Source organism: Sediminibacter sp. Hel_I_10 (assembly GCF_000688335.1).
Lineage (GTDB): Bacteria > Bacteroidota > Bacteroidia > Flavobacteriales > Flavobacteriaceae > Psychroserpens.
This window is the reverse complement of the sequence record NZ_JHZX01000001.1, coordinates 461,374-576,716: the sequence shown is the minus strand read 5'-3', so window position 1 is coordinate 576,716 and position 115,343 is coordinate 461,374. Positions and strand designations below refer to the sequence as shown.

Annotated in this window: 97 protein-coding genes, 4 tRNA genes, 3 rRNA genes and 1 other RNA gene (2 of these 105 only partly in view); 56 read left to right on the top strand and 49 right to left on the bottom strand. The window is 37.3% G+C overall.

Annotation, left to right across the window (positions count from 1 at the left end):
• Positions 1-894 carry the 3' portion of a glycosyltransferase family 2 protein gene (locus P176_RS0102545; RefSeq protein WP_026753225.1) on the top strand. 108 nt of this gene lie to the left of the window's left edge, so 894 of the gene's 1,002 nt are visible here — the last part of the coding sequence; its start codon lies off the left edge, out of view; it ends in the stop codon at positions 892-894.
• A gap of 125 nt (positions 895-1,019) precedes the next feature.
• Here P176_RS0102545 and P176_RS0102540 read toward each other — a convergent pair whose 3' ends face one another.
• Both P176_RS0102540 and P176_RS0102535 read right to left on the bottom strand, forming a co-directional pair.
• Positions 1,020-1,739 carry a hypothetical protein gene (locus P176_RS0102540; RefSeq protein ID WP_026753224.1) on the bottom strand — a complete coding sequence of 240 codons (720 nt, stop codon included), beginning with the start codon at positions 1,737-1,739 and terminating at the stop codon, positions 1,020-1,022.
• 173 nt (positions 1,740-1,912) lie between these two features.
• Complete coding sequence (locus tag P176_RS0102535; RefSeq protein ID WP_026753223.1) at positions 1,913-2,782, bottom strand: hypothetical protein; 870 nt, start codon at positions 2,780-2,782, stop codon at positions 1,913-1,915.
• A 246-nt stretch (positions 2,783-3,028) separates the two neighbouring features.
• On the opposite strand from P176_RS0102535, the gene P176_RS0102530 reads away from it, so the two are divergent.
• From P176_RS0102530 to P176_RS0102480, 11 genes are all read left to right on the top strand, one after another.
• The gene (locus tag P176_RS0102530) at positions 3,029-4,417 is read left to right on the top strand and encodes an asparagine synthase-related protein (RefSeq protein WP_026753222.1); all 1,389 of its coding nucleotides are present in this window, start codon (positions 3,029-3,031) and stop codon (positions 4,415-4,417) included.
• A 2-nt stretch (positions 4,418-4,419) separates the two neighbouring features.
• Positions 4,420-5,406 (top strand): glycosyltransferase family 2 protein, encoded by a 987-nt coding sequence (locus P176_RS19910; protein ID WP_026753221.1) that lies wholly within the window; start codon positions 4,420-4,422, stop codon positions 5,404-5,406.
• Positions 5,407-5,420: 14 nt separating this feature from the next.
• Positions 5,421-6,002, top strand: a complete 582-nt coding sequence (locus tag P176_RS0102520) for a serine acetyltransferase (protein WP_026753220.1) — start codon at positions 5,421-5,423, stop codon at positions 6,000-6,002.
• The gene (locus tag P176_RS0102515; protein ID WP_026753219.1) at positions 5,995-7,095 is read left to right on the top strand and encodes a glycosyltransferase; all 1,101 of its coding nucleotides are present in this window, start codon (positions 5,995-5,997) and stop codon (positions 7,093-7,095) included. The genes P176_RS0102520 and P176_RS0102515 overlap by 8 nt, the downstream gene beginning before the upstream one ends.
• Entirely contained in the window at positions 7,088-7,942 is an 855-nt protein-coding gene (locus P176_RS0102510) for a sulfotransferase (RefSeq protein WP_026753218.1), read from the top strand. The genes P176_RS0102515 and P176_RS0102510 overlap by 8 nt, the downstream gene beginning before the upstream one ends.
• Positions 7,943-8,095: 153 nt before the next feature.
• The gene (locus P176_RS0102505; protein WP_369793737.1) at positions 8,096-9,421 is read left to right on the top strand and encodes an MBOAT family protein; all 1,326 of its coding nucleotides are present in this window, start codon (positions 8,096-8,098) and stop codon (positions 9,419-9,421) included.
• Position 9,422: 1 nt separating this feature from the next.
• Complete coding sequence (locus tag P176_RS0102500; protein ID WP_026753216.1) at positions 9,423-10,325, top strand: hypothetical protein; 903 nt, start codon at positions 9,423-9,425, stop codon at positions 10,323-10,325.
• A complete protein-coding gene (locus tag P176_RS0102495; protein ID WP_026753215.1) occupies positions 10,325-11,533 on the top strand; it encodes a glycosyltransferase family 4 protein in 1,209 nt (402 codons plus the stop codon). Before P176_RS0102500 ends, P176_RS0102495 begins: the two co-directional genes overlap by 1 nt.
• A gap of 52 nt (positions 11,534-11,585) precedes the next feature.
• Complete coding sequence (locus P176_RS0102490; RefSeq protein ID WP_026753214.1) at positions 11,586-12,776, top strand: glycosyltransferase family 4 protein; 1,191 nt, start codon at positions 11,586-11,588, stop codon at positions 12,774-12,776.
• Positions 12,777-12,903: 127 nt separating this feature from the next.
• Positions 12,904-13,641, top strand: coding sequence for a bifunctional 2-polyprenyl-6-hydroxyphenol methylase/3-demethylubiquinol 3-O-methyltransferase UbiG (locus P176_RS19905; protein WP_197022132.1), 738 nt, complete (start codon positions 12,904-12,906; stop codon positions 13,639-13,641).
• Between the two features lie 106 nt (positions 13,642-13,747).
• A complete protein-coding gene (locus P176_RS0102480; protein ID WP_156032939.1) occupies positions 13,748-14,335 on the top strand; it encodes a sulfotransferase in 588 nt (195 codons plus the stop codon).
• Between the two features lie 60 nt (positions 14,336-14,395).
• Here P176_RS0102480 and P176_RS19900 read toward each other — a convergent pair whose 3' ends face one another.
• Positions 14,396-15,241, bottom strand: a complete 846-nt coding sequence (locus tag P176_RS19900; protein WP_051605375.1) for a bifunctional 2-polyprenyl-6-hydroxyphenol methylase/3-demethylubiquinol 3-O-methyltransferase UbiG — start codon at positions 15,239-15,241, stop codon at positions 14,396-14,398.
• A 138-nt stretch (positions 15,242-15,379) separates the two neighbouring features.
• Between P176_RS19900 and P176_RS0102470 the strand changes: the two genes are divergently transcribed.
• The 9 genes from P176_RS0102470 (at position 15,380) to P176_RS0102430 (ending at position 26,493) form a co-directional block, all read left to right on the top strand.
• Complete coding sequence (locus P176_RS0102470) at positions 15,380-16,444, top strand: glycosyltransferase family 4 protein (protein ID WP_026753211.1); 1,065 nt, start codon at positions 15,380-15,382, stop codon at positions 16,442-16,444.
• The gene (locus tag P176_RS0102465) at positions 16,441-17,526 is read left to right on the top strand and encodes a glycosyltransferase family 4 protein (RefSeq protein WP_037348648.1); all 1,086 of its coding nucleotides are present in this window, start codon (positions 16,441-16,443) and stop codon (positions 17,524-17,526) included. Before P176_RS0102470 ends, P176_RS0102465 begins: the two co-directional genes overlap by 4 nt.
• 60 nt (positions 17,527-17,586) lie before the next feature.
• On the top strand, positions 17,587-18,912 hold the full coding sequence (locus P176_RS0102460; protein WP_026753209.1) for a glycosyltransferase family 2 protein: 1,326 nt from the start codon (positions 17,587-17,589) through the stop codon (positions 18,910-18,912).
• Positions 18,913-19,201: 289 nt separating this feature from the next.
• Positions 19,202-20,314: a glycosyltransferase family 4 protein gene (locus tag P176_RS0102455; protein ID WP_037348647.1), complete on the top strand. Its 1,113-nt coding sequence runs from the start codon at positions 19,202-19,204 to the stop codon at positions 20,312-20,314.
• Between the two features lie 231 nt (positions 20,315-20,545).
• Positions 20,546-21,676, top strand: coding sequence for a glycosyltransferase (locus P176_RS18850; RefSeq protein ID WP_051605374.1), 1,131 nt, complete (start codon positions 20,546-20,548; stop codon positions 21,674-21,676).
• 140 nt (positions 21,677-21,816) lie between these two features.
• Entirely contained in the window at positions 21,817-22,623 is an 807-nt protein-coding gene (locus P176_RS18845) for a transglutaminase-like domain-containing protein (RefSeq protein ID WP_051605373.1), read from the top strand.
• Between the two features lie 91 nt (positions 22,624-22,714).
• Complete coding sequence (locus tag P176_RS0102440) at positions 22,715-24,070, top strand: O-antigen ligase (RefSeq protein ID WP_026753207.1); 1,356 nt, start codon at positions 22,715-22,717, stop codon at positions 24,068-24,070.
• The gene (locus P176_RS0102435; protein ID WP_026753206.1) at positions 24,030-25,046 is read left to right on the top strand and encodes a glycosyltransferase family 4 protein; all 1,017 of its coding nucleotides are present in this window, start codon (positions 24,030-24,032) and stop codon (positions 25,044-25,046) included. The genes P176_RS0102440 and P176_RS0102435 overlap by 41 nt, the downstream gene beginning before the upstream one ends.
• A gap of 52 nt (positions 25,047-25,098) precedes the next feature.
• The gene (locus P176_RS0102430) at positions 25,099-26,493 is read left to right on the top strand and encodes a sugar transferase (protein ID WP_026753205.1); all 1,395 of its coding nucleotides are present in this window, start codon (positions 25,099-25,101) and stop codon (positions 26,491-26,493) included.
• A 219-nt stretch (positions 26,494-26,712) separates the two neighbouring features.
• Here P176_RS0102430 and lnt read toward each other — a convergent pair whose 3' ends face one another.
• Both lnt and P176_RS0102420 read right to left on the bottom strand, forming a co-directional pair.
• Positions 26,713-28,311 carry an apolipoprotein N-acyltransferase gene (lnt, locus tag P176_RS0102425; protein WP_037348645.1) on the bottom strand — a complete coding sequence of 533 codons (1,599 nt, stop codon included), beginning with the start codon at positions 28,309-28,311 and terminating at the stop codon, positions 26,713-26,715.
• Entirely contained in the window at positions 28,311-29,381 is a 1,071-nt protein-coding gene (locus tag P176_RS0102420) for a PorV/PorQ family protein (RefSeq protein WP_026753203.1), read from the bottom strand. Before P176_RS0102420 ends, lnt begins: the two co-directional genes overlap by 1 nt.
• Before the next feature lie 129 nt (positions 29,382-29,510).
• Between P176_RS0102420 and P176_RS0102415 the strand changes: the two genes are divergently transcribed.
• On the top strand, positions 29,511-30,278 hold the full coding sequence (locus P176_RS0102415; RefSeq protein WP_026753202.1) for a phosphatidylcholine/phosphatidylserine synthase: 768 nt from the start codon (positions 29,511-29,513) through the stop codon (positions 30,276-30,278).
• Between the two features lie 14 nt (positions 30,279-30,292).
• The gene (locus P176_RS0102410) at positions 30,293-31,168 is read left to right on the top strand and encodes a DUF808 domain-containing protein (protein WP_026753201.1); all 876 of its coding nucleotides are present in this window, start codon (positions 30,293-30,295) and stop codon (positions 31,166-31,168) included.
• An 83-nt stretch (positions 31,169-31,251) separates the two neighbouring features.
• Here P176_RS0102410 and lptB read toward each other — a convergent pair whose 3' ends face one another.
• From lptB to P176_RS0102390, 4 genes are all read right to left on the bottom strand, one after another.
• The gene (gene lptB, locus P176_RS0102405) at positions 31,252-32,001 is read right to left on the bottom strand and encodes an LPS export ABC transporter ATP-binding protein (RefSeq protein WP_026753200.1); all 750 of its coding nucleotides are present in this window, start codon (positions 31,999-32,001) and stop codon (positions 31,252-31,254) included.
• A gap of 118 nt (positions 32,002-32,119) precedes the next feature.
• Positions 32,120-32,467: a carboxymuconolactone decarboxylase family protein gene (locus P176_RS0102400; protein ID WP_026753199.1), complete on the bottom strand. Its 348-nt coding sequence runs from the start codon at positions 32,465-32,467 to the stop codon at positions 32,120-32,122.
• Between the two features lie 17 nt (positions 32,468-32,484).
• The gene (gene tatC, locus P176_RS0102395) at positions 32,485-33,306 is read right to left on the bottom strand and encodes a twin-arginine translocase subunit TatC (protein WP_026753198.1); all 822 of its coding nucleotides are present in this window, start codon (positions 33,304-33,306) and stop codon (positions 32,485-32,487) included.
• Positions 33,306-34,271 carry an SIS domain-containing protein gene (locus P176_RS0102390; RefSeq protein WP_026753197.1) on the bottom strand — a complete coding sequence of 322 codons (966 nt, stop codon included), beginning with the start codon at positions 34,269-34,271 and terminating at the stop codon, positions 33,306-33,308. The genes tatC and P176_RS0102390 overlap by 1 nt, the downstream gene beginning before the upstream one ends.
• Before the next feature lie 84 nt (positions 34,272-34,355).
• On the opposite strand from P176_RS0102390, the gene recQ reads away from it, so the two are divergent.
• Positions 34,356-36,557, top strand: coding sequence for a DNA helicase RecQ (gene recQ / locus P176_RS0102385; RefSeq protein ID WP_026753196.1), 2,202 nt, complete (start codon positions 34,356-34,358; stop codon positions 36,555-36,557).
• 80 nt (positions 36,558-36,637) lie between these two features.
• Here the strand turns inward: recQ and P176_RS0102380 are convergent, their stop codons facing one another.
• Complete coding sequence (locus P176_RS0102380) at positions 36,638-36,874, bottom strand: hypothetical protein (RefSeq protein ID WP_026753195.1); 237 nt, start codon at positions 36,872-36,874, stop codon at positions 36,638-36,640.
• The gene (locus tag P176_RS0102375; RefSeq protein ID WP_026753194.1) at positions 36,867-37,322 is read right to left on the bottom strand and encodes an SRPBCC family protein; all 456 of its coding nucleotides are present in this window, start codon (positions 37,320-37,322) and stop codon (positions 36,867-36,869) included. The genes P176_RS0102380 and P176_RS0102375 overlap by 8 nt, the downstream gene beginning before the upstream one ends.
• 312 nt (positions 37,323-37,634) lie before the next feature.
• Between P176_RS0102375 and P176_RS0102370 the strand changes: the two genes are divergently transcribed.
• The 7 genes from P176_RS0102370 (at position 37,635) to P176_RS0102340 (ending at position 47,146) form a co-directional block, all read left to right on the top strand.
• Positions 37,635-39,575, top strand: coding sequence for a peptidylprolyl isomerase (locus P176_RS0102370; protein WP_051605372.1), 1,941 nt, complete (start codon positions 37,635-37,637; stop codon positions 39,573-39,575).
• 1 nt (position 39,576) lies between these two features.
• A complete protein-coding gene (locus tag P176_RS0102365; RefSeq protein WP_026753192.1) occupies positions 39,577-40,431 on the top strand; it encodes a hypothetical protein in 855 nt (284 codons plus the stop codon).
• Positions 40,415-41,848, top strand: a complete 1,434-nt coding sequence (locus P176_RS0102360) for a peptidylprolyl isomerase (RefSeq protein WP_369793736.1) — start codon at positions 40,415-40,417, stop codon at positions 41,846-41,848. The genes P176_RS0102365 and P176_RS0102360 overlap by 17 nt, the downstream gene beginning before the upstream one ends.
• A gap of 2 nt (positions 41,849-41,850) precedes the next feature.
• Positions 41,851-42,804, top strand: coding sequence for a MoxR family ATPase (locus tag P176_RS0102355; RefSeq protein WP_026753190.1), 954 nt, complete (start codon positions 41,851-41,853; stop codon positions 42,802-42,804).
• A 24-nt stretch (positions 42,805-42,828) separates the two neighbouring features.
• Positions 42,829-43,995: an acyltransferase gene (locus tag P176_RS0102350; protein ID WP_026753189.1), complete on the top strand. Its 1,167-nt coding sequence runs from the start codon at positions 42,829-42,831 to the stop codon at positions 43,993-43,995.
• Positions 43,996-44,194: 199 nt separating this feature from the next.
• Positions 44,195-46,459: an aconitate hydratase gene (locus P176_RS0102345; protein WP_026753188.1), complete on the top strand. Its 2,265-nt coding sequence runs from the start codon at positions 44,195-44,197 to the stop codon at positions 46,457-46,459.
• Positions 46,460-46,579: 120 nt separating this feature from the next.
• Positions 46,580-47,146: a TlpA disulfide reductase family protein gene (locus P176_RS0102340; protein ID WP_037348642.1), complete on the top strand. Its 567-nt coding sequence runs from the start codon at positions 46,580-46,582 to the stop codon at positions 47,144-47,146.
• Here P176_RS0102340 and P176_RS0102335 read toward each other — a convergent pair.
• The 6 genes from P176_RS0102335 to P176_RS0102310 all read right to left on the bottom strand — a co-directional run bounded on the left by P176_RS0102335 (position 47,143) and on the right by P176_RS0102310 (position 52,299).
• Entirely contained in the window at positions 47,143-48,291 is a 1,149-nt protein-coding gene (locus P176_RS0102335) for a lycopene cyclase family protein (RefSeq protein ID WP_026753186.1), read from the bottom strand. The two genes, P176_RS0102340 and P176_RS0102335, sit on opposite strands and share 4 nt — an antisense overlap.
• 12 nt (positions 48,292-48,303) lie before the next feature.
• Positions 48,304-48,753 carry a sterol desaturase family protein gene (locus P176_RS0102330; protein WP_026753185.1) on the bottom strand — a complete coding sequence of 150 codons (450 nt, stop codon included), beginning with the start codon at positions 48,751-48,753 and terminating at the stop codon, positions 48,304-48,306.
• Positions 48,754-48,758: 5 nt separating this feature from the next.
• Positions 48,759-49,598, bottom strand: coding sequence for a phytoene/squalene synthase family protein (locus P176_RS0102325; protein ID WP_026753184.1), 840 nt, complete (start codon positions 49,596-49,598; stop codon positions 48,759-48,761).
• A gap of 1 nt (position 49,599) precedes the next feature.
• A complete protein-coding gene (locus tag P176_RS0102320; RefSeq protein WP_026753183.1) occupies positions 49,600-51,063 on the bottom strand; it encodes an NAD(P)/FAD-dependent oxidoreductase in 1,464 nt (487 codons plus the stop codon).
• A 52-nt stretch (positions 51,064-51,115) separates the two neighbouring features.
• A complete protein-coding gene (locus tag P176_RS0102315; protein WP_026753182.1) occupies positions 51,116-52,015 on the bottom strand; it encodes a MerR family transcriptional regulator in 900 nt (299 codons plus the stop codon).
• Between the two features lie 198 nt (positions 52,016-52,213).
• Positions 52,214-52,299, bottom strand: a tRNA-Leu gene (locus P176_RS0102310).
• 108 nt (positions 52,300-52,407) lie between these two features.
• Here P176_RS0102310 and P176_RS0102305 point away from each other — a divergent pair.
• Entirely contained in the window at positions 52,408-53,493 is a 1,086-nt protein-coding gene (locus tag P176_RS0102305; RefSeq protein ID WP_026753181.1) for a Gfo/Idh/MocA family protein, read from the top strand.
• A gap of 131 nt (positions 53,494-53,624) precedes the next feature.
• Here P176_RS0102305 and P176_RS0102300 read toward each other — a convergent pair.
• A tRNA-Lys gene (locus tag P176_RS0102300) sits at positions 53,625-53,697 on the bottom strand.
• Positions 53,698-53,825: 128 nt separating this feature from the next.
• Between P176_RS0102300 and P176_RS0102295 the strand changes: the two genes are divergently transcribed.
• Complete coding sequence (locus tag P176_RS0102295; RefSeq protein ID WP_026753180.1) at positions 53,826-54,344, top strand: shikimate kinase; 519 nt, start codon at positions 53,826-53,828, stop codon at positions 54,342-54,344.
• Here P176_RS0102295 and P176_RS0102290 read toward each other — a convergent pair.
• Both P176_RS0102290 and P176_RS0102285 read right to left on the bottom strand, forming a co-directional pair.
• Positions 54,336-54,830 (bottom strand): phosphoribosyltransferase family protein, encoded by a 495-nt coding sequence (locus tag P176_RS0102290; RefSeq protein WP_026753179.1) that lies wholly within the window; start codon positions 54,828-54,830, stop codon positions 54,336-54,338. The genes P176_RS0102295 and P176_RS0102290 overlap by 9 nt on opposite strands.
• Positions 54,831-54,891: 61 nt before the next feature.
• Positions 54,892-55,263 (bottom strand): RNA-binding S4 domain-containing protein, encoded by a 372-nt coding sequence (locus tag P176_RS0102285; protein ID WP_026753178.1) that lies wholly within the window; start codon positions 55,261-55,263, stop codon positions 54,892-54,894.
• A 144-nt stretch (positions 55,264-55,407) separates the two neighbouring features.
• Between P176_RS0102285 and P176_RS0102280 the strand changes: the two genes are divergently transcribed.
• Positions 55,408-56,346, top strand: coding sequence for an FKBP-type peptidyl-prolyl cis-trans isomerase (locus tag P176_RS0102280; RefSeq protein WP_156032938.1), 939 nt, complete (start codon positions 55,408-55,410; stop codon positions 56,344-56,346).
• A 77-nt stretch (positions 56,347-56,423) separates the two neighbouring features.
• Here P176_RS0102280 and P176_RS0102275 read toward each other — a convergent pair whose 3' ends face one another.
• The 3 genes from P176_RS0102275 to P176_RS0102265 all read right to left on the bottom strand — a co-directional run bounded on the left by P176_RS0102275 (position 56,424) and on the right by P176_RS0102265 (position 59,071).
• Positions 56,424-57,050, bottom strand: a complete 627-nt coding sequence (locus P176_RS0102275; protein ID WP_081820660.1) for an outer membrane beta-barrel protein — start codon at positions 57,048-57,050, stop codon at positions 56,424-56,426.
• A 125-nt stretch (positions 57,051-57,175) separates the two neighbouring features.
• A complete protein-coding gene (locus P176_RS0102270) occupies positions 57,176-58,132 on the bottom strand; it encodes a transketolase family protein (RefSeq protein WP_026753175.1) in 957 nt (318 codons plus the stop codon).
• 93 nt (positions 58,133-58,225) lie between these two features.
• Positions 58,226-59,071 carry a transketolase gene (locus P176_RS0102265; protein ID WP_026753174.1) on the bottom strand — a complete coding sequence of 282 codons (846 nt, stop codon included), beginning with the start codon at positions 59,069-59,071 and terminating at the stop codon, positions 58,226-58,228.
• Between the two features lie 234 nt (positions 59,072-59,305).
• Here P176_RS0102265 and tgt point away from each other — a divergent pair, with 234 nt between their 5' ends.
• The 8 genes from tgt to P176_RS0102215 all read left to right on the top strand — a co-directional run bounded on the left by tgt (position 59,306) and on the right by P176_RS0102215 (position 69,242).
• Positions 59,306-60,436, top strand: coding sequence for a tRNA guanosine(34) transglycosylase Tgt (gene tgt, locus P176_RS0102255; RefSeq protein ID WP_026753173.1), 1,131 nt, complete (start codon positions 59,306-59,308; stop codon positions 60,434-60,436).
• A gap of 104 nt (positions 60,437-60,540) precedes the next feature.
• The gene (locus P176_RS0102250; protein WP_026753172.1) at positions 60,541-61,617 is read left to right on the top strand and encodes an LptF/LptG family permease; all 1,077 of its coding nucleotides are present in this window, start codon (positions 60,541-60,543) and stop codon (positions 61,615-61,617) included.
• Positions 61,604-62,518 (top strand): DMT family transporter, encoded by a 915-nt coding sequence (locus P176_RS0102245; RefSeq protein WP_026753171.1) that lies wholly within the window; start codon positions 61,604-61,606, stop codon positions 62,516-62,518. The genes P176_RS0102250 and P176_RS0102245 overlap by 14 nt, the downstream gene beginning before the upstream one ends.
• A 59-nt stretch (positions 62,519-62,577) precedes the next feature.
• Positions 62,578-63,531 carry an acetyl-CoA carboxylase carboxyltransferase subunit alpha gene (locus P176_RS0102240; protein ID WP_026753170.1) on the top strand — a complete coding sequence of 318 codons (954 nt, stop codon included), beginning with the start codon at positions 62,578-62,580 and terminating at the stop codon, positions 63,529-63,531.
• A gap of 166 nt (positions 63,532-63,697) precedes the next feature.
• Entirely contained in the window at positions 63,698-65,236 is a 1,539-nt protein-coding gene (gene dnaB / locus P176_RS0102235) for a replicative DNA helicase (RefSeq protein ID WP_026753169.1), read from the top strand.
• Positions 65,237-65,353: 117 nt separating this feature from the next.
• Positions 65,354-66,400 carry an AI-2E family transporter gene (locus P176_RS0102230; RefSeq protein ID WP_026753168.1) on the top strand — a complete coding sequence of 349 codons (1,047 nt, stop codon included), beginning with the start codon at positions 65,354-65,356 and terminating at the stop codon, positions 66,398-66,400.
• A 572-nt stretch (positions 66,401-66,972) separates the two neighbouring features.
• A complete protein-coding gene (locus P176_RS0102220) occupies positions 66,973-68,157 on the top strand; it encodes a hypothetical protein (RefSeq protein ID WP_037349108.1) in 1,185 nt (394 codons plus the stop codon).
• Between the two features lie 11 nt (positions 68,158-68,168).
• Entirely contained in the window at positions 68,169-69,242 is a 1,074-nt protein-coding gene (locus P176_RS0102215) for an adenylate/guanylate cyclase domain-containing protein (RefSeq protein ID WP_026753166.1), read from the top strand.
• A 76-nt stretch (positions 69,243-69,318) separates the two neighbouring features.
• Here the strand turns inward: P176_RS0102215 and rplT are convergent, their stop codons facing one another.
• From rplT to thrS, 4 genes are all read right to left on the bottom strand, one after another.
• Complete coding sequence (gene rplT / locus P176_RS0102210) at positions 69,319-69,663, bottom strand: 50S ribosomal protein L20 (RefSeq protein ID WP_026753165.1); 345 nt, start codon at positions 69,661-69,663, stop codon at positions 69,319-69,321.
• A gap of 131 nt (positions 69,664-69,794) precedes the next feature.
• Positions 69,795-69,992: a 50S ribosomal protein L35 gene (rpmI, locus tag P176_RS0102205; RefSeq protein WP_026753164.1), complete on the bottom strand. Its 198-nt coding sequence runs from the start codon at positions 69,990-69,992 to the stop codon at positions 69,795-69,797.
• A 100-nt stretch (positions 69,993-70,092) separates the two neighbouring features.
• Positions 70,093-70,608, bottom strand: a complete 516-nt coding sequence (gene infC / locus P176_RS0102200; protein WP_231481165.1) for a translation initiation factor IF-3 — start codon at positions 70,606-70,608, stop codon at positions 70,093-70,095.
• A 72-nt stretch (positions 70,609-70,680) separates the two neighbouring features.
• Positions 70,681-72,624, bottom strand: coding sequence for a threonine--tRNA ligase (gene thrS / locus P176_RS0102195; protein WP_026753162.1), 1,944 nt, complete (start codon positions 72,622-72,624; stop codon positions 70,681-70,683).
• Positions 72,625-73,314: 690 nt separating this feature from the next.
• Here thrS and P176_RS0102190 point away from each other — a divergent pair.
• The 5 genes from P176_RS0102190 (at position 73,315) to rrf (ending at position 78,516) form a co-directional block, all read left to right on the top strand.
• A 16S ribosomal RNA gene (locus P176_RS0102190) occupies positions 73,315-74,834 on the top strand.
• A gap of 88 nt (positions 74,835-74,922) precedes the next feature.
• A tRNA-Ile gene (locus P176_RS0102185) sits at positions 74,923-74,996 on the top strand.
• Positions 74,997-75,163: 167 nt separating this feature from the next.
• Positions 75,164-75,240, top strand: a tRNA-Ala gene (locus tag P176_RS0102180).
• A 221-nt stretch (positions 75,241-75,461) separates the two neighbouring features.
• Positions 75,462-78,290, top strand: a 23S ribosomal RNA gene (locus P176_RS0102175).
• A 116-nt stretch (positions 78,291-78,406) separates the two neighbouring features.
• Positions 78,407-78,516, top strand: a 5S ribosomal RNA gene (rrf, locus tag P176_RS0102170).
• The 16S, 23S and 5S rRNA genes sit together here with 2 tRNA genes alongside, the layout of an rRNA operon.
• Positions 78,517-79,240: 724 nt before the next feature.
• Here the strand turns inward: rrf and P176_RS0102165 are convergent.
• The 4 genes from P176_RS0102165 to P176_RS0102150 all read right to left on the bottom strand — a co-directional run bounded on the left by P176_RS0102165 (position 79,241) and on the right by P176_RS0102150 (position 83,137).
• The gene (locus P176_RS0102165) at positions 79,241-80,800 is read right to left on the bottom strand and encodes a hypothetical protein (protein WP_026753161.1); all 1,560 of its coding nucleotides are present in this window, start codon (positions 80,798-80,800) and stop codon (positions 79,241-79,243) included.
• Between the two features lie 74 nt (positions 80,801-80,874).
• Positions 80,875-81,615, bottom strand: a complete 741-nt coding sequence (locus P176_RS0102160) for a hypothetical protein (protein ID WP_026753160.1) — start codon at positions 81,613-81,615, stop codon at positions 80,875-80,877.
• Between the two features lie 97 nt (positions 81,616-81,712).
• The gene (locus P176_RS0102155; protein ID WP_026753159.1) at positions 81,713-82,102 is read right to left on the bottom strand and encodes a thioesterase family protein; all 390 of its coding nucleotides are present in this window, start codon (positions 82,100-82,102) and stop codon (positions 81,713-81,715) included.
• A gap of 3 nt (positions 82,103-82,105) precedes the next feature.
• Positions 82,106-83,137, bottom strand: coding sequence for a glutaminyl-peptide cyclotransferase (locus tag P176_RS0102150; protein WP_026753158.1), 1,032 nt, complete (start codon positions 83,135-83,137; stop codon positions 82,106-82,108).
• An 88-nt stretch (positions 83,138-83,225) separates the two neighbouring features.
• On the opposite strand from P176_RS0102150, the gene ffs reads away from it, so the two are divergent.
• The 3 genes from ffs to fsa all read left to right on the top strand — a co-directional run bounded on the left by ffs (position 83,226) and on the right by fsa (position 85,016).
• Positions 83,226-83,324, top strand: an RNA gene (ffs, locus tag P176_RS20190) — signal recognition particle sRNA small type.
• 111 nt (positions 83,325-83,435) lie between these two features.
• A complete protein-coding gene (locus tag P176_RS0102145) occupies positions 83,436-84,239 on the top strand; it encodes an SDR family oxidoreductase (protein ID WP_026753157.1) in 804 nt (267 codons plus the stop codon).
• Between the two features lie 120 nt (positions 84,240-84,359).
• Complete coding sequence (gene fsa, locus P176_RS0102140) at positions 84,360-85,016, top strand: fructose-6-phosphate aldolase (protein ID WP_026753156.1); 657 nt, start codon at positions 84,360-84,362, stop codon at positions 85,014-85,016.
• A 41-nt stretch (positions 85,017-85,057) separates the two neighbouring features.
• Here the strand turns inward: fsa and P176_RS18840 are convergent, their stop codons facing one another.
• Positions 85,058-86,503, bottom strand: coding sequence for a hypothetical protein (locus tag P176_RS18840; protein WP_197022131.1), 1,446 nt, complete (start codon positions 86,501-86,503; stop codon positions 85,058-85,060).
• Positions 86,504-86,740: 237 nt separating this feature from the next.
• Here P176_RS18840 and P176_RS0102130 point away from each other — a divergent pair, with 237 nt between their 5' ends.
• The gene (locus P176_RS0102130) at positions 86,741-88,366 is read left to right on the top strand and encodes an ABC-F family ATP-binding cassette domain-containing protein (protein WP_026753155.1); all 1,626 of its coding nucleotides are present in this window, start codon (positions 86,741-86,743) and stop codon (positions 88,364-88,366) included.
• Between the two features lie 88 nt (positions 88,367-88,454).
• On the opposite strand, the gene P176_RS0102125 is transcribed toward P176_RS0102130, so the two are convergent.
• Positions 88,455-88,706: a putative signal transducing protein gene (locus P176_RS0102125; protein ID WP_026753154.1), complete on the bottom strand. Its 252-nt coding sequence runs from the start codon at positions 88,704-88,706 to the stop codon at positions 88,455-88,457.
• Positions 88,707-89,078: 372 nt separating this feature from the next.
• Between P176_RS0102125 and P176_RS0102120 the strand changes: the two genes are divergently transcribed.
• The 3 genes from P176_RS0102120 (at position 89,079) to P176_RS0102110 (ending at position 92,620) form a co-directional block, all read left to right on the top strand.
• Positions 89,079-89,597 (top strand): fasciclin domain-containing protein, encoded by a 519-nt coding sequence (locus tag P176_RS0102120; RefSeq protein WP_026753153.1) that lies wholly within the window; start codon positions 89,079-89,081, stop codon positions 89,595-89,597.
• A 261-nt stretch (positions 89,598-89,858) separates the two neighbouring features.
• A complete protein-coding gene (gene katG / locus P176_RS0102115) occupies positions 89,859-92,072 on the top strand; it encodes a catalase/peroxidase HPI (RefSeq protein WP_026753152.1) in 2,214 nt (737 codons plus the stop codon).
• A 74-nt stretch (positions 92,073-92,146) separates the two neighbouring features.
• The gene (locus tag P176_RS0102110; RefSeq protein WP_026753151.1) at positions 92,147-92,620 is read left to right on the top strand and encodes an ankyrin repeat domain-containing protein; all 474 of its coding nucleotides are present in this window, start codon (positions 92,147-92,149) and stop codon (positions 92,618-92,620) included.
• Between the two features lie 96 nt (positions 92,621-92,716).
• Here the strand turns inward: P176_RS0102110 and P176_RS0102105 are convergent, their stop codons facing one another.
• The 9 genes from P176_RS0102105 to P176_RS0102060 all read right to left on the bottom strand — a co-directional run bounded on the left by P176_RS0102105 (position 92,717) and on the right by P176_RS0102060 (position 102,287).
• Positions 92,717-92,974, bottom strand: coding sequence for a hypothetical protein (locus P176_RS0102105; protein ID WP_026753150.1), 258 nt, complete (start codon positions 92,972-92,974; stop codon positions 92,717-92,719).
• 33 nt (positions 92,975-93,007) lie between these two features.
• Positions 93,008-93,316, bottom strand: coding sequence for a co-chaperone YbbN (locus P176_RS0102100; protein ID WP_026753149.1), 309 nt, complete (start codon positions 93,314-93,316; stop codon positions 93,008-93,010).
• 80 nt (positions 93,317-93,396) lie between these two features.
• Positions 93,397-94,041: a peroxiredoxin gene (locus P176_RS0102095; protein WP_026753148.1), complete on the bottom strand. Its 645-nt coding sequence runs from the start codon at positions 94,039-94,041 to the stop codon at positions 93,397-93,399.
• Between the two features lie 215 nt (positions 94,042-94,256).
• Positions 94,257-95,741, bottom strand: a complete 1,485-nt coding sequence (nhaC, locus tag P176_RS0102090) for a Na+/H+ antiporter NhaC (RefSeq protein ID WP_026753147.1) — start codon at positions 95,739-95,741, stop codon at positions 94,257-94,259.
• A gap of 459 nt (positions 95,742-96,200) precedes the next feature.
• Positions 96,201-97,475, bottom strand: a complete 1,275-nt coding sequence (locus tag P176_RS0102080) for an adenylosuccinate synthase (protein WP_026753146.1) — start codon at positions 97,473-97,475, stop codon at positions 96,201-96,203.
• 8 nt (positions 97,476-97,483) lie between these two features.
• Positions 97,484-97,939 (bottom strand): Fur family transcriptional regulator, encoded by a 456-nt coding sequence (locus P176_RS0102075; RefSeq protein ID WP_037348636.1) that lies wholly within the window; start codon positions 97,937-97,939, stop codon positions 97,484-97,486.
• Between the two features lie 27 nt (positions 97,940-97,966).
• Positions 97,967-100,171, bottom strand: coding sequence for a bifunctional (p)ppGpp synthetase/guanosine-3',5'-bis(diphosphate) 3'-pyrophosphohydrolase (locus tag P176_RS0102070; protein ID WP_026753144.1), 2,205 nt, complete (start codon positions 100,169-100,171; stop codon positions 97,967-97,969).
• Positions 100,172-100,231: 60 nt separating this feature from the next.
• Positions 100,232-101,464: a M48 family metallopeptidase gene (locus P176_RS0102065; protein ID WP_026753143.1), complete on the bottom strand. Its 1,233-nt coding sequence runs from the start codon at positions 101,462-101,464 to the stop codon at positions 100,232-100,234.
• Positions 101,465-101,486: 22 nt separating this feature from the next.
• Positions 101,487-102,287, bottom strand: a complete 801-nt coding sequence (locus tag P176_RS0102060; protein ID WP_026753142.1) for an RNA methyltransferase — start codon at positions 102,285-102,287, stop codon at positions 101,487-101,489.
• Positions 102,288-102,510: 223 nt separating this feature from the next.
• Here P176_RS0102060 and P176_RS0102055 point away from each other — a divergent pair, with 223 nt between their 5' ends.
• Entirely contained in the window at positions 102,511-105,447 is a 2,937-nt protein-coding gene (locus P176_RS0102055; RefSeq protein WP_026753141.1) for a T9SS type A sorting domain-containing protein, read from the top strand.
• 58 nt (positions 105,448-105,505) lie between these two features.
• Here the strand turns inward: P176_RS0102055 and P176_RS0102050 are convergent, their stop codons facing one another.
• From P176_RS0102050 to P176_RS0102035, 4 genes are all read right to left on the bottom strand, one after another.
• Complete coding sequence (locus tag P176_RS0102050) at positions 105,506-105,865, bottom strand: VOC family protein (protein ID WP_026753140.1); 360 nt, start codon at positions 105,863-105,865, stop codon at positions 105,506-105,508.
• 159 nt (positions 105,866-106,024) lie between these two features.
• On the bottom strand, positions 106,025-107,341 hold the full coding sequence (locus P176_RS0102045; protein ID WP_026753139.1) for an amidohydrolase family protein: 1,317 nt from the start codon (positions 107,339-107,341) through the stop codon (positions 106,025-106,027).
• 40 nt (positions 107,342-107,381) lie between these two features.
• The gene (locus tag P176_RS0102040) at positions 107,382-110,387 is read right to left on the bottom strand and encodes an amidohydrolase family protein (protein WP_026753138.1); all 3,006 of its coding nucleotides are present in this window, start codon (positions 110,385-110,387) and stop codon (positions 107,382-107,384) included.
• Positions 110,388-110,462: 75 nt separating this feature from the next.
• On the bottom strand, positions 110,463-111,533 hold the full coding sequence (locus P176_RS0102035; RefSeq protein WP_026753137.1) for a DUF3810 domain-containing protein: 1,071 nt from the start codon (positions 111,531-111,533) through the stop codon (positions 110,463-110,465).
• A gap of 273 nt (positions 111,534-111,806) precedes the next feature.
• Between P176_RS0102035 and P176_RS0102030 the strand changes: the two genes are divergently transcribed.
• On the top strand, positions 111,807-113,270 hold the full coding sequence (locus P176_RS0102030; RefSeq protein ID WP_026753136.1) for an aminoacyl-histidine dipeptidase: 1,464 nt from the start codon (positions 111,807-111,809) through the stop codon (positions 113,268-113,270).
• A 78-nt stretch (positions 113,271-113,348) separates the two neighbouring features.
• On the opposite strand, the gene P176_RS0102025 is transcribed toward P176_RS0102030, so the two are convergent.
• The 3 genes in view from P176_RS0102025 to P176_RS0102015 are tightly spaced (at most 10 nt apart) and all read right to left on the bottom strand, a layout consistent with a single transcriptional unit that may run on beyond the window.
• Positions 113,349-114,572 (bottom strand): peptidylprolyl isomerase, encoded by a 1,224-nt coding sequence (locus P176_RS0102025; protein ID WP_026753135.1) that lies wholly within the window; start codon positions 114,570-114,572, stop codon positions 113,349-113,351.
• A gap of 10 nt (positions 114,573-114,582) precedes the next feature.
• Entirely contained in the window at positions 114,583-115,122 is a 540-nt protein-coding gene (gene gldI, locus P176_RS0102020; protein ID WP_026753134.1) for a gliding motility-associated peptidyl-prolyl isomerase GldI, read from the bottom strand.
• A protein-coding gene (locus tag P176_RS0102015) for a bifunctional oligoribonuclease/PAP phosphatase NrnA (RefSeq protein WP_026753133.1) crosses the window boundary here: on the bottom strand, positions 115,119-115,343 show its 3' portion. 795 nt of this gene lie beyond the right edge of the window; only the last 225 of its 1,020 coding nucleotides appear in the window; its start codon lies beyond the right edge, outside the window — the gene reads right to left on this strand; the stop codon is at positions 115,119-115,121. The genes gldI and P176_RS0102015 overlap by 4 nt, the downstream gene beginning before the upstream one ends.

The following is a 115,343-nucleotide window of genomic DNA, read 5'->3' as shown; positions in this document are numbered from 1 at the left end:
GGATCTACAGATAATAGTAGAGCGTCCATAGAAGATTTGGAAAATGTTTGCTGTCTTGAATCCGTTTCTTCTGAAAAATATAAGCAATTTGATTTTTTGAAAAAATTTACTGCACAAGCAGCTTCGATGCATACGGCAAGACAGTGTCTAAATATTTATGACGCTACCCAACGCTGTAAAGCATTAAAGATAGATTGGTTATTGGCGATGGATGCAGATGAATTGTTTTTATCTGATACAGAGCATCCTACAGATGTCACTACCTTTTTTGAGCAAAACAGCAGCTTTGATATTATAAAGCTAAAGCCTTTAGAGGTTATTTCTAGAAAAAAGAGCTACGAGAATGTCTTTACTCAGGAAACCTTATTTAAGTCTCAACCACGCTTTAAATATTGGAATGATCGTATATATTTTAAATTTTATGATCCTTATAATGATGAGACCTTTTCTCACCAAGCGTGGCTTGGTCATACCATGGGCAAATGTGCCATCAATGTAAATTCTAACTTAAGACCTCGAAACGTTCATCGCTTTGTTTCTATAGATGAACGTAAACTGAACACCATTTCCAAGGGGCGTTTACTGCATTATTCATTATATGATTTTGATGACTTCAAAAAAAAGTTTCACAATATAAAGCACCGACCAGACGTATTTTTAAACGGGAAGAAGTTACCTAGAATGGCCTTAATTTGGAGAAATTTAGTGAATGACCCAAATTTTGATGACTTATATTTAGAAAATTACTTTGTTGAAAATTTATTAGTGGATGAAAAAAAACTAAAATGTTTTTACAAAACCAGATTTTTTAACCTTTTAAAGCGAAGTGAAACTGCTGTTGTTGAAATTGATTATGTTAAAGCTGTTTTCGCTTCTATGTTAAGTTCGAAATAAAAGCTTTAAGTGTATATAGAATAATCATTTAAACGTTTGCGAGACTATAAATAATAGTCAATGAATTTGTAACAACTTTTTCTTTTATAGTTTGATAAGCATAATTGAATAGCGAAAATAAGGTGTTATTTTAGACTTCGTTTTATTTTATTAAGTATTCGTTTTAATATATTTAGTTTTTTCTTCGAATTGTCAATGGCATGACAGCCCACCCAATTTTGGTGATTGCCATCGCTAAATGGATCTATATGAGATTTGCTTTGAGGTATGAGATCTATCCATTTATTTTTTTGTTTGGAAGCAATACAAAAAAGATAAACAGATGCATTTTTATGAGAATTAAAGGAACAGTACATGAGATCCATGCCATTCTCCTTAAATAAATTATCCATGGTTTGGGGTGTAAATCTCCAATAATCACCGTAGTCTGCATGCATTTCTTGTAAAAATGGAACTACGACAATAGCGATATCCTTAGTCATTAAACACAAATTTTTTACAGCAATTTGTACTTGGTAAATATGTTCTAGCACAGTATGGTTAAATACAACGTCAAATCTGTTTATCAAATTTTGTGGAAGTTCAGAGGAGAGATCAAGAAAGATTTCATTTTCCATATCTTGAAAACCTCTAGCTTCACTTTTGTAATTGGTAATTATATAATTACTAGCATTATAAAAATAGTTCTTATAGGTATTACCTTCTTTATCAATATCTTTCCAACCACTTACATTGGCAATATCTCCAGAGAATAAGTGTGCAAATTTAGATAGCTCTCGATTGCTCCAAACTCTAGGGAGTCTGAAAACACGATCGATATTGTCATAATATTCATCTCTGCCCATGCGTTCTTTTCAAATAGTTATACTTTAAAAATAATTAATTTTGCCACAAACCGCTAACGGTAATTTAAAGCGGTTTGCTTCATTGCAATAAAAAATCTTTTAATCCTTTATTCGGCTCATATTTTAGTTTCTAAACTAGAGCTTATCTAATTACTCGGAATTGTCTTCGTAGTTTATTGAAAAAATTTGCTTTTAATTTTAGCGATTAGCGGTTTTTTCTTAGGAATCAAGTCTAAATCTTTACTGTAGTTTATCCCGTAGCTGTTTAAGATCTCTTCTGTGAATTCGTTCTTAACAGAAGCTAGAGCAGGTTTTTCTTTGATGTTGAATTTTTTTTGCAATAACTCTATTGTTTTTTGATCAAATTCTTCGGGAGATGGGTATTGTCTTTTGTCAGAAAAATAGCCGTCTAAAAATCCACTGGAAGCTATTTTATAATCATGATCTGTAGCGCTCTTTTCTAGCCAAGATGCCAAAAGACTTCTCCATCCTTTATGTTTGATTCCGTGAAAATAGGCCTTTCTATAGATGTCTTTATAATTTTGTTCAAAATCATGAAGGGCAAAAATCTTTTTTTCTACTATCACATCATAACCACGTTTAATCATTTGATTATAAATAGCAGACTCGGGTCTTAAATTATTTCCTTCATTGTCTATTAAGTCGAGGGCCGTTTTTAGATGTTCTGTTTTGTAAAGGTGAGGTCCACCTTGGCGAATCCCACATCTAAACTTATCTAGTATAAACCCTTGGTAAACATATAATTTTTCAGATTTTAATTGGGCTTGGTTGACCATTATGGAAATAGAATGAGGCAGTAATAGCAAATCGGCATCGATGGCTAAAGTCCATTTTCTATTTTCGGCTAACCCTATTTCAAATGTTTTTTGTACAGCTTTAATAAAAGGGACTTCTTCAATGAGAAAAACATTAGTTTTATCAATTTCCTTTAGTACGCTATTCAAACATACCTCTATTGATCGTTCTTTGGATGATCTTATAATTACTGTAACATCATTATTTAATAAAGTATCAATTGGCATGAATAAAATAATTTCATTAGATGGCCTCTAAAGTGCTTTTAATTTTCTTAAAAGCAAAGCAATATTGAATTTTTATGACGAAAGATTTATGTAGTTCATATTCTCAAGAATATGTTTTCAAAATTATATTACAATCCTTTTCACATGAGCGTGTAAACTTAATTTTTTACAACACATATGGTAATTGTCATTTTTAAAGTATAAGTTTTAATCAAAAGGCATTATTGTATTATATTCGTTCACCATATGAAATCCATTAAAACACCTATTCTTCCAACTAAACAAACCTTTATAGATGAGGTCGGTAATCACAATGACCTTCATCTAGAAGCTATCTGTGTTTATGTGACTACAGGTTTTTTTATGGGGGAGGACACCTTTTGGAAGGGAAAACGTTGTGCTTTGCCTGGCCATCGCTATGATTTTGAGGATAATGGATCTTTAAAAGAAAAGAGACCTTGGTTTCAGTGGAGTTATAATCCTCGTGATATTTCATTTGATCAAGCTCTAGAAGAGTATATTGAGTTATTTGCACAAATCACGAAAGATCAAATTGGTGATAATAATGTTATTTTACCCTTATCCGGAGGGTTAGACAGCAGAAGTCAAGCCATGATTCTTAAAAATTTTGATAATTCGGTTCAAGCCTATAGTTATAGTTTTAAAGGGGGATATCCTGAACATAAAATAAGTCAGCAAATCGCAGATGTTTGCGGATTTAAGTTTACCGGATTTGAAATTTCTAAAGGATACTTATGGAACTGTATTGATGAATTAGCCAAAATAAATCAATGTTATTCAGAATTTACCCACCCTCGACAAATGGGGGTGTTGCCACAATTAAAAGAGATGGAAGGTGTTTTTTCTTTAGGCCATTGGGGTGATGTGTTTTTTGATCGCGGTGTTCCGGAGGGTACTACAGAAGCTGATGTTATCCCGATGCTTTTTAAAAAAATGGTAAAACCAGACGGTTTGGCATTAGCAGAACGGTTATGGGCGTATTGGAATCTAGAGGGTAATTTTAAAGACTATTTTGTGTCGCGATTAGAGGTTTCATTGGCAAAAATAGAAATTGATAACCTAAGCGCAAAAGTAAGAGCTTTTAAAACTTCTCAGTGGGCACATCGCTGGACAACGACCAATTTGAGTGTGTTTAAATCAGCACACCCCATTACGTTACCCTATTACGATGACCGCATGTGCCAATTTATTTGCACTGTTCCAGAGGCTTATTTGGCCGATCGCCGTTTGCAAATAGCCCATTTAAAACAAGGTAAAGCTTTGTCAAATATTACGTGGCACGCACAAAAGCCATTTAATATCAATACGTACACCAATAATAAACTGCCTTATAATTTACCTTACAGGATTGGCTCTAAATTACATCGCACGTTTAATGGCATAATTGGGAACCCTTATATACAACGTAATTTTGAGTTGCAATTTTTAGGAGCAAATAATGATGCGCAGCTTAAGCATTATATATTTGATCAAGAGTTTTTAAATTTTATACCAAAATCTATTGTAGAAGATTGTTATAGAAATTTTAATGGTAAAAACTATGTCCATAACGCACACGCTCTAAGCATGCTGCTCACGATGTCTTTGTGGTGTAAACATTTTTATAATAAGTAATTATGAAATTATCGGTCGTAATTCCTGTCTATAATGCTGCTGAGTTTATTGAGAAATCCTATCGTTCAATTGCAGAACAAAACCTTAAAGATTTCGAAATTATCTATGTGAATAATAATTCAATTGACAATTCGATAAAGAAAATAAATAAAATTCTCACTAATGATAAGCGAGTAAAACTAATAGAACAACCGAAACAAGGAGCTGCCGCAGCTCGTAATTTGGGGATTGAAGAAGCTCATGGTGATTATATCTACGTGTTTGATGTTGATGATGAAATCTATCCAAATGCACTCAATGCCATGATATGTGTTTTGGATAGTCACCCCAAAGCTCATGCTGTTTTCGGCAAAATGGTCAAGTCTAAACATAGTATTGCAAAGACCATAAAACCGGAAGACGAGACAAATGAAGTTATCATTAAAGAAAAGCCTTACTGGGGTTTGGCATGGTTTGCAGATTTAAGCATTGTGGTTGGGCCACCTGCATTTCTATATAGAAGATCGGTATTTAAATCTATAGGTACGTACAACGAAGCAATAAGGAACAATGAAGATACCGCATTTGATATTAAATTAGGAATGACATGTACAGTTGCCTTTTTAGATAGGTATGTGTATTTATACTTTAAGCACGAATCATCTACAATACAAACTTCCAAAAGACAAATGCCAAGAGCTTTTATGGTCTGGCCAAGATTGGTAAAGGAGCATCTGCCATTCTATTTAACAAATGAGGTCCCCATTTGTTTTAAACATTTGCTCTTTACTCAAATTTATCAATCTATGGGGCGCCAAATTGAATATACTAAGGGTTTAAGTGAGCGTAAAAAGTTAAAATCGGTTTTACTAGACGATATTAATTCTATTAACGTTCCCGTTTTGATTAAATTTTATTTAAATATTTTGGTATTTTTTTCTTTCGCACCTGTTCGAAAAATCTATAGTTACTATATTGTTCCAGCAGTTATTAAAAATAGATCAAATTGAACCTAGTTGTTTTTATGAATTTAAAACTGAAACATCTTTTAAAAAAATTGGTATTGCCTTCTCTATACAAGACTTATGTGGCAGAAAATGAGATTATTGCTGCTGATATACATCAAACATTATCGGTAAGAGGTAGTAAGGTAGCTTCAAAATCTCTCAAAGAACAATTTTATCATCTCATGCACTACTATCCTGAGTTTGCTTTTATATTTTTTTGGCGAATTAAAACATCAAATTATCGTTGGAAAAAATTATTCAGTAAATCATTTCATTGCAAAATATTTGGAAGCACCAAAATTGATGGCGGTTTAATGTGCTATCATCCTTTCGCAACGGTAATTAATGCAACATCTATTGGTAAGAATTTTCAATTTCGTAATGGTTTGACAATTGGAAATAAAGGAAACGATAATAGTCAGCTTCCAACAATAGGGGATGATGTTACCGTAGGCGCTAATGTGGTCATCATTGGCGACATTACTATTGGCAACAATGTGATTATAGGAGCAGGATCTGTTGTTGTTAAAGATGTACCATCTAACGTTATTGTTGCTGGTAATCCAGCAAAAATCATTAGATATCTAGATCATGGCTAAGCGTATTAAAATTTTATTTACAACCTCTAATTTTAAAACAGCTGGCAGTGGTAAGGTGATTTATGATTTAGTTAAGGGTTTAGATAAAAGCAAGTTTGAGATAGAAATTGCTTGCGGACGCGATGGGGGTGAATTCTTCAAAACTATTACAGAATTGGGGTTGCCAATACATGTTTTCAGTACCAAAACGCAGTATCGCCCATATGCAACTTTGTGTTTTAGATTAAAACGTTTATCAAGTTTTATTAGAGCCCATAAGTATGATATTGTTCATTCCTGGCAATGGAGTAATGACTGGACGGAAGCTTTATCTTCTAGGATGGGGGGAGCCAAATGGATTTACACTAAAAAAGCGATGGGTTTTAAAAGTAAACATTGGCAAATAAAAAGTTATCTGGCTAATTTTATCATTACCATTAACGATGAGATGCGTGATTATTTTCCTTACAAAAAAAATCAAGCACTTATTCCACTAGGTATAGATACCGATTACTATAATCCTACATTTTTTGAAATACCTAATGATACCAATACATTTAAAATTATAACCGTAGCTAACTTAGTTCCCGTAAAAGGGATTGAAGTATTGATTAAAGCGGTACACCTTCTGCAAAATCATTCTATAAAATTGACCGTTTTAGGCACTAATGACAATGCTTATGGAGACTACTTGAAATCGCTTTGTAAAGATTTAAAAATTAATCATCAGGTTACTTTTATACAGAATCAACCAGATGTAAGACCTTATATTAAGGCGTCTGATCTCTATGTGATTCCAACACTTGATGAGGGCAGAAAAGAAGGAATGCCTATGGCGCTTGTTGAGGCCATGAGCATGGCAATTCCTGTTTTAGGTTCTCGTATTTCGGGAATACAGTTTGTTCTGAGAGATTTCCAAAATTTGTTGTTTAATGCTGGAGATATTTATGCGCTTAAAGACAGTATTGCACATATGATGGACAAATCTATAGAAGATCGACACCAACTTGGGATGAGCTTAAGGCAATATTGTAAAGATGAGTTTAGCCTTGATCTTTTTATCAATGCTCATGAAAGGCTTTATAATAAATTGATAACTCGTGCCAATGTCTAGGTTTAATAAACATATCATTATTGTTGGAACAGCAAGAAGTGGTACCAGTTGGTTATCTGAGACCATGGCCCAACAGCCTCGTTATCGCATGTTATTTGAGCCCGAGCAAAACACCCGTACTAAACGTGGCTACTTGCTTTGTGATCAATGGCTTAAATCTGAAAAAAGCTCTCCAGAAGCGCATCGGTATTTGAAGCAAGTTTTTGCCAATCGTGTAGACTGTGATTGGATTGCCCAAAACAGTAATCGTAAATTCAAGCGGCACCTCTGGCCTTTAATACCTAAAAAGTTTATAATCAAGTTTGTACGCTGTAATTTAGCGGCAAAATACATGAATGAAACCTTCGGGATTCCAGTGTTACATTTGATAAGAAATCCTTATGAACTCTTAGCTTCACAGCATCGGGTGAATTTTCCGTGGTTAGAGGATTTGTCTTTGTTTGCTCAACAGGATGGCTTAAGAGATTTTATCAAGATAAATTTTAATTTTGATTTAAGACAGATGGATCAGCTTTCTGTTTTACAATTGAGAGCGCTGCGCTGGTGCATTGAAAATGTGTTACCATTAGAAATTTTTGAACATTCATCAGATACGTACAGAGTGGTTTACTATGAAGAATTGGTAAAGGATCTGAAATTGTTTTATGATATCTGCCAACAATTTAAAATTGAATTTAGGGACAACATTGAAGCTTTTTACAAATTACCATCTTCAAAAGCTCATAGCCAAGGTGTGGTTGCAAAGCAACAAAATATCTCAGAGACATTCACCTCTCAAGAATTGAAGGACATCAATAAGATTTTGGATATATTTGACACTAAACTATATCCAAGACACTATCGCTAGCATTTAAATCTTAAGTGATTTCAACAGCTCTTAAAAGACCACCTTAATACCATGCTCTTCAACTCCCTAGATTTTGCTTTGTTTTTGCCAGTGGTATTCTTATTGTACTGGTTTGTTACAGATCGATCTCTTCGATGGCAAAACCTTTTAATTGTGTGTGCCAGCTACGTGTTTTATGCTTGGTGGGATTATCGGTTTTTAGGCCTTATTGTTTTAAGTACTCTGGTGGATTATCTCGTAGCGAAACAACTCGCTAAAGAGGTCACAATTAAACGTAGGAAGTTATGGTTGGGTATTAGCCTGCTTTTTAATTTGGGCTTACTCGGTTTTTTTAAATATTACAATTTTTTTATAGAGAGTTGGATCGGCGCTTGGGATACTCTTGGTGTCCATATGCAATCCAATACGCTTAAGATTATCTTGCCGGTAGGTATTTCCTTTTATACCTTTCAAACCTTGAGTTATACCATAGATGTATATCGAAGAGACTTAAAGCCGACTCATAACTTCATCCAATTTATGGCTTATGTGTCCTTTTTTCCGCAATTAGTGGCCGGACCCATTGAGCGCGCCACAAGTTTGCTTCCTCAATTTCAAAGCAAAAGGTGTTTTGATAGTAAATTCGCCATGAGCGGGTTTTATTTGATCATTTGGGGTTTGTTTAAAAAAGTGGTGGTTGCAGACAACTGTGCGTTTTTTGTGAATCAGATTTTTGATATGCCTTCCGGTTATTCTAGTTTGGAGTTGGTGTTAGGTGCTGTTTTATTTGGATTTCAAATTTATTGTGATTTTTCTGGATATTCAGATATTGCGATAGGGGTGGCCCGATTATTTGGTTTTTCCTTGATGACGAATTTTTCATTTCCTTATTTTTCTAGAACCATAGCGGAGTTTTGGAGACGTTGGCACATTTCTTTATCGACTTGGTTTCGAGATTATCTTTATATTCCATTGGGTGGTTCTAGAGGGCCTTTATCTATGAAATTGCGTAATGTGATGCTAGTGTTCTTGGTGAGCGGACTTTGGCACGGTGCCAATTGGACCTTTGTCATTTGGGGATGTATTCATGGGTTGCTGTTTTTACCGTTATTACTAAGTCAGCGTAATCGTACTTTTGTGTCGACAACAAGATTAAAATGGCATCAGATCCCCAGTGTCTTATTCACTTTTGCTATTGTGGTATTGGCTTGGGTTTTTTTTAGAGCAGACTCGATCACTATTGCCTATGGATATATGACTAATATGCTTAAATTCTCAGATTTATCCTTGCATTTGTTTTATAAGTCTTCGAAAATGATACTTTTTAGTGGAATTATTTTATTTTCACTTTTAATACTTTTTGGGTTTGAGTTTTTAGCTGTACAAAGGGAGCAACGAGAAGTGAAATTGACGTCGGGTACCGCGATTTTTATTGCAATGCTTATCATCTTTATGGGGGTATTCAAAAATCCATCAGATTTTATTTATTTTCAGTTTTGATATGCAGCGCTTTTTAAAACGTATTGGAGTCATTTTTATAGGCATTTTTATAATCGCCAATTTGCTATCGTATTTGAGTTTATGGGCATTGCGACAAGGCAGTTTTTATAAGCCCAGTTATTTGATAAATGAGATTAAAACGCAAAATTTTGATTATATTGTTTTAGGAGCGAGTACGGGTTTAACGACATTGAATACCAAGGTTATTGATTCTGTATCTGGAAAAATAGGAATCAACCTCTCGATGGACGATACTACATTGTCAAGTCATTATCTCATGTTAGAGCATTTTTTGGCTCAGGGCAAATCAACTTCAGTTTGCATCATTGCTCCAAGTGTTAATACATATGCGTCAAATTATAACAGCTTAAGCGATAATGACTATCGATTTCTACCCTATGTTAGTGAAAGTTATGTGTCTAGGTATTTCGGTGAGTATTCGGAAAATGAAGCGCGTTTACTTTATTTGAGTCAATGGCAGCCCATGCTCGGTGTCTCTTATTTTAATGCAGAACTATTTTATCCCGCTATGGCCAGTTTCATCCAACCTAATAAGCACAATCGCTTTGACCAATATGGAAATTATACGTATCCCGCTCGCCATCTCATCGATGCGCAAATTGATAATCGTGAGATTATAAATCTAGAGTTTAAAAACCTGTATTTGGAGAAAATGAAGCAATTGTGCGATGCAAATGATATAACGCTCATTTGTTATTTGTCCCCTTTAAAATATCAGTCTGTAGAGGGTTTAAATACAAGCTATCATGTGATTAATCATACCAGTATTCTGAATAACGAGATGTATTTTTATGATACCATTCATGTAAATCATTTAGGGCGTCAAGTAGTAAGTGAACAAATAGCGATAGATTTGGAAGATTATTTTAAAACGCAGCACTAATGTCGAAAGTATTAAAAATTGCTGTGTATTCTGGGGAAATTCCAAGTACTACCTTTATTGAGCGCCTCATTGTAGGACTTTCTAAAAAGGATTGTAAAGTTTATCTATTCGGAGTTTTGTCTCAACGGATGTCTTATAATGCGTCGGTAAAGCTGCTCGGCTATCGTCAAAATAGACTTTTTAAACTCCTCTATTTGTTAAAATATAATAGTTTGCTTTTTTTTACTAAAGCCGCTCAGAAAAAACAATTTGATCGTTTTTTGAAATCTGAAGGACGCAATGATTTATATAGTAAAGTCAAATATTATCCAGTGCTCTATTATCAACCAGACGTTTTTCATTTGCAGTGGGCTAAGGGAATTGGTGAATGGGCTTGGGTTGAAGATTTTGGAATACGTTTGATAGTGAGTCTTAGAGGCGCACATATTAATTATTCACCCATTGCAGATGCTGAGTTAGCAGATGAGTATAAAACATATTTCCCTAAAATCTCTGGATTTCACGCGGTGTCGAAAGCAATCGCTAAGGTTGCTGTAACCTATGGAGCTCCTGCAGATTTGATTAAGGTGGTCTATAGTGGGTTGCCTTTGGCAGACATTCAAACTGAAATTGAAACGGAACGGGAAGCTTCAGGATTGGATAATCTCGATATAAAGACCTTACACATTATTTCAGTGGGCCGTCCCCATTGGATCAAAGGTTATGTTCATGCGCTCGACGCTTGTAAGCAACTGAAGCGTTTAGGAATACCTTTTACTTATACAATTGTTGGAGGAAATAGTGATATAGAATTGCTGTATCAAATCAATGATTTAGAACTCAACGGGGAAGTGACTTTGACAGAGCATCAATCATACCAAGCCGTACAGATGCTTATTGAAAATGCTGATGTATTACTTTTACCAAGTCATAAGGAAGGTGTTGCTAATGTGGTATTAGAAGCTATGGCTATGGGAACTTTAGTTCTGTCTACAGATTGTGGTGGGATGAACGAGGTGGTTGTTGATGGCGAAAATGGTTTTTTAACGCCTATTCGAGACTTCAAACATATGGCAGAACGCTTACAGCATATTTCTAAGTTATCAACAGAAGAAAAAACAAAACTAAAACGTAATGCTATTCAAACCATAACAGCCCAACATACAGAGCCCTTAATGATTTCTAAGATGATGGCTCTTTATGCTGATGTGGTTGCTAATAATCTGTAAGGTTTAAGTTTAAAAATTCACCTTAAGGCACTATTAAAATTCTAAAATTGACATGAAACATAAAGCTCAAAAAAAAAGAATTGGTTTGGTGCTGTCTTCTGCTCCTGGGTATTCTGAGACTTTTTTTCGAAATAAAATCAATGGACTACAAGCTCAAGGACATGATGTGATTTTATTTGTGGATTATGCTCCAGATCCAAATCAAAATTATCCTTGTCTAGTTGTTACAAATGCGCAATTGGATGGTGCTTTTGTAAAACGGTTTATAGGATTATTAGGTATTTTCCTGCGTACACTTTTTTTACATTTTAGGAAGAGCGCTCAACTTTATCAATTGGATCGAGCCGATGGACTTCCTTTAAAGTCTCGTGCTAGAAATCTTATTTTGAATGAGTTTTTACTCAATTATTCCTTAGACTGGCTCCATTTTGGGTTTGGTATGTTGGCTTATCAAAGAGAAAATGTTGCCACAGCTATTGGAGCGCAAATGGCGGTAAGCTTTAGGGGATTCGATTTATATTTGTCGCCTCTTAAGCATCCAGGGTGCTATGATTTACTGTTTAAAAAACAAGTCTGTTATCATGTGCTCTCTCATGAAATGAAAAACACCTTAATAGCGCAAAAAGTGTCTTCAGAACATATCACCGTGATTACTCCAGCTATTGATACTGAATTTTTCAAAAATGTGATTCAAGAAGAACAGAAGAGTGTGCTTCGAATCGTAACAATTGCCAGACTACATTGGAAAAAGGGCTTAGAATATACTTTGGAGGCTTTGGCGCAGCTAGCTCAATCTGGCGTGGTGTTTCAATACTCGATTATTGGAGCGGGAGAGGAACAGGAGCGTTTGGTGTTTGCTGCATATCAATTAGGTGTTTTAGAGTCGGTTAAGTTTTTAGGCCAATTAACCCCAAAAGCCATTAGAGAACAGTTGGCGCAGTCGGATTTGTATTTGCAATACAGTATTCAAGAAGGGTTTTGCAATGCCGTTCTTGAAGCTCAAGCCATGCGTCTTTTATGCGTGGTGAGTGATGCCGAAGGCCTTTCCGAAAATGTCTTGCACAATAAAACGGGTTGGGTTGTACCTAAACGCCAACCGAGCTTACTTGCAGATCAGATTATGAACATCCTCAAGTTGTCGAAGGCAGAGCAGCAGAAAATTAAAACAACTGCGAGTAGACGGGTTCAAGAAGAATTTAATCTTTCAAAACAACAAATAGAATTTGAGCAGTTCTATGCGTAGTAAGCGTATTTTATTTTATTAAATCTTTTCTTTTAAGGTTTAGCTTTTGTGATTTTACTGCGGAATTTTATACAATATGACCTATTATTGTACAATAATTGAAGTTGAGCACTATAACCTCTTATCAATGACAAACTATGAGCTGTTACGTTGGTTAACGTTTCCTGTAATGACGGTACACTTACAGACCGTAAGGCGTGATGTTAGGCATCTGGTAAAATCCTTAAAAAAGACCCGTAGATCCGTTTCAATTTTGGATGTTGGTGGTCGAAAATCTCCTTATACTATCGGATTATCAGCATCGATTACCCTTTTGGATGTGCCCCAAGAGCAAGGCACTAAACAGGATCTTAATCTTGGTTTTACCGAGTCTATTTTAAAGACTATTCAAAAAAAACGTTCTAATATCTCAGACTTAATTATTCAAGACATGACCACATCAACACTCACTGATGCCAGCTATGATGCTGTTACCTGTATTGAGGTCATAGAGCACGTTCCCAATGATGAAGACTTTGTAGCCAATATTTCTAAAGTGATCAAACCCGGTGGATGGGCTTACTTTACCACACCAAATGGTGATTTTATAAAAAACGAAGGTCCTGACCGTAACATGGATCACGTGCGGCACTATACTAAATCTGAATTACAATCTTTACTTGACCGCTATTTTAAAAAAGTAGAGGTACGGTATGCAGTTAAAACAGGAACTTATAGAGTGATGGGATTAAAAGGTATCAAAGCCTCAAATCCTCTTGGGATAATAAAAACAGCTTCTGCCAATATCATAAATGGTTTTCAGTCTAAAGGGCTTGAAAATACATCTATGGAAACGGCCCATTTGATTGCTGTAGCCTATAAGTGAATGAGGAATTTGCCAGATTGTTATAAAATAATTTTTAAAAGTATTGGAACAAAATTTCAATAATCAAAAGATTGTTTCCAATGCAAGGAAACATAAAGTCTTTATTTTGGGCTTCCAAAAAACGGGCACTACCTCCTTGGAACATGCGCTTCAGTTTTTGGATTATAGAGTATGTGGCGGGGTTAAACATTTAATGGATTTTGAACATTCCGAAGACTTGCAAGAGTATTTAGTCAGCCTGCTCAAAAACTGGGACGCCTTTCAAGATATGCCATGGCCTTTATTTTATAAAGAACTGTACGAGCTTTATCCTGATGCTAAATTTATACTTACCATTAGACCTACCGAACAATGGATTAAAAGTGTAGTGAACTATTTTGCAAGTATTAGAGTTCCCTTACACCAAAAAATTTATAAAGTACCTTGTGCCGAAGGTCACGAGGTAGTCTATAAAAAAGTCTATAACCAACATAATAATGACGTTATTGCTTTTTTTAAGAACAAACCTAACTTTATAATTATGAAACAAGGTCTAAACTTTGATTATGATACTCTATGCGGTTTTTTGAATATTGACAAAGTGCCGCAGATGGCTTTCCCCCATGCCAGAAATAATAAAAAACGTCAATTGCCAAACTATAAATTATATCGTGATCTCCGCTCGCTCTATTGGAATTTCAAAAAGAAATATTGATTTGAGCGATGGATCTATTTCGCAATATATTCACTTCAAAGTTTAGACTGACTTTTTTATTCATTTAAAACAAATGAATGCTAAGTCATTTTTTCTAATGCCGTATTCTGACTGAGACAATGAATGTAAATCTATAGTTTCTACCTCGCTGAAATACAACTGCATTTTTTCAATCACTTCTAGACCATAATGTCTAAAGTGACCGTTGCTATCTGTTTGCTCAAATTCAACGGTTTTAGCGATGTGGTAGTCTCCTGGTATCGTAATGACAGCCTTACCATTTTTCTTTAATATTCTTGAGATTTCCTTAAAGGCTTCGTCATCATTAGGGACGTGCTCAATAACATGATTACAGAGAACATAGTTAAAACTAGCATTAGCGAATGTAAGTTTTTGTACATCTTCATTTGGGTAGTCAACATCTACAGAATAATAATCTGTTGTTTTGACATCAATCTGCTCGAGACTATTTTGGATCACATTCATCAATATTTTTTCTGGGGCAAAAAATAAAAGTGACAACTGTTTGTTTTCAAAAATCTTGCTCAATAAGATAGAAAGTCCGCGATGTCTTGATCGTGAGTCACACTGTGGACAATTGGAATTGTAATTTACTCTTTTAGCATTGCAAGTTGTAATAAAACCAGGTCCTTTCCAATGACAGCAAGGGCAGATTACTTTTTTCTGATTCTTTTTGAGAATAAAAGTAGAGATATTTGAAGCCGTTGATTTTAAATTGTTAATCAACAAGTTCAAATTACCATTCAAAACATAAGTTTTGAGATTTGTCAATAATTTGGAAATTAAACTTTTCAATGTAGGAGATCCTTTGCCTTTCCAGCCAGGATTACTTTTGGAAACTTGACCAACATTTTTAGTATTTGTATTCGTAAATGATGCTTTCATGACCTTATAGGCTTTCTCTTAATGAGTGATAATAGTTCAGAATAAAATTTGAAATAAAAGTAATGTTATAAAAACTAAACTTTATTAAACAACGCAAATTAGATTTTATAATTAGTTTTGGTAACTTATTAAGGTGAAATGAAAATTATTTTTTTTAATACATATAATCAAAGTTTTCTCTCAGGTTTTTTTTTAGAATTGGGCACGGTCTTGTCCAATCGCGGTCATAAGATTTTGATTTGTAGTTTAAAATCTCGCAATCAAAACATTGAGCTTCCTTCTGGGATTTCTATTCGTATTATTAAAAAAAGTCATAAAATAAAAAATTATTATAACATATTCAGAGTTATAAAATTAGAAAACCCTGATGTAGTGGTTTCAAATTTTAGCTTTGTGAATCCCGCTGTACTATCTTCTAAATTACTGAAAATCAAACATAATTTCATTTGGTTTCATACGCTAAAAAGTCAAATGAATTTTAGCAAGCGCAATATCTTCATTAAGTCTGTTTTTATGAGACTCTCCAATGCTATAATAACAAATTCAAAGGAACTACAAAAGGAGGTTATTGTTGAATATAATCAGAAAAGAAATAAGGTGTATGCGCTTCCCTTTACGACCTCTATACATCGCATAGAGGCAGTATCTCTAGCGTTTCAAAAAAAATCAGACTTAATCTATATAGGTTGTCCTGGTAGGATCAATCACGACAAAAATCAGAATCTGTTGATTGATGTGCTTGCTGTTTTAAAAGATGAAAGATTTGTTATGGTTTTCGCAGGTAAGGGCGACTTGAGTATTCTTGAAAAGAATCCAAACTATGAGCTATACAAAAGGCAAATTATTTATTTAGGGAATCTTACAGCATATGAAATGGTGGATTTTTATAAAAAAATGGATGTGGTGGTGTTACCGAGCTTGAATGAGTCTTTTGGTCTTGTTCTTATAGAAGCATTAGCTTCTGGGAGTAAAACCTTAGTATCTCATCGATTCGGTGCATTGGATTATATCAATACAGACACTTCCCATTTTACATTTGATCCGAAAGACCCAAAGGATTTATCTCATAAGATATTAAGAATATTATCTTCAGATTTTGATAAAAAAACGTTTGAAGACTTATATTTCAGTTTTTTCTCTATGGATAAAATTGCAAGACAGTTTGAGAACATCATCAATATAGAACCAAATACAAACTCTTGAGAATTTTAATTTTCTTTACGTTTAATAAGGGGCTCCTCTCTGAGTTTTACAAAGATCTATCTTACAGATTGTCTTCTGAGGGGCATGAGGTCTTTAATTTTCACTTAAAACATAAACCGGGTCAGTTTGAAAAATTTAACGTGACTTTTTATTCTGAAAAGCGAGGGAGTTTATTAAAAAATTATATATCGACATTTCAGATCATCAAACGCGTGAAACCTGATATTGTAGTCTCTAATTTCGGTTATATCAATCCTGCGGTGCTTTTTGGAAGATTATTTGGTGTTAAACGAAATATTGCTTGGTTTCATACGGCCTATGGATTTACGAAACCAAATAGATTAAAAGTTATAAATAAAACTATTTATTTGAATCTAGCCGATGTGGTAATTGCTAATTCTCAGCAGTTACAGAAAGAGTTAACTGCTATCTATAGGGTTGATCCAGTTAAAACCAGAAGTGTACCATTTTGGACGAATATTCTAGATACTCCTACAGCCAATGTTAGCATTTTTAAAAATCTTGACTCTAGTGTTTTTAAGATAGGTTGTCCTGGTCGATTGGAGTTTGAAAAAAATCATCAAAGTGTTATAAAGACCTTGGCTGATCTCAAAACTTCAAGTGCTCAAAAGATCAAACTGTTTATTGCTGGTGAGGGCTCTTATCAACCAGAGTTGAAGCACTTAGTGAAGTCTTTGAATTTAGAACAAGAAGTAGTGTTTTTGGGCGGCTTATCAGCAGAAGATATGGTTGGATTTTATAAAAGTATGAACGTTATTGTATTACCGAGTTATCACGAAGCGTTCGGTCTGGTTTTTATTGAGGCAGCTGCTTTAGGCGCTTCAATTCTCGTGTCTTCAAAATTTGGAGCATTAAATTTTATTGACCGCTCTAAGTATGATTTAAGCGAGTTTACATTTGACCCCAACTCTAAAACTGAATTGGAAGATAAAATTCGCCATTATATCGAAGGTTCGACTATAGGGCTAATTGATTTTAAAATGCTCTATGACGCTACTTTTGATAAGGATGTTATTTACAAAAAGATACATAGTATTATCATTGGCTCAGAAGAGGTTTGATTTAAAAATAAGGTCTTTTCTTGATTGAATTTTTATCTTCGCTAAACGTTAAATGAACATATGCCTTTTAGCTTTTTAACTTATTTACAGCCCACCCATTATTTTAGACGTTTGAATAAGTCTGGCGTTTCGGTTTTTCCTAAAGTGGCATTATTGCCATCATCTGTAATGTCTAGTCTTGAGTTTGATAGCAGATATAGTTCGTTAATGGCTCAAGATTACGATTTATCATGGCAGGCGGTTCAAAAAGGATATACCGGTACCACTGAAACTTACAGCGCATTTGATAGCTTGCCTTTAAAGGATAATTATATTTTTGCCCGTAAACATTTTCATGCGGTTTGGGTTTTTTTTGTATGCCTCATTAGGCTATTGTCTTTTCATAACCCTTATAAAGAATGCAGGGCCTGGTATGGCACACGAGGGATAAAACGAGCTGATTATAATACCCTTATTTTGGACGCTAAATGGGATGATTTTGAATCTCAGTTGATCAAAGAAGCCCCACTAGTGAGTGTTATCATTCCTACCTTAAACCGTTATGAGTATTTAAAAGATGTGCTCAAGGATTTAGAGGGGCAAGACTATCCGCATTTTGAAGTGGTGGTGGTGGATCAATCCGAACCTTTTCAAAATGATTTTTATAGGGACTTTGATCTAAAGATGATCATCATCCGTCAAGAGGAGAAAGCGCTGTGGTTGGCTAGAAATACCGCCATTGAAAAAGCTCAAGGAACGCTCATTGCGCTTTCTGAAGATGATGTACGTATTGCCTCTGATTGGATCCGTTTGCATCTCAAATGCTTAGACTTTTTCGATGCTCAAGTGTCCGCAGGAGTGTTTCATCCAGCAGGTCAAGAGATTCCTAAAGATCGAGCGTTTTTTGCTATTGCCTCACAATTCGCTACTGGTAACGCCATGCTGTACAAATCTGTTTTTAAAAGCGTAGGTTTATTCGATCGGCAATTTGAAAAACAGCGCATGGGCGATGGCGAATTTGGAATGCGGGTGTATTTAGAGGGTATTAGAAGTATTTCAAATCCGCTGGCCTCTTGTATTGATGTGAAGGCTGGTACCGGAGGACTTCGTGAAATGGGAAGTTGGGATGCTTTTAGACCTGCTACTTTTTTTGCACCCCGACCCATCCCTAGTGTGATTTATTACTTTCGGCGGTATTTTGGCACTGCTGCTACTAAAATGGCTCTGTTGCGCATGGTGCCCTTATCTATTTTTCCGTATCAGTTTAAAAAGAATAAGCCGTTATTGGTCATTGGTGTTTTTCTCACCGTATTGCTAATTCCGCTGGTATTGTATCAAGTTGCAAAGGCTTGGCGTTTGGCTACTATAAAATTGAAAGAAGGACCCAAGATTCCTGAGTTGGACTGAAAATTGGTATTGAGTACAAAGTACAAAGTACACGGTACAAAGAATAAAGAACAACGTGTTGAGCCCTAAGTGTTGGGGGGAGTAATTGTCGTTTTTTAGATTGACGAAAGAACCAAGTAATTTCGGCAGGCAGGCTGCTGGATATGCATAGGCCTTTGAAGCAGTCTAACTCGAAGGTTAGGAGTTTTGAATAAGGAGGTCGCCGCACTCCTGCGTCGCTCGCGAAGACTGTTGGGTTGCAGGTTAGGGAGGTTTGATTATGCGGGGTTAGATGGTTTTTATAGCTGTTATGATTTTGAAGAAAAAAAAGATATTAATCGTTAGTTCAGAATTTCCTCCCCAGCCGGGTGGGATAGGGAATCATGCCTATCATTTGGCATTACAATTATCGCAACAGGGTTTTGTTGTTCGGGTAATGGCAGATCAACGTTCGGATGATGGTGAAGAGGAAGCTACATTTGATGAAGGTTTGCCTTTTAAAGTAATCAGAACAAAAAAAAGGCATCCGCGCTTTTTGATGTATTTGACACGACTGAGCACACTGTTTGCGGAAATAGGGCGTTCAAGCCAGGTCATAGCCACTGGTAAATTTTCTCTATGGAGTGTAGGGTTTTATAGTGGGTTTTTTAAACGACGCTCCATCGCAGTCGTCCATGGTACTGAGGTCAATTTTAAAACGTTTTGGTTGAAACAGTCCGTAGCATGGTCCTTGAGACGATTTCATAAGATTATTGCAGTCTCCCATTACACCAAAAGTTTGATAGCGTATTTGGAGTTAGACCTTACGGTGATCCCAAATGGGATTGATTTTGAGCAATGGCAGTTGTCCATAGACGGGTCTCCTCAGTTTTTAAAAGGGAGTCCTAAATTGATCACAATAGGCAATGTGACCTCTAGAAAAGGACAACAAAACGTCATTAGCCACTTACCAATGCTATTAAAACACTACCCCGATTTACACTACCACGCTGTGGGCTTAAAAACAGAGACAGATGCCTTTATGGATTTGGCAGAGCGGCTTCAAGTTGAATCACATCTGACCTTTCATGGTAGAGTTTCTGACGAAAAGTTAAAGGCCATGCTATTAAATTCTGATATTTTCGTCATGTTGAGTAGCGCAACCGCTACCGGTGATGTTGAAGGTTTTGGGATTGCTATTTTAGAGGCTAATGCTATGGGGTTACCAGCCATAGGCGCCAAAGGTTGTGGCATTGAAGATGCTATTTCTAACCAGCACTCTGGGATCTTGATCGATGGAGGGAATGGTACCGAGTTTCTAGAGGCTATTAGGCAATTATTATCACATAAGGAAGCCTATCGTGATCGGGCTGTAAAATGGGCTTTAGATCACCGATGGGAGGTTATTATAAACCAATATGTAGAGGTGTTATCTACTGAATAGTGGAAGGCTTTTAAATAGTTACAACTAGAAGTTTCAGCAATTTGATTAAGGGGATCACTTCGGTCCTGCCTAGACTTCGTTTCGGCAGGCTAGCGGTTCCTCCCCTGCTTGCCGGCAGGCAGGTTCGTGAAGACGTAAACTAAGACCTGAAAGAGTAACTTAATCCTATACACGGCAACAAGTGGTTTATTACTAACACTTGATTATCTTTGAGCGCTAAAACAAACAACCGTGACCCTCACCATTATTTCACATACTGAGCATTATAAAGATGCAGATGGCAATATCGTTGGCTTAGGTTCTACGGTTACTGAGATTAACCAGTTGTTAGAGATTTTTGATGAGATTGTGCATATTGCGATGTTGCATGATGAGTTAGCCCCAGCAAACACTTTGGCCTATGTTTCTGATCGGATTATATTTGTTCCTACCCCTGCTGTAGGAGGTCCAAGACTGAAGGATAAATTGAACGTGATTTTTGGAGCACCAAGAGTTTTAGGTCTTATTTCTAAGTACTTGGATCATTCTGATTATTTTCAATTTCGAGCGCCTACGGGGATTGGTGTTTATGTGCTTCCTTATTTATTTTTATTTAAGCAGAAAAAACAAGGATGGTTTAAATATGCCGGTAATTGGAAGCAGGAGCGGCCGCCATTGGGATATCGTTTTCAACGCTGGTTATTACAACACCAGTCTCGAAAGGTGACCATTAATGGGGTTTGGGATGATCAACCAGAACATTGTCTCAGTTTTGAGAATCCGTGTTTAACTAAAAATGAGGTTGAGGAGGGGCAGCAGCTTATAGCAGTTAAAACATTTGAATTCCCTATTGAACTCTGTTTTGTTGGCCGTATAGAGCCAGAGAAAGGGGTGGATTTATTTATGGAAAGTTTATCACGATTATCTAAAAACCAATCTAAAAAGATTGGTAAGGTGCACTTTGTTGGGACCAGTGAGCACTTAGAGGAGTATGTGGTTAAAGCAGGAGATCAGCCCGTAAATATGAATTTTCATGGTCGACTCTCAAGAACTGAGGTACATGAGATTTATAAGCGATGTCATGCTATTGTACTACCTTCAGCGTCGGAAGGTTTCCCGAAAGTGATTACAGAGGCCATGAATTACGGTTGTTTGCCAATGGTATCGAACGTGTCCTCTATAGGACAAATGATTCAGGATGGCGTGAATGGATATTTAATAGAATATTTGACAGTGGAAGGGGTGCAAGACACTTTGATCAGGTTATTATCTCAAAGCCAAGCTCAGTATGAAGCACTTGCTTCAGTATCCAAAGCCGCTATGGAACAATTCACCTATTCTCATTACAATGAGCATCTATTAAACACTGTTTTAATGAAATAAGGTGTAAAGCCTTGCGACATCAAGGTAATTTTTTAATATGTTTGTGACATTAAAATTTTTATTTATACTTTGTCATTGTTATATATTAACGACTAGACACCTTCAGAATTTCAATATACGCATAGCGACCATAGTTAATAATGATTTTTAATAAACTCCTTTGGGCCATCAAGCGCCATCCGTTTTTATATCTTACTCGGTTTCGTTTGCTCTCCAAGAACTCTAATCTAGATGAGATCGCTCGTTTCAATTACAATCAACTGAATCCAAAGTCCCGAATTCCTAATTATTTTCATAAAGTGAATACCGAGATTTTTCCTAGCGGTAGGCCTGATAGTGATTTGGAAACCGTAAAACAACTGAGTGCTTGGTTGAATACGAATATAAAAGGTGGACCCGGTCTAAGTGAACCCTCAGAAAAAGCTTTAGAAACGATGCTTTCTGGTAAAGGAGGGGTTTGTAGTGATATGGCGCAAATCTTTAATAATTTTTGCGTCATCAATAATCTTTCAGTACGCGAGTGGGGTACCACGAGCGCGCCCTTTAATAGAGAATTTGGCGGTCACTCCTTTAACGAGGTTTTTATTAAAGAATTACAGAAATGGGTGTTGTTGGATGTGTCTTATACCATTTTGTTTTACAGTACTGAAAAGGAGCCTTTGTCAGTAGTGGAAGTCTACCAATTGCAACGTTCAGGACAAGTTATCACTTATAGGAATTTTGGAGAAGGCGCTAAGGTTTCGGAGGAGATCATCAATAAAAATTATTTGAACCAAGGCGTTACGCCGTTTTTAATTTGTCATTACAGAAACCACACCTACGATCAATTTTTGAGATATACTCGCCCCTATATCCCCGTATTCATGACTCATTTTTTTATCTATTTGATCAATAAAAGTTACCATTATCGATTTCCGATGGATGATTACAAACGTATTTTTTCTTAGATGGATGCCATTTGATGTGAGCATGATTGAGTTTTTACTTTTTTATAAATCCTTCTTATTTGTTTAAATTCGCTAAAGATTCCTTTCAAAATTGAAAACCAATACTACTTACGTCTCGCTTATCGGTTTGCATGTGGCAATCGGGCTACTGGTGTATCTCAACGAAACTTTGGCGAAGGTGTATTTTTTTAGCGCACTTATTTATTTCCTATACCGTATCATTATTGCTTCTGAAGCTACAAAAACCTTTGAGGTTTTAAGAGCATGCGGTTATTTTGTAGGGGCCGAGGTCCTATTTAGAATGACAAAAGGGTCTATTTCTTATGAGGCTGGGAAATATTTGGTAATTCTCTTGGTGCTTTTTGGTATGTTATATAAGGGGCTGTCAGGCAAAGGTTATCCCTATTTTATCTATTTGATGTTTTTGGTGCCTTCTATTTTCGTAGCGTCTACAACTCTGAGTTTTGATGCCAATTTTAGAACCAATATTGCATTTGTACTAAGTGGCCCAGTGTGTTTGGGATTGGCGGCTTTATTTTGTTATGATAAGAAGGTAAGTTTTGATCAGTTGTCCCAAATTTTATTGTTTATGGTTTTGCCAATCATTTCTCATGCGATATATATCTTTTTTTATGTTCCCGACTTGAGAGACGTCTTGTCCAGCACGGCATCTAATCGGGCCGCATCGGGTGGTTGGGGCGCTAATCAAGTCTCTGCAATTTTGGGGCTAGGCATGTTTGTTATGGCCATCCGCGTGTTTACAAAATCGCCCACAGTAGGTCTTAAAGTATTAAATATCATAATTTTAATGCTATTGTCTTTTAGAGCAATTGTAACTTTCAGTAGGGGTGGTGTTCTTACAGCAATTATTGCTATTATTGTCTTTTTAACGTATTATTTTGGTAGAGTATCTTCAAGGAAAAAAAATGAGGTAATCTCAATTTTAGCATTAGTTTTAATAGGTCTTAGTATTACTTGGGTGATTAGTAATAATCAAACTAACGGATTGATTAATCTTCGTTATGAAAACAGAGATCATTTAGGTCGCGAAAAAGAAAGTTTATCAACTGGTAGAGGCGAATTGTTTCAAGAGGAATTAGAAGGGTTTATTGCAAGTCCTTTTTTTGGAATAGGCTCTAGCCGTGCTAAGGACCAACGCATCGAAATTGATGGACAAGGTGTGACCTCCCATAGTGAGGTAAGTAGAACTTTGGCAGAACATGGTATCTTTGGTGTTGTGATTTTGATAATTCTTATTTTTAAACCGTTGGCCATACGTTCACGTAATAAACAAAACTATTTTTTTTATGCGTTTATGGTGTTTTGGTTTTTGACTATTAATCACATGTCTATGCGAATTGCGATGCCTGCCTTTATTTATGCTTTAGCCCTTTTAAATGTTACCCATGAAAAGAATACTTTACGTCGGCAACGACTTGGTGCGTGAGAACGTCAATACTTCGGTGATGCGCACTTTAGGTCCTGCTCTAGAGGCTGAAGGGTATACCGTGTTTTATACCTCACCTAGAACCAATAAGTTCTTCCGGCTCTTGGACATGTTGTTTTCTATCTTGTGGTTTAGGCGCAGGGTGGACGTGGTTTTTATTGATACTTATAGCACCTTGAATTTTTATTACGCGCTTTTGGTGTCTCAATTGGCAAGACTGCTCCATTTGCCTTACATCCCTATGCTACATGGGGGGAACTTAGTAAGCAGGTTACGTACCAACAGCAGCTTTTCAAAATGCATCTTTAACCATGCCTTGGTCAATGTGTCGCCCTCTGCCTTTTTGAAAACTGAATTTGAACGTCATGGTTATAGCAATGTGATCTGCATCCCCAACGTTATAGACATTGGTCACTATGAGCATATAGCTAAAAGCTATGATACGCCAAGACTGCTTTGGGTACGTTCTTTTACGGCCATTTATAATCCCAAACAGGCGATTTTGGTATTGTCGCAATTGCAACAACGTGGCTATAAAGGAACTCTTTGTATGGTTGGCCCAGATACTGATGGTAGTATGGAGCCTTTGAAACGTTTGGCCCAAGAGCTGCATCTTGAGGTTCGCTTTACAGGGAAGTTGTCTAAAGCGCAGTGGATCTCTATGTCTCAGGAATACAATCTATTTGTGAACACTACCACGGTAGATAATACGCCTGTAAGTGTGATAGAGGCAATGGCTCTCGGCTTTCCAATTGTGTCTACAGATGTAGGAGGAATGCCCTATTTGATAAACCATGGGCAGCAAGGCATTTTGGTGCAAATGGGTAATGTGAACGCCATGACCGATGGTATTACCCAATTGCTAAAATCTCCTGAAACTTTAGAAAAAATGTCCGCCAACGCTAGAGCACTGGCCGAGAATTTTGATTGGTCACAGGTTAAAGAGCTTTGGTTTGATGTACTAGAACGCGTTTAATTGCGCTAGTTCTAAGTAACTTTCTATATTTACATTGAATTTGTATTGATCTATGGGAAGAAAAAAAGACATTCATTTTGAAGTATCAGAACGTAAGATCTTATTAAGGCTTATCGATATTGCGGTGGTTTTTCTTGGATTGTACATTCTAGAACTCGCCTTTGGTTTTGATTACCTCACACTATCTCAGGGCAACGGGACTGCTCTTTTTGTGCTCGGCCTTTATATCACGGTTTTTGGGACTATTTTTGAGATTTATAATTTGCAGAAATCAAGTAAGTTAGATGTGACCTTTAGGAATATTGTTTTGACGGCCTCTACGGTGACTTTATTTTATTTGTTAACACCCGTACTCACGCCTTTTTTACCACTCAATAGGTTACAGATCTTCTACTTTTATTTGTGTATCATTACCATGATATTTTTGTGGAGACTTTTTTATATAACCTTTATTTCGTCTTCAAGATTTTATAAGAAAGTCCTTCTCGTGGGAGAAATCTCTAATATTGAGAATATTGTAAAACCGTTACGGCAGTCTGATCCCAACTATAAAATTGTTGGTTTTATCAATTGTGAAGAAAAAGCGGAAGATCCTGTGCTCTTTAAAGGATTAAAAGAATTTGAGCCGCATGAACTCATGACCATTATTAAGGAGGAGAAAATTTCAGAAATTTTAGTGGCAAGCTATAACTCTGAGACCATCATCTCCTCCATTTATCACGATTTGATTACCCTGCTTGATCAAGGCTTTACCATACGGGAATACACCCAAGTCTATGAGGAACTTACGTATCGTGTCCCTATTCAATTTGTAGGGAAAGACTTTTATAAGTATTTTCCATTTAGTAGAAGTAATCAAAACACGCTGTATCTGTTTTTTCTCAGAGTGTTTGATGTTGTGTTTTCTATAATCGGACTCATTTTTGGAGCCTGCATCTTGCCATTGGTGCTTGTTGGTAATCTTTTGGCCAATCGTGGCCCGCTTTTTTATTTTCAAGAACGGGTTGGTAAGAACGGGGCGACCTTCCGCATCTTCAAATTGCGAAGTATGGTGGTTAATGCTGAGGTGGGAGGCGCCAAATGGGCTCAGAAAAATGATGCACGAATTACCGCTTTTGGGATGTTTTTGAGACGCTCAAGAATTGATGAGATTCCGCAGTTTATTAATGTGCTTAAAGGCGATATGAGCATTATAGGTCCAAGACCTGAACGGCCATTTTTTGTAAAGGAACTTTCAAACATCATTCCGTTCTACGAAACCCGACACATTGTAAAACCGGGATTAACGGGCTGGGCCCAAGTGAATACGCGATATGGTGCTTCGGTAGACGACAGTCTCACAAAACTACAATATGACCTTTATTATATTAAGCATAGAAGTCTGTTTTTAGATTTGAACATCGTCGTCAAGACCTTGAGTACTATTATTTATTATCGGGGGCAGTGAGGACGGAGTGGTTAGTATTAAGTATTGAGTATTAAGAATTAAGACGGAATAAGGAGGACAGAAGACAGAGGACGGAAGACCGGAGGTGATTAGTATCAAGAATCAAGAGACAAGGTTAGAGACGGAAGACAGAGGTGATTAGTATTAAGAATCAATAATCCAGAATCAAGAATTAACACAGAGGAAAGAGGCGATAATCGCACCGATACTCCACAACTTTTAAAGCGAACCGTTGACCTTCTTTCTTCGGAAGAAACCGATAAGCAGCACAAAAATCATAATAAAAATACTAATTCGTGCGATATAGTCGCCCGCTAATACATAAAAGGTGAGTTTGTCATTGGTGGTTACTTGGCCTACAAGAGCACCTTGCTTGCCATAGTCTAACTGGCTAGTGATCTCTCCCTTGGCGTTAATGATGGCCGAGATGCCTGTGTTCGCACTTCTCGCAATGTCTCGACGGGTTTCAATGGCTCTAAGGCGGGCTAAGCTTAAATGCTGTTGGTGTCCTTGGCTTTCGTTCCACCAGGCATCATTAGTGATAATGGTTAAAAAGTTCGCATCATTTCTCACATAGCCCGTTACAAATTCACCATATACCGACTCATAGCAAATGATTGGGGCGGCTTTAAAATTTCCTTTAGATCCTGTAAACACCCCTCTGTAGTCTTGGGTGGTTTTCATGGCCACCGTGCCACCTAAATCGATAAGGGCATCACCAATGATGGGTTTTAGGACATCTTGATAGGGGAAATTCTCAATACCGACCACCAATTTAGATTTGTTGTATTGCGGCACATTATCTAAAGCGTTTACAAATATGGCCGCATTATAATCATCATACCATGTGACCGCATCGTACTGATTGGTCTCTGGTCTTACTCGGTTTTCATCCCGAAACACATCTATAAACGAAATTCCCGTTAAGAGATTGAGATTGGAATGCTCACTTATGAGTTGATCTAATCTGTTTTTTAATAGGGAATATTTAAAATCGGGCAGTCTTTCGTTTTGAGCGAAATAGGTTTCTGGGGTAATCAGTAGATCTGTAGAATCGTTGAGCTTATCTTTGGTTAAGCGTTCCATGAGCTCTAGAAACTTCAAATTCGATAGATTGTATTTTTCGGAATAGGGATCAATATTGGGTTGTAAAGCAATGACATTTACCGTGTTGCCTTGAGGAGCATAGGTCTTGTAAATGACTACGGAAATGGCAATAGGAACAATGATTAATGCGGCAGATTTCAGCAGTAAAAACTGTAAGGTTCGTTTTGAGCGCTCATTGGTATAGGCTAACAAACCTTTAAACACAATGACGTTAAGTATCCAAACCCAAAGCGTTCCTCCAAAGGTGCCTGTATATTCGTACCATTGGATCCAGGTGATGTATTCTGAAAACCCGTTACCAAGATTTAGCCAGGGCCATGAGAACTCCCAAACAAGATGTAGTTTTTCAAAACTGATCCATAGTGCCACTAAAAATAACAGCGAGCGATTTTGAGACTGTCTCTTGGCATATTTATGGTACAAGAGAAAAACCGTGGACATCAATGCCGAATTCACTAAAATGGCAAAGCTTGCTCCAAAGAGATCGGCAAAACGCAACCAACTTGTAGTGACCAAGTTCCAAATGAAAAAACTCAAATAAGCGAGGCCAAATATACTTAGTCCTTTGCGCTTTAAGTCAGTCTTACGACTATGATGCTCAGCAAGTAATAAAGGCACAAATGCGACAAAAAGTAATGCGGGAAACCCGTAAGTTGGCCAGCCTAAGGCCAGCAGCAGTCCTGAGATGAATGCGAGTAAAAGTCTTTTCACTATCTAAAGATACTAAAATCGATTTTGAGCGAAAATACATTGGAATATAAAGCGGCACTTTGATCGCCAATATCGGTAAAGGCATAATCAATTTGAATGCCTCTATATTTAAAACCAAGTCCTAAACTTGGTTGAAATGTAAGATCCTCGGAATTATCGAGTTGTAATTCATTTTGAAAATTTCCAGCTCCAGCCCTTAAAAAGACCAGATCAGTATATCCAAACTCAAATCCTAATGCAGGGTTAATGCTAGCAAAAGACGTGGAGATGATATCATTATTTTGGGCGAATCTCACATTGAGATCAAACGACGTTAATAGGGTGTAGTCATAATGAAAAACGAATTTCTTAGACATGCCCACTTGTAATTTTGGAAGGGTCAACTCGGTGCTTTCAGGGACGGTTTGGTTTTGGCCATCAATGGCATTTTGAATATCTGCCAATCGGTCGTCATCAAAGGTCCATGCATTAAACGTAGTGGTAATGTCACGTGCCATGATCCCGAATTTCCAATCATTTTTAGTTTGAAATTGAATGCCCGCATCAAGTCCAAAGCCCCATGATGATGCAAAATCACCAATGATACGTCTTACGACTTTGGCATTAACGCCATAGGTTAAGCCGTCTAGAGGTAATTTTCTGGCATAGGACACCGTTAGGGCATAATCTGCCGTAGAGAACAAGCTAATTCTATCATAATTGATATTGCCTTGGTCATCGATTAATTGGGTGGTGTCTAAAATGTCATCGACCCCAAAACGAATTAATGATACTGCCACCGCACTTCTATCATCTAAGGGATTGGCAAACGCAATGTAATTATAGTTGGCAATATTGGCAAAATAGCTGGAGTGGAGTAAGGCCAATTGGCTATCTTCTAAATTGACCAATCCTGCAGGGTTCCAATATCCTGAATTCACATCAGCCGTGTGCGATACTACCGAATTGCCCATCCCCAGGGCTGCAGCATCTACACCAATATTCAAAAATTCATTAGAATATTTACGGGTGGTTTGGGCAGCACTAAGAACCGATACCAATGTTAGGACAAGGAATGCGTAATTCTTCAATAGCAATTAATTTTTTGCAAAGATGCACAATAATTTCAATCTAATAAACTTGAAATCTGGTGAGTTATTGCCTTTGTGTCGTCTTTGTCGAAAATAGTTTATTATTTTTACACAAACTTTCTATGGCCTGTGAAAAAGTACATTCCTAATTTAGTAACCTTACTTAACTTATTCTGCGGAAGCATTGCCGTGCTTTTTGCAGTGAATAGCAACTTTACTGCAGCAGCGGTATTTGTTTTTTTAGGTATTTTCTTCGATTTTTTTGACGGTTTATTGGCAAGAAAGCTCAATGTACAAAGTGATTTGGGAGTTCAGCTGGATTCTTTGGCAGATATGGTGACCAGTGGTTTGGTGCCAGGTGTTGTGATGTACAAGCTCTTGGTGATGAGTATGGATGCGCCTTCTATATCTACAGAACAAGACTGGTCTTCTTCTGTAGATTGGTATAGTTTTAAAATTCCCGTTGTGCCTTTAATAGGTTTGTTTATAACGCTAGCCTCTGCCTATCGTTTGGCAAAGTTTAATATTGATGAAGATCAGCAAACCTACTTTAAGGGCTTACCAACTCCTGCAAATGCTTTACTTATTTTGTCTTTACCCTTGATTATCCAATTTCAGAATACTCAATTCATTACCACATTGATTTTAAATCCTTGGTTTTTGATTGGTTTGACTTTTGTGAGTTGTTATTTACTCAATGCAAAAGTGAAACTCTTTGCACTAAAGTTTAAGGATTATAGTTTTAAAAACAATACTATTAGATATGTGCTGATCATCGCGACAATAGTACTGCTTGTACTCTTGCAGTTCGCAGCCATTCCTTTAATTATTTTACTTTACATTGGTCTTTCGGTATTTGAGAATATCAGGTCCAAATCTCTTTCAAAATCACTTTAATTTAATAGCAACTCATGGCATCAGGATTTTTTGCTTTGCTGGATGATATATCCGTACTCATGGATGATGTGCTCACCATGAGCAAGATTACCACCAAAAAGACTGCAGGACTTTTAGGAGATGATTTGGCTGTGAATGCCGAGAAGGCTTCCGGATTTGTTTCTTCTAGAGAAATACCAGTGCTTTGGGCCATTACCAAAGGGTCTTTGCTTAATAAACTCATTATCTTGCCCATTGCGTTTTTGCTAAGTGCCTTTGTGCCCTGGGCCATTACCGTGATTTTAATCTTAGGGGGTTGTTATCTGGCTTATGAAGGTGCTGAAAAAATATACGAATATTTTGTGCCGCATGCCAAACCAGAAGGCATTAAGCCCGAAGAAAAAGAACTAACCAAGGAGGAGGTATTGGCTTTGGAAAAATCAAAGATCAAATCGGCAATACTAACAGATTTTATCCTTTCCGTAGAAATCGTCATCATTGCTTTGGGTACTGTTGTGGAGGAGGATTTAGTGTTCCAGATCATGGTTGTTTCTATAGTAGCCATAATTGCTACTATTGGGGTTTATGGTATTGTAGCGCTTATCGTAAGAATGGATGATTTAGGCTTCCGTCTTATTAAAAAGAATAAAGATGATAAAGGTGCTTCTTATCATATAGGTACTTTCTTGGTGAATGCTTTACCTAAAGTAATCAAGGCGCTTTCTATTATAGGCACCATTGCGCTACTCTTGGTTTCGGGAGGTATTTTTGTTCATAACTTGGAATTCATGCACCATTTCTTGGAGGGAATCCCTTCAATGTTAAGAGACTTTATTGTAGGGTCAATTGCGGGTGCCATTGTCCTTTTGATTGTAACTCCTTTAAAGAAGTTATTTAGTAAATCCCATTAAGTATTTTTTTGGAATAGCGTAAAGGAAAACGGATGTTTTAAGAACTGCAAGTCGTAAGCTAGAAAAACTAGCCTATCTCTTTCTTAATCGTTAAAATTGAGTTTCTTTTTACGCAGCTCGAAGTTTTGACCTAAATAGACCTTACGTACCATTTCATCATTCGCCAATTCCTCGGGTTCGCCGGCCTTTAGGATGCTCCCTTCAAACATAAGATAGGTTCTGTCTGTAATGGCTAAGGTTTCTTGTACGTTGTGGTCGGTAATCAAAATACCAATATTCTTTCTGGTCAGTTGCGCAATAATGCGTTGAATATCTTCAACCGCGACAGGGTCTACCCCAGCAAAAGGCTCATCTAACAAAATAAAATCGGGATCTGTTGCCAGCGCTCTGGCAATTTCAGTTCGTCGTCTTTCACCACCAGAGAGCAAATCGCCACGACTTTTACGAATATGGCCTAAACTAAACTCCTCAATCAGCGACTCCATTTTTGCGCGTTGCTCTTTTTTAGACAATTTGGTCATTTGTAGCACGCTCAAGATATTATCCTCAATACTCAGTTTTCTAAATACAGAGGCCTCTTGCGCCAAATAGCCAATCCCGTTTTGTGCGCGTTTGTACATGGGATAATTGGTAATATTTGTGCCTTCTAAAAAAATATTGCCGCCGTTGGGTTTGATAAGTCCCACAATCATATAAAATGAAGTGGTTTTACCAGCACCATTAGGTCCTAATAATCCTACGATTTCCCCTTGTTTTACTTCTAATGAGACGTCCTTAACGACTTTACGTCCGTTATAGGATTTCATAAGATGTTCGGCTCTAAGTTTTTTCATGATGTTGCTTCGGAAAGTTTAAAAATAGGAAAATCGCTCAGACTTCAATTTTAAGGCTTCCAACTTTATTAAAAGTTTAACGGCAGTTCAGAATAAATTTCTGAGCCGCATCGTTGTATTAAGACTGCTGTTCTAAGGCATCCCAATACTCGTAAGCTCTACGAAGATGGGGGATGACTATGGTGCCGCCTACAAGTGTAGCAATGCCTAAAGCTTCTACCACTTCCTCTTTTGAAAGGTTTTCACCGTGGCATGCTTCTAAATGGTATTTTACACAATCGTCGCAACGTAGCACTGTAGAAGCCACTAAGCCCAAGAGTTCCTTGGTTCTTTTATCTAAGGCACCTTCAGTAAAAGCATTGGTGTCTAGATTAAAGATGCGTTTGATGATTTTATTATTATCTGCTAGGATGGCGTCGTTCATTTTAGAACGATAGGCATTAAAGTCGTTGACTAAATCTGACATGCTTATATGAATTAAGGTTATGGGGCTTGTTGTTTTTGCTTTCGCACAACAATTTTAGAGATATAAATACTTACTTGGTAAAGAATCAAAATAGGAATCGCTACAATGATTTGGCTGGCAATATCGGGAGGGGTGATAACCGCCGATACGATCAGTACAATCACCAATGCGAATTTTCGATATTTTTTTAAGATCTGTGGCGTCACTAAGCCGATCTTGGTTAAAAAGAAAATGATAATGGGCAATTCAAAAATAAGTCCAGAGGCTATAGCAGATGATCTTACTAAAGAAATATAAGAACTAATGTCAATTTCGTTAGAGATTTGCTCACTTACCGTGTAGGTCCCCAAGAAATTAATGGACAAAGGCGTCACGATATAATAACCAAAAAGAACACCTAAAAAGAATAAAAAGGAAGTGACAACGATGAATCCTTTAGAATATTTACGTTCACTACTATGAAGCCCGGGGCTGATAAAACTCCAGAATTGATAAATAACATAAGGGAAGGAGATGACAAAACCTGCATAAATAGAGGTCCAGATATGTGCCGAAAATTGGCCGCCCATGGTTCTGTTTTGAATCCTAAAAGGAAGCTCCTCGGCACAAAAGGTGGTGTCTACACCAACAAACTGGGCAATTTGACAAAGGTATTTATAGGTAGGGAAGTCCATACTTTTTGGACCAAAGATGATGACATTAAAAATAAAATCGCTAAAAAGGAAGGCGACAAAGCCCCCAATAACAATAGCTAAAACGATCCTAATTAAATGCCATCTTAAGTCTTCAAGATGGTCTAAAAAAGACATTTCGTGTTCTGAATTTTGTGTCTTCGCCATTAAATGATACCTTCTTTAACAAGGTCTTGTAAATGTACAACACCTGCATAATTTCCGTCTTTTTCTACCAAAAGTTGTGAGATACTATGGGTCTCCATCATTTCCATGGCATCTACTGCCATAGCATCCTCGTCTATTCGTTTTGGATTGCTGCCCATGATGTCTCTTGCCGTAAGATGTAAAAAAGCATCATTTTTGGTGAGCATTCGTCTTAAATCACCATCTGTGATGATGCCAACAATTTTATCGTTTTCGGTAACCGCAGTTACCCCTAACATTTTTTCAGAAATCTCAACGATCACGTTTTTAGCGCTGGTCTCTGGAGTAACTTGAGGTTTTTGATTCATAGAAGAAAGATCGCTTACCCTCAAATACAAACGTTTACCTAGTGAACCCCCAGGATGGTATTTGGCAAAATCTTTACTTGAAAATCCGCGAATTTCCAGTAAGCATACCGCTAAAGCATCTCCCATTACCAACTGCGCCGTGGTGCTTGTAGTTGGTGCCAGGTTATTAGGGCAAGCTTCCTGCTCTACAAAGGTGTTCAGTACATAATCCGATTGCTGCGCTAAGAAGGACTCTATGTTGCCGGTGATGGCAATCATCTTATTATTGGCGTTTCTAATAAGCGGAAGCAATACCTTAATTTCTGGAGTGTTCCCGCTTTTTGAAATACAGATCACGACGTCATCTTGTAAAATCAATCCCAGGTCACCATGAATCGCATCTGCTGCGTGCATAAAAACCGCAGGTGTTCCCGTAGAATTTAAAGTGGCCACAATTTTATTAGCGATGATTGCACTTTTACCAACACCAGTAATAATGACACGACCTTTCGAGTTATATATTAAATTAACGGCATCGGCAAAATCTGAATTCAGCAAATTGCTTAAATTCGCAATAGCATCACGTTCTAATGCTATGGTTTTTTTTGCCGTAGAGAGGATAGAATCGGTGATATTCAAAATTAAAGTTTTATCGGTTTGATGGATTTAAAGAAATTCCTATCTTTAAAAATGCAAATGTAGATAAAATACCAATAGGGACTAATGAGTATAAAAGAAATTGACATACATTCTGCGCTTAAACAATACTTTGGTTTTTCAAAATTTAAAGGCCTTCAAGAAAGTGTTATTAAGAGTGTTGTATCAGGTGAGGATGTTTTTGTGATCATGCCTACTGGCGGTGGAAAATCGCTTTGTTACCAATTGCCGGCATTAATAAAAGAAGGTACCGCTATAGTGGTATCGCCTTTAATTGCCTTGATGAAAAACCAGGTAGATGCCATACGAGGGATCTCTAAGGAAGATGGCGTAGCACACGTGCTCAACTCGTCACTTAATAAATCTGAAATTAAACAGGTCAAGGAAGATATTACCAACGGCGTCACTAAACTATTATATGTAGCACCCGAATCTTTAACCAAAGAGGAGAACGTCGAGTTTTTGAGATCTGTAAAAATCTCATTTATGGCGGTTGATGAAGCACACTGTATTAGTGAATGGGGACATGATTTTAGGCCAGAGTACCGTAATCTTCGTCATATTATTAAACGTATTGGAGATAATATTCCGATTATCGGATTAACAGCAACCGCAACACCCAAGGTCCAGGAAGACATATTAAAGTCATTGGATATTACAGATGCGACCTGCTTTAAGGCCTCCTTTAATAGACCAAACCTTTATTACGAGATACGCCCAAAAACTAAAAATGTAGATGCAGATATCATTCGTTTTGTAAAGCAGAATGAAGGAAAATCTGGTATTGTCTACTGCTTAAGTAGAAAGCGCGTTGAAGAATTGGCTCAGGTTTTACAGGTTAACGGCGTTAAGGCGGTGCCCTACCATGCGGGGTTAGATCCTAAAACCAGAGTGAAACATCAAGACATGTTTTTGATGGAAGATTGTGATGTGGTGGTTGCCACTATCGCCTTTGGTATGGGGATTGATAAGCCCGACGTTCGTTTTGTGATTCATCACGACATGCCAAAAAGTATAGAAAGTTACTATCAGGAAACTGGTCGTGCAGGACGAGATGGGGGAGAAGGCCATTGTTTGGCATACTATGCCTATAAGGATATTGAAAAGCTAGAAAAATTCATGTCTGGTAAGCCCGTTGCAGAACAAGAAATTGGTCATGCACTCTTACAAGAGGTCGTGGCTTTTGCAGAAAGCTCCATCTCAAGACGAAAATTCATACTTCATTATTTTGGAGAAGAGTTCGATAATGCTACCGGAGAAGGTGGTGATATGGATGACAATGTTAGAAATCCTAAAAAACAAGTTGAAGCTAAAGAAGATGTGGTAACACTTCTAGAAACTGTAGCTGCTACTAATGCAAAATACAAGTCTAAGGATTTGGTGCAGGTGATTGTTGGTAAGACCAATGCACTCATCAGTTCCCATAAAACCGATACACTTCCTTTCTTCGGAATAGGGAGTCATAAAGACCGACGGTATTGGATGGCCTTGATAAGGCAGGTATTGGTCGCAGGATACCTCAAAAAAGACATTGAAACCTATGGTGTACTGAGGTTGCCAGAGGAAGGAAGAGCTTACATGAAGCATCCAATCTCATTTATGATGACGGAAGATCATGTATTTGATGAAGGCAATGACGACAACATTATTACAGCCTCAAAAGGCAGTACCATGGTGGCCGATGAGAGATTGATGGGCATGTTGAAGGATTTGAGAAAGCGCAACGCTAAAAAACTTGGTGTGCCTCCGTTTGTTATTTTTCAAGATCCCTCTTTAGAGGATATGGCTCTTAAATACCCTATTACTATAGAAGAGCTGGGCAATGTTCACGGTGTTGGTGACGGTAAGGCTAAAAAGTACGGAAAGGACTTTGTAGCGCTTATTTCTCAATATGTTGATGATAATGAAATTTTAAGGCCAGATGATTTTATCGTTAAAAGTACGGGATCAAACTCTGCAATTAAATTATACATTATTCAAAATGTCGACCGTAAGTTGCCATTAGATGATATTGCCTCTTCCAAGGGGATGAGCATGTCTGATTTTATAAAGGAAATGGAAGCCATTGTGTTTTCGGGAACTAAACTTAATATCGATTATTGGGTAGATGATATTTTAGACGAGGATCAGCAAGAGGAAATTCACGACTATTTTATGGATTCTGAAACCGATAAGATTTCAGATGCCATAGAAGAGTTTGACGGTGATTACGATGATGAAGAGCTCCGCTTGTATCGCATCAAATTTATAAGCGAGGTTGCTAATTAAATAGAACGCACCAATTGTGAAGCCCTCCATTTAATAAATGATGGTAGGCTTAAAGTATTGGTGGTTTTTAATCGTGTCGATTATTCCGAATAGACTTGACCTCTATGCGGCTTCAAGTCATCTCGAACAGCCTTCATTTCGTCTTCTTTGACTACCATAAAAGCCAAGCAGTGCATGCTGTTTGGTTGATCTACACCTGTTATTTTGGTGCTTACCTTTTTTGATTTGATATAATCCTTTAAATGGATTTCGTGGTGCTGTGCGATTTTTAAGGCATCCGGCCCTCTAAAATCCCATATTAATTTAAGTTTACGCATTGATTACAGAGGTTCCGTTTTCAGCAAAGTTTTTAAAGTCTTGCATGTATTTTAAAGATTGTTTTTTGAAAGTACTAGGCATAAAGATGGTCATTAATCGCATGAAAAAAGTTAAAGGTAGAAATTCACTTTTACTGGTCCATTTGGTAAATCCTTCAGAGGTACGCTTAAAATAATTTTCTTGACTATTGTGCATGCTTTTGGTTTTATAGGTGGCATGCATTTCATGGGGTAAGTTGCGTTTTGTTATGGTCTCTATCAGTTCCATTTTTCGATTTCCGAAGTCATACGTCAATTTCATTTTGGCGCCGAGCTGCCCTGGTATTCCAGAGACATGCTCGGCAGCAACCAATCCCCTCTGCCAGTGTTTTAAATTTTCTACATTATCCATTTTTACGATTACCTCTTCAATAGGGAGGTTCACGACGATATCAGTGGTGTAATTCATGATTTTATCTTTGATAACATGCGAGCGCATTTATGACTAACATCGTTTGAAAGTTAGCTATTTTTTCTGAAAATTAATCTAAGTGCGGGCAGTAGGTCTTATAAAATAGATGAGCGGTACAAACAAGAGATGAGTGCCTCGTGTTTTGTGAGAAAACTAAGCTAAGTTGCATTTCAAATGACATCTCATCATTTTTAAAAGCGATATACTTAAACCTCTTAAAATGCGTTTCATGAAAGCTTATTGTTTAATCTCTCAAATATGTTATTTTTGCTGACTTGGATAAGTGTAATCTAATTAGAATTATATAAAATGAAGTCAATTTTTACAGCTATTTGTTTTTGCTTTGGTTTATTATTATTCGCTCAAGATGCGAATACAGATGTATTGTTTACCATCGATAATGAGCCCGTAAAGGCTTCAGAATTTATTAGGGTTTACAGTAAGAACCTAGATTTGGTTAAAGACGAGACACAAAAAGATATTGATGCTTACTTGAAACTTTTTGTTGACTATAAGCTGAAGGTAAAAGAAGCACGACAAAAAGGCTTGGATCAAGAAAATGCTTATATAAGAGAATTTGGGAATTACCAAAAACAGCTCACCAAAAATTACATGACTGATAATGAGGTGACCGATCAGTTGGTGAAAGAGGCCTATGATCGTAGTATTCAAGATGTAAAAGCGTCACATGTTTTGATTCGTATAGACGAAAATGAAACAGATACTACCGAAGTTTATAAGCAATTGATGGATTTACGTGAGCGCGTCATCAATGAGGGTTACGAGCCTGTGCAAAAAGCAGTGCATAATGGTAAAACGATTTTTGCAGAAGATCTTGGCTATTTTTCAGCTTTTAAAATGGTATATCCATTTGAGACTGCTGCTTATCAAACAGAGGTTGGAGAGGTGTCTATGCCATTTAGAACCCGATTTGGTTTTCATATTGTAAAGGTATGGGATAAACGTAAGTCTCTTGGGCAAGTGACTGTAGCGCATATTATGGTGGCAGACCAACAAAAGGATTCCACTTTAGATCCAGCCGCACGTATCAAACAGATTTATACGAAATTGCAACAGGGTGAGAAATTTGAATCTTTAGCAAAACAATTTTCTGATGATAAAAGTTCCGCTTCAAAAGGAGGCGTACTCAACCCGTTTTCTGGAGGACAATTAAGTTCAAAAGAATTTGAAGAGAAGGCCTTTTCTTTAGAGAATAAAGGTGATGTTACAGCGCCATTTAAAACAGATTATGGATGGCATATTGTAAAGCTTATTGATAAAAAAGGTGTTCAACCTTTTTCTGAAGTAGAAGGAGAATTGCAGAATAAGGTCAAGCAAGATATGAGATCTAAGCTTATCAGTTCAGCAATGACAGCTAAACTAAAAGATCAATATGGGGTTAAAGATAATACCGAGGCTCTAAAATACTTTGAAACCATAATCACTGATGCTTATTTTAAACGCGCATGGACCATCCCTAGTGATCTTGATTTGGAGAAACCCTTTTTAAAGATTAAGGATACCACTTATGTTTATGATGACTTTGCCAACCACTTGTTCTCTGTGCAGCGCAATTATGTCAATAAGAAATTAAGTGCGGCGCAATTGGTGAATAATGAGTACGACGTTTTTTTAACCAATGCTTTGACCAACTATAAGGAAACACATTTGGAGTCTGAAAATGAAGAATTTGCTCATATCTTAAACGAATACAGAGAAGGGCTGCTATTATTTGATCTTATGGAAAATGAAGTTTGGAATAAAGCTACTAAAGATTCTGTGGGTCTTGCGGCTTACTATGACGCACACCAATCAGAATACCTATGGAACAAAAGAGCAGAGGGGACACTCTTTTCTTCGGCTTCTAAAAAAGAAATTTCAAAAGTTAGAAAGCAATTGAAAAAAGGGAAGACCGCTCAAGAGGTTGTAGAAGGTTTGTCTTCGGAAAGTGAAACGAGTGTGATACCAACAACAAGTACTTTTGAAAAAGGGAACCGAATGCTTCCAGATGATTTTAAACTAAGTGAAGGTGTTTCTGATATTTTTGACCATAATGACTTATACCACGTCTTATTAGTTGATGCGATCTTGCCTGCTGGCAAAAAGACCTTGGAAGAGGCGAGAGGTCAAGTGGTGAGTGCGTATCAAAGCGAGCTAGAAAACGAATGGATAGAAACGTTAAGAGCTAAATATAAGGTAAAGGTGAACCAAGACGTTCTAGAAGAAACCAAATCCAAATTAAATAAATAAGTTGCAAAAACTTAAAATCATATTTTTATTAGGAGTAATCAGTGTTACGTCATGTCAGTTTTTTAAAGAAACCGATGATCGTATTCCTGTGGCAAGAGTAGACGAGACCTATTTATATCAAGAGGATATTGAGAATCTCGTTGCTGAGGGCACTTCAGAAAAAGACAGCACCGTTATTGTTAATGGGTTTATTACGAAATGGGCCACACAACTTCTACTTTTAGATGGTGCAGAGCGAAATCTTCCGGAGACCAAGCAATTAGACTTTGATAAGTTGGTTGAGCAGTATAAAAAAGATCTCTATACAAAAGCCTATTTAGAAGCATTGGTCAACCGAAGTGTTGATACAGTGATCCATCAAGAGGAAGCGATTAAGGTGTATGAAGATAATCAAAGCACGTTTAGGCTCAATGAAGAGTTATTGCGGTTGAGGTATCTTGCACTCCCACAAAACGCTATCAACGAAGATGAGATTGAAAAGAAATTTGTTAGATTTAATAATGAAGACAAAAGGTATCTAGACTCCATCTCCATACAATTCAAAAGTTACTCCTTAAACGACTCTATGTGGGTACGAGCTTCGCAAGTCGCTCAAAAGCTACCCGTTATTGGTTCTGAAAACAAAGATGAATTGTTAAAAAAATCTAATTTCATACAGCTCAAAGATTCATTAGACCTATATTTGGTGCGAATTGAGGACGTGCTTTCCAAAGATGATTTAGCGCCTTTAGAGTACGTTAGGCCTACCATCAAGCAAATTATAGTCAATAAAAGAAAATTAGAACTGGTTAAAAAGTTCGAAAAAGATATTACTAAGGATGCAATTAAAAACAAACAATTTGAAACTTACGATTAGGTTAGTCTTATTGAGTGCGCTTTTTGGCGTATTTTCTTATGGCGTAAATGCACAAGAAATTATTGATGACAGTGTTGATGCCTCTCAAAAGCAGATGGATTCTACGCAAACTTCTGCCCGAAAAAAGGTGGATGGTGTTGCAGCTGTGGTTGGTGATTTTGTGGTTTTAGATTCAGATATTGATAAAGAATACATTCAATTACAAGCCAGAGGGGTGAGTATTTCACAAATTTCGCGTTGCCAACTTTTTGGAAAACTGCTGGAAGATAAATTGTACGCTCACCATGCCATACAGGATAGTATCACTGTCAATGAGTTGGAGATTCGTTCAAATATTGAACAGCAAATCAATGCCTTCTTAGAACAAAAGGGAGGGTCTATGGCAGAGCTATTAGAGTTTTACAATAAAGATTCCGAAGAAAGCTTACGTGAGGAAATGTTTGAAATCAACAAAACTTCAAAGCTAGCTTCAGACATGCAAAGTAAAATCGTTGAAGATGTAGAGGTGACACCAGAAGAAGTTAGAGAATATTTTAATGAAATCCCTAAAGACTCTTTGCCAACCTTTGGTACAGAATTAAAAGTGGCTCAAATTGTAGTAATTCCTGAAGTTACCGAAGCGTCAAAAAATGCAGTCATTAATAAACTCAAAGAATTTAAGGCCGATGTGGTTGAGAATGGTGCTAGTTTTACAACTAAAGCGGTGTTCTACTCAGATGATGTGGCTTCAAGAAGTAAAGGTGGTATGTATACCTTGAATCGTAAACGACCGCAAATGGTTAAGGAGTTTAGAGATGTGGCTTTTGCACTGCAAGAAGGAGAGATTTCAGATCCCTTTGAAACCGATTTTGGGTATCATATTGTAATGCTAGAAAAAATTAGAGGTCAAGAGTATGATGTGCGCCATATCTTATTGCGACCAGAAATTACAGAAGCTTCCATCATAGAAGCCAAAGAGAAAATCAACAAGGTAAGAGAGCGTATTATTGCTGGAGATCTCACGTTTGCTGATGCAGCCATGGAGTTTAGTGATGAGAAGGAAACCAAGTTTGATGGTGGACAGTTAACAAACCCTTACACTCAGGATTTTAATTTTGAATTGACTAAAATGGATCCAGAATTATATGGTCAAATACAAGAACTAAAAGATAATGAAATCAGTTTGGTGTTGCAGGATCAAGATCGAGTAAATCGTATTAAATTTAAGATCATGACGGTGACTGATAGGATTAATGAGCATAAGGCAGATTTTGCTCAAGATTACCTAAAAGTTAAAAGACTAGCAGAGCAAGAAAAACAATACGAGACGATTCGAAAATGGCAAGATGAAAAAATAATTGAGACTTATGTTAAGATAAGTGAAGATTATAAATCTTGTGATTTTGATGGGAATTGGTTGAAAATTGATAAGGAATAAGTATGTCTGACGTTGCTGCAATAGAACAATTTGTAAAAAAATATAATGCTTTAAAAACTGAAATCGCCAAGGTGATAGTTGGTCAGGATGAAGTGGTGAACCAAATCTTGATTTCTATTTTCTCTGGAGGTCACTCACTTTTAATTGGTGTTCCTGGTTTAGCTAAAACGTTAATGGTTAATACCATTGCCCAAGCACTTGGTCTTGATTTTAAAAGAATACAGTTTACGCCAGATCTTATGCCCAGTGATATCTTGGGAAGTGAAATTTTAGATGAGAACAGACAGTTCAAGTTTATCAAAGGTCCCATCTTTGCTAACATTATTTTGGCAGATGAGATCAACCGTACACCTCCTAAAACTCAGGCTGCGCTTCTAGAGGCCATGCAAGAGCGGGCAGTTACGGTTTCTGGACACCATTATAAACTGAGTTTACCTTATTTTGTTTTAGCTACTCAAAATCCAATTGAGCAAGAAGGGACTTACCCTTTACCAGAAGCACAATTGGATCGTTTTATGTTTGCCATAAATTTAGAATATCCTTCTTTTGAAGAGGAAGTACAAGTGGTAAAATCGACGACAACCGATGTTAAACAGACTGTCAATGCCTTATTTACAGCACAAGAAATTATCGATTTTCAAAATGTCATTAGACGTATTCCAGTGGCAGATAATGTTATTGAATATGCAGTGACCATGGTAAGTAAGACTAGACCTAATGGTACTTCTGCCTCAGACTTGGTTACTGAGTTTGTAGATTGGGGCGCTGGCCCTAGAGCTTCGCAGAATTTAATTTTGGCCGCTAAAACCCACGCCGCGATTAATGGTAAGTTTTCACCAGATATTGAAAATGTTCAAGCCGTTGCTCAAGGAATTCTAAGACATAGAATCATCAAAAACTACAAAGCCGAAGCCGAAGGCGTTAGCGACGAGAAAATCATCAAAAGTTTATTTTAACTTGTGCTTCATTAATGCGAATTAATGGTAAAGCAAGAACGTCATAGAATATTTGGGCTCGATGTCATTCGGGCCTCAGCTATTTTATTAGTAGTGGCTTCCCATTGGGCCGCATTGGTGCTGCCTAAGACCAATGGTGTGATCATGCCTCTGTTTCACTTTGCTGGTGCTGTTGGTGTTGATTTGTTTTTTGTGCTTAGTGGCTTTTTAATTGGGGGTTTGTTACTTAAGAACATTCAAAATCAAAAGACCCGTTTTTTTGATATCTGTTACTTTTGGGTGAGACGTTGGTTTAGGACCTTACCAAATTACGTCCTCATCCTCATATTAAATATCATTATATTTTATCTGCTTTTTGATATTGCAGATTTTCGGGTACTTTACTATTTCCTTTTTTTGCAAAATTTTGCAGACCCACATCCACGTTTTTTTACAGAAGCTTGGAGTCTTTCTATTGAGGAATATGCCTACCTTCTTGGGCCTATCTTACTTCTTGTCCTTGTGCATCTGTTTCGATTGAAACGACATAAAGCTTTATTTCTGTGGATGACCTTTCTGGTCATTGGGCTTATCACTTTTAATCGCTATTGCTTTTATTTAGAGCATGATGTTATGGGTTATAATGATTGGACCCGACAGATGAGAAATGTAGTGATCTATAGAATTGATAGTATTTACTTTGGATTTTTAGCTGTTTATGTTTCTAAATATTACGAGGCGTTGTGGCGTAGGTTCAAATGGACCGCTTTTGCTTTTGGTTCGTTCTTGTTTTTTGGAATGCATTTGACCACTTGGTATTTTCATATTCAACCTCAAAACTCACTTCTGTTTTACGCACTATTTTATTTACCACTACTCTACATAAGCTTGGTGTTTTTATTGCCGGTTTTTTCATTGTGGAAACGTGGCGGTTTTTTGTCCAGCACCATTACAAGATTGAGTAAAATATCCTATAGTTTGTATTTGGTCAACATGTCTTTGGTATTTATTCCTCTTCGATATGTTTTTGATGTGGACTCTGCCAACTTAGTAATGAAAATTGTGATTTCAATTCTGTTTTGGGGGCTTTCCATCGCCGTTGCAAACGCACTTTATAATTATTACGAAACACCTTTGATGGCATTTCGCAATCATAAACGCATTTTAAAATTGTTGAAGCAAGAAAGTTTTGAAAACTCGTCAGAGACATGATGTGATTATTGATAATATCTTAAATAGATTAAAACGATTCTATATTATGTTGAAATATCAGCGAAACCGCCAAGTATCGCTCGTAGATTTTAGAATCTGCCATTAAATTCGTATTTTAGCTTTTATTTTTTAAGCAATTCATTCGCTTAAAGAAACTAACTTTAACCAAAATTTCAACCCTTAAACGATACAGATATTTATGGCTTTTGATATAGACATGATAAAGGACGTTTATTCGAAAATGACAGAGCGCGTTGATGCTGCTCGAAACATTGTAGGTAAACCGTTAACACTTTCAGAGAAAATACTATACGCCCATTTATGGGATGGTAAAACGACAAAGGCTTTTACGCGAGGCAAGGATTATGTAGACTTTGCACCAGATAGAATTGCTTGTCAAGATGCAACAGCGCAAATGGCATTGTTGCAATTTATGCAAGCTGGTAAACCAAAAGTTGCAGTACCTACTACGGTACATTGTGATCACTTGATTCAAGCAAAACAAGGTGCAAAACCAGATTTGAAGCGTGCCAATGAGACTAGTAATGAAGTGTTTGACTTTCTTGCTTCTGTATCAAAAAAATATGGTATTGGGTTTTGGAAACCTGGAGCAGGGATCATTCACCAAGTCGTTCTTGAAAACTACGCGTTTCCTGGTGGAATGATGATTGGAACAGATTCTCATACCGTAAATGCGGGAGGTCTAGGAATGGTCGCCATTGGAGTAGGTGGTGCTGATGCTGTAGATGTTATGGCCGGTATGGCTTGGGAGCTAAAATTTCCGAAGCTTATTGGTGTAAAATTAACAGGAAATATTAGTGGCTGGACATCTGCTAAAGACGTGATCCTTAAAGTGGCTGAAATCTTAACCGTAAAAGGAGGAACAGGCGCTATTGTTGAATATTTTGGACCAGGTGCCAAAAATTTATCATGTACAGGTAAAGGAACCATTTGTAATATGGGGGCCGAGATTGGTGCCACCACATCTACTTTTGGATATGATGATTCTATGGAGCGTTATTTAAGAGCAACAGACCGCTCTGATGTTGCAGATGAAGCTAATAAAATCAGAGAATACCTTACTGGAGATGATGAAGTTTATGCAAATCCAGAAGCGCATTTCGATCAAGTTATTGAAATTGACTTAAATACGTTGCGTCCGCATTTAAACGGACCTTTTACTCCAGATTTAGCAACACCAGTTGGAGAACTTGGTAAAAAAGCTAAAGAAAATGGATGGCCAATAAAAGTAGATTGGGGATTAATAGGATCTTGTACCAACTCTTCTTATGAAGATTTAACAAGAGCATCTTCAATAGCTAAACAGGCCGTAGATAAAAAAATTAAACCAAAATCAGATTTTGGTATCAATCCTGGTTCTGAACAAATTCGATTTACAGCAGAACGCGATGGCATCTTGAAAATTTTTGAAGATTTAAATGCCACTATATTTACCAATGCTTGTGGGCCATGTATTGGTCAATGGGATAGAAGTGATAGAAAAGGTGATGAAAAGAATACCATTGTGCATTCTTTCAACAGAAACTTCTCTAAGCGTGCCGATGGTAACCCTAATACACATGCTTTTGTAGGTTCACCAGAAATGGTTGCTGCGATTGCTATCTCAGGACGATTGGATTTTGACCCAATGAATGATACCTTAATGAATGAAGATGGTGAGGAAGTGAAATTAGATATCCCAAGTGGTATTGAATTACCTCCAGATGGCTTTGATGTTGATGAAGCAGGCTATGTACCACCAGTTGAAGATGGAAGTAATGTAGATATCTCTGTGAGTGAAACTTCTGAACGTTTACAGTTATTAACGCCTTTTGAGCCCATTGGGAATGAAATTAAAGGAGCAAAATTACTAATTAAGGCTTTTGGAAAATGTACCACCGACCATATTTCTATGGCAGGACCTTGGTTGCGTTTTAGAGGGCACTTAGATAATATTTCTAATAACATGCTTATTGGAGCTGTTAATGCCTTTGGTAAGAAAACCAACTTTGTCAAAAATCAATTGACAGGAGAATTTGGCGGTGTTCCTGATGTTGCTAGAGCATATAAGGCAGAAGGTATAAAATCTATTGTAGTAGGTGATCATAACTACGGCGAAGGATCTTCTCGTGAGCATGCTGCCATGGAGCCTAGACATTTAGGTGTTGCTGCAGTTATTGTAAAATCATTTGCACGTATTCATGAAACAAACCTTAAAAAACAAGGGATGTTGGGCTTGACATTTGTCAACGAAAGTGACTACGATTTGATTCAGGAAGATGATACGTTTAACTTCTTGGATTTAGATCAGTTTGCACCAGATAAACCACTTCTAATTGAAGTTGTTCATGCTGATGGCAGTAAGGATGAATTTAAAGTAAACCATACTTATAACCAAGCACAGATCAATTGGTATAATGAAGGTTCTGCATTAAACCTTATTAAGAAAGAGAATGCTGCATAATGCGGTATTATAAATAGATTAAAAAGCGCTTGATATTTATATATCAGGCGCTTTTTTTTTAGAGTTGAAGGATCGCTTTTAAATATTTATGAGAAGTGTTCTTGAATTATTTTTTATCCTATGGCTAGATCAAGAAAACAAATTATTGTAAACAGCATTTTTGTGATCATCATTTTGATTATGATTATTCCTCAAACAAGGATGCCCATTCAAATCTTACTTCAGAAAGGCTTATCCAGTGTTGTACAACCTTCTATCTTATCAGTGGGAGATCAAAAATTGCTCTCACATTATGATTGGAAATTAAAGGATGTTAATGGAAAAGACATACACCTTTCTGAAGGAAAAGTAATGGTGATCAATTTTTGGGCAACTTGGTGTCCGCCATGTATTGCTGAAATGTCAAGCTTTGAAAAGCTATATGAGCACTATAAAGATAATAATGCGGTGGTTTTTATCTTTGCTTCACAAGAAGAAACAGAGATCGTAGAAGCATTTATGAAGAAAAAAGGGTACGCGCTTCCATATTATCGGCCAATGACCAATCCCCCAAAAGAATTTAATGTTTCGTCCATTCCGAGAACCTTTGTTGTTGACAGGTTTGGGACTATCGTTTTAGATCATTCGGGAGTTGCAAATTGGGACAGTCAACAGATGCGAGATATTATTGACGGTTTGATACGCTAAAGCGTTTTGAAAAATGCTTTGATAAATTGCCATGAAAATAAAGACCACATAATTTTTAGTTCTTCAAGAAAGGTAGACTCCTCATCCAAAAACCGGAACATGGTTTGTACCTTATTTTTGTCATAAAACTGTTGAAAAATCCATTCTCCTCTATCATTATCATCTTGAAGAACCTTGAGAAATATCTTATCATACAACTTGTATTTTGAAGCGGATAGTGCGTGAGAAGGTACTTGCCCTACTTTGATATTTTCAAGAATTTGGGTTACTTTTTTTTCGGTATGCTTAAATGAATATCCAGTTGACGCTTTAACCCAGCCACCTGCGGTACCTATTTTAGTGATGTTTGCAGTAGAAAACCGATCAAAATCAAAGCTGGTCATTGGGATGATACCGGTTTCTGTTTCTTCAATTCTATACTTTTTAATACCTAAAACCTCAGAAATATATCGTTCAATATATTGGTCATACGTGGTTTCTGAGACCGTTTCCGAAGTGAAATAGGTGAACTCGACTAAGGCTTTGGTTTCCGAAAAAGGTAGGACATAGGTAAACGTGGTTTGATTACCATCTTTAATTCGGTAATCCATCATAGTGAATTCAGTAGGATCAAAACGTGGTGTTTCCGTCGTAATAAATATACCTTTAAAATGCTGTAGTATATTGATGGCGCCATTCTCTTCGGAAAAATAACTGGTTGGAATCCTGCTGTCAAACACATGATCTGCGGTAAACACATGATGTAAGGTATGTACTTCTGGAGAGACTTGATCTTTTACAGATTGTACTTCTTCTATAATAAAACTGAAATTAGACTGCTGTGATAGAATCCCTTTGGCGAAATTATAAAAATCAATGGATTGAATCGTCTTATAAGTATAGGGATTGAGATTAAGGTTAATCTCTTTTTCTGAGGTCTTGATGTTGGCTTTCTGCCAGGTTTTATGAACGATATCGTCCCATAATCCAGAGCTTTTTTCCCAAAAAGACCAAGACTTGTCGTTTTCTAATTTTTCCGAAGCATCTATAAGTGCTATATCGTGCTGACTGAAGAAAGGGTCTTGCGCCATTTTTAATGCCAGCTGAAACCCTGCAAGACCATTACCAATAATGATGTAATCAAAATGATTAGAGGGATGCGACATATGAAAAAGAGCCTACTTTTTGAAATACTTGAACGGAACGAAGAGCATTCCGTAACACTCACCATCATCTTTACCTAAATGTTTGTGATGCATTTTGTGTGCTCTTCTTACACCTTTAGCGTACCAATTGTTCGCATTTCTAAATAACTTAAAGCGCTGGTGTATAAAGATATCGTGCACTAAAAAGTAAGTAGCGCCATAAGCCATGATGCCTAAACCTATTGGGAGGGTGAACCAGATGTCCTCATAGCTCCACAGATAAAAGCAGACCATACTTACGATGGCATAGAATATAAAAAAAGCGTCATTGCGTTCAAACCAATTTTTATGGTCTTTGTGATGGTGGTCTTTATGTAAATTCCATAAAAAACCATGCATGATGTACTTATGAGTAAACCAAGCCATAAATTCCATAAAACTAAAGACACCTAAAAAGATAAGAATCCAAAATACGGTATGCATAAACGTTACATTAAATTAAGTTGATATTTTACATAGCTTCTGGTGAGAAGCTCAAATTTCTTGTAGTTGGGTACTCTAATTCTGGTTGATTTTATCTCTAAGGCCGGTGTTTTCTTTAATTTTTTGAGCAATTGACTATAATAGCGATACGCCATAAATACGCCAAATTTGGCTTCTATAGGTAACCTTTTGATGCCTTTTAATCCTTCGGCAAAATCGTGCTCTATATCATCTATAATGGCTTGTTTTGAAGCCTCATCCAATTGGTTGAGATCAGTATTAGGAAAATAAGTGCGGCTTAAATCTTCAAAATCAGCTTTTAAATCTCTTAAAAAGTTTACTTTTTGAAAGGCAGATCCCAAACTCATAGCAGAATCCTTAAGGTCGTTATAGCGTTCTTGATCGCCTTTTACAAAAACCTTGAGACACATTAACCCAACCACATCTGCAGAGCCGTAAATATACTGTTTGTAATCTTCGTCGGTAAGGTAGGTGCTTTTGTGAAGATCTGTTCTCATGCTCTTCATAAATGCATCTACCAAATGTTTATCAATATCATATTTATGATACGTCTCTTGAAAAGAGTTTAAAATAGGATTTAAACTGATTTTATGTTCTAAAGCCATTTCAAGATCTGTACTAAAGCTTTCAAAAAGAAAGGCTTTATCGTAATCATGAAAGGTATCCACAATTTCATCTGCAAACCTTACAAAACCGTAGATATTATAAATATCTTGACGAATTGAGTCTGAGAGCATCTTAGTGGCTAATGAAAAAGATGTACTATAAGACCTTGTTACAGTCTTACTACATTTATGGGAAACGGTATCAAAAATTGATTTCATACTATTTGCTGTGATATTTCTTTATGAGTTCTGCTACTAACTTTCCTGAAATTAGCGCTGGTGGAACACCGGGTCCCGGAACGGTTAATTGCCCTGTAAAATACAAATTATTAACCTTTTTACTTTTTAATTTGGGTCTTAAAAATGCAGTCTGACTTAAGGTGTTTGCCATGCCGTAGGCATTGCCTTTGTAAGAGTTGTAAACTTCTACAAAATCCTTTAGGCAAAAGGACTCTTTAAATATAATATTTTTTTCGACGCTTTGAGAAGTTAAATTTTCAAAACGTGTCATTATTTTATTAAAATAGCGCTCTCTTAAAGCAGCATTGTCTTCAATTCCTGGTGCTATAGGAATAAGAAAAAAGCCAGTTTCGCAATCCTCAGGTGCCATGCTGGCATCGGTAATTGATGGAAAGTTGGCGTAGAATAATGGCTGTTTCGGCCATTTTGGATGATCATAAATATCTTCAGCATGAGCTTCAAAATCTGTGTCAAAAAATAAATTATGATGTTCAACACCAGAAAGCTTTTTATCAAAGCCTACATAAAATAATAGCGATGACGGCGCAAAGGTTTTACTATCCCAATACTTTTCAGAGTACTGTCTGTATTTCTCATCAATTAAGGTTTCAGAATGGTGATAATCTGCACCACTTAAGACGACATCAAAATTAAATGCCTTACCATCTACTTCAATAGAGGTTGCACGTTGATCCTCAATGTTGATCTTGCTAACAGAACTATTGGTCTTTATGTTAACTCCCAAACTTTTTGCTAAGGCGGTCATGGCCTTCACAATTTCGTACATACCTCCTTGCGGGTGCCAAGTACCAAGACCAAAATCTGCATAATTCATAAAACTGTAAAACGCAGGCGTATTGTTAGGTTTGGCACCTAAGAAAAGCACCGGAAACTCCAAGGTAGAGATGAGCTTAGGGTTTTTGAAGTTTTTTCTAACCTCAGAGCTTATTGTTTTAAAAAATTGATCAACACGAGTTATGGTATCCTTGGTCACTAACTCAAAAGGCGAAATTCCAGGTTTGAGAACCACCTTATTGATGGCGATATCGTAATTAGTAGCGGCTTTAGCAATAAACGCTCGTAATGGCTTAGAACTTCCTGCTTCGATACGTTCAAATTCTTCACATATTTTATCAAGTGTATCGCCAATAGTGATGGTGTCTTTTTCGAAGAATATTTTATAGGCAGGACTTAGCTTGTCGAGTTGATAATAGTCTGAGACCTGTTTTCCGAAGTCTTTAAAAAACTTCTCAAAAATATCTGGCATCCAATACCAACTGGGCCCCATATCGAATGTGAAGCCTTCTTTTTTTAATTGTCTGCATCGGCCACCGGTAGTTTCGTTCTTTTCAAAAATAGTGACTTCGTTTCCCTGCTGTGCTAAATAGCAAGCAGCAGATAAAGAGGAAAATCCAGAACCAATAATACCAACTGTGTTTTTCATTGTTTAACAAATTTAAACAAAAGCTAAACAAATTTAACTTAAAATTGAAATTTTATAATTTTTTAACTAAACCTTTTATTGATTCAAAGGCTGTAATTTGTTTATGAAGAGAAGTTACATCTATTTCGCTGAGCATACGACCTAATAACCATAATCGCATGTTTTTGTTTTCGAGTATTTTAACCTCAAATTCGTTGATGTAATCAGAAATTTTATCTTTTTCGGGCTTTACCGTAAAATAAGAGACAAAGGTAATGTCGTCATAATAATTCAATAAATCCTCTAAGCTATTAATGGGCACGCTTTGACCTAAAAAGATACAATGGTATCCTCTTGAGATGATTTCATAATTAAGAAGCATTAAACCTAACTCATGCACTTCATTATCTGGCAGGTATAATACAAAGGTTTGATGCTTTGTGATGTTATTCTGACTCTGAATAATTTCGGTGTTGACCAATAACTTTTGACGAATCAAAGTGGTTAAAAAATGCTCATGGGCAGGAGTAATGGTATCTGTTTGCCAAAGAAGTCCAATTTCAGACATGAGTGGCATGAAATCATCATAAAATATGTTGATAAACCCTTTTTCTTTTTCTAACCCGGCATAGGTCTCATAAAAAAGCTTTTGATCAAAATTGAGCATTGCCAGCTTAAAAGTACTAATGGCATGGTTGTGTGTGATATCTTTTTCAGCGGTTTTCTTAACCACTTCACATATTTCATCGTGATCCATTTCTGCGATCTTCGATATTTTAAAACCATTTGCATTAAGATAACTGACGTTAAGAAGCTTTTGAAGATTCTCTAAGTCGTAAGTACGAATGTTGGTATCGGTGCGTTCTGGTTCGAGCAAATCATAGCGCTTTTCCCAAATTCGGATGGTATGTGCTTTAACCCCAGTAAGGTTTTCGAGATCCTTTATGCTAAAGCTATTTTTTATATTGTTCATTTTCGACAAAAGAAGATTAAACAAAAATAAACTTTTTTTCATCGTAAAACAGAAAAGCTTCTATTATCTGTGCATTAAGGACGTTTTATCGATAAAGAAGAACTTGTTTAGGAGACTGAGTTTACAGAAACTATAGCTATTTTGTAGAAGGGATTTGGATTGTAGACTATTTTTGAAGGCTAGATCTATCAATTAAAGTGCGCACGAGAAGACTCGAACTTCCACGACCTAAAACGGTCACTGGCCCCTCAAGCCAGCGCGTCTACCAATTCCGCCACGTGCGCATTAAAATTAAGAACACTTGTTTCCAAGTTATTTGAGGGTGCAAATATAGATATTTTAGAAAAGTAATGACGATTGCTGGGTTATTTTTTAACTTTAAGAAAAAAAGTATGATTAACAGAAGGGGTTTTATAGAGAAATCAGCAATCGCTTTAGCAGCATCGATGTTGCCCTATCATAAATTGATAGCGCCTTTTAGTTCAAAAAAATTAGGAGTTGCACTTGTGGGGTTGGGAAGCTATAGTACTCACCAACTCACTCCAGCACTTCAGCAAACTGAGCATATAGAACTTAGAGGTATTGTGACTGGAAGTCCAGAAAAGGTGCCTCAATGGAAGAAGAAGTATGGTATAAAAGATGCTAATATTTATAATTATGACACCATGCATAAGGTAGCTAGTAATCCTGATATTGATGTAATATATATTGTTACTCCAACATTTTTACATGCTAAATATGCTATTATCGCGGCGAATGCAGGTAAGCATGTGTTTTGTGAGAAACCTATGGCTATGAATGTTAAGGAGTGTAGATCTATAATAAATGCTTGTGAACAAAACAAGGTGCGTTTAGCTATTGGTTACCGAATGCAGCATGAAAAAAACACTCAAAAAATAATGGCGTGGTCCCAAACAAAGCCTTATGGCGAAATAGAGAAAGTAAAGTCTAGCGTGGGGTTTAGGATTGGCAATGAAGGCGCATGGCGTTTAGATGGATCAAAAGGTGGTGGTGCGATTTATGATATGGGAGTTTATCCAATTAATGCATTACGTTATGCGTCGGGTCTAGAACCCCTATCGGTAACCGCCAGACATGATAATAAAAGACCAGAGTTGTTTATTAATGGCGCTAATGAAATCACGTATTTTGATTTTGATTTTCCGGATGGTATCAAAGGAGATGGATTTGTCACTTACGCTAGTGGCATAAATACCTTAGGCGTAACTTGTGCTGAAGGATCTTACAGTTTATCACCTTTCCAAAGTTATCAAGGCGTTAGCGGCACTACTTCAGATGGTAAGCAGTTAGAAGCTTGTGATTGTAATCAACAAGCCATTCAAATGGACGATGATGCCTTATCAATAATAGAAGGTCGTGAAATGAAGGTGCCAGGAGAGGAGGGCTTAAAAGATATTAGAATTGTAGAGGCTATTTTAGAATCTGCCAAAAACGGCTCTAAAAAAGTTATGATTTAGAGAGAGCAAACTAAACGACAGGGCTTTTGCAACTGTTGTTTTAGGAGTTCTTTTTTATCTTAAAATTAAATTCAGAAAAGCATTATTAAACAAAAAAGTCAGAACCTAAGTTCTGACTTTTTTTGAGGATGTGACTTGGCTGGGGCTCGAACCCAGGACCATCTCCTTAAAAGGGAGATGCTCTACCAACTGAGCTACCAAGTCAAAATGTTTCCTTAACGGGGTGCAAATATAAAAGGTTTAATTAATATTCCAAACCAAAAAATGTAATTTTTTTCGTTTTTTTGTAGTCGATGTTCAAGTAGTGTCCATCATGAAAATCTAAGTTGTTTATGACCATTGTTTTATTAGGGTATATGGGTTCGGGGAAATCCTCTGTGGGACAATGTCTTGCTGATAAAATTTCTTTTGATTTTATCGATTTCGATATTTTTTTATCAGAAAAGGAAGGTATTTCTATTCCTTTTTTATTTGAAAAAAAAGGTGAAATTTATTTTAGAAAATTAGAGGCAAACTATTTGTATGAGCTTTTAAATAGAAAAAATACGATTATTTCTTTAGGTGGGGGGACGCCATGTTACGGTAATAACATGGCTACTATAAACAAGAGTGATATGGTCACTAGCATTTATTTAAAAGCAGCAATACCTACATTGATAGAAAGACTTTATAATGAACGAAAAAAACGTCCCATGATTTCGCATTTAGATAATCTAGATGAATTTCAAGAATTTATAGGCAAACATCTTTTTGAGCGTTCGCAATTTTATTTGCAATCTGATTTTAGTGTCGTGACAGATCATAAAACACCAGATCAAATAGCCGAAGACATCATAACGTTATTATTTTAAAAAAGCGCTATATGCTTTTCCTTTAAGCACAACTTCCACATGCTCATTTAAGGAAGTTGATAAAGAGATGCCTTTGAAATCTGCCTTTATTGGATATTTTTTATGATTTCGGTTTACTAAAACCGCCGTTTTAAATTGCTTTAAAGGCACATCTAAAAAGTGCTTAACACCATAGATAAGTGTTCCACCAGAATTAAGTACATCATCTACCAAAATCACAGATTTGTTTTCATACTCTGCGGGAGGGATTGAGGTGCTTATCTTATCTAAGGGGTTTTTCTTGTTGACAATAACACTACATAATATCGATTTGATACCTGAGATTTTATCGAGATCGTCTTTTAGCTTTTTAGCCAGTATAAAACCATTAGATTCAATTCCTGCCAATATAATTTCTGTCTCTTCTACGTTGCTTTCGTAGATTTGGTAGGCAATACGTCTGATCTTATGTTTTATTTCAATATGCGTGAGTATCGTGTTTTCCATAATGGTTTTTTAAAAGATGAAAGGTACTGAGAGTTTTGTTGGGCCTAATAATATAAAGCTGCTATTCGGGCTCATCGTAAAAACCGTCTATATCACGACGGTCTTTTTTAGTTGGGCGTCCGGTTCCTTTTTTACGATAATAATCCTTAGAATATTTTAATAGATCTTGAGCTTCAAAAGCTTCTTTTGGAGTGGTATCGGTGATATAAATATCCACCAATTTTGCTCCAACCCGATTTGGAGGCGTATCATTGACAGTGAGTTGGTAGTTCACTTGGTTTTTTCGAACTTCAACTTTATCAGTAGCATAAACTTCTCTACTGGGTTTTACCGATTGTCCGTTGACTTTAATATGTCCTTTTTTACATGCAGCAGTGGCAATACTTCTGGTTTTAAAGTACCTCACGCACCAAAGAAATTTGTCTACACGCATATGATTTAGTGTGAAATTGGCGTTAATTGTTTAACCCAAAAATATTATATTATTGTATCTTGCCTGACAAAATTAAGCAATAAAGCTGACTTCGGAAATGGCAGTTCCATCTAATAGAGGTCGCTATGAAAAAAAAATAAATTTATGAAGTTAAATGTAGTTTACATTTTTGCAATTGTAGTTTTAAGTTGTTTGTCATCTTGCAAGAAAGATGATGATGGTGATTTGGTTTTTTTACCGCCAAGAGATAGAACAGAACAGCAAATCGCAGACCGTGATTCATTAATAGGTTATTTGGAGACGCATTATTACAACTCATCAACTTTTGACGTTCCTGGTAATTATTCGACTAGTGACATCGTGTTGACGGAATTACCTAAAGATGACAGTGGTAATTATTTATCGTTACCGGATCCTGAAAACAATACATTGCTGATAGACTCACCTCTTTTAGAAACGAATACAACAACTTTTGCAGAGACAGAATATGAGTATTATGTACTTAGACTTAATGAAGGGGGAGGAGAAAATCCAAATTTTAGTGATAATATTAAAATTAATTATTCAGGAATTTTGTTAGACGGCGAAGTATTTGACAATACGGTTAATGCCGATATGCCTTTAGATCTCGTTAGACTCATACCTGCTTGGAGAATTGTTATACCGAGTTTTGGAACAGCAGAGGGCGGTAGTACTCTAAATGAAGACGGCACATTTTCTTACGAAAATTATGGTTTGGGAGTGATGTTTATCCCTTCAGGTTTAGCGTATTTTAGCGAAGTTCCATATACATATACCAATTTGATTTTTAAATTTGAATTGTATGACTCTACGGTTAATGATCATGATGGCGATGGGGTTCTTTCTCATTTAGAGGATATTAATGAAAACAGCAACGTTTTTGATGATGATTCTGATGGCGATGGTTTACCAGATTATGTAGATACTGATGATGATGGTGATGGTGTATTTACCTTATTTGAGGATATTGATGGAGATGGTGACCCTACAAATGATGATACAAATAATAACGGAATTCCAAATTATTTAGATCCTGAATCCACAGAATCTAATCAAGATTAAATCTTATTGAAAATTAGTGTCATAAAAAAAGCTGCCTGATATTCAGGCAGCTTTTTTTATGTTCAAAATGAAATGCCTTATAAGGCTAAGGATAAGCTCAAGATCAATTGATCTGGTCTTGTATCGACTCGACTTGAAACGTCTTCACCTAAATTATTTCCAATAAAGGTGGCTTCATTTTCACTATAGCCTCTTTCATAACGCAAGTCAAGACCCAATTTTCCTAGGCTAAGACCGATACCGAAATTTAATCCTACTGAAAAGTCGTTTTCAACGTTATCGATGTCTATGCCATCAAACTCATTATTTAAAATATATTGCAAAGACGGGCCTCCAAAAACTGATAAGGGACCAATAACCTTTACGCCAACTAATAACGGTGCATCTAATTTTTGGGTTGTAAACACGTCACTATCGTAATCACTCTTCATGCTCGTGTATACAAGTTCAGGTCTAAAATAAAAGCGATCGCCAATTTTTCCGAAGACACCTAAATGATATCCAATATTTCGATCTGGATGTTTTGCATTGCTGCCTATGGATTCAAAATAATCTCCATTGGCACCATAGTTAAGTCCGCCTTTGATCCCAAAAGCACTTCCTTCTTGTGCATTTATGCTGAAGCATAAGAGCGAAAAGACTGCCATGGTCAAGACCGTCTTAGAGATGTTGGTTTTTGACTTAAATCTTTTTGAAATGTTCATAATGTTCGTTTTTTCTGATTTTGATGTTGAATATCAAAAACGTTGCCAAACGAAAATTATTTCTTTTCTATCGGAAATTTTAGTTGAAATATAGCGGTTTTAAATAATTGCAATAGATACAGCCTTTATTTTTTACGTCTTATGACGTTTTCAGCCGCCTTGGTAATAGCTTCTGCATTTAAACCATATTTATCCATAAGCTGAGCTGGAGTTCCAGATTCACCAAAAGTATCTTTAGTGGCTACAAATTCCTGTGGCGTTGGTAAGTGTTGCGCTAATACTCTTGCAATGCTTTCACCTAAACCTCCTAAGAAATTATGCTCTTCTGCTGTAACAATACATTTTGTTTTGGCGACAGAATCTAAGATGGCTTTATCATCTAAGGGTTTTATGGTGTGGATATTAATGACTTCCGCAGAAACACCTTTTTCATTTAAGGTTTTTGCTGCTTCTAAAGCTTCCCAAACGAGATGTCCAGTGGCAACAATAGTAACATCGGTTCCTTCTGTTAAAAGTACCGCTTTACCAATCTCAAAGGTTTGATCTTCTGCTGTGAAATTTGCTACCTTTGGTCGTCCAAAACGCAAATATACTGGTCCGTCATAATCTGCAATGGCAATGGTTGCTGCTTTGGTTTGATTGTAATCACAAGTATTGATTACCGTCATACCCGGAAGCATTTTCATTAATCCAATATCTTCGAGAATTTGATGTGTTGCGCCATCTTCTCCTAAAGTTAGGCCAGCGTGCGATGCACAGATTTTTACATTTTTACCGGAATACGCTACACTTTGACGAATTTGATCATAAACACGACCTGTAGAAAAATTGGCAAAAGTTCCTGTAAAAGGAATTTTACCGCCAATAGTCATCCCGGCAGCCAAACCAATCATGTTTGCTTCTGCAATACCTACTTGAAAAAAGCGTTCTGGATGGTTGGCTTTAAAATCGTCCATTTTTAAAGAACCAATTAAATCGGCACAAAGTGCAACGACGTTTTCGTTTGTTTTTCCTAATTCTGTAAGTCCAGCTCCAAATCCTGAACGCGTATCCTTACTTCCTGTGTTGGTATATGTTTTCATGCTGTGCCCGCTAAAACGGATATATTTGTGTTATTTCTTTTGATTGGTAAATAACGTTTGATTAATAGTTTTGAACAAGAGGGATTGAGAATTTTAGTAATCTCCTAAAGTTTCTTCATTTTGTGCCAAACCAACTTCTAATTGGTCATCGTTTGGAGCTTTTCCATGCCAAGCGTGCGTGTGCATCATAAAATCAACACCATTACCCATAACTGTTTTTAATAATACGCATACAGGTTTGCCTTGCCCAGTTTTAGATTTTGCTAAAGCCATTCCTTTTAATATCTCTTCAATGGTATTGCCTTGGATAATTTCTACAACAATCCAACCGAAAGCTTCAAATTTGGCTTTAAGGTTACCCATAGGTAAAACCACATCAGTTGGACCATCAATTTGTTGGCCGTTAAGATCAATGGTAGAAATGATATTATCTACATTGTTTCCAGCCGCATACATAATGGCTTCCCAATTTTGTCCTTCTTGTAACTCGCCGTCTCCGTGCAAGCTATATATGAGATGTTTGTCTTTATTTAGCTTTTTAGTTTGAGCAGCACCTAGGGCTACCGAAAATCCTTGACCCAAAGAGCCCGAAGCCACTCGAATACCCGGAAGGCCTTCATGAGTGGTAGGATGACCCTGTAAACGGGAATCTATAATTCTAAACGTACTTAATTCTTCTACTGGGAAATAACCAGATCTTGCTAAAACGCTATAGAACACAGGGGAAATATGTCCGTTTGAAAGGAAAAATAAATCTTCTCCTATACCATCCATATCAAAACCACCATTTCTTTCTAGAATTTCTTGATAAAGGGTTACTATAAATTCAGCACAACCTAATGAGCCTCCAGGATGGCCAGAATTAACTTTATGAACCATTCGCAGGATGTCTCTACGTACTTGTGTGGTTAAATCTTCTAATTTTTGAATGTTTGGCATGTTGCGATTGTGAGTGATTTTAAGTGGCAAAAATAAAGGTTTCATTATCTGAATCAAAAACCCAGATGCTGCACTTATCAACGAAATAAAGTCAGTTGCTAACAATTTTTGAGAAAAACAGAATGCTGACTGAAAATAAAACGAACACTCAAAATTCTGCTAAGGAATTTTACCAAATGTTTAAGAGCATAAACAAGAGAGTTATTTATATTTGCCCCAAGACCTTCACTATTTATGAATTTTAAACTTAAGGCCAGTGATGCCCAAACAAAAGCAAGGGCAGGTGAAATTACCACCGATCACGGTACCATTGAAACCCCTATTTTTATGCCTGTTGGCACGGTGGCTTCAGTAAAAGGAGTACATCAACGCGAACTTAAAAATGATATCAATCCTGATATCATACTTGGTAATACCTATCATTTATTTTTGAGACCCCAAACTCCAATATTGGAGAAAGCAGGCGGCTTGCATAAATTTATGAATTGGGACCGAAATATTTTAACCGATTCTGGAGGATATCAAGTATACTCACTATCAGACAATAGGAAAATTAAAGAGGAGGGAGTTAAATTTAAATCCCATATAGACGGGAGCTATCACGTGTTTACCCCAGAAAATGTAATGGAAATTCAGCGCAGTATTGGTGCAGATATCATCATGGCATTTGATGAATGTACACCCTATCCTTGTGATTATAATTATGCCAAGCGCTCCATGCACATGACGCACCGGTGGTTAGAGCGTTGTATGGCACATCTAAAGAAAACACCTTTGAAATACGATTACGATCAAACGTTTTTTCCAATCGTGCAAGGGAGTACTTATAAAGACTTAAGAAAACAATCTGCAGAATATATTGCCAATGCTGGAGCAGAGGGGAATGCTATTGGCGGCTTGTCTGTTGGAGAACCTGCGGAAGAAATGTATGGCATGACAGAAGTGGTCTGTGATATTCTACCAGAGGAAAAACCCAGATACCTCATGGGTGTTGGCACTCCAATAAATATCTTGGAGAACATTGCTCTTGGAGTAGATATGTTTGATTGTGTCATGCCCACGAGAAATGCAAGAAATGGAATGTTATTTACCGCTAACGGTACCATAAATATCAAGAACTTGAAATGGGCCGATGATTTTTCGCCTGTTGATGAAATGGGCATCACCTTTGTTGATACGGAATATTCCAAAGCCTATTTAAGGCACCTATTTACAGTAAATGAATTGTTAGGAAAGCAAATTGCGACCATTCATAATTTGGGCTTTTACATGTGGCTGGTTCGAGAAGCGAGAAAGCATATTATCGCAGGCGATTTTAGAACTTGGAAGGAAAAAATGGTAAAACAAATGGACAAGAGACTCTAACCGGTTGCTATTTTAGAATAAAGGAAATAAGAAAGTTTGATTCAACACTAGAGTGTCTAGAAGGTTGGATTTCATAATAAGGCTATGACTCTTTTAAGTATATAATGAAAATTCTTGATTGGTACATTTTAAAGCGCTATCTCTTCACATTTTTGATGATGTTGCTGCTGTTTATTCCCATCGGGATTACTGTAAATCTTGCTGAAAAAATTGGAAAAATTTTAGAACGTGAAGTTCCCTTTCCTGCGGTAGCACAGTATTATTTAGATTTCACCATTTACTTTGCCAATTTATTATTCCCCATCTTTTTGTTTTTATCGGTAATCTGGTTTACGTCCAAATTAGCGAATAATACAGAGATCGTGGCATTTTTAAGTTCAGGAGTATCGTTTTGGCGATTTCTTAGACCTTATATGATAGGCGCCACTATTGTGGCCGCCTTTGCATTGCTTATGGGCCTATATTTAGCACCAAAGGCAAGTAAAGGGTTTAACCAATTTAAATACGAGTATTTAAAAGGAAATAAACAGGCCGTTCAAACAACCAATATCTATAGACAGGTTAACGATCATGATTTTATTTATGTTAGTAGTTTTAATCCCGAAACTAAAGTTGGTCAAAACTTCAGTTTAGAGCATGTTGAGGACAATCAACTTGTTTATAAAATCAACGCCAGCAGTATTAGATATGTAGACGAAGACTCGTTATACCGACTTTCTTCTTACACCAAACGAAAATTTCTAAAAAACAAGGAGATTCTAGAGACCAATCGAAATAAGGACACCATTTTTCCTTTTGATCCAGAAGATTTAACTCCAGAGGAATACATAGCAGAAACACTTCCTTATGGTGAGCTCATCGATTTTATTGAAAAAGAAAAACAACGCGGTTCTTCAAATATTGGGCGCTATCAAGTGGTAAAGTATAAAAAATGGAGTCTGCCTGTTTCCGTATATATCTTAACAATTATTGCTGTGGCCGTATCTTCAATTAAAAGACGTGGTGGTATGGGAGTCAATCTTGCATTCGGTATTACCATTGCCATGGTGTTTGTGTTTTTTGATAAGGTTTTTGGAGTAATGGCAGAACAGTCTAGTTTTAGTCCAATTATTGCGGTATGGTTTCCAAATATCATTTTTGGTATATTGGCCATTTATTTATTGAATAATGCCAAGCGCTAAAGCCAAAAATTACCTACATCTTCATGTTTTAGTCTTTATTGCAGGATTCACTGCAATTTTAGGAGAATTGATATCAATAGGCGCAGCGGCTCTAGTGTGGTATCGCATGCTTATTGCAGGTGTATTGATGTTCTTATTTATAAAAGTAAGAGCCATCCCCATCAAAATAGACTTTAAAACAAAGTTGAAATTTCTGTTAGCCGGTGTTATTATAGCCCTGCACTGGATTACATTTTTTGAAGCGATCAGGCAATCTAATGTATCTATAACCTTGGCAATGTTTTCGACAGGAGCATTCTTTGCATCTTTCATAGAACCACTCATTTTTAAAAGACGCTTAATATGGTATGAGATGGTGTTTGGCATTATTGTTATCATCGGCGTATATTTGATAACACAGAGCGAATTGCGATATATCAATGGCATTTTGCTAGGCATTTTATCAGCATTTCTATCGACGCTCTTTGCGGTCATTAACGGGCAATTGATCAAGCACCATGAGGCTACAGTGATTTCGTTTTATGAATTTATAAGCGGCGTTGTGTTTTTGACGCTTTTCATTGTAATTTTTCAAGGCGGATTTTCTTCGGAATTTTTTAAGCTCTCAGCTGAAGACTGGATCTATTTACTCATATTGGCCTCCATATGTACAGCCTACGCCTTTATAGGCTCTGTAAAAGTGATGCGATTTATAAGTCCTTACACGGTAATTCTTACTTATAACCTTGAACCTCTTTACGGAATTGTTTTAGCCGTCCTCTTGTTCCCTGAGACAGAGATCATGACTTCAGAGTTTTACTATGGTGCATTCTTAGTGTTGGCAACGGTTATGGCAGAAGGAATTCTTAAAAATCGCAAAAGCTTTAAAAAGCGAAAGCTCCTAAATAACAAAGCCAATTAAAAACTTTATATTTGTAAGCTAAATTAATTATCTAATCAAAAGAATTAATCAAGATTTCAATGGAATATTTAGATTTTGAGCTCCCTATAAAAGAACTAGAAGATCAACTAGAAAAATGCCAGATCATAGGTGAGGAAAGTGACGTTGATGTTACCCAGACCTGTAAGAAAATCGAAAAAAAGCTGATCGAGACTAAAAAGGAAATTTATAAAAACCTTAGTGCTTGGCAGCGTGTACAATTGTCTAGGCACCCCAATAGACCTTATACATTAGATCATATCAAAGCACTTTGTGGCGAAACGTTTCTAGAACTTCACGGAGATAGAAATGTTAAAGATGACAAAGCCATGATTGGTGGTTTGGGCAAAATTGGAGACCAGAGTTACATGTTTATTGGTCAACAAAAAGGATACAATACAAAGACGAGACAATATAGAAACTTCGGGATGTCTAATCCAGAGGGTTACCGTAAAGCGTTAAGATTAATGAAGTCTGCCGAAAAATTTGGCATTCCTGTAGTGACGCTTATAGATACACCTGGCGCATATCCTGGTCTTGAAGCCGAAGAGCGCGGACAAGGAGAAGCCATTGCTAGAAACATCTTAGAAATGACCCGTCTAAAAGTTCCTATCATTACTATTATCATAGGTGAAGGTGCTTCTGGTGGGGCCTTGGGAATTGGAGTAGGAGATAGAGTCTTGATGTTGGAGAATACATGGTATTCTGTAATCTCTCCAGAGTCCTGTTCCTCTATTCTATGGCGTAGCTGGGAATACAAAGAGCAGGCAGCAGAGGCTTTAAAACTTACCGCTCCAGACATGAAAAAATTGAAGTTGGTAGATACGATTATAAAAGAACCCCTAGGCGGTGCACATACCGATAGAGCGGCTACATTTCAATCGGTAAAAGAAGCCATAGAACTCAATTATGCCGAGCTAAAAAACTTATCACAAGAAGATTTGGTAGAGCAACGCATGGATAAATATTTAGCCATGGGAGTGTTCAAGGGCTAAGTCTTACTTAACAACAGATTCAAGAAAACCAGAACAACTTGTTCTGGTTTTTTTGTGGCTATTAACAATATATTGAAGTTATCAACAGTTAAATTGTTGACGACTTGTTAAGATTGAAGAATTACAAATCCTCTTTTTACTTAACAATTTATTTACATTCGCAGATATGAAACAACCCAACCAAATGCAAGGCTATAAAGTAGATAGAAGTACTCTTATTAGCTTAGAGAAAGGAAAAATACCTCCACAAGCTATTGATTTAGAAGAAGTTGTATTAGGAGCTATGATGATTGATAAAAAAGGGGTTGATGAGGTAATCGACATCCTAAGCGCCGATGCTTTCTACAAAGAAGCTCATAAACATATCTTTGAAGCCATTTTCAAATTATTTGAAAACAGTGAACCGGTGGATTTATTAACCGTTTCTAGTCAATTAAAGAAAGATGGGAAACTAGACGTCAGCGGTGGCGATTTTTACTTGATATCTTTAACACAACGGGTCTCTTCTTCTGCGCATATTGAGTTTCATGCCCGCATCATTCTTCAAAAATATATCCAGCGAAGTCTCATTAAAATTTCCAACGAAATTATTGAAGAGGCTTACGATGAAACCAAGGATGTTTTTGATTTATTAGACACTGCAGAGGCCAAGTTGTATGAAGTTACCCAAGGAAATGTCAAAAAATCTACTGAGTCCGCACAAAGTTTAGTAATTCAGGCAAAAAAGAAAATTGAGGAAATTTCCAATCAAGAAGGCTTGAGTGGTATTCCGTCTGGATTTACCAAATTAGATAAGCTTACTTCAGGATGGCAACCCAGTGATTTGATTATTGTGGCCGCACGTCCGGGTATGGGTAAAACCGCCCTAACCTTAACCATGGCCCGAAATATAGCAGTTAATAGCAATATTCCTGTGGCCTTTTTCTCTTTGGAGATGTCATCTGTACAATTGATTACGCGATTGATTTCTTCGGAAACGGGATTGTCTTCAGAAAAGCTTAGAACAGGGAAATTAGAGAAACACGAGTGGGAGCAACTTAATGTTAAAGTGAAAACCTTAGAAAAAGCACCACTGTTTATTGATGATACCCCATCGCTTTCGATTTTTGATTTAAGAGCAAAAGCAAGACGTCTTGCCTCACAATATGGTATTAAAATGATTGTGATTGATTATTTGCAATTAATGACGGCTGGTGGAAGCCAAAAAGGAGGGAACCGAGAGCAGGAAATATCTACAATTTCCCGAAACTTAAAAGCACTGGCTAAAGAATTGAGTCTGCCCGTAATTGCATTATCTCAGTTGTCTCGTGCTGTTGAGACGCGTGGTGGCAGTAAAAGACCATTGCTTTCTGACCTTCGTGAATCTGGAGCCATTGAGCAAGATGCCGATATTGTAAGCTTTATCTACAGACCTGAATACTACAAAATAGAGGAATGGGATGATGATGAACGTTCTCCAACTGAAGGTCAAGGTGAGTTTATTGTTGCTAAACATAGAAATGGTGGGCTAGATAATATTCGTCTGAAGTTTATTGGACACCTCGGTAAGTTTGATAATCTTGATGATTTTGACACACCGTTTGGAGAGTTTCATTCTAAAATGAATGCAGCAGCTAATGATGATACGTTTAAGACAGATCATTTCCCATCACCTTCTGATGCCTTTGGTACTCCCGAAGATGACGATGAAGATGTCCCGTTTTAAATCGATGACATAAGTAGCCCATAAAGTAATTTATGACGCTTCTTTTTTAGACAATTTGATAAGATGTCAAAACAATTTGTACTAAATTTGCTCTGCTATCATTAAGAAGTTTGCCCCATGTTAGAAGAAAGACGTACCACCAATATCTTGCTGTTATTTATTGTAATACCGGTGGTGTTTTACCTGCTTAAAATACTCTCATTTATTTTTATACCGCTCATAAGCTCAATGTTTATAGCGCTCTTGTTTTTGCCACTCATGCGATGGTTGGGAAAAAGAAAAGTCCCAAGATTACTCAGTATAGTGATTGTGCTGGCATTGATTGTATTAGGGATTTTTATAGGTGTAGAATTGGTCAATCTATCGAGCAAACAGATTTTGGCAAGTGATTCTGGCTTTTTTGCGAAAGCAGAGGTTAAAATCAATGATCTTATGCTTTTTCTACAGCATAAATTTGGAATTGAATATGATACTGAAGGTAATTTTTTAGGTCAGTTTTTTCAAAAAGAGAACATAGGCTCTACCGTAGATTTTCTTCGGAAATTTTTAACTACCATTTTAATGATCGTATTCTTTACGGTGCTTTGGTTGGCAGAGTCTATCAACATGCACAAGGTGCTCAATGATATCATTCTGAAACAGAAACATACCTCTGTAAAAGCCTTTATGCGTATTGAAAAAGATTTGATCACCTTTATTAAAGTAAAATTTGCGGTAAGTGCATTTACAGGGATTTTTACAGGACTGGCCTGTGTGTTCTTTGATGTTAGTTTTCCAATATTTTGGGGATTATTTGCTTTTTTGATCAATTTTGTACAAATGGTAGGGTCTTTCATTTCGGTCATTTTATTAACGATTTTCGCTTTTGTAGAATTGGAGTCCTCAAGCGTACTTTTCTTTTTCTTCCTTTCTATTACAGGTGTTCAGGTGTTGTTTGGGGCAATTTTAGAGCCTGTATTTATGGGTAAGTCCTTTTCAATAAATGTCATCGCTGTGTTGATCATGTTGATGCTTTGGGGCTTTATTTGGGGAATCCCTGGGCTAATTATGGCCATACCCATTACGGTATTCATCAAAATTATTTTAGAACAATTTCCAGGAACCCGGGTAGCGGCCTCCTTACTGTCAGGTACTGAAAGATCAATCAAACCTCTTAAAAAGTAGTTTTTTTAGTTTGTATAAAATGTGTTTTAATTCGAACTTTCTTTATCCTGATCAAAAACGCTGCTGTGGAGGATGTCTGTTATAAAATACAGATAGACTTGTTTCAAGAGTTTTATAAGTAAGTTATAACTAGTCTCTTGCTTATAACTACTAATACACGTTATACTAGAGTCATACAATCATATTGAAATTACGCTTCACCTTAGTTTGCTAAAATAGGAGTTGGTAAAGGAGAAGAGGATGGAACATAGCCTAAATATTGGGATATTGAAGCGCACAGCTCTTTAGGTTTAAAATTTATGTAATGAAAGCAGAACCATTTCCAAAACATTACGCCATTTTTGACGAAATGTCTGCCGTATTACAATCGGTTGAAGAAATTAGCGTTAAGCTAATGAGTCAATATTTGCGCGATTAAAATATAAATCAGTATTCGAGATTTGATCTAAGGATCATATTTTTGACTATCTTGAACATAAAAAGAAGGATTTTTAATGAAAAAGACGCTTACGTTATTACTGTTATTTTTTATTTTATCTATTACCTCCCATGCATCCTACATTTTAATTCCCATGGATGTAGAAGGTCAGCAAAATCATTTAAAAGCATATGGTGTCACTTATTGGACGCTAGAAAAACAACTCAAGGTCAATTGGCTACTCAATTATCGAGGCGGTTCCTTTTTATTGCCTGATTCTGAAGAAATTCAGCGAGAATGTCAAATTAGAGGCGTGAGTTTTGAAGTGATCTCAAATGCTAAGACTGAAGAAATTCTGAAATTAATTAGCAGTCCATCTGAGAATATGGAATCTGTTATTTTGGAAAAGGCACCAAAAATTGCAGTGTATTCACCTGAAGGATTAAAGCCTTGGGATGATGCAGTGACTATGGTATTGACATACGCAGAGATCCCATATGAAACCATTTATGATGAAGAAGTGCTCGATGATGCTTTAATACTTTATGATTGGTTGCATTTACACCATGAAGATTTTACTGGTCAATATGGCAAATTTTATAGAGCTTACCGCTCTGCGTCATGGTACATTGAAGATAAAAGGGAAGCAGAGGCTTTAGCGGCAAAATTAGGATACGATAAGGTTTCCGAAGAAAAATTGGCCGTTGCTCAAAAAATAAGAGATTATGTTGTTGGAGGTGGTTTTATGTTTGCCATGTGCAGCGCCACAGATAGTTTTGATATTGCGCTTTCTGCAGATGGTGTTGATATTTGCGAGCCCATGTTTGACGGTGATGGGAGTGATCCTGGCTATCAAAATAAAATAGATTACAGCAATACCTTTGCTTTTAAAGATTTTATCTTGGAGCGTAATCCCAATGTTTACGAGTTTTCTTCTATTGATATGACAAGAAAGCGACAAATCCCTAAAACCACAGATTATTTTACACTCATGGATTATTCAGCTAAATGGGATCCTATTCCTACCATGTTGACTCAAAACCATACTGCATTAGTCAAAGGATTTATGGGGCAAACCACGTCTTTTACCAGAGATGAAATTAAATCTAATGTATTGATTATGGGAGAAAATCGCACCAACGGAGAAGCAAAATATATTCATGGTATCAAAGGCAAGGGATTTTTTACCTTTTACGGCGGTCATGATCCCGAGGATTATACCCATAAAGTTGGTGATCCTAAAACAGAATTAGATTTACATCCTACTTCTCCAGGATACCGTCTTATTCTTAACAATGTTCTCTTTCCAGCTGCTAAAAAGAAAAAGCAAAAAACATAAGTTTAAAATAGATGTATAACGTAAAACTCTTTTTTAAGCAACTTTGGTTTGCCATTCTCTTTTGGATCATTGCCTGCAGCTTATTCATATTTATTAGATTTTTAGCACACGGGCAGGAGCAAGGTGTAGAATATGTTAACCCCGATAATATAGTTCCTCCGACAGAGTGGATGCATTTTGGGATTATTTTGGGCATTATCGTGGGTGTGCTATATGCCATTGTGGAATTTTTGTTCGAAAAATTTATCACTAAAAACATTTATTTGGGTATTGCAGTGGTGAGCAAAATTGTAATTTATGTCGTCATTCTTATATTTTCGCTCTCTTTTATATTGCGGTTAATAGAGATCCAAATGGATATAGACCTTCCTAATGATGAACGTTGGTGGTTAGACAATCCGATTTTTTGGTTAGCGGCCATTTACTTTTTCCTCTCATCTTTCATCTTTCTCTTTATTAAATTAGCTAATGAAAAATTCGGAAAAGGAATTTTGTTCAATATGCTCATTGGTAAATACCGAAGACCTACCGAAGAAGAGCGTATTTTTATGTTTATCGATTTAAAATCGTCTACGACCATTGCTGAAGAGTTAGGTCATTATGCCTATAGCCAATTGATACAGGATTGTTTTTTCGATTTAAATAAAACGATTAATAGGTACAGCGGTGAGATCTATCAATATGTAGGTGATGAAGCGGTGATTAGTTGGAAATTTGAAAAAGGTATCAAACGTAATAACTGTGTCGACCTATATTTCGCATTTCAAAGACAATTGACAAGACGCTCAAAATATTATAATAAGAAATATGGACAGCTGCCATTTTTTAAAGCAGCATTGCACGGCGGAAAGTTAATTATCGCTGAAGTAGGAACCATTAAAAAGGAGCTTGCCTTTCATGGAGACGTCATTAATACAACGGCCAGAATCCAAGGCGAGTGCAATACCTATGGAGAGGCCTTATTGGTATCTGAGGAATTATTGGATAAGCTGAAATTAAAATCGAAGTATACCTCCAAACACATGGGGGAGGTGTTGTTAAAAGGAAAGCACGACACACTAAATATTCATGCGATTCATAATTAAATAAAAATAAAAAATCCGACTCTAGAAAGAGTCGGATTTTTATTAGCGAATCGTTGTTATTATTTAGGCGTCAGCCTTATTTGATTTTGTTGACTAAAGCTTCAAAAGCTTCTGGGTTGTTCATCGCTAAATCGGCAAGTACCTTACGGTTCAATCCGATATTGTTAGCTTTAAGTTTCCCCATAAATTTTGAATAGCTCATACCGTGTTGTCTTGCACCAGCGTTAATACGCATAATCCATAACGAACGGAAATTTCTCTTCTTTGCTCTACGGTCTCTATACGAATATTGCATCGCTTTGTCAACCGCATTTTTTGCTACTGTCCAAACGTTTTTACGTCTTCCGAAGTAACCTTTTGCTTGTTTTAGAACCTTTTTTCTTCTGGCTCTCTTTGCTACTGAATTTACTGATCTTGGCATTTCTTAAATTTGTTTTTTGTAGTAGGCGGTCGATGATCGACGCTTTTTGTATTACTGCTGTCGCATTGAGCGCAGTGGTAATATTAGCCTAACTCCATGGTTTATAAATTGTGTTAACCTTTAAAAATCAATTACTTCAAACGAAGCATGATTTTAACGTTGTTCTCATCGGCTTTGTGTACCAAAGTGTCATGAGTTAAAGCTAGCTTACGCTTCTTAGATTTTTTAGTCAAGATGTGACTCTTAAAAGCGTGCTTTCTTTTAATTTTACCAGTACCCGTTAATTTAAAACGTTTCTTGGCACTTGATTTAGTTTTCATTTTAGGCATTGTTTCCTAGTTTTATTTACGGTTCGCTTAATTATTAGCCCAAGATTTGATCTCGGGCATTTTTTTATAATGAGATACTGTATTATCAGTACCTACAAATTTACTTTGTTTTTTTAGGAGCGATGAACATCGTCATACGCTTTCCTTCTAACCTTGGCATTTGTTCAACCTTACCAAGTTCTTCCAAATCTTGTGCTAATCTTAATAGCAAGATCTGTCCTTGTTCTTTAAAAACAATGGATCGTCCTTTAAAGAATACGAAAGCTTTAAGCTTTGCGCCATCTTTCAAGAATTTTTCGGCATGTTTCTTTTTAAACTCGTAATCATGATCATCTGTTTGAGGACCAAATCTGATTTCTTTCACAGTCACCTTGCTGGCTTTCGCTTTTAAGACTTTCTCTCTCTTCTTCTGTTCGTAAAGAAACTTCTTATAGTCCATAACTTTACATACAGGAGGCTCAGCCTTAGGGGATATTTCAACTAAGTCCAATCCCTGTTCATCGGCAAAGCCCATGGCTTCCTTAATTGAATAGACACCAACCTCTACATTATCACCAACGACTCTTACTTTTTCGGCTCTAATTTTAGAATTGATTCTGTGCTGATCTTCTTTCACTACTCGCTTGGAGTAATTTCTTCTACGTATTGCTATGACTTATATAATTTTAGTTAAACTTAAATGCTTTATTTATTTGAATGTTTTTAATGTTCTGCTGATTTCTTTTTCAACAATAAGAGAAAAATCTTCAATGCTTATCATCCCTAAATCTTCACCACCATGTTGACGTACCGAGATTTTTGCTTCATTTTCCTCATTCTCACCTACGATAATCATAAATGGCACTTTAGCCATCTCTGCTTCACGAATCTTTTTTCCAATCGTTTCGTTACGGTTATCTACAAGTGCGCGAATTTCGTGATTTTCTAGCGATTTTAAAACTTTTTCAGCGTATTTTTCATATTTCTCACTAATTGACAGTACCATAGCTTGTGTAGGCATGAGCCAGAGCGGGAAATTACCCCCTGTGTGCTCTAGTAAAATTGCTATAAATCGTTCCATGCTACCAAAAGGCGCACGGTGTATCATTACAGGTCTATGCATTTCATTATCACTACCTTTATAAGTAAGGTCAAAACGTTCAGGTAAGTTATAATCTACTTGAATGGTTCCCAATTGCCAATTACGGCCTAGGGCATCTTTGACCATGAAGTCCAATTTCGGACCGTAAAACGCTGCTTCTCCTGTTTCAACTACGTAATCAAGCCCTTTATCTATGGCGGCATTTAATATGGCATCTTCTGCCTTTTTCCAATTTTCATCACTCCCAATATACTTTTCGGGAGTTTCTGGATCTCTCAAAGAAACTTGAGCTTTAAAGTTTTCAAAGCCTAAAGACCCAAAAACATAGAGTACAAGATCAATAACATCCTTAAATTCTTTATCAAGTTGATCTGGCATACAAAAAATGTGGGCGTCATCTTGGGTAAAGCCACGTACGCGTGTTAGTCCATGCAACTCTCCACTTTGCTCATACCTATATACGGTGCCAAACTCGGCATAGCGTTTTGGTAGTTCCTTATATGAAAATGGTTTGGCATTATATATTTCACAATGGTGAGGGCAGTTCATGGGCTTGAGCAAAAATTCCTCTCCTTCAGCCGGAGTAGTAATAGGCTGAAAACTATCTGCGCCATATTTTGCAAAGTGTCCAGAAGTGACATAAAGTTCCTTTTGGCCTATATGTGGTGTTACCACCATTTCGTATCCTGCTTTTTTCTGCGCTTGCTTCAAAAAGTTCTCTAAGCGCTCTCTTAAAGCTGCGCCTTTAGGCAGCCACAAGGGTAATCCTTGACCTACTTTTTGTGAAAATGTAAAAAGTTCAAGTTCCTTACCTAATTTTCGGTGATCTCGTTTTTTTGCTTCTTCAAGTAATTCTAAATATTCTGTAAGCTCTTTTTGCTTCGGAAATGAGATACCATACAATCTCGTGAGTTGTTTGTTTTTTTCGTCTCCTCTCCAATAAGCGCCAGCGACTGAAAGTAATTTCACCGCTTTAACGATTCCTGTATTTGGAATGTGACCGCCACGGCACAAATCTGTAAATGTCGCATGATCACAAAAGGTGATTGTACCATCCTCTAAATTCTCAATAAGTTCTACCTTATATTCATTATCCTGAGATTTATAAAGCTCTAGAGCTTCGCCCTTGGTAACAGATCTCATATTGAACTCATATTTACCACGTGCAATTTCAATCATCTTGTTTTCGATGGTTTTGAAATCCTTTTCTGAAATGCTTTGTTCTCCAAGATCGACATCATAGTAAAAGCCATTCTCGATTGCAGGACCAATGGAAAGCTTAACACCAGGATAAAGCTCTTCCAATGCCTGTGCTAAAATATGTGCAGAAGAATGCCAAAAGGCTTTTTTGCCCTCGTCATCATTCCATGTATATAATATGAGTGCTCCATCTTCTTCTAGAGCCGTTGTTGTTTCTATCGTAGTTCCGTTGAAATTGGCAGAGATAACGTTTCTGGCAAACCCTTCACTAATACTTTTTGCAACGTCAATTGGTGACGCGCCTTTTTCAAACTGTTTTACATCACCGTTTGGTAGAGTAATATGGATCATTATATAAGGTTGTTTGTATTGAAGGGCAAAGATAGTAGGATTAAAAATGACAAACAATAATATCTATACCATATCACTGACATTATCAATAATGAGTTTCATGTATTATAATAGGACTATATATAATATGAGGATACAATATATACTACACAATAAATACGACACGATATATATGATTGCTTATATATGTTTTAGACTGTATAGGATGTATCCTATATATAGATGTATTTAAGGGAAAGCTTGTTTTGGGTATGATTTAGGTGTTTTGGGGTTAGGTTAAGGTTAAGGGTCGGTAAATTTAAAACGTAAGTTATTGTATTATAGAGTTTAGAAAAAAACTTCAAAAAAAGGTTTAATAAAGTTTGGTTGTAAAAAGAAAAGGGTGGTATATTTGCACCCGCCAAACGCATCAGCTAAGGCGCAACGTTCACGGTTTTTTTAGCGGATTAAAAGGGTTAGAAAAATAAAATAAAAAAAACTTCAAAAAAGTTTGCCGGGTTCGAAAAAGGGTTTTATATTTGCACCCGCTTAGCACACATAGTGCGCTAACAAAGAAAAAGAAAGTTCATTAACATATTGAATTGACAGCGTAAAATGAGAGATTGTTGGAAACGGCATCTCTCGAAAAGAACAAACCATTTTGAGTACTGAACACCATTCCTTGGTCGTCTAGAAGTTATTTAAGATTAGACGATGAAGAGTTTGATCCTGGCTCAGGATGAACGCTAGCGGCAGGCCTAACACATGCAAGTCGAGGGGTAACAGGGAGCTTGCTCCGCTGACGACCGGCGCACGGGTGCGTAACGCGTATGCAACCTACCTTTTACAGGGGAATAGCCCAGAGAAATTTGGATTAATGCCCCATAGTGACCCTTGGTCGATTGGCCTGGGGGTCTAAAGATTTATCGGTAAAAGATGGGCATGCGTTCTATTAGCTAGATGGTGTGGTAACGGCACACCATGGCTACGATAGATAGGGGCCCTGAGAGGGGGATCCCCCACACTGGTACTGAGACACGGACCAGACTCCTACGGGAGGCAGCAGTGAGGAATATTGGACAATGGAGGCAACTCTGATCCAGCCATGCCGCGTGCAGGAAGACGGCCCTATGGGTTGTAAACTGCTTTTATACGGGAAGAAACCCGCCCACGTGTGGGCGGCTGACGGTACCGTAAGAATAAGGATCGGCTAACTCCGTGCCAGCAGCCGCGGTAATACGGAGGATCCAAGCGTTATCCGGAATCATTGGGTTTAAAGGGTCCGTAGGTGGATTGTTAAGTCAGGGGTGAAAGTCTGCGGCTCAACCGTAGAATTGCCCTTGATACTGGCGATCTTGAGTCATTGTGAAGTAGCTAGAATATGTAGTGTAGCGGTGAAATGCATAGATATTACATAGAATACCGATTGCGAAGGCAGGTTACTAACAATGTACTGACACTGATGGACGAAAGCGTGGGTAGCGAACAGGATTAGATACCCTGGTAGTCCACGCCGTAAACGATGGTCACTAGCTGTCCGGACTTAGGTCTGGGTGGCTAAGCGAAAGTGATAAGTGACCCACCTGGGGAGTACGTTCGCAAGAATGAAACTCAAAGGAATTGACGGGGGCCGCACAAGCGGTGGAGCATGTGGTTTAATTCGATGATACGCGAGGAACCTTACCAGGGCTTAAATGTAAGTTGCATTAGCTAGAGATAGCTATTTCTTCGGACCACTTACAAGGTGCTGCATGGTTGTCGTCAGCTCGTGCCGTGAGGTGTCAGGTTAAGTCCTATAACGAGCGCAACCCCTGTTGTTAGTTGCCAGCGAGTAATGTCGGGAACTCTAGCAAGACTGCCGGTGCAAACCGCGAGGAAGGTGGGGATGACGTCAAATCATCACGGCCCTTACGTCCTGGGCTACACACGTGCTACAATGGTAGGGACAGAGAGCAGCCACTGGGCGACCAGGAGCGAATCTATAAACCCTATCACAGTTCGGATCGGAGTCTGCAACTCGACTCCGTGAAGCTGGAATCGCTAGTAATCGCATATCAGCCATGATGCGGTGAATACGTTCCCGGGCCTTGTACACACCGCCCGTCAAGCCATGGAAGCTGGGAGTGCCTGAAGTCCGTCACCGCAAGGAGCGGCCTAGGGTAAAATCGGTAACTAGGGCTAAGTCGTAACAAGGTAGCCGTACCGGAAGGTGCGGCTGGAACACCTCCTTTCTAGAGAAAGGACGGCCTTGGAGTGGCAAAATGGAAAGAGATCGTTTGTTCTTTTGCTGTCGATTTAATTTTTAAGATAAACAAGTAGAGTCTCATAGCTCAGCTGGTTAGAGCGCTACACTGATAATGTAGAGGTCGGCAGTTCGAGTCTGCCTGAGACTACAAAGCAAGCTTGTCTTGTGGTTCAAGGTCTCGATGTTATATCGGGGATTTTGAAACGTTCATTACAGATTGAAAGGAAATTTTAGAAGTTGGGTATCCCAAGTTGACGTATAGGTCATCAATTAACTGATAACTGTTAACTGATAGCCGACAACTGAAACAAAAATGGGGGATTAGCTCAGCTGGCTAGAGCGCCTGCCTTGCACGCAGGAGGTCATCGGTTCGACTCCGATATTCTCCACCAAAGTGCCCATTTATTTGGGTGTTGCCTAGAGAGCGCTGTCAATTTTATTGAAAGTGGCCCAAAAGGGACGTACAGATGATCTGTACACTGTAAAGTTCATTGACATATTGAAGAAAGATACATGAAAACGGACACGTCCTTCGGGACGTGCCAACGAAGACCGCAATGGGGACGCGAGCTCCCGTTGCGGTCGACAAACTCATTAGAAAAGACAAATAGCACAACAAGCTAAATAAGAGCGTATGGGGAATGCCTAGGCTCTCAGAGGCGATGAAGGACGCGATAAGCTGCGAAAAGCTGCGGGGATTGGCACATACAAGTTGATCCGCAGGTATCCGAATGGGGCAACCCACTATATTGAAGATATAGTATCCGCAAGGAGGCAAACCCGGGGAACTGAAACATCTAAGTACCCGGAGGAGAAGAAAACAATAGTGATTCCGAGAGTAGCGGCGAGCGAAATCGGACCAGCCCAAACCAGTACCGTTACGGCGGTGCCGGGGTTGTAGGGCCACGACATTTGAGCATGATCGAACCGGAAGCCACTGGAAAGTGGTGCCATAGCGGGTGATAGCCCCGTACGGGAAAGAGATTGTAAGATAGTGGTACCCTGAGTAGCGCGGGACACGAGTAATCCTGTGTGAATCAGTCGGGACCATCCGACAAGGCTAAATACTCCTGAGAGACCGATAGTGAACCAGTACCGTGAGGGAAAGGTGAAAAGAACCGTGAATAACGGAGTGAAAAAGATCCTGAAACCATACGCTTACAAGCGGTCGGAGCCCTTCGGGGTGACGGCGTGCCTTTTGCATAATGAGCCTACGAGTTACCGTTGCCAGCAAGGTTAAGGACTTCAGGTCCGCAGCCGTAGCGAAAGCGAGTCTGAATAGGGCGCTTTAGTTGGTAGTGGTAGACGCGAAACCGTGTGATCTACCCATGGGCAGGGTGAAGCTGTGGTAACACATAGTGGAGGCCCGAACCGGTTGACGTTGAAAAGTCTTCGGATGACCTGTGGGTAGGGGTGAAAGGCCAATCAAACTCGGAAATAGCTCGTACTCCCCGAAATGCATTTAGGTGCAGCGTTGATTTATAGTTCTGTAGAGGTAGAGCTACTGATTGGATGCGGGGGCTTCACCGCCTACCAATTCCTGACAAACTCCGAATGCTACAGAATGTTGATCAGCAGTGAGGGCATGGGTGCTAAGGTCCATGTCCGAGAGGGAAAGAACCCAGACCATCAGCTAAGGTCCCCAAATGTATGTTAAGTTGAATAAACGAGGTTGAACTGCTTAGACAGCTAGGATGTTGGCTTGGAAGCAGCCATTCATTTAAAGAGTGCGTAACAGCTCACTAGTCGAGCGGTTCGGCATGGATAATAATCGGGCATAAACATACTACCGAAGCTATGGATTTATAATTTATTATAAGTGGTAGGGGAGCATTGTAGTGTCGTCGAAGGTGTACTGTGAGGTATGCTGGAGAAGCTACAAAAGAAAATGTAGGCATAAGTAACGATAATGCGGGCGAGAAACCCGCACACCGAAAGACCAAGGTTTCCCCGGCTATGCTAATCAGCCGGGGGTCAGTCGGGACCTAACGCGAACCCGAAAGGGGAAGTGGATGGACAACAGGTTAATATTCCTGTACCTGCCCGCGCTAAAAGCGACGGAGGCGAAAAGTTGGTGCGCACTGACGGAATAGTGCGTTGAAGCGAGTGGTAACACCGCGATAGTACACTGAGGCCACGGCCAAGGTGATAATCCAGCAAATCGACTTCCAAGAAAAGCGAGCGAGGCAGCCCGTACCCCAAACCGACACAGGTGGTTGGGATGAGAATTCTAAGGTGCTCGAGAGATTCATGGCTAAGGAACTAGGCAAAATCGGCCCGTAACTTCGGGAGAAGGGTCGCCCCGCTTCGGCGGGGCCGCAGTGAAGAGGTCCAGGCGACTGTTTATCAAAAACACAGGGCTCTGCTAAATCGAAAGATGATGTATAGGGCCTGACACCTGCCCGGTGCTGGAAGGTTAAGTGGAGGGTTTAGCTTCGGCGAAGACCTGAAATGAAGCCCCAGTAAACGGCGGCCGTAACTATAACGGTCCTAAGGTAGCGAAATTCCTTGTCGGGTAAGTTCCGACCTGCACGAATGGTGCAACGATCTGGACACTGTCTCAGCCATGAGCTCGGTGAAATTGTAGTATCGGTGAAGATGCCGGTTACCCGCAGTGGGACGAAAAGACCCCGTGAACCTTTACTATAGCTTAGTATTGGCTCTGGACAAGTAATGTGTAGGATAGGTGGGAGACTTTGAAGCGGCATCGCTAGGTGCTGTGGAGTCATTGTTGAAATACCACCCTTTGCTTGTCTGGCGTCTAACCCCAGCGATGGGGGACAGTGCTTGGTGGGTAGTTTGACTGGGGTGGTCGCCTCCAAAAGAGTAACGGAGGCTTCTAAAGGTCCCCTCAGCACGCTTGGTAACCGTGCGTAGAGTGCAATGGCATAAGGGGGCTTGACTGGGAGACATACAGGTCGATCAGGTACGAAAGTAGAGCATAGTGATCCGGTGGTTCCGCATGGAAGGGCCATCGCTCAAAGGATAAAAGGTACTCCGGGGATAACAGGCTGATCTCCCCCAAGAGCTCATATCGACGGGGGGGTTTGGCACCTCGATGTCGGCTCGTCACATCCTGGGGCTGGAGAAGGTCCCAAGGGTTGGGCTGTTCGCCCATTAAAGTGGCACGCGAGCTGGGTTCAGAACGTCGTGAGACAGTTCGGTCTCTATCTACTGTGGGCGTTAGAAATTTGAGTGGACCTGACCCTAGTACGAGAGGACCGGGTTGGACGAACCTCTGGTGTACCAGTTGTTCCGCCAGGAGCATTGCTGGGTAGCTACGTTCGGAAGGGATAAGCGCTGAAAGCATATAAGCGCGAAACCCACCACAAGATGAGATTTCTTTAAAGGGCCGTGGAAGACTACCACGTTGATAGGCCGTAGGTGCAAGGGCAGTAATGTCTGTAGCCGAGCGGTACTAATAGCCCGTGGGCTTGCTGTGCGCCCGTTCTTTTCAAAACAGTGATTTATCGAACGTTTTATACATGTATATCTTTCTTCAGTATGTCAACTCATACGGTTGTGCCCCGGTAAAACGGGGCGCCTTCCGCAAAAGCCTAGGGTGGCCATTGCGACGGGGCTCACCTCTTACCATTCCGAACAGAGAAGTTAAGCCCGTCAGCGCCGATGGTACTGCGATCCAGTGGGAGAGTAGGTCGCCGCCTTTTTTCAAGTGCCCCGATGACATTATGTCGTCGGGGCATTTTTTTTTTCGCAATTTTTGAGATTGTTAAATGGCTATATAGCATAAAAATTGGAATCATTATCTTAAATCTCAATGATAATTCAGTGTTTTGGTTGGGTATTTACCCAGTCTAGCAAAGTGTAATTTATTGATAGGTGTTCTACGGTGCTGTAATTTTTAGCATCTGATCGTTTTGAAGATATTTTACACTTTATATATGGGAATGTTTTTAAAAGATAAGGCTATTGCTTGCTCATTTTCTTTCAATTAACAACTTCTAAAAAGACTTCAGCTTTCTTTGCTTTAGCTTTAAGATTTGATTATTACAGATATTTCAATCCTCGTTTTGTATTTAATAGTTTATGATATGTTCGAAGAATACATATCCATGTCTTAAACATGTTTCTATAGCGTTTATTAAGATCAACAATAGTGTCGATGCTATTTGGAAGCCAGCTGATTTTATTTAAGAATAAAACAAGATGATTTTAGACGAAATAGCTCTCAAGAATAGTATTTACTCAACACCATTTTATAGTCAACAACATAAGAAGTTCTCTTTAAAGACCTACTTATATTATTTAATCTATCATTAGAAGATAAGAGTCGCTAGACTAGAGCTGGAAATAACTAGAATCGGCATGAATTACTTCTATATCTTAGCTAATGAGAGGAGAGAAGATCTATTTTCATAAAAGATTGTAGGTTTAATCTTGGTCAAATGTGATGTGTTGGTATGCGCCAATATCCGGAGATGGATCATTATTTCTGCTAATCCCTAGGATATCTTCTGGTACATCACTAATAAATAAGGCTTGATTATTGGCTGCGGAGTTATCGCCAATGATCATCATGTTCTCAAATGGCGCTTTAAAATTGGGTTCAGCATTAAAAATACAACTATCATAGAGATCTGTATTTGCGAAATTATAGTTATCTCCAATAAAATTATCTCCACTGTCTTGGAAACGAATTAAGCAATTGGTGAATTTGAAGTTAAAGTCAAATCCGTTGATGTTATCTAATATGAGTTCAGGATTATCATTTCCATAGATGATGCAATTAGTGAAATTAGCTTCGATAAGACCGTTGCCAATATCATTATTATTTTCATCTGTAATAAAGTTATTGAGTAAAACCGACGGAAATTGTCTAAAGCTGTTGTTCCAATAATTAGCTAAAGTACAATGTGTAAAGTTATATCTACCACCCAAAGTTCCTGCGAAAGAGGATTGTCCGGAGCTGTTGATGACCAAATTTTCGCCTTCAATTGAAGTGGCGGTTGCTAAAATTCCGAAGTTACTTGAATTATAGATTTGAGAATTTGTAATTTTTAATTTTGGTTGAGCTGCATCTTGATTAAACTCACACAAAATACCCACGGTGCTATTCTTAATTGTAGCATAATTAATTTCATTAGATACACTTCCTTCAAAAAGGTAGATGGTAGACCATTGTCCGGGCACTTCAGAGAATTCTGGTTCTAATCGGTCTCCTTCAAAAATCACCTCGTTTTCTAGAGCTTCTTGATCTGCACTAAGTTCTCCATTAACTTTCAATGAAGCATTATTAGTGATTAATAAACCAGAATTGGCATGAAAGTGGACTCTTGCACCTGCTTCTATAGTAAGAATATCTCCTTCATCTACGGCTGCAAATCCATAGATTACATAGGGCTTCTCATTGGTAAAAGTTAATTCTTCTTCTTGTAAAAAACGACCTTGTAGATTAGTGTTGTCAGGAGTACCATCACCATCAGCATCAAAACTTAAGGTTTCTATCATACCGTCAAGATCTTGATTGGGGTAAATAAAAATCGCATCTTTTACAAGTGTCACCAATTCAACTTTTTGTAGATTATTATCACTATCAAATTCTATAGCATCTGTATACAAAAATTGCAAACTGTTTTGAGATAAACTCTGAATATCTAGAGTGGTCTCAACAAAAATAAACAAGCTATCCTTTGCTAATATTTCTACGTTATTGAATTTCTTACCTGCCATACCGTCTACATTAAGTCGATAATTTGAATTTTGTCCTTGGGCTAAACGAACGGTAGGAATAGAAATATCTTCATTACTTCTATTATAAACTTTTAGATTATAGGTGCTAGAGCCGATGTTGGTGAAGACAGTATCTAGATAAATGGTGTCTTTCGAAAAAGTGAGGTCGCCAGTACTAGGAGAGAAATCAAAATCGTTTCTGCATGAGCTCCAAAACACTAAAAAGAAAGATACTAGTAAGAAATATGCAATTTGTTTCATTGTCTATATATAAGATGGCTTAAAAGTATAACTTTTGAAACCAACTTTTAGTATGAAAAACTATATTTTGGTATCTAGTCTTTGGTGTTTTTTTCTATCAAGGTATTGAATTCCTTGCTGTAGGTTAAAAACAACTCTAACAGTTCCATGCTTCGCTGTTCTGAGATTAATTTGATATGTATGTTTTTAGCAGAACAATATTCAAAAAATAAGAATTGATGATCTTTGGCAATACCTAATTCTTCTGAAAGCATTTTAGGAGTGAAAAATTGATCTTTTTCAAACAATTTTTTAAAATCATCTGCAGCAGCATAACTTATTTCTGGAGTAGATTTCTTCTTTTTAAAAAGTTTACCAATCAATTTTGCTATAGCCACGAAGTCCATATTGCCATTGGATGGTGCACTATAGAGGTATGGTCTATTTTTAACATCATTGGCAATTTGGTTATTGGTCTGAGTCACCACTGCAATACTATCAAACTTACGATCTTCCCTTTTTATGATTTCTACAGCGTCTAATTCGTTTGTGAATTTTGTAAGTTCAAACACGAAGGTATTTTTAAAATGAACGGCTTCAACCGTAATATGTAGTTTATTGTGAAATAAAGAATGAAGTACTAAGCGATCTCCAATTTCGGCTTCAATCGAAAAGTTTCCTTCATCGTTCGAAAATTCAATGGTGTTTTGCGTTTCATTATAGATTCTAGCACCTTTAACGGTGGTGACATCGTCGTAAACTTTGCCTTTTAAAGTTTGTTGGGCAACTATGATATAAGGACTTAACAGAAATAATAAAATGTAAAACTTTGACACAAGTGAGATTGATTAGGTCGATTATTTGTAAATAAATAAAAACCTAAGAAAAAAAGAATGCGATTATCTTTTTTTTAACAGCACTTTTATGATGTCTTTAACTAAACAAGTTTTTTATATCAGAGGTGATTCGTGCAGGCTTATTTGTTTTATGAGACATTAAGCACCATATCGTTTCTGAAGTAGTTAATAGTTTATTGGTGTTCTTGTTATAAACTTCTACTTGTCTTGTGGAGCGAACACCTTCTGCTTTGGTAACAAAGGTCTTTACTCTAAGAACGTCTCCTAAGATCGCTTCTGCTTTATACTGAATGTGGTGACTGAGCATGATCCAATAATAGGAGTCCAGTATAGAAGCATCTGTTTTAGATTCCCAATGCTCTTGTGCAATGTCTTGAACCCACTCTACATAGCGCACGTTATTTACGTGACTGCGTTGATCGATATCGTCTTGTTTAACGACTATATGTTTTTCGTACGATTGCATTCTTTACTTTTCAAAAACTTCAACTTCAAATAATTTATCCCATCGTTTACCTGTAACAAAGATAGTTTTGGTTTCTGGATTATAAGCAATACCATTAAGGACATCTAAACCAGGATGTTGTTTTACCAATTTACGAAGTGGAGAGAAATCAATAACGCCCTCTACGGCACCATTTTTAGGATTGATAATGGCCACTCCATTTTTTTGATAACGGTTAGCATAGATTTTTCCATCAATCCATTCCATTTCATTGATCCCAATAATTTTTCCTTTATTGGTATACACTTGAATTTTATCAGTTTCGGTTAAGGTCTCAGGATTAAGATACCAAATTTGCTCTGTCCCATCAGACTTATAAATAATAGTCTCGTCATTACAAAGCCCCCAGCCTTCTTTACTTTTGCCATAGGTGAATGAACTTTCTTTTTCAAAGGTTTCTACATCGTAAACAAATCCCGTATTTTCTTGCCAGGTCAATTGATAGATGTTATCATTAAGAATGGTGATGCCCTCTGCAAAATACTGATCTGACAAATTGATATTTTTTAAAACTTCTCCTGTTTTAAAATCTACTTTGCGAAGTTTTGATTCTTTATACTGCCCTGTACTTTCGTAAAGTTCATTTTTAAAAAACTCTAGACCTTGAGTATAAGACGTGATATCATGAGGATACTCATTGATAATTTTATAGTCGTAGATTTTAGGTTGTACATTATTTAAAATTGTGATCGTATGAGATATACTTTCCTCAGAGTCGCTCATTTTGACAAGAGCGGTAATGCGTTGTAGTCCTAACTTTTCATCCCTAAGTAGACTGTTTGCCTCAATGTTTTCGCCATTCAATTGATATGAAATGGAAGAAATCTCAAGGTTTTCAGGATTATTGAGTTTCAAGTTTAAGCTATCTCCTAAAGAAATGACGTTATTTTTCACATTAGTATCAATGGAAAGTGATTTTTTTTTATGGCCAGAGTTTCCACAGTTGATAAAAAAAACACTCAAGCTAATGAGTATGAAACCTTTAATAGTAGTCATAAGAACCGTATATTTTACTGCAAGTTATTTATTTAAATTCAGTTTAAAAAATCATTGCCAAAGTATTAAAAGATTGTATCTTTGCCGACGGCAAGTCCTACACAACCAGCTCCTATTGAATCCCCCAGGGCGGGAACGCAGCAAGGGTAGATGGTCGTAGCGGTGTGATGTAGGTAGCTTGCCATTTTTTGTACCCTATTGTGAAATCTTGAAGGCCGTTAGCGCATCAAGATTTTTTTTATTTTGACCCAGATCTAAAATATCATTCTTAATTTTATAATCTAAAACGTTTTTGGTTATGCAGAAGGTGGTTTTGATTACAGGTGGGTCTTCCGGAATAGGAAAGTCTATAGGTGAGTTCTTATTGTCTAAAGGGTTTTTGGTTTATGGAACAAGCAGAAATACCAGCAAATATCCAGAAAGCTTATTTCCATTAATTACTTTAGACGTAACCCAAACAGCTAGTGTTGCAGCATGTGTTCAAGAAGTTTTTGAGCTACATCAACGTTTAGATGTTGTCATCAATAACGCGGGTGCAGGAATTACAGGCCCATTAGAAGAAATTCCCACTGAAGAAATCAAACGTAATTTTGAAACCAATCTCTTTGGTCCTATTGAAGTTATAAAGTGCGTTTTGCCTTTTATGAGGGCTCAAAAAAGCGGATTGATCATTAATGTGACCTCTATTGCAGGTTATATGGGATTGCCTTACCGTGGTCCTTATAGTGCTAGTAAAGGAGCGTTAGAGTTGATAACCGAGGCATTCAGGATGGAAACCCAATCTTTCGGTATTAAAATGACCAATGTGGCACCTGGGGATTTTGCAACCAATATTGCAGCAGGACGCTATCATGCTCCCGTAAAAACCGATTCTGCTTACAAAACATCTTATGGCAATACATTAAAGCTTATGGACAATCACGTTGATGAAGGACAGGATCCCGCGTTAATGGCTAAAGCTGTATACCAAATCATCAATACACCAAATCCGAAAATTCATTATAAAATTGGAAACGTCATGCAAAAATTTTCAATTTTGCTCAAACGTGTTCTCCCTGATAAAACTTATGAAAAAATGCTGATGAAGCATTTCGGACTTTAGTTTTGTGTCCTCCATATATATTTACCTTCGCTTCTTAATTGTTAATATCATTTGATATCATTTTCTACGGAAATTTTATCAAATGTGTAATTTTGAATGATACTAATTAAAGCAAAACAGATGAAGTTTTTTATTGATACCGCAAATTTAGACCAGATTAGAGAAGCCCAAGATATGGGTATTTTAGATGGTGTGACTACAAACCCTTCGCTTATGGCTAAAGAAGGAATTACAGGTCATGACAATATTATGAAGCATTATGTTAATATCTGCAATATTGTAGATGGAGATGTTTCTGCGGAAGTTATTGCAACAGATTATGACGGTATGGTTAGAGAAGGGGAGGCCCTTGCTGATTTACACGATCAAATTGTTGTAAAGTTACCAATGATTAAAGATGGTATTAAAGCCTGTAAATATTTTACAGATAAAGGCATTAAAACAAACGTGACTTTGGTCTTTTCTCCTGGGCAAGCCTTATTGGCAGCTAAGGCTGGGGCCACTTATGTATCTCCATTTATCGGTAGATTAGATGATATTTCTACAGATGGTCTTAATCTTATTGCTGAAATAAGAATGATCTATGACAATTATGGATTTGAAACTGAAATTTTAGCAGCATCTGTACGTCATACCATGCACGTCATTGATTGTGCAAAATTAGGAGCGGATGTAATGACAGGACCTTTAAGCTCAATAACAGGATTGCTTAAACACCCGTTAACTGATATTGGTTTAGAGAAATTTCTAGCAGATTATAATAAAGGAAACGCGTAATCTAAATTTAAAATTTCCGAAGAAGAGAACTCTCTATAAATTTATTTACTAAAGGCGATTTTAGATTGGCTTGAGTCTGCAACCAGACTTTCAATTTCATTAGCAATCTCGTCACTGAAGAGATTGGCATTAGAATTAATGATAATGCCATTCTCATCAGTTAAAATCACTTTGTGAGAATAAGCAATAGCAAAGGTTTGTACAGCTTCATTGGGGTTTTTGAAAATATACTCATTTTGTGTAGGATACTTTAAAAGACTCAAGGTCTTTTTCCAAGAGCTGGTGTCCATATCATTTATATTAATAGCAATAAAATCTACTTCGGGATATCTTGCTTTCAAGCTTCGCATCATGTAATGACTGTTGCGATAATGCATTTTAAAGTTAGAAGACCAGCAATACACTACCGTAGGTTTCTGGATGATGGTTCGAAGATTTTTCGTGTTATTGTTAAAATCAACTACCTTTATATTAGGAATTAAATTACCCGGATAAAGCTTAATTGTTGAAGATACTAAGTTTTCTAAATAAAGTTTATCTTCTTCACTGGTGGTTTTTTCAAGATAGGAGGCTAACATGCTTCTTGATTGTTCAGCACTGTTACTATTAAATACAAATACTCTCGTAGCATGTTTCAGTACGTAATTTTTGATAGTTTCATTTTCTATAGTACTGTCAATCAATCTTAATTTTTCTAGATTGTAATCCAAAGCCTGTCTGTCAAAAGTATGATGGTTGCCGTTGTGATAGTACTTCTTAAGACCTGAGTTATGAAAATACCAATTCATGAAATTATTGTAGCTGTAAACACCACTTAAATTCACGTTATTAAAATCGACATCTTTTCTGTAATTATAAAAGTCTTCGGGTAAATCCTTAACATGAATTAATTTATTATTACCAAAATATCCAAAAGGGTACATTTCCAAATAGGCGTAGTAATTGTAGTCTATACTAGATTTTGCAATATTTCTAAAAAGCTCAGAAGTTTCGTTTTCACTAATAAAACGGTCTAAATTTTCTAGTTTTTTATCTTTTATGGCGCCAATCTTACTTTTAAACAACTCTGGTTCTAGTTGATGATTTTTCTTAAATTTTTTATCCTCAATCTCATCATTTAAAAAAGACTTGATCAAAAAGTTGTTTTTCTTAGAGCCCTTGCCTGTGTAAACTAGAGATTCATCAAAGTCATTAGTGTTGAGCCTAAATAATAAGCTGTCATTTTTTTCAAGCAAAATGGTTTGCATCTCGCCGCCGTGTGTAAATGTGTAAAGCCCAGGATGTAGATTTTTGATATTGTAAGAAAAACGATCATCCTCATCGAGAAAGATGGTGTCTTTTTCACTGTGCGGACTGTTTAAGGTAATATAGTCATTATTGGGATTTATAATTTGTCCTCCCAAAAAAGCAACATCGCTATCCTTATTAACGCCATTACAACTTGTAAGAAGAGGTAAGGCTAATAGAGCGATCAAATAAAATTTCATAGGCATGATAGTCAAGCGGCATTTAAGTACTCAAAAATAAAGGATGTGCTCAATAACTCTTGTTAATGCGCTGTTAAATATTGATTTTGCTCAGATTAGGACCAAATTAACGCTATAAAAACATTGATTTGAACTCTCTAAAATCAATTGATTTTTTTACTTTTGCAAATTCGAACTTTCAGATTCTTTTCTTCGGAAAATGATCTAAAATAAAGATTCAATTTAAAGCATTATACTATGTTATCAGTTTCAAATTTATCGGTTCAGTTTGGTAAACGTATTCTTTTTGATGAAGTGAACGTTACCTTTAATAATGGCAATTGCTACGGGATTATCGGCGCAAATGGTGCAGGTAAATCAACGTTTCTAAACATCATTGCTGGCAAGCAAGACCCAACTTCTGGTCATGTACATTTAGAGCCAGGCAAACGCATGTCTGTTCTAGAACAAAACCACAACTTATATGATGAGCAAACGGTTTTAGAAACTGTTATTATAGGAAATAAACCTTTACACAAGTTAAAGACTGAAATTGATGCGCTTTATGCCGATTATACGGATGAAAACGCTGAAAAAATTGGAGAACTTCAAGTAGAATTTGAAGAAATGAATGGTTGGAATGCCGATAGTGATGCCGCGGCAATGCTGTCTAACCTAGGTATAAAAGAAGATATTCATTACATGCTAATGAAAGATCTCGATGGTAAACAAAAGGTTAGAGTGCTTTTGGCTCAAGCATTATTTGGAAGTCCAGATGTATTGATTATGGATGAGCCTACCAATGATTTGGATTATGAAACCATTTCTTGGCTTGAAAATTTCTTGGCTAATTATGACAACTGCGTTATTGTTGTTTCTCACGATAGACACTTTTTGGATGCTGTTTGTACGCATATTTCTGATATTGACTTCGGAAAAATCAATCAGTATTCTGGAAACTATTCTTTTTGGTACGAATCTTCTCAGCTAGCCGCGAGACAGCGCTCTCAACAAAATAAAAAGGCTGAGGAAAAGAAAAAGGAGCTCGAGGAATTTATTAGAAGATTCTCTGCCAACGTTGCCAAGTCTAAACAGGCAACCAGTAGAAAGAAGATGATTGATAAATTGAACATTTCAGATATTAAGCCATCAAGCAGACGTTACCCTGCCATTATTTTTGAAAGAGACCGTGAAGCTGGTGATCAAATCCTCAACGTCGAAGGCCTATCAGCCTCTTTAGATGGAGAAGTGCTTTTTCAAAATATCAATATCAATTTAAATAAAGGAGAGAAAGTTGTCGTGTATTCTAAAGACTCACGCGCAACTACAGCCTTTTATCAAATTATCAATGGTAAGGAAAAAGCAGACAGCGGTAAATATTCTTGGGGTGTTACCACGTCACAATCTTATTTGCCATTAGATAATAGTGATTACTTTAATAATAAACTATCCCTAGTAGATTGGTTGAGACAATGGGCCAATACAGAAGAGGAGCGTGAAGAAGTGTTTATTCGTGGCTTTTTGGGTAAAATGATCTTTAGCGGAGAAGAAGCGTTAAAAACATCAGATGTTTTATCTGGAGGAGAAAAAGTAAGATGTATGTTAAGCCGTATGATGATGGTGAGAGCTAACGTCTTAATGCTAGATGAGCCTACCAATCACTTAGATCTAGAGAGTATTACAGCATTCAATAATTCTCTTAAAAACTTTAAGGGGACCGTAATGTTTACCACTCATGATCATGAGTTTGCTCAAACCGTGGCAAATCGTGTTATAGAATTAACACCAAGTGGAGTTATCGATAGATTCATGACGTTTGATGAATACATGGATGATAAAAATATCAAGGAACAACGCGAGAAAATGTACGGCGTTCCTGCTTAAAAAAAAATAGAAATAAAAAAAGGTCGAAGTTTTAAGACTTCGCCCTTTTTTTTTATTTCTAATTCAAAATTTCCTTAATCGAAGACACTTAAGCGTCTTCATTATTTTCTTCTAACTCTTGCTTCACACCATTGATGATAGGTAATGCCTCACTTAGCTCGTCCTTATTAACGTATAGTTCCTGATAATTCTGAATTGAAGATCCAAATCCAGCAAGTCGGCCAGATTCAGATTCATCCTTAATAATGGCGTTGATGCCAGCGCTTTTTAACCGGTCCATGGCTAATTGTACGATGATAAAACTTCCAGAAAATACTTTTGTATAATTTGTTTCAGTCATGATATTCAAATTTTAGATAAGTATGAAGTTACGAAAAAAAGATACGGAAGTAGCTTATTTTAAGAGGTGATAATTTTATTTTAAGAAAAGAAAACTTGAGTTATTTAGAAGGATTTATGAGCATCATCCATTTTGGGAAACCTTCTTAAATCGAGGTTAATTATGTGTTAAAGCACAACAGCGTCAAAACCATAAGCTCGATATCTCCGTATCTATAGCAAACAACAATTAATTTAAAACAAAACGAATATGAAAATTTCAAGAAATTTATTAGGTACGGTTTTAGTCACAGCATCAATGATGGTAGCATATAATGGAACAGCTCAAGAAAAAGAGATGGCCAATAAAATGGATAAAACCAAAAAAGAGAAAATGAAGGTTGAAAAGACTATGAAGCCAGATGCAGAGGTGAAAGTTGTAGGTGGAGCGAAAATGTATCCAACAAGAACAATTGTTGAAAATGCCGTAGAGTCTAAAGATCATACCACTTTAGTTGCTGCTGTTAAAGCTGCAGATTTGGTAGAAACATTGTCAAGTGAAGGTCCTTTTACGGTATTTGCTCCAACCAATAAAGCGTTTGAAGCTTTGCCAGAAGGAACCGTTGAAACATTGTTGAAGCCAGAAAACAAAGAACAATTACAAACTATATTAACGTATCACGTTGTAGCTGGAAAATATAATGCTGCAGATATTGCAAAATTGATTGAAAAAAATAATGGTAAAGCAGAATTGGCAACTGTATCTGGAGGAACTTTAGTAGCAACGGCTAAAGATGGTAAAGTCTTTATTACCGATGAAAACGGAAATTCTTCTCAAGTAACTATTGCAGATGTTAATCAATCAAATGGAGTGATTCACGTTGTTGATGCTGTAGTTTTACCGAAAGCATAATCAGATTTTGATTTCTCTATAAATTAAGTTTGTTTCTAGAACTTAATTATATAAAGACCCGCTAGTTTTTCTAGTGGGTCTTTTCTTTTGAAATTAGTTTTAATCAGCCCTTTAGAATCACACATTATAAGATTTTTCTATGCGTTTTTCATGTTCAATAAATTATAGCAATAATCCTATAATTTATTAAAATGCTAGTAGATGATACAATCCCTTATGATTTTTATAATTTTAGGGTATAAACCTTGAAAAATTAAGATAATGGAAAGTAATCCGCACGGAAAGAATTTTGATATTAATGAAAGTTCTGCAAAGTGTCCTTTTTTAGGAGCACCGCATCAGAATGCAGCAGGCCATGGCACAACAAATCGTGATTGGTGGCCAAATGAGCTCAGACTGAATGTTTTGAGACAAAATGCATCAAAGTCTGACCCTATGGGGACAGACTTCAATTATGCAGAGGCTTTCAACAGTTTAGATTTTAATGAGCTAAAACAGGATGTTCTCAACCTGATGACAGATTCTCAAGATTGGTGGCCGGCAGATTATGGACATTATGGAGGTTTTATGATTAGAATGGCATGGCACAGTGCTGGAACTTACAGAATTAATGATGGTAGGGGAGGCGCCTGTTCAGGTACCCAGCGTTTTGCGCCAATAAACAGTTGGCCAGATAACGGGAACTTAGATAAAGCGCGTTTGTTGTTGTGGCCAATAAAAAAGAAATACGGTAAAAAAGTGTCATGGGCAGATCTCATGATTCTTGCGGGAAATTGTGCCTTAGAATCGATGGGCTTTAAGACTTTTGGTTTTGCAGGCGGGAGAGAAGACGTGTGGGAGCCAGAGCAGGATATTTATTGGGGGAGTGAAACTCAATGGGGTGCAAATGATGAACGTTATGAAAATGGAGAATTAGAAGCGCCACTTGGAGCCGTAATGATGGGATGGATTTATGTTAATCCAGAAGGTCCTAACGGAAATCCAGACCCTATGGGTTCAGCACATAATGTAAGAACAACCTTTGGTAGAATGGCGATGAATGATGAAGAAACGGTGGCTTTAGTAGCTGGAGGACATACCTTCGGAAAAGCACACGGTGCAGCAGATCCGAACACATATGTTGGAGTAGAACCTCACGGTGCCCCAATTGAAGAGATGGGAATGGGTTGGAAAAACAGTTATAAGTCTGGCGTTTTAGATGATGTGATCACTAGTGGATTAGAGGGTGCATGGACACCAAACCCAACCCAATGGGATCATGATTATTTTGACGTTTTATTAAATTATGATTGGGAATTAACTAAAAGTCCGGCAGGAGCACACCAATGGACGCCAACCGAAGCTTCTAAGGCAAGAATGGCACCAACAGCAGGTGATGCCTCAAAAACACAGGCTTTAATGATGACTACTGCAGATATTGCTCTCAAAGTAGATCCTGAATATTTAAAAATATCTAAACATTTTCACGAAAATCATAAAGCTTTTGAAGATGCCTTCGCTAGAGCTTGGTACAAATTGACGCACCGAGACATGGGGCCAATTTCTCGTTATTTGGGACCAGAAGTGCCTAAAGAAGAATTACTATGGCAAGACCCTGTTCCTACAGTAGATTATACCTTAAGTGATGCTGATATTACAACTCTTAAAAAAATGGTATTGGCATCTGGACTTTCGGTTTCTCAATTAGTGCGAACCGCTTGGTCTTCGGCATCTACCTTTAGAGGGTCAGATAAAAGAGGTGGTGCCAATGGTGCACGCATTCGCTTAGAACCACAGCGCAATTGGGCAGTCAATAATCCTGAAGAATTACATGGTATTTTAGATACTTTAGAAGGAATTCAAAAAGAATTTAGCGGAACTATTTCAATGGCCGATCTTATCGTTTTAGCAGGTACTGCTGGAGTAGAAGAAGGAGCCAGACGTGCTGGTCATGATATTCAGGTCCCTTTTACACCGGGACGAGGAGATGCATCTCAAGAACAGACCGACGCAGCATCCTTTGGTTATTTAGAACCGCAATTGGATGGGTTTAGAAATTTTAGAAAAAAGAATCAATCGCTCGTGGCAGAAACCGCATTAATAGATCGTGCTCAATTATTGACCTTATCTATTCCTGAAATGACAGTGTTAGTTGGAGGTCTTAGAGTGTTAGGTGCTAATTACGATAGTTCAAAACACGGGGTTTTTACAGATAAAGTTGGTACACTTAGCAATGATTTCTTTTCTAATCTTTTAGATCTTAATATCACTTGGAAATCAACCTCTGAAGATGAAACGCATTTTGAGGGTAGTGATCGAAAAACAGGTCAAGTTAAATTTACGGGTACTCGTGCCGATCTCATTTTTGGATCAAATTCTGAACTGAGAGCAGTTGCTGAAGTATATGCAACAGATGATGCTCAAGAAAAATTTGTGAATGATTTTGTGGCTGCTTGGACTAAGGTAATGCACTTGGATCGTTTCGATTTAAAATAAAATTTTAATAAGGACTAATAATAAAGGAACTGGTGGTAAAAGACCTGTTCCTTTTTTTTAATTGACATATAACTATGACACAAACAGAAGATCTTTTTAAAGCCATACAAGCTAATGATGATCAACGTTTAAAAGCGCTCTTAGATTTACAACCAAATTTGGTAAATACTAAGGATTCTAGAGGCTTCACTCCACTAATTTTTGCGACATATTTTGACAATATGGCCGCAGCAGAACTACTCATTCAGGCAGGTGCTGACATCAATGGAAAGGATGCTTCTAAAAACACTGCACTCATAGGCGTGAGTTTTAAGGGAAATGTACAAATTGCAGCATATTTGATTGACCATGGTGCTAACGTTGATGCGGTGAATCAAAATGGAACCACAGCTCTTATTTTTGCAGCTAGCTATAATCAAAAAGCAATGGTAGAGTTACTACTTAAGTATAAAGCAGAGGTCTCTTTAAAAGACCATGAAGGAAAAACAGCGTACGATCATGCTTTTGAAAAGGAGCACCAGCAAATTTTAGACTTGTTAAAAAATTGATGAATTGAAATAGAACATCAACTAAAAAACCACTTCGCAACTGATGATTCAGTTTGAAGTGGTTTTTAAAATTAGATATGTAGCTATTACTTAATTCTAATTATCTATCGATCCCATAACGCGCTTCATAAAGGTGTTTAGGGCATCTTTTTTAGGCGTTCCTTCCTTGACCATCTTATGGACCTCTAAGGCGCCATACATATTCGAAATCAACTCTCCAATGACGTCTAGTTCTTCATCTTTCAACGAAGAGACTTCGGTTAAATTTTCAAGAGTTTCAATAGTTTCAATTAAATAATCCTCGTCATTGTCATCTACAAATTGCGTGAGGTGTTTTATTACAGGAAGTTTCATAATGTCTTAGTTTCTAATATTGATATGCTTGACTTATATGGCCTCGCCTACAAACGTCTTTAATACTTCAAATTTGTTAGTTTGTGTTTGACTTACAAACGTTCCGTTTTTAAAAGTTGCAAAGGTTGGTAAATTATCAACTGTCGCCAATTTTCGAGACTCAGGAAACTTTTCTGCATCTGCCATAACAAAAGTAATGGACTCATGTTCCGAAGCTAATTTTTTAAATTTCGGTTTCATGATTCGGCAATTACCGCACCAACCGGCAGAGTACTGTACGATTACGGTATCATTATTTGATACCAATTCTTCTAAATTATCTTGTTCTAATTCTTTTACCATAACTGTGTTTTTAAGTTAAAAAAAATCCAGTCTCAAACCACATTTAAGTGATTTGAGCCTGGAAAATGTATGCTTTAATACTAGTTTAACTGTGCAGAAAGATATTCTTTAACACCGTCGCGATCAGCATTCATTGCTGCTTGGCCTTCTTCCCAGTTTGCAGGACAAACTTCTCCTTTTTCTTGTACGTGTGTGTAAGCATCAATTAAACGTAAAAATTCTTTTACATTTCTTCCTAATGGCATGTGATTTACACCTTCGTGAACTACAGTACCTTCTTCATCAATAATGTAAGTAGCTCTATAAGTTACATTGTCTCCTTCAACAGTAACCAAGCCGGTTTCTTCATCAAACTGTTCGTTTGTAATATCTAGAATACCTAAAGCAGATGCCAGGTTTCTGTTAGTGTCTGCTAAAATTGGGTAAGTAACACCTTCGATCCCACCATCATCTTTTTTAGTGTTTAACCAAGCAAAATGAACTTCTGGAGTATCACAAGAGGCACCAATTACTATCGTATTTCTTTTCTCAAATTCTTTTATTGCAGCTTGAAAGGCATGTAATTCTGTAGGGCACACAAAAGTAAAGTCTTTAGGGTACCAGAATAATAATACTTTCTTCTTGTTATTTATAGCTTCTTCAAGCACATTGATTTTAAAAGTATCTCCCATATCGTTCATGGCGTCTACATTTAAATTCGGGAATTTTTTTCCTACTAAAGTCATATCTATTTTTAATTTTAAGGTTTGTAATAATTTCAATACAAAGTTAGTTTGATTATGTCCTAAACAGAATAGCTATTGATTATAATAGATTATAAGAAGATAGCATTAAGGTATGGCCTCAAAAAGTAAGGGCTAAAACTATCATATCAACAAAAATAACATGAGTAAAATAGCAGGGTGGCAAGAATGTGGTTTTTTAGTTGAAAATTTCTAAGTTAAGATTTTGATAATTGTTTGATCTTAATAGAGAAGGCTGCAAATAAAAGGGTCATAAATGGACTTAGCCAATTGAAAATCGCAAAAAAGAAGTAATCTGCCACAGGAACACCTAGTACACCAGATTGATAAGCGCCACAAGTATTCCAAGGCACTAATACCGAAGTGACCGTTCCCGAATCTTCTAGAGTTCTACTTAAATTTTCAGGAGCAAGACCTCTATCTTCATAAGCTTTTTTAAACATTTTACCAGGAACAACCAATGCCAAATATTGATCGGAAGCGGTGACGTTAAGTGCCAAACAGCTGGCTACAGTACTTGCAAAAAGTCCGAACGTCGTCGTTGCTAAATTTAATAATGCTTTGCTTATTCTGGATAAAGCGCCGATGGCATCCATAACGCCTCCAAATACCATGGCACAGATAATAAGCCAAATGGTTCCGAGCATACCAGACATTCCACCCGCAGAAAATAAGTCATTAAGTTCTGTACTTGAGGTTTCTACCGAAACATCTACCGTCATGGCATTCATGACGCCTTTATAGGCAGATTCAAAGGTCAAACTATCTGCTCCGGCAATATTGGCCACAATATCTGGTTGAGCAATAATGGCAGCCACACCGCCTAAAAGTGTTCCTAATAATAGCGCAATTAGTGGTGGTGTTTTTTTGACGATCATAAAGATTACAAACAACGGAACGAGAAATAACCATGGAGAAATATTGAATGCACTATCTATGGCCGATAATTTATCTGAAATATCTGGTGTTCCTGTGGTGTCTATATTTAATCCAATGATGATGAACACAATTAGAGTAATCACAATTGTAGGCACGGTGGTTAATGCCATGTATTTTATGTGTGTGAATAATTCGCCACCTGCCATAGCAGGAGCAAGGTTTGTGGTATCACTTAAAGGCGACATTTTATCTCCAAAATAAGCCCCAGAAAGTACGGCACCTGCGGTCATGCCTAATGAAATCCCTAAGGTTTCACCAATACCAATCAATGCAATACCAACAGTAGCCGAGGTGGTCCAAGAGCTGCCTGTAGCCACTGAGATGATGGCGCAGATAATAACCGATGCTGCCAAGAATATCGTGGGATTCAGAATTTGAAGTCCGTAGTAAATCATTGTGGGTATAATACCGCTAATCAGCCATGTTCCAGCCAAAGCACCAACCATCAATAATATAAGTAAAGCTCCTGATGTGGATTTGATGTTTTCTGCCACTTCATCCATCATTTGATCATAGGTCACCTTATTGAAAAAACCAACAATAGCAGCAACTGCAGCACCTAGTAATAAAATAAATTGATTACTTCCGCTTAAGGCATTATCTCCAAATACAAAAAATACATTGTAAAACAACATAATCACCAAAGCAAAGACAGGAATTAGCGCTTCAAAAAGATTGAGCTCTTTGTTTTCTACAATGTTTTCATCCTGAGGCAGTTTGGGCTTAATGTCTTTGCTTTCCATAGAAGGGTCAATAGTTTTGATTTGTAATGTTACGATAATGTTACCTATTCTGCAAATCATGAGACTTGCACATTTTGGCAATTTTATAGCAATACGACAGATGGATTTATTAACTCAGATCATGTGGGGAGCATTTTGTGAGAAACTATTTTAAGAAAAGAGATTGGTCATAAGGCTTTGCTTTTTTGGATTCATTTGATCCAGAACGACATGATTTAGGTCACAACCTCACTGTGTTGTGGCGAAGATTTAATGAAGGGTCAGAGTGCTTTAGTTTGTAATTTAAAATTTTGAACACTAGTATTTTGAATAGGTGTATTTCAATTAAAACTCTATATTGAATCAGAAGAATTTATTTGATAAATTACAAAAAAAAGCGCATCTCATGCTGATTGGTTTCAGCTATTGAGATGCGCTTTTGCTATTTCTGACACCTCGCTTACGAGAGGTTAGAGCTATTTATTTTCTATGGATGGTTTGTGTTCTATCTGGTCCTACAGAAACAATAGTAATAGGGATTTCAAGTTCTTTTTCTAAGAAATCAATGTAGTCATTGAGCTCCTTCGGAAACTGATCTACTTGATTCATTTTGGTCAAATCTGCCTGCCAACCTTTAAACTCGGTGTAAATAGGAGTAACGTTTTCGGCTTCGATATTGTAAGGTAAATGTTTAATAGTATCTCCCTTATAGTTGTAGGCGGTGCATACTTTTAAGGTTTCAAAACCAGAAAGCACATCACCTTTCATCATAATCAATTGCGTCACACCATTCACTTGGCAAGCGTAACGTAAAGCCACCAAATCTAACCAACCACAACGTCTAGGGCGACCTGTTACCGCACCAAACTCATGACCAATACGCGCCATATCTTCACCAACGGTATCAAATAACTCGGTAGGAAATGGGCCAGAGCCAACTCTTGTAGTATAGGCCTTAAATATTCCAAAAACTTCCCCAATTCTATTAGGTGCAACACCCAAACCTGTACACGCTCCTGAAGCGGTGGTATTTGATGAGGTTACAAACGGGTAGGTTCCAAAATCAATATCTAATAAAGAGCCTTGGGCGCCTTCTGCAAGAATAGACTTGCCGTCTTTAAGTGCTGTATTTAGGTATTCTTCACTATCAATAAATTGAAGTTCTTTCAAACGCTCAACAGAGGCAAAAAATTCGGCTTCCATTTCAGCAAGATCGTATTGCATATCTACATTGTAAAAATCAATCATGGCTTCATGCTTGTTCGCTAAAGCTCTGTATTTTTCTTTCCAATTATCTAGCTCCAAATCGCCAATACGAATACCATTTCTCCCTGTTTTATCCATATAGGTTGGACCTATACCTTTTAAAGTAGAGCCAATTTTAGCTTTGCCTTTAGAAGTTTCAGAAGCAGCATCTAGTAAGCGATGCGTTGGTAAAATGACGTGTGCTTTTCTTGAAATGATCAATTTAGACTTGTAGTCAATCTTAAATTGATCAAGTCCGTCCAATTCTTGCACAAAAACTACAGGGTCAATGACCACACCATTTCCAATGACATTAACAGAATCCTTATGAAAAATACCTGAAGGAATTGTTCTAAGAACATGTTTGATGCCGTCAAACTCTAAGGTATGTCCAGCATTTGGGCCTCCTTGAAAGCGTGCAATGATATTGTAATTGGAGGTCAATACATCGACAATTTTTCCTTTGCCTTCATCGCCCCATTGTAATCCTAGTAGTAAGTCTACTGCCATGTTTTAAGTCAGTTTTCTGGTTTGTTTTTTGTTCCGTAGAAATAGAGAGAGTGATTGGTAATCGAAATATCGAAAACCTCTTCAATCGTTTTTTTAATAGATTGGATGCGCGGGTCGCAAAATTCTATGACTTCACCAGAATCGGTTAAAATCACATGGTCATGCTGTTTGTCAAAATACGATTTCTCGTAATGTGCTTGGTTTTGACCAAATTGGTGTTTTCTAACCAGGGCACACTCCATTAAAATTTCTATAGTATTGTAAAGGGTTGCGCGACTTACCCGATAATTCTTGTTTTTCATCTTAATGTAAAGCGACTCTATATCAAAGTGCTCTTCACTATCATAAATTTCTTGAAGTATCGCGTAACGTTCGGGTGTTTTTCGATGTCCCTTATCTTCAAGGAATTTCGTAAACACGTTCTTAACAATCTCTTGGTTTGTTTGTTCGGTTTTATTACTCATAATCTAAGCGGTAAATTTACGTAAAATTTACACTCTTGTTACCTTATCAATTCCATTAATTTTCTTTAGATTTTCCATGAGTTTTTTCAACATCGTAATATTGTTGACCACAACATTGATTTTTCCGTTAAAAACACCGCCATCGGTTTCAAAACTAATACTCTTCATATTCACGTGCATATTGGCCGAAATGACTTGAGTAATATTATTTACCAAACCAAGATTGTCAATACCAGAAAGCTTGATTTGTGTGGCAAACTCTTCTTGAGAAGAATCAATCCATTTGGCCTGCATGATGCGATAGGCATAATTAGATTGAAGACTTAGCGCATTAGGGCAGGTTTTTTTATGAATTTTGATTCCCTCATTAATCGTTAAAAAGCCAAAAACTTGATCGCCTGGAATGGGATTACAGCACTCTGATAATTTATAATCTAATTTTTGCTCGTCCTTACCAAATACCAATTGATCATATTTTGCGGTAATTTCATCTTTATCAATATCTGGAGCCACGTTGGGCTTACGGATTTTGTTTTTGATGTAACTCATAAACATATTGCTTCTAGAAGAAGCATAATCCTTGAGCTTTGTATTGTCGATAGTGCCAATACCAACGCGATAAAATAAATCTAGACTTGTTTTTAGTTTGAAATGGTTGACCATTTCGTTCACAGATTTTTCATCTAAAGGAATTTTGAGTTGCTTTAGTTTTCGTCTTAAAATTTCCTTGCCATCTTCTGCAACGTCCTTTTTCTCTTCGCGAAGTGCCGATTTTATTTTGCCTCTGGCCCTTGCTGTGGTCGCATAGTCTAACCAGTTACGGTTGGGTTTTATGTTTTCGGAAGTAAGAATTTCTACTTGATCACCACTTTGCAGTTCATGATTAAGTGGAACCAATTTGCCATTAACTTTGGCACCTCGAGTTTTCATTCCTATTTCGGTATGAATGCTAAAGGCAAAATCTAAAGGTGTGGCTCCTTTTGGAAGCGACTTTAAATCTCCTTTTGGTGAGAAGACGTAAATCTCTTTAGAATATAAATTGAGTTTAAATTGCTCTACAAAATCAACCGCATTAGTCTCATTGTTTTCCAGAGCTTCTTGTAATTTATCAATCCACGTATCTAGCGCATCTTCAGCATTTCCTTCTTTATATTTATAATGAGCGGCATAACCTTTTTCGGCAATTTCATTCATACGCTCACTACGAATTTGCACTTCAACCCATCGTCCTTTTGGCCCCATGACAGTGATGTGCAAGGCTTCATACCCTGTAGATTTTGGAGATGAAATCCAATCTCTTAAGCGAATGGGGTTAGGCGTGAAATGATCGGTTACTATGGAATAAATTTTCCAGGCTAGAAATTTTTCGTTAGCAAAATCTGATTTATAAATGATTCTAACCGCAAACTTATCGTAGACTTCATCAAAGTCGACACCTTGTTTTACGATTTTTCTTCGGATGGAATAAATGGATTTTGGACGTCCTTTTATTTCATAATTCAATCCTTCAGATTCAAGCGAGTCTACTATTATTTTAGAAAAGGCTTTAATGTAAGCATCCTGTTCTTCTTTACTTTCTTGTATTTTATTTAAAATGTCATCATACACATCGGGCTCTGTATATTTGAGACCCAAATCTTCTAGCTCTGTTTTGATATTGTAAAGTCCTATTCTGTGAGCTAACGGTGCATAGATGTATAAGGTTTCCGAAGCGATTTTCTCTTGTTTATCGCGTCTCATGGAATCCATCGTTTGCATATTGTGTAAACGATCTGCTATTTTGATGATAATCACACGAACATCATCATTAAGCGTGAGAAGCATTTTTCTAAAATTCTCTGCTTGCGTTGAAACGTCGGTTTCTTTACTTAATGAGGAAATCTTGGTAAGTCCGTCTACAATACGCGCAACGGTTTCGCCAAAAAGACGCTCCATATCATCAATGGTGTAATTGGGATTGTCTTCTACCACGTCGTGGAGCAGGGCAGCGGCAATACAGGTGGCGTCCAGACCAATTTCGCTGGCAACGATACTGGCTACGGCAATGGGATGAAATATATAAGCCTCCCCAGATTTTCGGCGTTGATCTTTATGGGCATCAACAGCAACCTCAAAAGCATGCCTAATGAGTTTTTTATCTTCTGCCGTTAACGTTAGGTAACTTATTTTGAGCAGTCGCTTGTAAGCCTTAGCGATGTCTGCGTTTTCTTTTACAATGTCCTCTTCTGTCATAAAACTAAAGTAGCGAAAGCAAATGTAATAAGCAACAGACTTGTGATGAGAAAATCAAATCTATGATCTTAGATTTCTAACCCTTTCTAAAAGCGTAGGATGCGAATAGTGCATAAACACGTAAGCAGGGTGAGGCGTAAGATTGCTCAAACTGTTTTTAGATAATTTTTTTAGGGAGCTGACTAAAGGCGCTGAAGCGTAGGTGTCTTTGGCAAAATCATCGGCTTGATATTCAAATCTTCTAGATAAATAATTCATAAATAGTCCTGTAACTTCGGAAATTGGAGCATAAAGCAACCCGAAAGCAATTAAGCCAACGTGGAAACTGGCAATTTCTACCCCTAGAGCGTTTGATAGTAGCGGATTTGAAATAAAAATAGATAGAAGATACAGCGTTAAACCAGTCAATAATATGGAGCTAAATAAATTGATGATGATGTGTTTCTTTTTATAGTGACCAACCTCATGCGCAAGAACCGCAACAATTTCCTCATCATTTAGATCGTTCACCAAGGTATCATAAAGTGTGATTCGTTTTTCAGAACCAAAACCAGAAAAATAGGCATTGGCCTTTGTACTTCTTTTAGAGCCGTCTATAATAAAAATCTTATCGAGATTGAACCCAACGGATTTGGCATATTCTGATATTTTTGTGCGAAGCGTTCCGTTTTCTAAAGGCGTTTGTTTGTTGAACAATGGTACTATGAGTTTTGCGTAAAACATATTCATAAAGATGGTAAATGCGGTGACCATGGCCCAAGTATAAACCCAAAATAGATCTTGTGTTTGGAGGTAGAACCAAACGACCAATGCCAATACACCACCTCCTAAAATGATGGTCATCAACAATCCTTTAATCTTGTCTAAAATAAAAGTTTGGGTCGTGGTTTTATTAAAACCAAAACGTTCTTCAATAACAAAGGTTTTATAAACCGAAAAAGGTGTTGAAAGAAGGTCACTACCAATCATGATGATTCCGAAGAAAATCAGAGCGATAATTATGGGGTTGTCGGAATAGCTTCTGGCAATGGTATCGACGTATTCAAAACCATCCAAAATTAGAAACCCCAATGTTAATAGTAACGAAAAGGCCGAGCTAAAGAGACCGAATTTATAGTTGGTTTTTTTGTAAGCTTGAGATTTTTTATAGGCCTCATCATCATAAACATCATTTAATTCCTTGGGCACAGTATCGTTATAGCGTTTTGCATTTAACGCATCTAAAATTTTATCGATGCTAAAATCGATAATAATGATAGCGATAATGATGTAAAATAAAGTGATTGCGTCCATTGGTGAATTTCTGTAAAATAGATTAGTAAAAACCTCTTTGTCGTTTTGCTTCAAAAATAAGAATTCCCGCAGCTACCGATACATTCATACTATCAATCTCTCCTTGCATGGGGATCATGATATTTTTTTTAGCGGCTTCTCTCCATGTTTTTGTTAAGCCGTCAGCTTCTGTGCCAACAACTATTGCTGTAGGCTCAGTAAAATTTTGCTCATGATAATAAGTAGCGTCTTGAAGTGTTGCACAATAGATATTCACGTTGTGTGCTTTGAGGAAACTAATAATTTCATCGGTAGATCCTGTGGCTAGTGTATTTGTAAAAATACAGCCCACACTAGACCTAATGATGTTTGTATTATAAAGATCGGTTTTTGGATTGGCAATAATCACGGCATCTACATTGGCCGCATCGGCCGTTCTTAATAGAGCACCAATATTTCCAGGTTTTTCGGGTGCTTCAGCAACGAGAATCAGTGGGTTTTCTGAAGTTAGTTTTAAATCTGAAATGTGATGTGCTTTTAGTTTAGCAACGGCGATAACACCTTCGGTAGAGCTTCGGTAAGCCAACTTTTGAAAAATCTCTTTGTTGATTTCGATCTTTTCTGTTTCGGCAGAAACCAATTTAGAGATATCGTTTTCAGAAATGAGTTCGGGAAAAAAAAGTACTGTCTCGATAAGGTAATTTGCTTTTACGGCTAAGCTTAATTCCCGCTGTCCTTCGATTAAAAAAAGTCCGCTCTTTTTGCGTTCACGGGATTTCTCCTTTAGCACAACAAGTTGTTTAATGTAAGTGTTTTGGGTGCTGCTTATGATTTTGTTTGACATAGAATCTCAATGAAAACGCAAATTTACAGTTTAACACCATAAGCAACACATCAAAATCTAGAGATTTCCCAAATAATAAAAATAGCAGAAATGTAAGTTAGCAAGTAGGAGTTTATCAAATTGGTCTGTTTTATCTATGAAAGTACTAGATTTTCGGTTATACAACCCGAATTTCTCTTCTTTAAAATGTGTTATCTTTAGTAATCTATAAATCCCTTCACTTATGCTTCTAACTTTACGTTTCATTTTTATCTGCCTTTTTTGCTCCATATTTAGCTTTTCTCAAGAGATTAATCCACCGAGTGATCTCTCGGTTTGTGATAACGATACTGATGAAATAACTGCATTTGACCTAAACATCAATGATGCTGCGATTCTGGGAGAACAAAGTCCTAACGATTTTTCAGTTACCTACCATCTCACTGAAGCAAGTGCTATTTCTGGTGAAAGTCCTTTACAAAGCCCTTATTATAATACTGCCAATCCACAAAGCATTTATGTGAGATTAGAAGAATTGTCTACAGGTAACTATGATACGGCTAGTTTTAATCTTTTAGTCAATCCAATTCCTGCTGCAGCCAATTTTGTATCTAGAACATTTTGTTCGGTCAATGATCAAGAGCCATTTACTTTTGATTTCACGTCGTTAGAACCTGAAATTTTAAACGGTATACCGGCTTCGGGTATTCAAATTTCGTATCATCTTGCTGAAGCGGATGCGCAAGAAAATGCTAATGCAATTTCGAACGCGACAAGTTTTGAGGCCGAATATTATACAAACTATTTTGCACGAATAGAAAATGAAGCAGGATGCTTTGGTGTGACAATACTTTATTTCAATACTTCTATTGCTCCAGTGCCAAATAACCCTACACCACTGTTGGCTTGTAGTCCAGATGGTTTTGCAACTTTTGATTTAGATTCTAAAATTCCCGAAATCATGGAAGGTATCGATCTTTGCAGTGGTTGTTACCACCTTAGCTTTCATGAAACTATCCAAAATGCGGAATCAAATATTAATGATGTTTCAGGTATCTACAGCAATATTGTTTCTAATCAACAAACGCTTTATGTTCGTCTCGCCGATGAGGCAAACGAATGCTCAAATATTACTACGCTCAGTCTTATCGTCAATAGTGGCGTGGCTCCAGAAATAGAAACAGTAGAAACTCAAGAGGTTTGCCCTAGCTATCTCGAAAATTATGACCTTACTCAATTTGAAGATACCATCTTGAATGGACTGACTAACGTCAGCGTAAGTTATTTTGATGATTATATTGGTTTGACTAGCAATGGAGATCCTATTGTCGATCCAATGACATATGATCTATCATTGGATGTAGCCACTATTTATGTTAGAGTTTCTGATCTAGATTCTGAATGTTCTGCTTACACCGAAATTAATTTTGATTATTACAACGGCTGTGAGGTGAATTGTGGGATGCCATTAAATATGACCTTTTGCTATGCTAATGGTGATGAAAGAGAATTCACTTATACCAGTGCAACGAGTGAGCCTTTAGTGGTAAGTTTTAACGCAGGAAGTATTCATACTGCAGATCGATTATTAGTTATTGATTCAGATGGAGGTGCAGAGCTTTATAATGGATACGGTAATGATACCGGTAACGGGAACATCTATGATCTTTCTGGCTTAACGATCATGTCTACTGGAAGCAGTATCACCGTAAAAATTCAGTCTAATTTTAATAATAGCTGTAGTTTAAATGACGGTTATAATGAGTGGAATTTTGATGTATTCTGTGCTTCGTCTCTAGGTTTTATAGAGGTTAACGCTTTTTTAGATACAAATAGCAATGGTGTTTTTGATGACACTGAGTCTTTATATAACCAAGGCAACTTTACATATGAGCAAAATAATGATGGCATAATTAATACCGTAAATACATCAACAGGCACATTTTTTATTGGAAGTGAAGATGCATCAAATACTTACGATTTCAGCTATAATCTTTATCCTGAATACCAAAGTTGCTACAGTATTACTACGTCTTCATTTAACGATGTCTCTGTAGAGACTGGAAGCGTTGTTTCTGTAGATTTTCCGATAGAGAATATTGCTCCTTGTGATGATTTAGGCGTTTACTTAATCAATAGTGCGATACCGCCAAGACCTGGTTTTACACATTTAAACCAATTGGTACTTCAAAATTCAGGATTTTCAACAGTTACCTCAGGAACCGTTGAGGTGGTCCTTGATCCTTTATTAGAGTACCAAGGAGTTACAGGTGTTAATCCCAATTATACCATTACAGATACCGCAACTGGCTTTACGCTTGATTTTGTAAATCTGGAGCAGGGTGACACAGAGGTCATTTCAATTTCATTGTTATGTCCCGCAACCGTGAACTTGGGAGAGGTGGTTGAAAACACGGCTGCCTATTTAGATGGTTCAGATGATTTAGTGCTTAGTAATAACAACTCTAGTTTGAGTGAGGTTGTTGTAGGCTCTTATGATCCCAATGATAAAATGGAATCCCACGGCCCACAAATTGTATTTGATGAATTTACAACTTCAGATGAATATCTATATTATACCATTCGTTTTCAGAATTTAGGAACATTTAATGCCGATATTGTGAGAATTGAAGATGCCCTAGATACTGGCTTAGATGCCACAACCTTTCAAATGCTGCGTGCTAGCCATGATTACACAGTGACTAGAACGGGTAATGATTTAGAGTGGTATTTTGAGGATATCAACTTACCGGCCGCACAGGACGATGAAGCGGGGAGCAACGGTTATGTTTATTTTAAGATTAAACCAGCATCTGGCTATGCCATAGGGGACATGATTCCTAATACGGCAGACATTTATTTTGATTTTAACGAGCCTGTAGTTACCAATACCTTTGAGACTACATTTGTAGAGACCTTATCTGCGGAAGCGTTTGCTCTAAATACCTTTAGTTTGAGCCCAAATCCCGCGAATGATACTGTATCAATTACAATGACCGATAATCGCTTCGAAAATGTAAACGTGAGCCTATTTGATGTACAAGGAAAACAAATTCTGAATACTCAGATTTCCGAAGGGAATCAAACCGACCTGAATGTTTCTCAACTGCAAAGCGGACTCTATTTCGTTAAGATTACCAATGGCCAATATGAGGCAGTTAAGAAATTGGTAATTAACTAATTTGTGCGTTGTGTTATAATTTTAAAAAAAAGCCTCAGTCAATGTTCTGAGGCTTTTTTTATGACATCGTTTGTCCAAACGTAATGAGGTTATGGTCTGGATCCAAAAGGGCGAATTCTTTTTGTCCCCATGGCTTGATCTGTAATGGTCCGTTAGGGTGAATGTCTACGCCATTATCGAGACATTGCTGATAGAGTTCGTCAATATGTTCTGTTCTAATGTAGATTTGTCCATAGTTTTCTTTCGGATCAAGCGTCTTAAACTCAAAAAAGTGAATTTGAATGTGATCCTTTTTTAGCATGAGATACCCAGGATGATCAATGTTACCAAACTCATGAAACCCAAGCTTGTTGATATAATAATTGCGTGTTAGAGCTTTGCTACGCATTGGTAATTTCGGATGGATTTCGGTGAGCATCATCTGTTTTTGGTTTTAGTAACAAGGTTTGTATAGATCTGTCTTTTTCTTGAAAACAAGTATGTTCATTATTAAAAAACCTCCTAGTCACAAATTGCAAATGTGATTAGGAGGTTTTAGAGCTGTTCTTAAATCATTCGGTTTTGTATTCTGAATGATCTAAAGCTTTTTCTGTAAATCATATTTTTCTGAGTAACGTCTCCATAATTCCGTTTGATGGGTTTCTAAACTAATATCACGTCCGTCAATAAAGGCTTTTGAAAGGATATTGGTTCTCATGTCCAAAGCGTCACCTTCACTAATAAATAAGGTAGCGCTCTTACCAGCTTCTAAGGATCCGTAATCTTTGTCGATGCCCAATATTTTTGCGGCGTTTAGCGTGATTAATTGAAGCGCTTGTTCTTTGGTTAATCCATAAGCAACCGTTGTTCCCGCATAAAAAGGCAGGTTTCTAGAGTTCATACGCTCCATATCGCCATTGGCTTGTAATGCCACGGTAATGCCCTTATCGGTCAATAGCTTGGCTAATTTAAAGGGCAGGTCATAATCATCATCGGCAGATTCTGGTCTGGTGTGCACTCGTCTCAACAATATAGAGATGTTATTTTTCTTGATAAAATCAGCAACCTTATAAGCTTCATAGGCACCTATCAATACGGTGTGTTCTACATTTTGTGCTTTTGCAAAATTGATGGCATCGATAATTCCTTTTTCATCATCAACATTAATATAAAGTTTTTTAGTTCCGTCAAATAGGCCTTCTAAAGCAGCATAAGGCAAATTCACAGTATCTTGATTGCCTTTTTTGTAGGCTTTAGAGGCATTAAAATAATCTTGTATTTCCATAACCTGCTTATCGTAATTTTCATTCATTTTCATGGCAGGATCTTCACCTAACCACCAACGACCACGAGAGAAGTTATTTGGCCAGTTCATATGGATCCCATCATCTGTTTTAATGGCAGCGTCTTCCCAGTTCCAAGCATCAAATTGAACTACAGATGAGGTTCCCGAAATGCGACCACTTCTGGGTGTAATTTGTCCGATAAGGACACCGTTAGGTCTCATGGATTCTACAATTTTTGACTCCGTGTTGTAAGCAATAAGGCTGCGGATATGGGGGTTCCAAGAGCCCATCTCGGCATCATCTTCGGTAGCTCTTACTGCATCAATCTCTACCAATCCTAAAGTGGAATTTGGTACAATAAAGCCAGGATAAACGTGTTTTCCAGAGGCGTTTATAATTTCCATTCCAGAGATGTCAAACTTAGCCATGGTCATATCTTGAACAGTTGTTATTTTGCCTTCCTTGAAAATAATGATACTGTTATCAATAACTTCTTCATTACCAATATGAGCAGTAGCTCCGGTAATGGCAATGGGCCTAGTTTGTTTTTGGGCTGGGGTCTGTTGCGCGAATCCTAATGTAAAATTCAATAGAAACGCAAAGACTATTGTGAGTTGTATCTGTTTCATTTTTGGTTGTGTAAATTTATAGTGTTTAAAAAAGAAGTTGCTATTGCTTGTCCATGTAATCACAGTGCATCTGATCTTTTTCTGTCTTTTTGATTGGTTGTGTTTTTAAGCCTTTGTTTTTGGCTATCATCATTTGATTGATGAGATCACTTTTTTCTTTTCTAATCTGTGAGCGCATCATTTGGTCTCTTTCAATATCGAAGTAGGTGACGCCCTCAATAATGGTTTTTTCCGCTTTAGCGTAAATAGACATAGGATGATCACTCCAAAGCACAACGTCGGCATCTTTACCTACTTTTAAACTCCCCACACGATTTTCAATATGTAACAGTTTAGCTGGATTTAATGTTACAAACTGCCAAGCTTCTTCTTCGGGGATGTTTCCGTATTTAACAGATTTTGCAGCTTCTTGATTTAAACGACGTGACATCTCGCCATCATCACTATTTATGGCCACCGTAACGCCGGCATTGTGCATGATCGCTGCGTTGTATGGGATGGCATCATTAACCTCATATTTATAAGCCCACCAATCACTAAATGTAGAGCCACCAGCACCATGTTCTACCATTTTATCGGCTACTTTATAGCCTTCTAAAATATGGGTAAACGTATTAATGTTAAAATTGAAGCGCTCAGCAACTTTCATGAGCATGTTGATTTCACTTTGTATGTACGAATGGCAGGAAATAAAACGTTCCTTGTTCAAAATTTCGGCAAGGGTCTCCATTTCAATATCCTTACGATACGGTTTTCCACTCTTTTTGAGATCATCATAGGCTTTAGCTCTCGTAAAATAATCTACATACACCTGCTCAACGCCCATTCTGGTTTGAGGAAATCGATTTCTATAACTTTCGCCCCAATTGGATTGTTTGACATTTTCGCCTAATGCAAATTTGATGAACTTCGGACTATCATCATAAATCAAATTTTCTGGAGATTCACCCCACTTTAATTTGATAATCGCCGAACGTCCGCCAATGGGATTTGCCGATCCATGTAAAATTTGAATACTCGTCACACCACCGGCTAGGTTACGATATATATCAATATCTTCAGCATCAACAACATCTTCTATAGAGACTTCAGCAGAAGAATTTTGTCCGCCTTCATTAATAGATGCAGCAGCAATGTGTGAGTGCTCATCAATAATCCCGGCAGTTACGTGTTTCCCAGTCGCGTCAATTACTTTTGCGCTGCCGTCTGACAATTCTTTGCCGATTTTCGCAATCTTACCGTTTTTGATTAAAATATCGGTATTCTTGAGAACGCCATCTTTTTCGCCCGTCCATACAGTGGCATTTTTAAAGAGTAGCGTTTCTGCTTTTGGTAATTCGCTAAACCCATAGGCCATATTGGGATAGGTAAGGGGCGCCATGGTTTTTGAAGTATCGTCTTCATCATCTGAGTCTTCGTCATCACTATCTTCCTTCTTGTTGTCTTCGGAAGTGACTTCCTTCTGCTCTATTTTCTTAGCATAAAAGGTCATTTCGTTGCCATCAGGAAATAGTGCTTTTCCGTTTAAGTCGTCACTATTGGAAATATTGGCATTTAATCTAATGAATTTCTGTTCGGTAGAATCTTTAGTGGTCATAGCGATGTAAAGCCAATCATCATTATAAGTGGCTTTTGCTCCTCGTTTTTTACCGTCGCTTGTAATTTCAGCTTTTAGTTTACTCGCTTCGCCTTTAAGAGACATATTATAAGTTTCTCCCGCTAGGTTAAATTCATAATCGCCTTTAATATCCTTAACGGTCATATCCTCAAGAATCGTGCGAGTGCCTTGAACCCAATTTTCGTAAAGTGTGGTTTTTTTATCGAAAATATCACCAGAAGTGACTAAGAAATTAGCATAGGCGCCATTTTGAAGCGTTCCTATTTCCGAAGATTTCTTTAGCATTTCTGCAGGAACCGTGGTTAAAGCGGCTAAGGCTTGGTCTTTAGATAATCCGTAGTCTATCGCTTTTCTCAAATTAGCCATAAACGTTTTGGGCGACTTTAAATCTTGCGTTGTAAACGCAAATTTGATGTTGTGATCTGCCAGCATTTTTGGATTGCCTGGCTCTTGGCTCCAAGCGCGCATATCACTTAAAGAAAGCGATGCACTTAAAAATGAATTTTCTACATCATAAGCATCTCTAAAATTTATCGGGATAATGTACGAGGCATTCGTAGCTTTTACATCATCAATACGTTCATACTCATCGCCACCACCAAGAATGACATATTGAATACCAAAAAGATCACCAACTTTATCGGCACGTAATCCATTGTCGCGACTTCCAGCGTCAAAAATCTGAACTAGATTTTTGTTAGCGTTTAAGGCTTCTAAGGATAGATCCTTGGTCTTCATATTGCCTTTAGCGTACCAATCTGCATCATAATAGACTTGACGTAACAAGGCCATAGCACCCATAATAGAGCTCGGGTAAGATTGGTTGGAGGCTTCACTTTTGCTAAACGATAAATACTGGGCAGAATTTTCGGCTAAAATTCGAGAGCCATTGCCCTCATCATTATTTAAGGCAATCAATGTACCCGTACCTCGCATAATACCATCTTCAACATGCGTATTCACAACTCCAAAACCGGCTGCCATTAATTCTTTAGCGGCTTTACTGTCATAATTAAATTTGCTGAGCGCAGTTTGCTCGGGCATGATATGGTCATTCCAATAAAAGCCTGTTCTTGAGGCATCGTATTGCGGACTGCGACCTCCAGAACTGCCACCTTTTGGTTTTTCAACACCAAAGGACGTAAACGGGTCAATAAAAGAGGGATAGATGGTTTTGCCTTCAATATTGATAATTGTGGTATTGCTAGGGATGCTTACCGAAGCGCCAGAGGCCACCACTTTACCGTCTTTAAATAATAAAGTGGCATTTTCTAAAACTTGCGTGGGTGTAATGTAAATTTTAGCATTGGTTAATGCGGTGTAGTTGGTGTTTGTGGTTTTTACACCATCATTTGCAGGAAAGTACTCTTGAGCAATTACTACAAAACTGCAAAGGCAAAATGCCATTGCCAATCGAATTTTAAACATATTTGGTGGGTTTAATTTGTCTTAAAGATAGAGATTAGCCTATAAAATTTCAATATTGGTATCATTTTTAACGTTTCAGTTCAAAGGATGCTTTGCGTAATAGTTTACCAGTAGCGCAACTACGTAACTGTAACTTTCCATTCCACCAGATTGATTGTTGGCCTTTAAAAAACTATTGTAGGTAGATTTAAACAAAGGTTCGGTAGGATTTTCATAGGCATCCCAAAACTCACGTACTTCTTGATAATTTTTTAAAATTCCTTTATTTACAGTTTCTACCAACAGATTATAGGTTTCGGGATCACGTTTAAAGAGCTCGCCCAAACAATGCCTCAATGCAAAAGCATGTCCCGAATATTTAAAATAAACATCAGGATGTTTCATAGCCGCCATGCTTCCTATAAAATTGGCTTCGTTTTCGGCAGCATAACCCAATTGATGGGCCACTTCGTGACTACCAGTGGTGGGGTATTTATAGGTTGGGATGAGTCCGTCAATTTGCGCTTCATTGGTAAAAGGATTCAGATATCCGCTAAACCCCATATAGGTGAGTGGTACACTGTATAAAGACCGCTTGATACTGCGAGGGCTATACGCCAAATGAGGAAACTGCTCGGCAAGATGATCATAACCCTCGGGTACTTTTTTTAACAATTCGGTTTTAGAGTAGGGCATGGCCACCTTAGCAGAATCGGTGTTTGTAATGCTCAAATGGATGGCATTGGTTTTGGCAATTAGAGATTTTGTAAAATCGATCAATTGGGCAGTCGTGTAATCATGTTCAATTTCTAGAGATTGATGTAAAGGCAAACGGTAGTAATTAAAGGCCCATAAAAGGTGAAACGCAAAATAGGCTATAGATATGGTACTTAAAACATCCAAAAACCAATGCTTGGTATCGGTTACAATTCTTTTTCTATGAATTACCAGCCAGCGTAATAGGTAAATGACCGCAACGGTATATAAGAGATCACCAATAGAGAATGGGATCCAACCAAAGGCATAGCGCATTAATTTTGAAATAAAAACATATAGGCCATGACTGTAGATGTTCTCAACAAACTCAGGAAATTGAGCTAAAATTTTTATAAGAATGATTTGAGGAATAATCGACAGCGCGATGATGGTTTTTTTATACTTCTGCATGACTCAAAAATAATCATTTTTTGAACCGCAGCTTCGGGTTTTTTTAGGGTGTTGGTTTCCTGCTGTACGCTATATCTTTTTTAGACAATAGGTCACTTCAATCCCTATTGCCTAAAAAAGGGTGCCGCTTCCATCAGGAGTAGAGGTTGAGGTTAAGGATGTTTTAAGAGGGTTTTAGGCCAGCAATACTCTCAATATTTGTAACTTCGCAACAGATCGTCTTTGGATAAAATTCCCGAAGAAAAACAGTTTATTAAATCAAAATATTACATAATGAATCAAGACATAAGGGCCTTAGAGCCAAAAGCAGTGTGGAATAAGTTTGCCGATTTGAACGCCGTTCCTAGACCTTCAAAAAAAGAGGAGCGCGTTATCGCCTTCATGAAAAATTTTGGGACACAGTTAAACCTTGAGACTATTGTTGATGAAGTGGGTAACGTTATCATTAGAAAACCGGCAACGTCTGGGATGGAAGATCGTAAAACCATCGTGATGCAATCGCACTTAGATATGGTACATCAAAAAAATAACGATACCGATTTTGATTTTGATACGCAAGGTATTGAAATGCTAGTCAAAGGCGATTGGGTAAAAGCCAATGGAACCACCTTAGGAGCAGATAATGGTTTAGGAGTGGCCACTATTATGGCCGTATTAGAAAGTACAGACATAGCCCACCCTGCCATTGAGGCCTTGTTTACTATTGATGAAGAAACAGGTATGACGGGCGCTATGGGTTTAAAAGGCGGCTTGTTAAAAGGTGAGATCTTATTAAACCTAGATACAGAAGAAGATGATGAGATTGGTGTAGGTTGTGCAGGAGGTGTTGATGTTACGGCTACTCGTGATTACGATTTAGAGGAAACCCCTGAATTTAAAATAGGATTTCAGATTAAGGTGAAGGGACTTCAAGGCGGACATTCGGGGATGCAAATTCACGAAGGCTTAGGTAATGCCAACAAAATCATGAACCGATTGCTGTTTGGTGGATTCGAGAATTTCGGATTAAGAATTTCAGAAATAGAAGGCGGAAGTTTGCGAAATGCCATCCCAAGAGAAAGCAATGCTGTTATTGTGATTGATGCCATACATGAAGAGGCCTTTAAAGCGGATATGGAAGATTTTATCTCAGATATCAAAAAGGAATTCAAAACGATGGAACCAGATTTGCTGATTGAAATCAAAGCTATCGATGCACCGAGCCACATCATGGATTTGGGAGTACAAGAGGGGCTTACCAGAGCCATCTATACAGCACATAACGGTGTGTACCGCATGAGTGCCGATATTCCTAATTTGGTGGAGACTTCAAATAACATTGCTAAAGTTGTGGTTAAGGATGGGCAAATTAAAATCAATTGTTTGACAAGAAGCTCGGTAGAATCCTCTAAATGGGATATGGCCAATGCTCTGATGTCTGCATTTGAGCTTATTGGTTGTGAAGTAGAATTTAGTGGGGAGTATCCTGGCTGGACCCCAAATATGGATTCAGATATTCTTAAGGTATTGGTTCCTATTTATAAAAACTTGAATGAAGGTGCAATGCCTCACGTTGCGGCTTGCCATGCTGGTTTAGAATGTGGTATTCTTGGCCAAAACTATCCCGAAATGGATATGATAAGCTTTGGACCAACCATTAAAGGCGCACATAGCCCAGATGAGCGTGCGCAAATATCTTCTGTTCAAAAATACTGGAACTTTGTGTTAGAGATCCTTAAGGAAATACCGAAAGCATAACATTGGCTTATATTTATAAAAAAAAGGGCGATTTTCTTTTGGAAAATCGCCCTTTTTTAAATGATAACAAGAGATTGTTTACTCAACAATTTCTTTAATCTCTACAATAAAGGTCAAATCGGTATCTGGTGCAATACCTCTATTGCCACGTTCGCCATAAGCCAAATGAGATGGCAAGTAAAAAAAGGCACGATCACCTACTTTTAAATACGCCAATGCTTCTTTAAAACCTTGGATCATTTGCGCATTAGGTGCAATCGTCATTTGAACAGGACCGTATGCTCCAGCATCCATGCGTTGTTGGTTGAAGGCGCCATTTTTCTTTGCCACTTCAGGATCATTACTGTCAAATAACTTACCATCTGTAAAATAACCTTCATAAAGCACCATGACGGCATCACCTTCTTTTGGTTTTGGGCCATTACCTTCCTCTATCATATAAACTTTTAGGCCAGAAGCTAATGTTTTTGATTTTGAATTAAAATCATCAATCATTGGTTTGTTTTCTTCAGCCGCAGCAGTCATTTTGTCTTCACGTTCTTGACGCTCTTCTTCTGCCTTAAGTTTTCCTAACTCTAATTGACCTTGTATTTTTTCCTCAAGTTTAGGCATTTGCTCTTCAAAAACTTTAGGAGCATTAAATGATTTAGCAGCAGAACCTTTTCTGATGATGTTTACTTTTAAGATCACAACGTCTTCAACAGGCTTATTGCCAGGTCCAACTTTGACATTAGAAATAGAATCTTGAACGTCTAGACCTTTTACCAATTCACCAAAAACACTGTGGCAGCTTACGCGGGGTTGGTCACAAGGTTTTAGGTTGCCATCAGCATCATATGCGTCTAGAGAAGGATAAGGCACTTCTGTAATAAAGAACTGACTTCCATTTGTTGAAAGACCTCCAGAGTTGGCCATGGATAAAATACCAGGTTTGTTATGTTTTAACTCAGGATCAAATTCAGACGTAAACTTATAGCCTGGATTTCCAGATCCTGTAGCTGTTGGATCGCCACCTTGAATCATAAATTGATCCATAACACGGTGAAAGGTCAAACTATCATAAAAACGTTTTCCTTTATACTGCTCGCTTACCATTGGGTGATTTCCTTCTGCTAAGGCCACAAAATTTGCCACGGTAACTGGTGTTTTTTCAAAAAATAGTTTGGCAACCATAGTATCTTTAGTGGTCACAAACTCAGCATACAGACCATCTTCTAGATCTGGATATTCTTCATTGCAAGAGGTAAAAGCAAAAAGCAGAGCTATTGCTGATAATTGTAAATATTTACTAATCAATTTCATTGTTTTATTATTAATTATTGGTTTTAGAAATAGTGTTTACGGTTACTTTAGACATTAGAGGGACGTTTGTTCCAATTCGGTTTTTGTCACCGTAATATCCAAAGGCTTTTTGAGAGGGAAAAAGAAACGTTACGGTTTCTCCTGGCTTCATTAATTTAAGACCTTCACGAAGTCCGGTAAAGACTTCTTCTTTGTCCATAATATAGGTCTGTGTGCCTAACTCTTCCGAAGTATAAATGGTAGTGCCGTTGAGGTCTTTGAGATTATAGTTAAAATTAACTTGATCTCCAAACCCAGCGGTAATGGTGTCTTGTTCAACTTTTACATCATAATAGTACCAAAATCCGCTATTGGAGGCCAAATAGGTGTTACTGCTATCTTTAGATATGATTTGTTCTATAAGCGCATATTCTCTTTTATTCAACTTTTTATTTCGCTCGATGGATTCTTTTATAAAAGAGCCTGATTTAACCGTTTCTGGCTTTCTGGCTTCTGGTGTTTTACAGCTCGCAAAAAGGAGTAAAAGTATGATGTATAGTATAGGTTTCATGACCATTGGAGCTCTTTTTTATAGTTGGGCAAGATACTAATAAATTTATCAATGGTATCTGAGAGGTTGAGGTCACTTTTTCCTCCAGCGGCATTTGTATGGCCTCCACCGTTAAAATGAGATCTGGATACCTCATTGACTGAAAATTCTCCTTTACTTCTCAACGAAATTTTAATGATTTGATCTTGATGACTTTCTATAAAAATAGCGGCAAAAATAAT

Coding starts and splice junctions, on each gene's coding strand:
- P176_RS0102165 (WP_026753161.1), bottom strand. CDS start 80,800: ATGAAACAAATTGCATATTTCTTACTAGTATCTTTCTTTTTAGTGTTT.
- P176_RS0102430 (WP_026753205.1), top strand. CDS start 25,099: ATGGGAAGAAAAAAAGACATTCATTTTGAAGTATCAGAACGTAAGATC.
- P176_RS0102145 (WP_026753157.1), top strand. CDS start 83,436: ATGCAGAAGGTGGTTTTGATTACAGGTGGGTCTTCCGGAATAGGAAAG.
- P176_RS0102515 (WP_026753219.1), top strand. CDS start 5,995: ATGGCTAAGCGTATTAAAATTTTATTTACAACCTCTAATTTTAAAACA.
- rplT (WP_026753165.1), bottom strand. CDS start 69,663: ATGCCAAGATCAGTAAATTCAGTAGCAAAGAGAGCCAGAAGAAAAAAG.
- P176_RS0102375 (WP_026753194.1), bottom strand. CDS start 37,322: ATGAATTACACCACTGATATCGTCGTGAACCTCCCTATTGAAGAGGTA.
- P176_RS0102295 (WP_026753180.1), top strand. CDS start 53,826: ATGACCATTGTTTTATTAGGGTATATGGGTTCGGGGAAATCCTCTGTG.
- P176_RS0102065 (WP_026753143.1), bottom strand. CDS start 101,464: ATGGACGCAATCACTTTATTTTACATCATTATCGCTATCATTATTATC.
- P176_RS0102120 (WP_026753153.1), top strand. CDS start 89,079: ATGAAGGTTGAAAAGACTATGAAGCCAGATGCAGAGGTGAAAGTTGTA.
- P176_RS0102155 (WP_026753159.1), bottom strand. CDS start 82,102: ATGCAATCGTACGAAAAACATATAGTCGTTAAACAAGACGATATCGAT.
- lptB (WP_026753200.1), bottom strand. CDS start 32,001: ATGAAAAAACTTAGAGCCGAACATCTTATGAAATCCTATAACGGACGT.
- P176_RS0102495 (WP_026753215.1), top strand. CDS start 10,325: ATGTCGAAAGTATTAAAAATTGCTGTGTATTCTGGGGAAATTCCAAGT.
- P176_RS0102030 (WP_026753136.1), top strand. CDS start 111,807: ATGAATCAAGACATAAGGGCCTTAGAGCCAAAAGCAGTGTGGAATAAG.
- recQ (WP_026753196.1), top strand. CDS start 34,356: ATGAGTATAAAAGAAATTGACATACATTCTGCGCTTAAACAATACTTT.
- P176_RS0102130 (WP_026753155.1), top strand. CDS start 86,741: ATGTTATCAGTTTCAAATTTATCGGTTCAGTTTGGTAAACGTATTCTT.
- P176_RS0102500 (WP_026753216.1), top strand. CDS start 9,423: ATGCAGCGCTTTTTAAAACGTATTGGAGTCATTTTTATAGGCATTTTT.
- P176_RS0102080 (WP_026753146.1), bottom strand. CDS start 97,475: ATGGCAGTAGACTTACTACTAGGATTACAATGGGGCGATGAAGGCAAA.
- P176_RS0102060 (WP_026753142.1), bottom strand. CDS start 102,287: ATGTCAAACAAAATCATAAGCAGCACCCAAAACACTTACATTAAACAA.
- P176_RS0102460 (WP_026753209.1), top strand. CDS start 17,587: ATGCCTTTTAGCTTTTTAACTTATTTACAGCCCACCCATTATTTTAGA.
- P176_RS0102230 (WP_026753168.1), top strand. CDS start 65,354: ATGTTAGAAGAAAGACGTACCACCAATATCTTGCTGTTATTTATTGTA.
- P176_RS0102250 (WP_026753172.1), top strand. CDS start 60,541: ATGAAAATTCTTGATTGGTACATTTTAAAGCGCTATCTCTTCACATTT.
- tatC (WP_026753198.1), bottom strand. CDS start 33,306: ATGGCGAAGACACAAAATTCAGAACACGAAATGTCTTTTTTAGACCAT.
- P176_RS0102240 (WP_026753170.1), top strand. CDS start 62,578: ATGGAATATTTAGATTTTGAGCTCCCTATAAAAGAACTAGAAGATCAA.
- P176_RS0102025 (WP_026753135.1), bottom strand. CDS start 114,572: ATGAAATTGATTAGTAAATATTTACAATTATCAGCAATAGCTCTGCTT.
- P176_RS19905 (WP_197022132.1), top strand. CDS start 12,904: ATGACAAACTATGAGCTGTTACGTTGGTTAACGTTTCCTGTAATGACG.
- P176_RS0102470 (WP_026753211.1), top strand. CDS start 15,380: ATGAAAATTATTTTTTTTAATACATATAATCAAAGTTTTCTCTCAGGT.
- P176_RS0102535 (WP_026753223.1), bottom strand. CDS start 2,782: ATGCCAATTGATACTTTATTAAATAATGATGTTACAGTAATTATAAGA.
- P176_RS0102035 (WP_026753137.1), bottom strand. CDS start 111,533: ATGCAGAAGTATAAAAAAACCATCATCGCGCTGTCGATTATTCCTCAA.
- P176_RS0102350 (WP_026753189.1), top strand. CDS start 42,829: ATGGTAAAGCAAGAACGTCATAGAATATTTGGGCTCGATGTCATTCGG.
- P176_RS0102410 (WP_026753201.1), top strand. CDS start 30,293: ATGGCATCAGGATTTTTTGCTTTGCTGGATGATATATCCGTACTCATG.
- P176_RS0102055 (WP_026753141.1), top strand. CDS start 102,511: ATGCTTCTAACTTTACGTTTCATTTTTATCTGCCTTTTTTGCTCCATA.
- nhaC (WP_026753147.1), bottom strand. CDS start 95,741: ATGGAAAGCAAAGACATTAAGCCCAAACTGCCTCAGGATGAAAACATT.
- fsa (WP_026753156.1), top strand. CDS start 84,360: ATGAAGTTTTTTATTGATACCGCAAATTTAGACCAGATTAGAGAAGCC.
- P176_RS0102355 (WP_026753190.1), top strand. CDS start 41,851: ATGTCTGACGTTGCTGCAATAGAACAATTTGTAAAAAAATATAATGCT.
- P176_RS0102100 (WP_026753149.1), bottom strand. CDS start 93,316: ATGGTAAAAGAATTAGAACAAGATAATTTAGAAGAATTGGTATCAAAT.
- P176_RS0102330 (WP_026753185.1), bottom strand. CDS start 48,753: ATGCATACCGTATTTTGGATTCTTATCTTTTTAGGTGTCTTTAGTTTT.
- P176_RS0102370 (WP_051605372.1), top strand. CDS start 37,635: ATGAAGTCAATTTTTACAGCTATTTGTTTTTGCTTTGGTTTATTATTA.
- P176_RS0102095 (WP_026753148.1), bottom strand. CDS start 94,041: ATGACTTTAGTAGGAAAAAAATTCCCGAATTTAAATGTAGACGCCATG.
- P176_RS0102125 (WP_026753154.1), bottom strand. CDS start 88,706: ATGACTGAAACAAATTATACAAAAGTATTTTCTGGAAGTTTTATCATC.
- P176_RS0102110 (WP_026753151.1), top strand. CDS start 92,147: ATGACACAAACAGAAGATCTTTTTAAAGCCATACAAGCTAATGATGAT.
- P176_RS0102325 (WP_026753184.1), bottom strand. CDS start 49,598: ATGAAATCAATTTTTGATACCGTTTCCCATAAATGTAGTAAGACTGTA.
- P176_RS0102265 (WP_026753174.1), bottom strand. CDS start 59,071: ATGCCAAACATTCAAAAATTAGAAGATTTAACCACACAAGTACGTAGA.
- P176_RS0102305 (WP_026753181.1), top strand. CDS start 52,408: ATGATTAACAGAAGGGGTTTTATAGAGAAATCAGCAATCGCTTTAGCA.
- P176_RS19910 (WP_026753221.1), top strand. CDS start 4,420: ATGAAATTATCGGTCGTAATTCCTGTCTATAATGCTGCTGAGTTTATT.
- P176_RS0102340 (WP_037348642.1), top strand. CDS start 46,580: ATGGCTAGATCAAGAAAACAAATTATTGTAAACAGCATTTTTGTGATC.
- P176_RS0102050 (WP_026753140.1), bottom strand. CDS start 105,865: ATGCTCACCGAAATCCATCCGAAATTACCAATGCGTAGCAAAGCTCTA.
- P176_RS0102455 (WP_037348647.1), top strand. CDS start 19,202: ATGATTTTGAAGAAAAAAAAGATATTAATCGTTAGTTCAGAATTTCCT.
- P176_RS0102075 (WP_037348636.1), bottom strand. CDS start 97,939: ATGAGTAATAAAACCGAACAAACAAACCAAGAGATTGTTAAGAACGTG.
- katG (WP_026753152.1), top strand. CDS start 89,859: ATGGAAAGTAATCCGCACGGAAAGAATTTTGATATTAATGAAAGTTCT.
- thrS (WP_026753162.1), bottom strand. CDS start 72,624: ATGATCCATATTACTCTACCAAACGGTGATGTAAAACAGTTTGAAAAA.
- P176_RS0102045 (WP_026753139.1), bottom strand. CDS start 107,341: ATGAAACAGATACAACTCACAATAGTCTTTGCGTTTCTATTGAATTTT.
- P176_RS0102345 (WP_026753188.1), top strand. CDS start 44,195: ATGGCTTTTGATATAGACATGATAAAGGACGTTTATTCGAAAATGACA.
- P176_RS0102320 (WP_026753183.1), bottom strand. CDS start 51,063: ATGAAAAACACAGTTGGTATTATTGGTTCTGGATTTTCCTCTTTATCT.
- P176_RS0102270 (WP_026753175.1), bottom strand. CDS start 58,132: ATGAAAACATATACCAACACAGGAAGTAAGGATACGCGTTCAGGATTT.
- P176_RS0102380 (WP_026753195.1), bottom strand. CDS start 36,874: ATGCGTAAACTTAAATTAATATGGGATTTTAGAGGGCCGGATGCCTTA.
- P176_RS0102540 (WP_026753224.1), bottom strand. CDS start 1,739: ATGGGCAGAGATGAATATTATGACAATATCGATCGTGTTTTCAGACTC.
- P176_RS0102335 (WP_026753186.1), bottom strand. CDS start 48,291: ATGTCGCATCCCTCTAATCATTTTGATTACATCATTATTGGTAATGGT.
- P176_RS0102150 (WP_026753158.1), bottom strand. CDS start 83,137: ATGACTACTATTAAAGGTTTCATACTCATTAGCTTGAGTGTTTTTTTT.
- P176_RS19900 (WP_051605375.1), bottom strand. CDS start 15,241: ATGAAAGCATCATTTACGAATACAAATACTAAAAATGTTGGTCAAGTT.
- P176_RS0102315 (WP_026753182.1), bottom strand. CDS start 52,015: ATGAACAATATAAAAAATAGCTTTAGCATAAAGGATCTCGAAAACCTT.
- P176_RS0102275 (WP_081820660.1), bottom strand. CDS start 57,050: ATGAACATTTCAAAAAGATTTAAGTCAAAAACCAACATCTCTAAGACG.
- P176_RS0102040 (WP_026753138.1), bottom strand. CDS start 110,387: ATGTTTAAAATTCGATTGGCAATGGCATTTTGCCTTTGCAGTTTTGTA.
- P176_RS0102510 (WP_026753218.1), top strand. CDS start 7,088: ATGTCTAGGTTTAATAAACATATCATTATTGTTGGAACAGCAAGAAGT.
- P176_RS0102530 (WP_026753222.1), top strand. CDS start 3,029: ATGAAATCCATTAAAACACCTATTCTTCCAACTAAACAAACCTTTATA.
- P176_RS0102105 (WP_026753150.1), bottom strand. CDS start 92,974: ATGAAACTTCCTGTAATAAAACACCTCACGCAATTTGTAGATGACAAT.
- P176_RS0102290 (WP_026753179.1), bottom strand. CDS start 54,830: ATGGAAAACACGATACTCACGCATATTGAAATAAAACATAAGATCAGA.
- gldI (WP_026753134.1), bottom strand. CDS start 115,122: ATGAAACCTATACTATACATCATACTTTTACTCCTTTTTGCGAGCTGT.
- P176_RS0102490 (WP_026753214.1), top strand. CDS start 11,586: ATGAAACATAAAGCTCAAAAAAAAAGAATTGGTTTGGTGCTGTCTTCT.
- P176_RS18845 (WP_051605373.1), top strand. CDS start 21,817: ATGATTTTTAATAAACTCCTTTGGGCCATCAAGCGCCATCCGTTTTTA.
- P176_RS0102280 (WP_156032938.1), top strand. CDS start 55,408: ATGAAGTTAAATGTAGTTTACATTTTTGCAATTGTAGTTTTAAGTTGT.
- P176_RS18840 (WP_197022131.1), bottom strand. CDS start 86,503: ATGAAATTTTATTTGATCGCTCTATTAGCCTTACCTCTTCTTACAAGT.
- P176_RS0102435 (WP_026753206.1), top strand. CDS start 24,030: ATGAAAAGAATACTTTACGTCGGCAACGACTTGGTGCGTGAGAACGTC.
- dnaB (WP_026753169.1), top strand. CDS start 63,698: ATGAAACAACCCAACCAAATGCAAGGCTATAAAGTAGATAGAAGTACT.
- P176_RS0102520 (WP_026753220.1), top strand. CDS start 5,421: ATGAATTTAAAACTGAAACATCTTTTAAAAAAATTGGTATTGCCTTCT.
- P176_RS0102070 (WP_026753144.1), bottom strand. CDS start 100,171: ATGACAGAAGAGGACATTGTAAAAGAAAACGCAGACATCGCTAAGGCT.
- P176_RS0102220 (WP_037349108.1), top strand. CDS start 66,973: ATGGATGTAGAAGGTCAGCAAAATCATTTAAAAGCATATGGTGTCACT.
- P176_RS0102400 (WP_026753199.1), bottom strand. CDS start 32,467: ATGTCAGATTTAGTCAACGACTTTAATGCCTATCGTTCTAAAATGAAC.
- P176_RS0102285 (WP_026753178.1), bottom strand. CDS start 55,263: ATGCGTGTAGACAAATTTCTTTGGTGCGTGAGGTACTTTAAAACCAGA.
- tgt (WP_026753173.1), top strand. CDS start 59,306: ATGAATTTTAAACTTAAGGCCAGTGATGCCCAAACAAAAGCAAGGGCA.
- rpmI (WP_026753164.1), bottom strand. CDS start 69,992: ATGCCTAAAATGAAAACTAAATCAAGTGCCAAGAAACGTTTTAAATTA.
- P176_RS0102215 (WP_026753166.1), top strand. CDS start 68,169: ATGTATAACGTAAAACTCTTTTTTAAGCAACTTTGGTTTGCCATTCTC.
- P176_RS0102245 (WP_026753171.1), top strand. CDS start 61,604: ATGCCAAGCGCTAAAGCCAAAAATTACCTACATCTTCATGTTTTAGTC.